We start from the raw sequence: 115,343 nt of genomic DNA on the forward strand, positions 1-115,343 counted from the left end.
TCTCGACGCCCTGGGCATCCCCCAGGCGGTGTTGGGAGGCTATGACTGGGGCGGCAGGGCCGCTTGCGTGGTTGCCGCCTTATGGCCGCAGCGGGTAAGCGGCCTGGTCAGTTGCGGCGCCGGCTACAACATCCAGAACATCGCCGAGGCCGGCAAGCCTGCGAGCCCCGAAAGCGAGCACCGTTATTGGTACCAGTATTACCTTCATGGTGAGCGCGGCCGCGCCGGCCTGGCCGCCAACCGTGAGGCCTTCTGCCGGTTGTTATGGCAAATGTGGTCGCCCGAATGGGCGTTCGACGCGCACACCTTCGCGCAGACCGCGCATTCGTTCGGCAATCCAGACTTCGTCGAGGTCGTGGTGCATTCCTATCGCCACCGCTTCGGCTTGGTGCCCGGGGACCCGGCCTATCAGCACATCGAGGCGCAACTGGCGGCGCAGCCGACCATCGAAGTGCCGACCGTGGTGCTCGAAGGCGGCAGCGACGGCGTGGCGCCGCCCTCGGCTGAAGATAAGAGCGCGGCGCATTTCACTGGTGCGTATCAGCGCCAGGTGGTACCGGGCGTGGGCCATAACTTCCCGCAGGAAGCGCCGGAGGTGTTCACGCAAGCGATCCTGGGGCTGCCGACGTAGGCGGCAGCGCCCATGCCCCTCAGGGCTCGGCCAACCGGCACTGATACCCATGGGCCTGTTCCCGCGCGACCTGTGCACGGGCCTTGGCCTCGCAAACGTCGGGGTTCTGCAGGGCGTTCCACAGCACGGCGCGGGTTTTGTCCACCTGATACATCGTTCGGCACACGTAACCGGCCTGCTTATCCCCCGGCACTACCCAGATCGCCCGGGTGGCGCCGCGTTGCTCGCAAAGGTAACGCGAGGCAACGGTGGGTACGGATGAAGCCGCAGGAGGAGGGGCGGCAGCGCCGCGGGTCAGCGCAACCACGGGGTACAACAGCCCCGGTTCGATGCCCTGAGGGACTTGCCAGCTCAGGGTCCAACCGGAGTCCAGTGGTATCGAGCCGCTATTGTGCAGGGCCATGGGCGTCGTTGTCGGCAAGCGCCCGGACGTTTGCGCGGGAAGCGCGCCGGCCTGGGCTGACACGGGCTCTAACTGGCCAAGCGCCCAACCCTGCAGGCGGTCGCCTTGATAGACCGCCGCCGAGGCAGGCGGCTGCTGGCAGTGCACCAGGCCTGAAAAACAGTACACGCGGCTGCCGTCCTGCCACAGCACCGCCGCCCCGGCGTCGAAGAACACCTCGCGCAAGGCTTGCTCATCACCCCCGGCCGCGGCGATGGCCAACCCACCGAGAGCGGCGGCCAGGCTGGTGCGTTGAATCACCACCGTCGGTACCTCGGTGCCGTCCGTGTCTTTGCGCACCCCCCACAGCCCAACGCCGGCGAGCAGCCCAACGCGCAGCGCCTGGGCAGCAGTGGCCCCGGGTTGCTGGTACGCCCACCAGCTGGCGTAAGCGGCGCCGCCGGGCGGGCCCCCGTAAACGCCGCTGGCCAATTGGGCCATGGCGTTGCCCAAGGTAAACGCGCGGGCCACCCGGTCCGCGCCGTTGGGCGTGGCCGCTTCGTTACCGGCCAGTGCCTGCACCACGGAATCGATCAACTCGCCCGCACCGGCCTCGGCTTCACCGCTCTGCGGCACCCCACCCTTGGCTGCGATAAACGTGTCGAACGCGGCTTTGGCGGCCTGTGCCTCAGCGGTGCTTTCAGGGCGAGGGGCGGTGGACGCACCGGGGTGCTGTTGCTGCTCCGCCGCACGGATGTCGCCCAGTGCCTGAGCGGCAATCGGCGCCCAGCCCGGCATCAGCATGCTCTCGGCGAACGCGGGGAGGGGTAGCAGCAGAACGGTTTGCAGCAGCAACGCGTGTCGACGTGGGGTCATGGCGATCCGGGGGCCTGGTGCACTGAAGGCGTCGTCGACCGCAGCCTGAAGACGGTAATTTGCCATCAGCATAGCCTGACTTGAGCTGCCGGCAAGACTTCCGGTTTTCTGCCTGCTACCGTGTTTTTGGGCTTCCGCGCCAACGGCGGCGCGAACGTAACCGGCGCACTTTATAAAGGAGATAAAAATGACGTCCAGGCACCTCACCGACTATGAACACGCCGATGCGCAGGTCCGCGCGGTGTACGACGACATCAAGCAGACGCGCCAGGTGGACGACGTCAACAACTTCTGGAAGTGCCTGGCCGCTCACCCGGCAACGCTCGAGCGGACCTGGCAGAGCATCAAGCAGACCATGGCACCCGGCGCTCTGGATGCGCTCACCAAGGAGCTGATCTACGTAGCGGTGAGCGTGACCAATAACTGCCCGTACTGCATCGCTTCTCACACGGCCGCCGCTCGCAGGGCCGGTATGACGGACGAGATGTTCGGCGAGCTGCAAGCGGTGATCGGCATGGCCAACGAAACCAATCGCCTGGCCAATGGGTACCGGGTGCCGTTGGATGAAGCGTTCAAGCAACCGTGACGCCAGGCCAATACTTCGGGGTTTACTTGAATAAGTTGCCCTTCGAAAAAATACGCCGAGGGTTAGACCCTTTTTCTCTTTCGGTTATGTAGATGTGCCTGGATCGCATATCCATGTAAGGGCTTTGGTCGCGATGTTATCGGGCTCTTCTGCTATTGCAGCGATTATGAAGTTCCAACGTGTTTCGTGGCCTGAAAACCAGCGATAGCTACGTTCGAGCGGGCCTGGCCGCTGCTATGCGGGCGCCTTGTCGAGGCAACCCAAGCCCGTAGAATCGGCACCACAGCGTCCAATCTTTACTCACGTTCCGAGGAACTTCGCCATGATGAACGCAATGCAAATGCCCATGAACGCCAACATGCAGATGCCGATGATGGGCATGCCGATGATGATGGCCACCATGACCTGCAACATGATGGACGACGCCATGATGTGCAAGATGATGCCCGCCGCTGGCATGGACATGGCGATGTTCAAGAACAGCGCAGAGATGATGCAGATGATGCTCAGCTGCGGCATGCCGATGATGATGCATTGCGGCAACATGAGCATGATGTGCATGAGCCAAGCCAGCATGGCCATGCCGATGATGGGCAACATGATGCCGATGATGGGCATGCCGATGCCTGCCATGAAGTGCGTGATGGAATGCACCCTGGAGGCAGACGGCATGATGTGCAAACTCATGCCCATGGCCGGCATGAACATGGACATGATGAAAAACTGCTGCCTGTTGATGATGAAGATGATGAACGACTGCGGCATGCCCATGATGATGAGCTGCAACGGCATGCCGATGATGTGCTGCACCTGCTGAGCCAATTGCCGCCGGTGGGCCTTGGCGCCCGGCCTACGCCCGGTCTCCCTGGCTCCAGCATCGGCTGCACCGCTGTGGGCGGGCGCTAGGTTGTGAACGAGGGGCGCGTGGGTCGCCGAGCTGCGCTCGCATCTCACAAGGCTTGTTCAGCCCATCGTCGCCGCCTGGTCAGTCCAACCGCTCCGGATACGTCACCACCAAATACGCCACGGCTTCGCTGTCGGCGGGGTTGCGGTAGCGGTGGGGCTGGTCGGCGTAGAACAGGATCGAGTCGCCAGTGGAGAGCAGGTAGCGCTCGTCATTGACGCTGATTTCCAGCACGCCTTGCGACACCACCAGATTTTCCTGCACGCCTGGGCCGTGGCCTTCGCTGACGTCTTCGCCCAATGGCCCCAGGCGCAGCTCATAGAATTCAGCCTGACGCGCCACGTCGAAAGGGAACAACGCCCGGCTGACGAATGCACCGTTGGCGCTGACCAGGCGCTTGCTCTGGCTCGCGGCCAATACCGCCACACCTTCGAAGGCGCGGTGTTCCAGGAATGCGGCAACCGACACCTTCAAACCCTTGGCGATTTTGCACAGCACCTTGATCGACGGAACGCTTCGGCCCGATTCGATCTGCGCGAGCATCGCCCGGCTCACCCCGCACAGCCGGGCCAAGGCATCCAAAGACAGGTAACGCTTGGCGCGCAGGCGCTGCAGGTTCTGCGCAACCCGTTCGCCGATGGGGTCCTCCTCAGGCGCGTCGAGAGCATTCAAGTCAAGGGCGGGGCCTTGGGTGCTGGCCAAAAAGCCGCTGGGTTCGTTTGCGCTCAACCGTGTCGAATCCCGCGGGTACTGGGCGTAGAAGCCTGCGGATCGGGTAGCCCGGCGTTGCGCAAATACAGTGACCACATCGCCCGTGCCCGTTGCTGGGCCTGTTTGCGTGTGCGGTAGAGGGAGAGGTCGATAAGCGCGGCGGTCGGGGACATGGTGCATTTCACCGTTGTGAATAACGAATACGCTGAGCGTACGCCGGCATTTTTATATCCATAAATATTGTTTTCGAATTTATTGATGCGTTTGCGTTATTAACACCCACCGCAGAATTTACGCGTTCTTTATGCGCCGGCCCCTGGCGCGATCTAGAAACTTTATGGCCGCCGCCAACACACTTTCTCCAAGCGTCATACACCGCGTGTTGGAGATGTTCATGAACGTTCTGGATTCACTGTCCCTATTGCTCGCCATCGGCCTATTCGCCTACCTGATGCTTGCGCTGCTGCGCGCGGACCGGGGGTAAGCCATGCACGGTTACGACTACGCCTTGATCGTCGCTTTCCTAGCATTGGTGCTGCTGCCAGCGCCGTACCTGGGCCGCTTTTATTACCGTGCGATGGAGGGCCAGCGGACGCTGCTCACACCCGTGCTGCAACCGCTGGAAAACGCCTGCTATCGGCTCGCGGGGGTGAACGCCAAGGCTGAGCAAAGCTGGCGGGCTTACGCCGTGGCGCTGCTGGCTTTCAACCTCGCAGGCTTCGCGTTGCTATGGCTGCTGTTGATGCTGCAAGGGTATTTGCCGCTCAACCATGAGCAACTGCCGGGCCTGGACTGGGCGCTGGCGTTCAATACCGCGACGAGCTTTGTCACCAACACCAACTGGCAGGCGTATAGCGGGGAGGCCTCGCTGAGCTATTTCAGCCAGATGGCCGGGCTCACCGTGCAGAACTTCGTCAGCGCCGCCACGGGCCTGGCGGTGCTGGTTGCGCTGTGTCGCGGCATCGCCCGCCGCTGCGCCCATGCCATCGGCAACTTCTGGGTCGACCTGACCCGCGCCACCCTCTACGGGCTGCTGCCGTTGTGCCTGGTGCTGGCGCTGATCCTGGTGGGGCAGGGGGTGCCCCAGACCTTTGCCCATTACGTGCACGCCGTCACCCTGCAAGGCGTCGATCAGGTGATTCCGCTGGGCCCCGCCGCCAGCCAGATCGCCATCAAGCAATTGGGCACCAACGGCGGCGGCTTCTTCGGGGTGAACTCGGCGCATCCGTTCGAGAACCCGACCGCGCTCAGCAACCTGCTGGAGTTGGTCTCGATCATTCTGATACCTGCCGCGCTGGTGTTCACCTTCGGCCATTACGTCAAGGACCTGCGCCAAAGCCGGGCGATCATTGCCTGCATGCTGGCGCTGCTGCTGATCGGCGGCGCGGTGTCTTTGGTGGCCGAATCCCAGCCCAACCCCGCGCTCAACGTGCCGGGGGTCGAGCAGGCCGCCCCGCTGGAAGGTAAGGAAAGCCGCTTCGGCACCACCGCCAGTGTGCTCTGGTCGGTGACCACGACCGCCGCGTCCAACGGTTCGGTAAACGCCATGCACGACAGCCTCAACCCGCTTAGCGGCATGGTGGCGATGGTCAACATGATGCTCGGCGAAGTGGTCTTCGGCGGCGTGGGCGCGGGCCTTTACGGCATGCTGCTCAATGTGTTGATCGCGGTGTTCCTGGCGGGGCTGATGATTGGCCGCACACCCGAGTACCTGGGCAAGAAGTTGGGCGCCCGGGAAGTGCAACTGCTGGTCGCCAGCTTGCTGGTCATGCCCATCGGCGTGTTGGTGCTCGGCGCCATCGCCGCGGTGGTGCCGCAGGGCGTGGCAGCGATCAGCAACCCTGGGCCGCACGGTTTCAGCCAGTTGCTGTACGCCTACACCTCGGCGGCGGCGAACAACGGCTCGGCATTCGGCGGTTTCGGCGCAAACACCACCTTCCACAACCTGATGCTGAGCCTTGCCATGTGGATCGGCCGCCTGGGCTACATCCTTCCCGTGCTGGCCCTGGCCGGTAGCTTGGCGATGAAGAACGCCGCGCCGGTCAATGGCAACACCTTTCCCACCCATGGCCCGCTGTTCGTGGTGTTGTTGACCGTGACCCTCTTGCTGGTAGGCGGCTTGACCTTCCTGCCAACCCTGGCCTTGGGGCCGATTGCCGAACATTTGAACCTGGGCTTTTGAGGCGAAACCATGAACATGCCACTTCCCGTTGCTACTGCCGACGCCGTTCACCCGGCCACCACCACCCTGGCCGCCCTCTGGCGCCCGGCCCTGCTGCAAGCTTTCGTCAAGCTCGACCCGCGCCAGCTCAAGCGCTCGCCGGTGATGTTGGTGGTGGAGCTGACCGCGCTCTTCACCACACTGCTGTGCCTGCTGCCAGACCCGCGCGTGCCCTCCTTGATTGGCCTGCAAATTGCCCTGTGGCTCTGGTTCACGGTGCTGTTCGCCAACTTCGCCGAAGCCCTTGCCGAAGGGCGCGGAAAGGCCCGCGCGGACAGCCTCAAGGCCGGCAGTCATGGCCTTGAAGCCAGCCGGCGCACCGCCGACGGCACTTACCAGCCCGTGCCCGCCAGCCAGTTGCGCAAGGGTGATGTGGTGCGGGTGCGCGCCGGGCAGATGATCCCCGGCGATGGCGAGGTCATCGAGGGGATAGCGGCGGTCAACGAGGCGGCGATCACCGGGGAATCGGCGCCGGTGATCCGTGAATCCGGCGGCGACCGCTCCGCCGTGACCGGCAACACCCAGGTGGTGTCCGACGTGCTGATCGTGCGCATCACTGCCAACCCGGGTGAGTCCACCCTGGACCGGATGATCGCGTTGGTGGAAGGCGCCAAGCGGCAGAAAACTCCGAACGAGATCGCCCTGGACATCCTGCTGATCGGCCTGACGCTGATCTTCTTGCTGGTGGTGGTCACGCTGCAACCGTTCACCCAGCTTGCAGGCGGCAGCCTGCCCTTGGTGTTCCTGGTGGCCCTGCTGGTGACGCTGATTCCCACCACCATCGGCGGCCTGCTGTCGGCTATCGGCATCGCCGGCATGGACCGTCTCGTGCGCCTGAACGTGATTGCCAAGTCTGGGCGGGCGGTCGAAGCCGCGGGCGACGTCCATGTGCTGCTGCTGGACAAAACCGGCACCATCACCTTCGGCAACCGCCGTTGCAGCGCCCTGTATGCGGCCCCAGGCGTCACGGCCATGGAATTGGCCCAGGGCGCGTTGCTGGCGTCGCTGGCGGACGACACCGCCGAGGGCAAGTCCATCGTTGAGTTCTTGCGCAAGCTGCACAGCCTTGCGGAGCCTACCGCCGGTGAACTGACCGCTGTGCCGTTCAGTGCGCAAACCCGGCTCTCCGGGGTGGACCACGGCCAAGCCCGCTATCGCAAGGGTGCGGTCGACTCGCTGCTCGCCCACGTGCAGATGCAGCGCGCGGACCTGCCCACCGCTCTGGCGCGCGAAGTCGACAAGATCGCCCAAAGCGGCGGCACGCCGTTGCTGGTGTGTCGGGATGATCGCCTGCTGGGGGCCATCCACCTCAAGGACGTGGTCAAGCCGGGGATACGCGAACGCTTCGACGCGCTGCGCCAACTGGGCATTCGCACGGTGATGGTGACCGGCGACAACCCGCTGACCGCCGCGGCCATCGCCGCCGAAGCGGGGGTCGATGACGTGATCGCCGAAGCCACCCCGGAGAAGAAACTGGCGCGCATTCGCCAGGAGCAGAACGACGGCCGGTTGGTCGCCATGTGCGGTGACGGCGCCAACGACGCGCCGGCCCTGGCCCAGGCGGATGTGGGCATGGCCATGAACGACGGCACCCAGGCTGCGCGCGAGGCCGCCAACATGGTGGACCTGGACAGCGACCCCACCAAGCTGCTCGATGTGGTGCGCATCGGCAAGGAACTGCTGGTCACCCGTGGCGCGCTCACCACCTTTTCCATCGCTAACGATGTGGCCAAGTACTTCGCGATTTTGCCGGCGTTGTTCGTGGCGGTGTACCCGCAGCTCGGCGTGCTCAACGTGATGAAATTGGCCAGCCCGCAGAGCGCCATCCTGTCGGCCATCGTGTTCAACGCGCTGATCATCGTGGCGCTGATTCCCCTGGCGCTGCGCGGGGTGCGCGTGCAGGCGGCAAGCGCCGCGCAGCTGTTGCGCCGTAACCTGCTGATCTACGGCCTCGGCGGCCTGGTGGTGCCCTTCGTCGGCATCAAGGCCATCGACCTGCTGCTCACTGCCCTGCACCTGGCCTGAAGCCTTTTGGAGTGTTGACCATGATGACGGTATTGCGCCCGGCCTTGAGCCTGGTTGTGTTGATGACGCTGCTCACCGGCGTTGCCTATCCACTGGTGGTCACCGGCATCGCTCAGGTGGCGTTCCCTGAGCAGGCCAACGGCAGCCTGATCCGCGACAGTGCGGGCAAAGTGCGCGGGTCCTCACTCATTGCCCAGGCGTTCGTGGGTGATGAGTGGTTCACGTCTCGGCCCTCGGCAGGCGCCTTCGCGACCGTGGCCAGCGGCGCCAGTAACCTTGCGCCGAGCAACCCCGCCCTGGCCGTGCGGGTAAAAGAGGATGCCGCCAGGCTGTTCGTGGAGGGGCAGGGCCCCGTGCCGCTGGCGTTATTGACCACCTCTGGCAGCGGCCTGGACCCGCACCTGCCGCCGGCCGCGGCCGAGTACCAGGTGGCCCGGGTGGCTGCTGCGCGCCACCTGCCGGAGGAACGCGTACACGCGCTCATAACCGCGCACACCAAGGCTTCACTGCTGGGCCCGCCTGTGGTTAATGTGCTGGCCTTGAACCTGGCGCTGCAACAATTGGCCCCCGTGCCCGATGCCAGGCAAGCCAGCCGAAACTGAATCCAGCGTAGGCGCCATGCTCGCAGGCACCACGGGCGCAAGCGCACGCTGAGCGTTGCGCCTACGCCGACCGAACCCTCAAGGCCCCGATGACAATGAGCAACCCTGATGAGTGACCCCCAACGCGCCGATGCACTGCTTGCCGCGCTGCCCAGGGCGGGCCGTGGGCGGCTCAAGGTTTTCCTGGGCGCAGCCCCGGGGGTGGGCAAGACCTACGCCATGCTGGAGGCCGCCCACGGCCAGCAGCGGCGCGGCGTGCGCGTGCTCGCCGGGGTGGTGGAAAGCCATGGCCGGGCGCAGACCCAAGCCTTGCTGGTGGGGTTGCCCGAGCAACCTCTGCTGCGCAGCCGCTATCGCGACGTAGCCCTCGAAGAGCTGGACCTCGATGGGTTGCTCGACGCCAAGCCGGAGCTGGCGCTGGTGGACGAGTTGGCCCATACCAACGCTCCAGGCAGCCGCCACGCCAAGCGTTGGCAGGATGTGCAGGAGTTGCTGGCGGCGGGCATCGACGTGTACACCACGGTGAACGTGCAGCACTTGGAAAGCCTCAACGATCAAGTGCGTGGGATCACCGGCGTGCAGGTGCGTGAAACCGTGCCGGATTGGGTGCTGCAGCACGCCGACGAACTGCTCCTGGTGGACCTGCCGCCGCGTGAGCTGCTGGAGCGATTGCGCGCGGGCAAGGTGTATGTGCCGGAGCAGGCGCGGGCCGCCATCGATGCGTTTTTCACCCAGACCAACCTCAGCGCGTTGCGAGAGCTGGCGATGCAGGCCGCGGCGGCGCAAGTGGATGCCGACCTCGCCCAGGGTTACCAGCGGTTGGGGCAAGCCGTGCCAACCCTGCGGGGGCGGTTGCTGGTGGGCGTTGCCGCGGACGATCAGGCCGAACGGCTGGTGCGCCACGCCAGCCGGCTTGCGCACATGCGCCAGTTGCCGTGGTCGTTGGTCCATGTGGATGACGGCCAGCCGCGGGGCGAGGCGGCCCGGCATCACCTGCACCAGGCGCAGCAATTGGCCGAGCGCCTGGGCGGCGAAGTGGTCTCGCTGCGCGCCAGCGCGGTGGCCCGGACCCTGGTTCAACATGCCCATGATCGTCGCGCGAGCCTGTTGCTGGTAGGGCAGCCGCGGCGCCGACGCTGGCGTGGCGGCTTGCCGGGGCGCTTGCTGCGCGAGGCAGGCGGGCTGGAGGTCGCCGTGCTGGGCCGTGCCTCGGGGCCCCGGCCGCCGCGGGTGCGCACCCTTGGCCCCTGGCGTTGGCGCGATTACCTGCAAGCGGTGATTGCCACGGTGGTGGCCAGCGCCTTGGCATCCGGGGTAGCCCAGGTGATGGCGTTGCCCAACATTTCGTTGGTGTTTCTCGCTTGCGTGTTGCTGGTGGCCATACGCAGCAGCGTAGGGCCGGCCCTGGCCTGCGCGGTACTGTCCTTCCTGGCGTACGATTTTTTATTCATACCGCCGAATTTTTCGCTTCGCATCCAGCGCGAAGAAGACGTGCTGACGCTGCTGTTCTTCCTGCTGATGGCGGCCTTGACCGGCAACCTTGCAGCGCGCCAGCGGCGGCAGTTGAGCGCCCTGCGCGAAGCCCAGGGGCAGACCGCCAGGTTGCTGGAACTGTCCCGTGGCCTGGCGGCGGCGACAGACCGCCAAGCGGTGCTCAGCGCCGCGGCGCAACATGTGCAGGGTTGGCCCGGGCTGGATATCTGCCTGGTGGAGCGGGCAGACCAGGGTTGGCAGGTGGCCACCGACCCATCACGGCAGTTTTCCGCCACCGAAGGCGCTGCCGCCGAATGGGCATGGCGGCACGATCAACCCGCTGGCAAGACCACCGGCACCTTGCCCGCCGGGCGCTGGTGGTGGTCGCCGGTGTCGCTGGAAGGGCAAGTGCTGGCCCTGATGGCGGTCGCCGAGCTGCATGACGGCGCGCTCACCGGCGAACGGCGGCGGCTGTTGGGCGCCCTGAGCCAGCCGCTGGCCCAGGCCCTGGCTCGCGCCGACCTCGCCCAAGACCTGGAAGCCGCACGCCTGCACGGTGAAACCGAACAACTGCGCAGTGCCTTGCTGGCCTCGGTGTCCCATGACCTGCGCACGCCGCTGACGGCCATGCGTGGCAGCATCGACAGCCTGTTGGCCCTGGGCGAGGCGTTCAGCCCCGCAGACCGCACCGAGTTGCTCGAAGGCACCCGCGACGAGGCCGAGCGCCTGGACCGGTATATCCAGAACCTGCTGGACATGACCCGCCTGGGCCACGGCGCGTTGAAACTGAGCCGCGATTGGGTAGCGCCGGGGGATATCGTCGCCAGTGCCGTGGGGCGCCTGCGTTCGGTGCTGTCCTCCTTGCGCCTGACCCTTGCGGTGCCAGACGGCCTACCGCTGTTATACGTGCACGCGGCGCTGATCGAGCAGGCGCTGGTCAACGTGGTCGAAAACGCCGCCCGCTTTTCGCCCCCCGCCGGCCGCTTGAACATCCAAGTCACGGCTGAAGCGCAGCAGGTGGTGTTCGCGGTCAGCGACGAAGGCCCCGGTATTCCAGAGGCGGAGCGCGAGAAAATCTTCGACATGTTCTACACCGCCGCCCGTGGGGATAGAGGCGGGCAGGGCACGGGGTTGGGCTTGGCCATTTGCCAAGGCATGGTCGGCGCACATGGTGGGCGGGTCGCGGTGGGCCCTGGCATCGAGGGCCGGGGCACTTGTATCGCCTTGGTGCTGCCGCTACCTTCACAGCCCCGTGCCGACACCGAAGCCTCCCCATGAGTGAAAACGCCTGTGTGCTGATCGTCGACGACGAGCCGCAGATTCGTAAATTCCTTCGTATCAGCCTGGCTTCCCAAGGTTACCGGGTGGTCGAGGCCGCCACCGGCGGCGAGGGGATCACCCAGGCGGCCCTGGCCCGGCCCGACCTGATCGTGCTCGACCTCGGCCTGCCGGACATGGACGGCCAGCAAGTGCTTGAAGAGGTACGGGCCTGGGCTGAGGTGCCGGTCATCGTGCTGTCCGTGCGCGCCAGCGAAGCGCAGAAGGTGCAGGCGCTGGATGCAGGCGCCAATGACTACGTGACCAAGCCGTTCGGTATCCAGGAGTTGCTCGCCCGCATCCGTGCGCTGTTGCGCCGAAAGGTAGCCGAGGAGGGGGCCCAGGCCGTTGTCACCGTCGGCCCGCTGCGCATCGACGCCGCTGCCCGCCGTGTGAGTTTGGAAGGTGAAGAGGTGCTGCTGACCCGCAAGGAGTACGCCGTGCTATGGCAGCTGGCGCGCTACCCCGGCCGGCTGATCACCCAGCAACAGTTGCTCACCGACATTTGGGGCCCTAGCCACGGCGATAAAAGCCATTACCTGCGGATCGTGATAGGCCACCTGCGGCGCAAGCTCAACGACGCCGCCGCGGCGCCGCGGTTCATCCTCACCGAACCGGGCGTGGGGTACCGGTTGGCCGAGGCTTGAGCAGGTTCGCCACGGTTTTCGTTCCCGGGCTCTGCCCGGTCCCACAGGATTCTCGGAATCCCTCTGAGGCCCTGTAGGCGCCGGCACAGCCGGCGAACCTCCGCCAACGCCAACGCCAACGGCCCGCCAGGCCCTCTGTTAGCAAGCTCTGCCTGCTCCCAAACTGTCGCACCTTCCCATAGCGTCTTCCACCAAGCCCCATGAACGCTTCGGGGCCCTGTGAGATCCTGTGAGACCCTGTGGGACCTCTGTAGGAGCCGGCAAAGCCGGCGAACCCCCATCACCGCCAAGGCCTCCGTTCGCAAGCTCTGCCTGCTCCCAAACTGCTGCACCTCCCCATGGCGTCTTCCACCGAGCCCCACGAACGCTTCGGGACCCTGTAGGACCCTATAGGACCCTGTAGGACCCTATAGGACCCTATAGGACCCTATAGGACCCTGTAGGAGCCGGCACAGCCGGCGAACCCCCATCACCGCCAAGGCCTCCATTCGCAAGCGCTGCCTGCTCCCAAACTGTTGCACTCCCCATGGCGTCGTCCACCAAGCCCAACGAACGCTTCGAGACCCTGTGGGCCCCCTGTAGGAGCCGGCACAGCCGGCGAACCGCTGCCAACGCCAACGGCTTCGCCAAGCCTCCGTTCGCAAGCTCCCACAACGGTTGACGAGTTACCTGCGGTTGACCGGCCTACCTGCGCGCAGGGCGTTTAAGCAGGTAGGTATCCATGATCCAACCCTTCGCCTCTCGGGCCTGCGTGCGTACGCGCTCGATCTCCTCGGCGACGTCCCCCAGCCGTCCCGACACCAGGATTTCATCGGGCGTGCCCACGTAAGCGCCCCAGTAAATCTCCAGGTCCTGGTCGACCAGCGCTTGGTAGCGGTTGTCGGCGTCGAGCATCACTACCAAGCTGTCGACCTGTGCGGCCAAGGCCTGGGTCAAGCGCCGGCCTGGCGTGATCATCACGGGCTGCCCGATGTTATTGAGCGGCACCTTGTGCCGTGCCGCGAGCGCCTGAACGCTGCTGATGCCAGGGATGACTTCGTACTCGAACAGCAAGCGCCCGCTGCGCAGGATGGCGTCGAGTATCCGGCTGGTGCTGTCGTAGAGGCACGGGTCTCCCCACACCAGGAACGCGCCACATTGGCCCTCGTCCAGCGCCTCGGCGATCAGCTGTTCGAAGCGTTGCTGCTTGTCGGCATTGAGGTGTTCCACCGCGTCCAGGTAAGCGATGCCCGCGCGCTGGCGCTCGGGGCTCGGTGCTTCTACCAACCGATAGGGCCGGTCGGTGAGGTAGCGCTCGCACAGCTCCCTGCGCAGCCGGTTGAGCGGCTCCTTGGCAGGCCCCTTGTCCATTAGAAAGATCACCTCCGCTCGGTTCAGGGCCTTGATCGCTTGAACCGTAAGGTGGTCGGGGTGCCCGGCGCCGATGCCGATCAGCAATAGGGTTTTCATAAGCGTTCCTGGTTAGCCGAACGAACAGAGTAGCAAAGCCGCACATGAGAAAATCTTGTGAGCATCTCAAAAATAATGAGTTTGTCTCATGATTGAAGCGACGCGGACAATGCGCGCACTTAACGCATTGGAGACATCGCCATGGCCCTGGCCCACTCGCTCGGCTTCCCTCGCATCGGCGCGGACCGTGAACTGAAAAAAGCCCTCGAAGCTTACTGGAAGGGCGACCTCGACCGCCGAGCCCTAGAGGCCACGGGGCAAGCACTGCGCGCGCGCCATTGGGCCGTGCAACGCGACGCCGGTATCGAGCTGCTGCCGGTGGGGGATTTCGCGTGGTATGACCAGGTGCTCAGCCATTCCCTGGCGTTCGGCGCCGTGCCCGAACGCTTCGCCGGCACGCTGGACGACCACGGTTTGCCGACGCTAGACACCCTGTTCGCCATGGCCCGCGGCGCCAGCGTTGCCTGTTGTGGCGAACATGCCCAGGCGCAACATGCCCAGGAGCTGACCAAATGGTTCGATACCAACTACCACTACCTGGTGCCTGAATTCACCGCAGAGCAGCGCTTCATGCTCAGTTGGGAGCAACTGCTCGATGAAGTCGACGAGGCCCTTGCCCTCGGCCACAAGGTCAAGCCGGTGTTGATTGGCCCGCTGACCTTCCTCTGGCTGGGCAAGGCCAAGGGCGATGCATTCGACAAGCTGGACCTGCTCGAACGGCTGTTGCCGGTGTATGGGGAGCTGCTCGGCCGCCTGGCGCGCAAGGGGGTGGAATGGGTGCAACTGGACGAGCCGATCCTCACCCTGGACCTGCCGCAAGCCTGGAAGAACGCTTTCGAGCGCGCCTACCACGTGCTGCAGTACTCGCCGTTGAAGAAGCTGGTCGCCACTTACTTCGGCGGCCTGGACGACAACCTTGGGCTGGCCGTGACGCTGCCCGTGGATGGCTTGCACGTCGACCTGGTGCGCGCCCCGGAACAGCTGGCCACGGTGCTCGACCGCCTGCCCAGCTACAAGGTGCTTTCGCTGGGCGTGGTCAACGGCCGCAACGTGTGGCGTTGCGATCTGGACAACGCCCTGGCGCAACTGCAAGACGCCCAACGACGGTTCGGCCACAACCTGTGGGTCAGCAGTTCCTGCTCGTTGCTGCACAGCCCGGTGGACCTGGCACGCGAGGATCAGCTCGACGCCGAAGTCAGAGGCTGGCTGGCATTCGCGGTGCAAAAGTGCGGGGAGATCGCCCTGTTGTGCAAGGCCGTGGCCAACCCCGAGCACCCCGTGGTGCAGCAACTGCTGGAAGTGAATCGCGGGCTCAAGCAGAGCCGCGCCCAGTCCACCCGCATCCACAAGCCACAGGTGCAGGCCCGCCTGGCTGCCATCACTGCCCGCGACAGCCAGCGCCACGCGCCTTTCGCTGAACGTATTGCGCTGCAACGCGCCCGCCTGGACCTGCCCGCGTTCCCGACCACGACCATCGGTTCGTTCCCGCAGACCTCGACCATTCGCTTGGCGCGACAGGCGTTCAAGCAGGGCAAGCTCTCGCTGGGTGACTACACCGATGCCATGCACCATGAAATCCGCAGCGCGGTGAAGGTACAGGAGCGCCTGGGGCTGGACGTGCTGGTGCATGGCGAAGCCGAGCGCAACGACATGGTCGAATACTTCGCCGAACAGCTCGACGGCTACCTGTTTACCCGTTTCGGCTGGGTGCAGAGTTATGGTTCGCGCTGCGTGAAACCCGCGATCATCGTGGGCGATCTCAGCCGCCCGCAGCCTATGACCGTGGAGTGGATTCGCTACGCGCAGATGCAAACCAGCAAGGTCATGAAAGGCATGCTCACCGGCCCTGTGACCATGTTGATGTGGTCCTTCCCCCGCGAGGACGTGCCCCGCGAGGTCCAGGCGCGGCAGCTGGCGTTGGCCATCCGTGACGAGGTCGTTGACCTGGAAGCCGCCGGCATCAAGATCATCCAGATCGACGAGGCTGCCTTCCGCGAAGGCCTGCCGCTGCGCCGCGCGCAATGGCCGGCATACCTGGCCTGGGCGGTCGAGGTCTTCCGCCTGTGCGCCTCGGGCGTGCGCGATGAAACCCAGATCCACACCCACATGTGCTACAGCGAATTCAACGACGTAATCCAAGCCATCGCCGCCATGGACGCGGACGTGATCACCATCGAAACCTCACGCTCGGCCATGGAGCTGCTCGATGCCTTCGAAGCGTTCGCCTACCCCAACGACATTGGCCCGGGGGTGTACGACATCCACTCGCCACGCGTGCCCGATACCCAGGAGATGGTCAGCCTGTTGCGCAAGGCGGCGGGGCGTATTCCCCCCGAACGGCTATGGGTCAACCCAGACTGCGGCCTGAAAACCCGCGGCTGGGCAGAAACCGAAGCCGCGCTGGTGAACATGGTCGCCGCGGCGCGGCAGTTGCGGGCAGCGCTGGCGTAGCCGAGAGGGATGGCCCAGGGGTTTATTCACTTTTTGGCTCTGTGGCCTGGGCCATTCGGTGCTTAAGGTGTGCACCTTCTAAAGCGAATGGACGACGGCCATGACCTACCGGCTTCAACACCTGGGCGAGGACCGACTGGGGTTTCACGCCAGCTACGACCTGATGCGCGTGCTGCGCCCCCACCTTGACGACCCAGACCGCTATGTGGCGCAGCTGTTGAGGCAGGCCGAGCAGGGCTATCGGCTGCTCGCCGCTGTGGAAGGCGAGTCGGTGGTCGGCCTGGCCGGGTACCGCCCGCTGGAAAACCTGTTGTATGGGCGCTTTATCTACGTGGACGACCTGGTCGTCAGCCCGAGCCTGCAGCGCGGCGGGTTGGGCGCCCGCTTGCTCGACGCCGTTCGCGAACACGCCCTGCGCCGCGGCTGTGACTATCTTGTGTTGGACACCGGCCTGCACATGCCATTGGCCCAGCGGTTCTATTTCCGCCAGGGCTTGCTCGCCCGGGGCATGCACTTCACCCAGCCTCTGCGGGGGGCCTGATATGCGCAACGTGCTGTTGATCAACGCGAGCCCGCGCCCAGCCGTTTCTCAGGCGCACCAGCTGGCGCATGAGCTGCTCGGTTCGCTACAGCGGCGCCATCCAGCGTTGGCGCTGACCGAGCGAGACCTTGCCGGGCAGCCGCTTGCGCCGCTTGGGGCCGACTATGCGAACGCGCTGACCACCCCCACGCCGTTCGATGCGCCGGAATTGAAACTGTCCGAAGCGTTGATCGTCGAGCTGGAGCGCAGCGACCTGGTGCTGATCGCCACTCCAATGCATAACTTCACCTTGCCGGCGGCGCTGAAGCTGTGGATCGACTATGTGCTGCGCATTCACCGCACGTTCAGCTATGGCGCGGACGGCAAGGTGGGGCTCCTGCCAGATCGGCCGGTGTACGTACTGGTAGGCTCCGGCGGATTTCACCGCGGCGAGCGCGCCCGCCAGCCGGACTTCCTCACCCCGTACCTGCGTCATGCGCTGGCAACGATGGGGCTGTTCGATGTCCATTTCATTTACCTGGAGGGGTTGGTCGGCGAGGCGGCGGCAGTGACGGCACGCGCCGCCGCGCGGGCGCAACTGGCTCTGGAACCGATCTTCCAGGGCCTCGTGGTCACGTAAGCACAGGCAAGCGTACCCAGGCAGTGCGTGGAATTTTCCTGTGGTGGTGGTGCCACACCCTGTGCGTTGCGCGTTGAGGCGAACGCTCGGTGGCTGTGTGCCTGGCACCGGGCTTGTCTTGCAGCCGCTTGAGCTCACCCATCACCCAGGAGATACCACAGTGACCACAGTACTCATCACCGGCGCCGGCACCGGCTTCGGCAACGAGGTTGCGTTGCGCCTCGCCGCGCTGGATTTCGACGTGATCGCGGGCGTGGAAATCGTTGCTCAGGTTCAAGCCGTGCAGCAGCAGGCCAAACAGCGCGGGGTAGCCCTTCGTGTAGAGAAACTGGATGTGACCGACGCTGGCGACCGGCAAAAAGCCTGGGGCTGGGACATCGACGTGTTGCTCAATAACGCCGGCATTTCCGAGGGCGGCTCGATGGTGGACATACCCGCGGATAATCTGCGCCGGCAAATGGAGGTGAACGTAATCGGGCCCGCGTTATTGACCCAGGGCATCGCCAAAAAAATGGTGGCGCGCCGGCAGGGGAAAATCATCTTCATGTCCTCGGTCGCGGGCCTGACAGTCGACCCTTTCAGCGGTGCCTATTCCGCCTCCAAGCATGCCGTGGAAGCAGTCGCCGAAGCCTTGAGCAAAGAGTTGCGGGAGTTCGGCATCGAAGTTGCGACCATCAACCCAGGCCCCTTCCTCACCGGTTTCAACGACCGGATGTTCGAAACCTGGAAGAGCTGGAAAGACGATGCCGCCACCCGGCTGTTCAACTATGCCGACCTTGCCTTCCCCCACGAACAATACGACCCGGAGCCGGTGTTCGAAACCACCCTAGGGGTGATCACGGGCGCCATCAAGACCTACCGCAATGTCGAGCCCAAGGAGATTGTCGCCCAGCAACGCGAACAACTGGAGGCGGCGTGGGCGCGCAAGAGCGACGAGGGGCTGGGCACGCGTTTCGAGCTGGTGCAGAAAGCCTATGAGATCGAGCCGCAAACACCCGTGGCGCCTGCGTCTCAAGGCTGACACCTGGCGGCCCGGAACGGTCTGCGAGCGGCGCCGTGGCGTGCCAGGCCTATGGGTGGCGGGGGTATCCGGCCCTATGCGGGCTGCTCGATTGCAGCCTCGGGTGTAGGTGGACAGGCTGACATAACGCTGACCATTCGAAACCTGGACCTTCGGGTTCCAGGTTGTTTCTCCTGGCAGTGTTTATCGCCACCCTCATCGCCGCCATTGGCGATCCGCCCGACGGGTTCGTAGCCCTGCGCCATCGTGCTATTTGGCTCGGGAGCCAAGCGCCGATAACGAGGTAACTCAGGAGGGGGCGGCCGTGCTGACGACGCACACGCCTCACCCTATTTTCATTTCTCACCCACCACAGGCAGTCAGGATGGCGCTTACTTTGCGGCCCGCCCGGGTCAACGATCTTCCTTCGATCTACCGTGGCGAACTTGAATACATCCAGCGCTGGGAACCCGCTCACGAGCCCGCCTGGCGAAACGGGGTCGAGCGGCACCTGACGCGTTGGGTAGAGCATTTCAACCGGCTGACCATCGCTGAAGTCGACGGCGCGTTCGCGGGCTATTGCCTGTGGATGCCGCTCGACGGCTGCGCGGAGCTTTGTACGGTCAATGTCAGCCCCAGCTGCCGGCGTCAGGGCATAGGCCGTGCCTTGTTGCATGCTTATATGGCCAGCGGGCCGGCGGAGGGCCTGCTTCGCCTGAGGTTAAGCGTCCGGCCAGACAACCCCGCCAGGTACCTGTATGAACAGGCCGGGTTCACTCAAGCTGGGGCCGACCACAATGGTTATCTGCGGTACGAGCGCCATTGCCCGCCGTGACCGGAGCGCTCGCCCTGGGTGGTGCGGCGAGCAGCCAACAACACGCGAGTACCGGGCAGTGAAATGGCGGTGCTCCGGCAAGAGGGATTGGGCAGCCGTCCATCGCCTGGCATGAAGCACACTTCCAGCCAGCCGATAGGCTCTTAAAGAACGCGAACAGTCCCCAAAGGGAAGTGAGAACACCATGAATTTACGGACCATGAACGTGGCTCCCAGAGCCGCGGTTTTTTTCACGCTTATCGTAATGGTGGTATTTGCGCTGGGAATTGTTGCCGCGCTGCAGATGAGCAAGCTGCGCGACACCGAGCAGGAAGTGGAAGCCAACTGGATGGCGAGCATTCGCCAGGCTGGCTTGATGAACGCCGGCGTGTTGCGCCTGCGCCTGGAAAGCCTGCGTGCAAGCACCACGCCCGACCCACAACTGAGGCAGGAGACGTTAGCGGCGTTCGGTGGTTATCGCAGCACTTTCTTCGACGCGGTCAGCCGTTACGAACCCCTGGTGTCGGACGAGGAAGAGCGTTCGCTGTACACGGCCCTGCGAGCGACAGCCGATACCTATGGTAGGCAACTGGACACCTTTGAACCAATGGTTCGCTCCGGGGACTATGCTGCGGCGGTGACGTTCATCAACACGAATATCCGGCCCTTGACCAATACCCTGGGCGATCAGATCAGCAAACTGATGGCTTACAACGACCAAGGCGCGAAGGACGCGGGCCTTGCGGCCAAGGCCACCTATTCTACTGGCATGGCGCTGGTGATCGGGATCGTGGCCCTAGCGGTGCTGCTCACAGTGGTGCTTGCCGTATTGCTGACCCGCAGCATCACCACCCCGATCGGCGCTGCGCTGTCAGTGGCGGAGCGCATCGCTTCCAGCGACCTGTCCAGGGACGTGCAAATCAGCGGCGAGGATGAAGCCGGCCGCCTGCTGGCCGCCCTGGCGAAAATGCAAGCGAACCTGCGCGATACGATCAGCCACATTGCGGACTCTTCCACTCAGTTGGCCTCGGCTTCCGAAGAAATGACCGCCGTGACCGAGGACGCCAGCAAGGGACTGGTTCGGCAGAACGATGAGGTCAACCAGGCAGCGACCGCCGTCAACGAGATGAGCGCGGCAGTCGACGAGGTCGCGCGCAACGCCGAAGCGGCGTCGCAAACCTCCCAGCAGTCTCAGACCTATACCCATGAAGGCATCGAGAACGTGGCCCAGACCCTCAAGGCCATTGAAGGCCTGGCCACTAACATGAGTACCACCGGCGAACAGGTTAAGGCGTTGTCTGCCAGGGCGCAGGGCATTGGCAAGGTGATCGAGGTGATTCGCGCCATTGCCGAGCAGACCAACCTGCTTGCGCTGAACGCGGCGATTGAAGCCGCGCGCGCTGGCGAGCAGGGCCGCGGGTTTGCGGTGGTGGCCGACGAGGTTCGGGCGCTGGCGCACCGCACGCAACAGTCGACCCAGGAAATCGAGCAGATGATCACCGCGATTCAGGGCGATTCCGCTCAGGCGGTGCGCGCGATGGGGCTGAGCACGGACATGGCCACCAATTCCATCGCCGTGGCGCAGAGCGCGGACGCCTCGCTGCGGCAGATCGCCGAGGCCATCACCCATATCAACGAGCGCAACTTGTTGATCGCCACCGCCTCGGAGGAGCAGGCGCAGGTGGCCCGTGAAGTGGACCGTAGCCTCACCAGCATTCGTGAGTTGTCTAGCCAGAGCGCCGCGGGTGCCAGCCAGACGGCCAGTGCTTGCGGGGAGATGGCCAGCCTGGCCACCCGTTTGAATCAGCTGGTAAGGCGCTTCAAGGTTTAATGGTATAGCGCGATGATGCTGCGCAGGCGCAGTGCCGCGCTATGCGCTGGGTGTGCGTTGCAGCTTGCCGGCCCGCTAAAGCCAGCAGGCAGCGGTAGGGTCATCGGGAAAGCACTCGCCGCGACAGCCGCAGGGCGTTGAACGCGGCGAGGGCGAACACGCTCGCCGTCAGGCACAGCGCTAGCGGCAGGCCCTGGGGGTTGCCTTCCATCATGGCGCCGCTGAGCAGCGGCCCGGCCAGGCTGCCGAGGCCCCAGAGCATGCCGATGCTGGCGTTGGCGGTGACCAGGTCGGCGCCGCGGAAGTCCTCGCCGATCAAGATCAGCGCCAGGGTATAGATGCTGCCCGCCGCGGCGCCGAGCAGCACCAGCGCCGGCCATAGCAGTGCCGGATTGCCGATCAGCCAGGGCAGGGCCAGGCTGATGCCCAGTGTCAGCAGGCCGCAGCCCAGGTGCAGGGCGCGGCGGTCCATGCGATCCGACAGCCAGCCCAACGGCACCTGAAACAGCATGTCGCCACCTAGGATCACGCTCGCCATCAAGGCCGCTACCCCGACGGCATAGCCATAGGCCGTGGCGTAAACCGGGAAGAGCGAGAGGACCACCGTGTCGAAGAACGAGAAGAACAGCACGGCAATGCACAGCGCCGGCGCCACTCGCACAAAGCCCAGAAGCGAGAAGCTGCGGGCCTCGCCCTCGCTGTGCAGGCCCAGGCCCTTGGGTAGCCGATACGCAACCAATGCCAGCGTCACAAGGTTGGCCATGGCGATGATCAGCACCGGGTAGGCGCTCTGTGTTCCCAGCAGGCTGATCAGCAGCGGGCCGCCGAGCTGGCAGCCGGTAAAGCAGGCTGCATAGAAAGCGACCGTCTGGCCACGGGTGTTCGGGTTGCACAGTTGGTTCACCCAGGACTCGCCCAGTATTACGATCAGCCCCATGCCCAAGCCCATGCATAGCCGCGCGAGTGCCAGCGGGATAACCGACGCCTCTAGCCATTCGACGCTGCCGGCGCTCAGCGTGCAGAGCACGAAGCAACCCAGGTAGAGCGTGCGCCCGGAAAAATGCCGGCACGCCAGGTGGGTCAGCGCGGCGGCCAGGATCATGCCTGCCGCCGGCATGGCGCTGACGACTCCGATGATCAACGACGTGGCCCCGGCGTTGTGCAGGCGCAACGACACCAACGGCAGCGTAGCGCCCATGGTCAGCCCCACCACAGACACCGCAAAGATCAACAGGCTTAACAAACCGCGATTCAACATTTTCAACTCCGGCCTGCCCAGGAAGGGCAGGCGCATCCACACGCAAGGAGCCGCCACGCACACGGCGCAGCGCCTGGAAAAAGCAGAGGGTGGCCGTGAAGGGCCGCTCAGGCGTGAGGGGAGAAGGTGAACGCGAAGAGAACGGAGCGCCGGCGCCGCTGGATCGCATCTTGCGGCCACTCGAAGGCGACGGGTACGAGACCCGTTCGCGGCGTGGCAGGCAGGCGGATGAACGACGGCATGGTGCAGGGCAGGCTCAGGGAGCAAAAGTGCGCAGAGCCTAGCGGCAAGGGGCGGGTGAGTCAAACCGGGCCTGGCGTTGAGGCTCGCCCCGCGCGCCAATAGGCCTGACCCGAGGCGCCGCCAGAGCGTTAACCGCGCTCCCCGGTGATGCTCACCAACCGATCCCCCTCGAAGCGCAGGTAGTGATACATGCCGGAGCTCGGCCCGTAGGTCCATTGTTCTATGGGCGTGCTGGTTGGCCTGCCGGTTGCGTCGAGGGCCTTGACGTAGCCTGCCGCGGCCCGGCCCGCCGGTTCGCCGCACTTGCGCAGCACTTCGCCCATCGAGTCATTCACCGAGATCAACGCGCTGTTGCAGCGCAATGTGCTATCGGCGTGCACATTGGCCGCGGCTATCAGCAACAGGCAGGCCGTCAGGTTCAGGTAGCGATTCATTAGGTATCCAAACGCAGTTAATGGGAGGCAGTGGCACTACACGGGAGGAGGCACATTGCTGTCGATCTTCTTTCCCATGCTGATGCGCGGCTCTGTGATGTAGCCCAACGCTTCATAAAAGGGTGTGACGCCTTCATTCGACTCGATGATTTGCAGGTTGATTTTCACGCAGCCTGCCGCAACCAGGGCATGTTCGGCGCGTCGCACTAGCGCCGCACCCACCCCATGCCTACGATGCGCCGGATGCACCGCAACGGAGTACAACCACCCCCGATGGCCGTCGTACCCGGCGAGTACCGTTCCGATCACCTCCGTGCCGGCGAGCGCAACGAAAAACAGCCCATCGGCCACGGCCAGCTTTTTATCGATCGCCAGGCTTGGTGCGTTGTGCGCCGTCTGGTAGCCAAATACCTCCTTCCACAATCCGATCACTGCCATTCGATGGCGGTCATTTGAAAATTCGACGATGTTAGCCATGGATGTCCTCGGCGCTGAAGGCTGGGGGCCGCTTTTGACAATAACCGGCGCAAATGTTTTATATCGCGAGTGCCATCGCTGGATCCAGTTTCTCGGCCTTCGATGGTGAATCTCGGCACTTGGACATTACCGCTCATGGCACTGCACCTCTGGATCACCTTCTCCCTGGCCTACCTGGCAACCACCCTTACCCCGGGCCCCAACGTGCTGCTTACCGTAGCAAATGCCCTGCGCTACGGCCCCGCCGCGATGGCGGCGACCTTCGTGGGCAACCTCAGCGCGCAGCTGGTGGTCACCACTGCAGTGGCGTTGGGCGTAGGGGCAATGCTCGTGGCGGTGCCGATGGCCTTCATGGCACTCAAGCTGCTGGGCGCGGGCTACCTGATTTATCTGGGCTTGCGCCAGCTGTTCGCCCGAAGGGCCCCTGCGCCGGCCGAGAGCCTGGCGACGCAGGGCGCCCGGTCCAACCGGCGAATCTGCGCCCAGGCGTTCCTGGTGTCGGCGAGCAACCCCAAGGCAATGATCTTCCTGTGCGCCTTCCTGCCGCAGTTCATTGAGGCAGGGCGGCCGGTGTTCGGGCAGTTCGTGGTGATGTACCTGTCCATCGCTGCAATCGTGCTGACCGTGCATTCGACCTATTGCTACATCGCCTTGCGCTTCGGCCAACGGCTCAAGGCCGCGCGCTGGCTGCCGCTGCTCAAGCGCGGCACGGGCGCGGTGTTCGTGGGCCTGGGGGTGCGGCTGCTGAGCGTTCGAGCAGCCTGAGCCCGCGTGCCAGAAAACGGCTCACTGCCGGATTTACATTTTGCAATTTCCTCTGCTATCGTCACGGCAACTCAACGTACCGATCCCGTACCCACCATGTCCTCTACTGCACTCACCGCCTTCGCGACGAAGCCTGCCCCCCTCGGGCGGCGGTGTGCCTGTGCAGTCAGCGTGGCCCCCGTCTCGCCATCTGTTGTTGCTGTAGCTGTTGCGCTGCTGTCCCCGCCAGGGGTGGTTGTGCTGGCCTGAACGGCCTCTATTCGGCTCCAGCTTTTCCCAGCCTTTTAAGGTGCCCCTCTAAGCAGAGGACGCTGGAGCCTGTTCGCTACCAAGACAGGTGACAACATTCATGAGTATTACCCGATCTACCTGGGCCTCTTACGGCGCCATGGGGCTGTTCGTTCTGCTGTGGGGAAGTGCGGCAATTTTCACCCGCTGGGGGCTGGATCACGGCTCGCCGTTCGCGCTGCTGTTGTTCCGCTTTGCCCTGGCGCTCGCGGTGATGCTGATCGTGGGGCGGGTGCGCGGGCGGGTGCTGCCATTGCCTGGAACGAGAACGCGCGCCGCGGCCACGGGCTTTTTGCTCATTGGCGGCTATTCGATCTGTTACTTCCAGGCGATGGCCTATGGCATGACCCCTGGTTTGATCGCGACGCTGTTGGGTATCCAGCCGATTCTTACCCTGTTGTTGCTCGAGCGTACGGTGTCGCCCAGGCGGCTGGCGGGGCTGCTGGTAGCCTTGAGCGGGCTTGTGCTGGTGGTTTACCAAAGCGTGGTGGCCGCCCACGTGTCTGTGCTGGGTAGCCTGTTCGCGTTGTTGGCGCTGGCGTTCATGACCACCGGCGCGATCCTGCAAAAGCAGGTGCGCCAGCATCCCGCGCAGGTCATGCCCTTGCAGTACGGGGTGAGCTTGCTGCTGTGCCTGGGGTTCGCGCCATTCCAGCCCATCACTTTCAGCGCTGATATCGGCTTTATCGCGCCGGTGATCTGGCTGGGCCTGGTGGTGTCCGTGGTGGCGCAGCTGTTGCTGTACCGGATGATCCAGGGCGGCAACCTGGTCAACGTGACCAGCCTGTTTTACCTGGTGCCAGTAGTCACCGTGGTGCTGGATTACCTGGTGTTGGGTAACAGCCTTACGCTGCCCGCCCTGCTGGGCATGGGGCTGATCCTGGGCGGGCTGGCGGTGGTCCTGCGGCAGTAGGGGCGGGCGAACACGCCGCGCTTACCGCAGGGCTGGGCGGAGGTGGGCCGCACCTGCGGCGGTGGCCCTGCACCCCTTGGGCGCCAGGCTCTGCGGCACAAGCGCATGCAGGCCTGGCGCCCACATGGGCTGCCCGAGCAATGCCGCTGGCGAGCGCCGCCCAAGCGGCTACCCTGAAGCATTCGCACCGAAAAAAGGGACGCGCTTGTGATGAACAGGAAGGTCGTGCTGGTCACCGGCGCCAGCCGCGGCATAGGGCGGGCGACCGCGCTGAAGGCCGCGGCGCAGGGCTGGGCCGTGGTGGTGAATTACCTGCACAACCACGCCGCCGCCGATGAGGTGGTCGCCCAGGTAAGAAGCGCGGGCAGCGCTGCCATCGCCGTGCAAGGCGACGTGGCGGTCGAAGCGGATGTGCTGCACATGTTTGCCCAGGCGGATGCCTTGGGGTCATTGGCGGGCGCCGTGATCAATGCCGGGATCGTCGCGCCGCCGCTGATGCTGGTGGACATGCCGCTGGAGCGGCTGCAACGGATGTTCAACGTCAATGTGCTCGGCGCCTACCTGTGCGCCCGGGAAGCCGCGCGGCGGATGATGAAAAGCGGCGGCGGGGAGGGCGGCTCGCTGGTGCTGGTGTCGTCGATGGCGGCGGTGCTGGGCTCGCCCGGAGAGTACGTTGACTACGCCGGCAGCAAGGGCGCCGTGGACACCCTGGTCACTGGCCTTGCCAAGGAAATGGGCCCCGAGGGCGTGCGGGTGAACGCGGTACGGCCCGGGCTGATCGACACCGAGATCCATGCCTCCGGCGGCCAACCCGGGCGCGCCTGGAAGCGTGGCGTGAATTCGCCGCTCGGTCGGCCCGGGACCGCGGAGGAGGTCGCCGAGGCCATCCTCTGGTTGCTCAGCGATGCGGCTTCCTACACGACAGGCACGCACCTGGAGGTCTCTGGCGGCCTGCGCTAGACGCGTTGGCCCAGTGGGAACGGCCGCGTGCGCTGTTTCCACATACCGTCCTCAAGTTTCGCAGAACGGCGCCGTTACGCTGTCGCATTTTGCGATCCAATAAGGACATTCCGTGTTGAATAAGCTTTTCCAGCGCACCGCTCTGGTCACCGCCCTGTCGTTGGCAGGGTGTGTGTCCTATCTACCGCATCAGCTGGTGCCGGTTGGAGCATGACCGTCGCGCCCGCAGGTACATGCCATCGAACCAGCACCTGGATGCTTCTGGTGATCCTCGGTATCCCCTTCCAGCACAACGCGACGGAGATCTGCGGCAGCTCGCGCGCAGTACCGAGGCGGCACGGCAATACCTGCCCTAGGGCAGGTGGCAGGCGCGTTACGCGGCGATGCCGGGCGCCTCGCCTATGCCGGTAACAACTCAACCGGCCGTTATGTATCAACGCCGACGCACGGTTGTTACAAAATGTTGACGTCAGCTTAGTGGCGTCTTAACATTTGGATCCGTGATGTCACTACGCCATATCAAGGACGAATCGTGCCTTTCCCCGCTCCACGCGCTGCTCTTTTATTTTTGTTGTCAGTTTCGCCCATTGCCCACGCCGCCCCTACGCCCGGTGAACAAGACCTGATCCGTGACCGCCAGGAGCGGTTGCTCGAAGAGCAGCGCAAGCGCCTGGAAGAGCTCAAAGACCTTCCCGGCAACGCCCCAGCGCCAGCGGCACCGAGTGCCCCGGCCGACAGCCGCTGCTTCCCGATCGACAGCATCGAGATCAAAGGCGCCGACTCGCTGACGGAGGCTGAGCGTGCTGCCCTGGCTGCGCCGTATCAAGGCCAGTGCCTGGGGGTTCAGCAGCTCAACGACTTGCTCAAGACCATTACCAACCGCTACCTGGAAAAAGGCCTGGTCACCAGCCGCGCCTACCTCCCACAGCAGGACCTGAGCACGCGGCACCTGCAAGTGCTGGTGATCGAAGGCAAGCTGGAAAAACTCAAAAGCGACGCCAACAGCGGCTTGAGCGAGCGTGAGTTGGCCTTGGCGTTCCCTGGGCGGGAAGGGGCGGCGGTCAACCTGCGTGAGATCGAGCAGATGGTCGACCAGCTCAACCGCTTGCCCTCCAACCAGGCGCAAATGGAGCTCACCCCCGGCCAGGCTGTGGGCGGCAGCGACGTGCTGGTGAAAAACGCCCCGCAAAAGCCCTGGCGCGCCAACCTGTCGCGCAACAACGATGGCCAGCGCAGCACCGGCGAGCAGCAGTGGAACGCGGGCCTTGAATGGGACAACCCGCTGGGCCTGGCCGACCAACTGAGCGTGCGCGGCGGCCATGATGCGGTCAGCGATCACCAGCAAGGCTCGAGCAACGCCATGCTCGGCTACAGCCTGCCGTGGGGCTGGTGGACCTTCAGCTATACCTACAGCGAAACCGACTACCGCTCCCAGGCCCAGGCCAACGGTTTCAGCTTCAAGCAAACCGGCGACAGCCAGACCCACCAACTGCACGCCGAGCGCGTGATCCATCGCGATGCCGTCAGCAAAACCTCGCTCAGCGTTGGCCTGTCCAACCTGCGCAGCAACAACTACATCGAAGACAGCCGCCTGGCACTGAGCAGCAACCGCCTCAGCGAAGTGCAATATGGCCTCAACCATGGCCGCCGCGTGGGCTCCGGCTTCGTCAACCTCGACCTTGGCATGCAGCAGGGCATCGGTGCCTTCGGCGCGCAAAGCCCTGGCAACCCAGGCCCTGGCGAACCCAACGCGCACTACCGCAAATACACCGGCACCCTGAGCTACCTGCAACCGTTCAGCCTGTGGGGCGAAAAGCTGAGCTTCACCAGCCTCGCCACCGGCCAGCGCAGCGAAGATGTGCTGTTCAGCCCGCAGCGCACCAGCCTCGGTGGCTCGGCCTCGCTGCGCGGCTACAAGGATCAGTTCCTCTCCGGCAACAGCGGCGGCTACTGGCGCAACGAGCTGCGCCTGACCCGCCCGGTCACCCTCGACTGGCTGCGCCCGGCCTTTGCCGAATACGGCGTGGCCGCCGGCTACGACCAAGGCGTGATCAGCAACGACCGCTACAACGGCAACCAGCACGGCCGGCTCACCAGCAACGCTTTCGAATGCTTCGCCCGCGGCCAGCACATGGCCGCCAGCGTGACCTTCGCCCATTCGCTGGAACGCCCCGCCGGCCTGATCGAGCGCGAGTCGCCGATCTACTTCCGCCTCGACTTCTTCCTTTAACGCCTTTTCGAGACCGCCCACATGGACGTTCGCCACCTGACCTTCCTGGCCCGTCAGCCCTCCGCTCGCCTGCAAGACCGCGAGCGCTTCTGGGGCTTGCCCAAGCGCGGCATCGCGCTGATCCTGGCCAACGCCTTGTTCTGGCAGCCAATCTGGGCCCAGGCCGACGGCATCGCGGTCAGTGGCGGCACCAACACCACGTTGAGCCAGGCAGGCAACGGCGTGCCAGTGGTGAACATCGCCGCGCCCAACGCCAGCGGCCTCTCGCACAACCAGTACCAGCAGTACAACGTGGGCAGCCAGGGGCTGATCCTCAACAACGCCACCGGGCGCACCCAAAGCACCCAGCTGGGCGGGATCATCGTCGGCAACCCCAACCTGCACGGCCGGGCGGCGGGCACCATCCTCAACGAAGTGGTCGGCGCCAACGCCAGCCAGCTCAACGGCTACACCGAAGTGGCCGGGCAAGGCGCCCGGGTGATCGTCGCCAACCCCTACGGCGTGAGCTGCAACGGTTGCGGGTTCATCAACACGCCACGGGTGACGATCACCACCGGCAAACCGGTGCTCGGCGGTAACGGCCAGGTGGACCACTTCCAGGTGGACGGCGGCACCGTGAGCATCCAAGGCCAGGGCCTGGACGCCAGCCAGGTCGAGCAGTTCGACATCATCACCCGCGCCGCGCAGATCAACGCCCAGATCAACGCCAAACAGCTGGCCATCGTGGCTGGCCGCAACAACGTGGACGCGCAAACCAACACCGCCACCGCGCTGGCCGACGACGGCAGCGCCAAGCCAAGCCTGGCCATCGACAGCTCGGCGCTGGGCGGGATGTACGCCGGCGCGATCAAGCTGGTGGGGACTGAGGCAGGGGTGGGGGTGAGGCTGGCCGGGAACCTGGCGGCCAGTGGCGGGGATATACAGATCGATGCCAATGGGCAGTTGAATGTGGGGCAGGTGGCGGCCAGTGGGGCGGTCAAGGTGAATGCCGGCAATGCTGAGCTGCAGGGCAAGGTGTATGCCGCGAGCGTCGACGTACACACCACCAATGCACTGAACGTCGAGCAGAGCGTGGCAGCCCGGGACCGTATCAGCCTCGCCAGCGATGGGCAGTTGACCAACGGTGCTGTGATTGAAGCCGGGGTGAATGCGGACAACAGCCGCAACGCCGCAGGCGATGTGAACATGAGCGCGCAGCACCTGCGCAACGCCGGCAGCGTGGTCGCCAGCCGTGGGGTGCAGGCCACGGTAGGCGGCACCTTGGATAACCAGGGCGGTACGCTCAATGGCCAGGCCAACACCCAGGTGATGGCCGGCACGCTGAATAACCAGAACGGTCGTGTATTGGGCCAAGACAGCCTGGGTGTAACCGCCGGCCAGGCCACCAACCGCCAGGGCCTGATCGCCAGCGGCGGCAGCCTCACAGTCAATGCCTCCGAGCTGGATAACCGCAACGGCGAGCTGTCCAGCCAGGGCAACCTGAACACCACCATCACCGGAACCTTCGATAACAGCGCGGGCGGCCGCCTAGCAGGCGCCGGCGTGACGGTGACCACCGGCACGCTCAACAACCAGAACGCCAACCTCACCAGCAGCGGCACCCTGCGGCTGAATGCTGGCCAGGTGGATAACAGCGCGGCGGGGCGTATCGCCAGCGCCCAGGGCTTGACCGCTAGCGTCAGTGGCCTGGACCAACACGGCGGCGGCCAACTGTTCAGCAACACCGACGTGACCCTGGACCTCAACCATGGCCAACTCAACAACCAAGGCGGCTTGATCGATGCGCCGGGCCAACTGGTGTTGCGCAACCTGGCTGGCGTCAACAACCAGCACGGCGAAATCTCCAGTAAGCAGGCGTTCACCCTGGCGGCGAGCACGCTGAATAACACCGACGGTGCGTTGCTCAGTGACCAACGCCTGACCGTGCAGGTGGTTGGCGAACTGAACAACACCGATGGCGGGGTCAGCGGCAACGGCCTGGACCTACGCGCGGGCACGCTACTGAACGACAACGGCAGCGTTAATAGCGACGCCGACTTGGCCCTCGGCGTCGATGGCGCCCTCAGTAACCAAAACGGCGAAGTCCTGGCCACGGGCAACGCCACGGTGAACGCCGGCAGCCTGGATAACCGCCAGGCTGGTGTGCTCGCCAGCGGGGGCGACCTGACCGCCAGCGTGAGTGGTGCGCTGAACAACCAGGGCGGCCGCGTTAGCAGCAGCGGTGCGTTGGTTTTGCACGCTGGCAGCGTGGACAACGGCGCCGGGCGCATTCTCAGCCAGCACGACCTGCAACTCACCACCGGCAACCTGAGCCAACAGGCCGGCAAGGTGGTGGCCCAAGGCAACTTGACCGTCACCGCCGCCAGCCTGGACAACCGCGCCGGTGGTCTGGTGGGCGCTACAAAAGCGCTGACACTCAACGTGGGCGACCTCGACAACCGCGCCGGCGAGCTCTCCAGTCGCATGGGCGTGACCGTCAGCGGCCAGCAATTGAACAACAGCGACAGCGGCAAAGTGATCGCCGCCAATGCCTTGCAACTGACCGTTGACCGGCTGATCAACCGCGCCCAGGGCGTGCTCAGCGGCAATACCCTGAGCCTCACCGGCGCCAGCCTGGACAACAGCGGCGGGGTACTGGCCAGCCAGCAGGGCATGAACCTCGGCTTAAGCGGTGCCTTGCTCAATAGCGCCGGCCGCATCAGCAGCGAAGCCGCCCTGGCGCTCGCCGTAGGCAGGCTCGACAACAGCAACGGCAGCCTCTCCAGTGGCGGCCCGCTGACGCTCAACAGTGCCGGTGCGGTGAATAACCAGCACGGCGCTCTTAGCACCGACAGTGGTCTGGTGTTGACCAGCGCCAGCCTGGATAACCGCAACCACGGCAACCTCAGCGGCAAAGCCAACGCCAGTGTGAGCACCGGCGCCTTCGACAACAGCCAAGGCGGCCAGCTCACCAGCACCGGCACCCTCACCCTGAACGCCGGCCAGGTGACCAACCAGGCCCAAGGCCGCATCGCCGCCACACAAGCAGTCACCGCCAGTGTGGCCAGCCTGGACCAGCAAGGCGGCGAGCTGTTCAGCCAAGGCGAGCTGACCCTCGACCTGAACCATGGTCAGCTCAATAACCAGAACGGCTTGATCCATGCCCCCGGCGCGCTGTTGTTGCGCAACCTGGTAGGGGTGAACAACCAACACGGTGAAATCTCCAGCGAGCTGGGCTTCGATGTTTACGCCACCAGCCTGGACAACAGCGACGGCAAAGTGCTGAGCGACCACGCCTTGAACCTGCGCGTAGCCCAGGCCCTGGCCAACGTACGCGGCGTCATCAGCGCGGCGGCCCTGGGGGTCAATGCCGGCAGCGTGGACAACAGCACCGGCCTGCTCAGCAGCCGTGGCGCCTTTACCCTTGGTGCGGACGGCCACTTGCTCAATGCCCAAGGGCAGGTGATCGCCGACGGCGCCTTGCTGCTCAATGCCGCCAGCGCTGACAACAGCGACGGCCAGATCGCCAGCAAACAGCAACTGACCGCGACCATTGGCAACTTGCAACAGCACGGCGGCAGCCTGATCTCCCTCGGCGCGTTGAGCCTGAGCGGCGCCCAACTGGACAACAGCTACACCGGCTTGATCAGCGCCCTCGGGGCCCTTGCGCTGAATGTAAGCACCATTGACAACCGTGGCGGCGAAGTCTCCGGGCAAGGCGACCTCAGCTTTACCGGGCACCAGCTGGACAACAGCGACAGCGGGCGCGTTACCGCCCAAGGCAATCTCGGCCTGACGGTCGACCAACTGACCAATCACACCCAAGGCGTACTCTCCGGCAAAGCCGGCGTGGCCCTCACCGGCACGCAACTGGACAACAGCGGCGGCCGCCTCCTCAGCGACCACGCCATTGACCTCGGCCTCAGCGGCGCGCTGCTCAACGACGGCGGGGCCGTCAATAGCGAAGGCACCCTGGCCGTGCGCGCGGGCAGCCTCAGCAACCACGGCGGCAACCTGTCCAGTGGCGGCGCCCTGACCGTAAACACCACCGGCGCGCTCGACAACCAGGGCGGCAAGGTGATGACCGATGGCGCCCTTGGCCTGCACAGCGCCAGCCTGAACAACGCCCAGAGCGGCACTATCAGTGGTAAAGGCACGGTAACAGTACGTACTGGTGCCTTCGATAACAGCCATAACGGCCAGCTTAACAGTGCCGACAGCCTGCAATTGACCGCCACCCAGGTGACCAACCAAGCGGGCGGCAACATCGGCGCCCAGAACAGCCTGGTCGCCAGCGTCACTGACCTGAACCAGCAAGGCGGCACTCTCTTCAGCAACGGCAGCCTCACCCTGGACCTGAACCACGGCCAGCTGGACAACCAGCATGGCCTGATCAACGCCCCCGGTACATTGCTGCTCAAGCAACTGGCAGGCGTGAACAACCAGCACGGGGAAATCTCCAGCGGCCAGGCGTTCGATGTCATCGCCCAGAGCTTCGACAACGGCAGCGGCAAGCTGCTCAGCAACCAGGCATTGATAGTGCGCGTGGCGCAGGCCCTGAACAACGTGCAGGGCATGATTGCCGCCGCCAGCCTGACCGCCAATGCCGGTTCGCTGGACAACAGCAGCGGTACCCTGATCGGCCGTGGCCAGTTGGGCCTGACCGTGGACGGTGCGGTGGTCAACCGTGACAGCGGCCTGATCAACAGCCAGGGCACCCTCGACCTGGCCGCCGCCACCCTGGATTCCAGCAACGGCGGCGAAGTGTCTACCGGCGGCGACCTTGGCGTAACGGTGGGCAGCCTAGTGCAGAACGGCGGCCGCCTGGTCGGCGACAGCGCCGTGCGCCTGGACCTTCAAGGTGGCGACCTTAGTAACCGCAACGGCTTGGTCAAAGCCCAAGGCCAACTGACCGTCAACGGCCTGCGCGACCTCGCCAACCAGGCGGGGGAAATCTCCAGCCTGCAAGGCTTCGCCTTGAGCGGGCGCAACCTGGACAACAGCAACGGCCGGCTGATCAGCAACCGTCAACTGGCGCTCAACGCCGCCCAACTGGTTAACCAGAACGGGTTGATCTCCGGCTGGCAAGGGCTGAACGTGAACGCCGCCAGCCTGGACAACCGCAACAACGGCACCCTCTCCAGCCGCGATGGCGACCTGGGCGTAAACCTGACCGGCGCCTTGCTCAACGGCAACGCCGGTGCCCTGGTGAGCCAGCGCACCCTGACCCTCACCGCTGCCAGCGTGGACAACCAAGGCGGCATCCTCTCCAGCGCCAGCAGGCAAACCCTCACCGTGGGCGGGCTGCTGAACAACAGCGGCAATGGCTTGATCGACAGTGGCGCGGCCCTCGGCCTGAGCGCCACCACCCTCAACAACAGCAATGGCGCCATCAACGCCCAGCAAGCGCTGAACGTCACCGCCACCGACCTGAACAACGCCGCTGGCAGCCTGGCCGGCAACGCCGCCGTCACCCTCGACCTACTCGGTACCTTGGACAACACCGCAGGCAAGCTGGCCAGCGCCGGCAACCTCTCGATCCAACGCGCCAGCCAAATCAACAACCAGCACGGCCAACTGATCAGCCAGGGCGCGCTAACCCTGGCCAGCGGTGGCCTGGACAACAGCAACGGCGGTACCGTTGCTGCCAATGACGCCCTGGCGGTCACCGCCACCGGCGCCGTACAAAACGCCAACGACGGCCTCATCTACAGCAAGAACGCCAGCCTGACGCTGCAAGCCGCCAGCCTCGCCAACGCCCAGGGCAAGCTGCAAAGCGAGGGCGTCCTGGGCGTGTCCCTCAGCGGCGACCTGGGCAACCAAAACGGCAAACTCATCGCCCAAAGCGGCGCCCTCAACCTTGCGGCCAACACCCTGGACAACCGTGGCGGCGTGCTCGCCAGCCTGCGCAGCGCCTTCACCGCCCGGGTGGATGGCGTGCTCAAGAACGGCTACGCCCTCGACCACCAAGGCGGCGTGATCCAGGCGCAAAGCCTGGACCTACGCGCCCTGGCCGGCATCGACAACTACGGCGGGCGCATCGCAGCCCAAGCCGGCGACACGCTGGTCAATACAGGCAACGGCAACTTCGACAACCGCAACGGCGGCCTCTACGCCAGCGGCCGCGTGAGCGTGGCAGGCAGCAATTTCGACAACAGCGGCGACAACGACGGCCAGATCGCTGGCCAGCAAGTGGACATGACCCTGGCCGGCGCCCTCAACAACCGCCTGGGCATCATTGAAAGCGCCAGCACCCTCAACATTACCGCCGCCAGCCTGGATAACCAGACTGGCAAGCTACGCGCCCTCGGCACCAGCGGCACCACCGCGCTGAACATCAGCGGCCTGCTGGACAACCGCAACGGCACCTTGGAAACCGCCAACGCCGACCTGGCCCTGAACGCCGGCAACCTGCTCAACACAGGCGGCAGCGTGCTGCACGTGGGCAACGGCAACTTTGGCCTGGCCACCGCCAACGTGATGAATGCCGGCGGCAGCCTGGTGACCCGTGGCGGCATGACCCTCAATGCCGATAGCTGGACCAACAGCAGCGTGATCCAGGCGGGGCGCCTGGCCATCAACGTCGGCAGTTTCACCCAAACCGCGGCAGGGCAGTTGCTCGCCTCCACGGCGTTGGTCGGTACGGGCGGCAATTGGGTCAACGATGGGGTGCTGGCCAGTGACGGCACCATGAGCTTGAACCTCAGTGGTGGGTATTCGGGGAATGGCCGCGTTAGCAGCCTCGGCACTTTGGGCCTGACCGCGAACCAATTGAATGTCGGCAGTGCCGGCAGCATCACCGGCGGCGCGCGCACGGACATCAACGTGGGTGGGCAGTTGAACAACCTGGGGCGGATAACCTCGGCGGCGGATATGTTCGTGAATGCCGACGGTATCACCAACGGCGGCACCCTCGGCGCCGCGCAAAACGCCACCTTCACCACCCCGACCTTGGTCAACCAAGGGCTGCTATTCAGCGGCGGCAATATGGCCAGTAACGCTGGCACCTTCACCAACCAGCAAGGTGACCTGTATTCGGTGGGTAGCGTGACCATGGGCGGCTATGGGACCGCGCAAGCCAACCAGGTTTCCAATATCTCCGGCTCCATGGAAAGTGGCGGGCGATTCGCGATCAATGCGGCGAACTTTGAAAACCGCACGCAGGGTTCGACGGCAGGGGATAACTTTGCGGTTGGGCGGACGTTGGTGTCTGGGTTTATTGCGGTGCAGTGTTTGGACTGCAGCGGCGACCACTATTCAGTCAATTACATCGCCCGTGAGACCTTCGAAGGCGGCCAGGACAACGACACCAGCGCAGCAGCGCTGCTGACCGCAGGTGGAGACTTCGCCTTCAACGGCGGTAGTTTCCTAAACAGTAAAAGTACGATCGCTGCCAGCGGAAATATCACGATCCAGGCAACTAACGTCAAAAATCTGGGGGCTGTCAGTGGGTCCGTGGAGCGTACACGGACCTATACCCAACAAGGCGTAACCGACGGTACCGTCAATCGGTTCATGCCCACGGTCGTCGAGTACAACCAGCGGAATAATCCGGACTTTCCTTATGTTTACTACAAGGCACCCTCAGGGGAATTGCGCTTAGGCGTTGTTTATTACAAGAACGGACGTGAGCCGGGCCATGACGGCGGCCTTATAAAAATTGTCGCTGTGAAGGATTTAGAAACGAGTGCGCCTGTAGCAGACACGCTCTCCGGGTACGCCTTCCACTCCGATCCGCAGTCACAATACGATCCTGCTAGCTTGATGCAGTTGCCTTCGGCACTCACCAGCCTGACCCTTGTCAGCGACGTCGAAGTCGCTAAGGACGGCACAAGCAATGCCGGCCGCAGCGCTGTCATCCAGGCCGGCGGCAATGTCTCCATCACGGCCACTCAGGACCTGCAAAACAGCGTTATTCACGAAGACTACGCTGTCAGCGCTGGCACCAATAAGGTCGCCAGCACCCAAGCCAACGGTACTAACCGCAGTGTGGTCGTTCATCTGAACGCCCAATTGCCTCCAGACCTGGCGCAGCAGCAGATCAACCCGCTGAGCCTGCCCGGCTTCAGCCTACCCACTGGGCAAAATGGTTTGTTCCGCCTGAGCGGCCAGGGCGGCAACAGCACTGCCGCGCCTGCCAGCGCGGGTGCGCAAAATTGGGTACTGGGCGGCGCCAGCCTCGCCACCGGCCAGCGCGACCAAGCCGTCGTCGTCGACCCATTGCGCGATTTGCACCTCGATTCGGGCAATGCTGTGGCGGGTAGCACTCGCCAAGTGGAAGCGATCACCCGTGCAGTGACAGGTGTTGACACCACGACCGCCGCCCTGGACACCGCACCTAGCGGTAACACCAGCCCACGCCCTGCGACCGCCAGCGATGTGCCTAGCCTCAATGCGGGCAGCGCAGGCACGGCGGCAACGCTTGCCGCCACCCAAACCGTGGCACGGGTACAGGGCTTACCGAACACTGCCGCTAAGGCCAATGCCAACAAATACCTGATCGAAACCAACCCTGTCCTCACCGACCTCAAACAGTTCATGAGCTCGGACTACCTGCTCGGCAACCTGGGTTACGACCCGGACGCCAGCTGGAAGCGCCTGGGCGATGGCCTCTATGAACAGCGCCTGGTGCAGCAAGCGATCACCGCCCGCACCGGCCAAGCCTTTATCGACGGCCAGACCTCCAACGAGGCACAGTTCAAGTACCTGATGAATAACGCCATCGCCAGCAAGAGCGCACTCAATCTGAGCGTTGGCGTTGGCCTTACCTCTGAGCAAGTCGCAGCTCTGACTCACGACATCGTGTGGATGGAAAGCCAAGAGGTGAACGGCGAGCAGGTATTGGTGCCGGTGGTGTACCTGGCCCAAGCCAGCGGCCGCCTCGGCCCCACCGGCGCTTTGATTGCCGGTAACGATGTGAGCCTGATTGCCGGCAAGGACCTGGACAACGTTGGCACCCTCAAGGCCACCAATAACCTGTCCGCTACCGCAGCAGGGGATTTGGTGAACAGCGGCTTGATGCAAGCCGGCAATCGACTGGATGCCTTGGCCGGCAATACCATCGTCAACAAAGCCGGCGGCATCATCGCGGGCCGTGATGTGAGCGTGAGCGCCATCACCGGCGACGTCACCAACGAACGCAGCAAGGTGTCCCTGGACAGCGACGCACAAGGCCAACTGCACAAGGACTACGCCGACAACGCCGCCCGTATCGAAGCCGCCAACGACCTGACGATCTCCGCAGGCCGCGATATCAGCAACAGCGGCAGCGTGCTGCAAAGCGGCCGGGATATGAGCTTGAAAGCTGGGCGTGATGTGGACGTCACCTCGTCCCAAGTCACCAACAGCCTTTACCTGGACGCCAAGCACAACAGCAGCGACATCACCCAAACCTCGTCCACTGTTACGGCCGGGCGTGACCTGAGCATCCAGGCAGGCCGCGATATCAACCTGATCGCCAGCCAACTGGACGCCAAGCGTGATATGGCGATGACGGCCACTGAAAACCTGGTGATCAGTTCGGCGGCGGATGAAGAGCACTCGCTGTCCAAGAGCAAAAAGGTCAAGCGCCAGGAAGACCACGTCAGCCAGGTGGAAACCTCCATCACCTCCGGCGGCAGCGTTGCTCTTAGTGCCGGCCAAGACATGACTGTCACGTCGAGCAACATCACGGCCGCCAACGAAGCCTACTTGGTCGCCGGCGGCAACCTCGACTTGCTCGCCGCCCAAGACAGCGACTACTCGCTGTACGACATGAAGAAAAAGGGGCACTTCGGCAGCAAGAAAACCAAGCGCGACGAAGTGACCCAAGTCACCAACATCGGCACCGAGATCAAAACTGGCGGCGACTTGTTGTTGGCCAGCGGCGGCGATCAAACCTATCAAGTCGCCACGCTCGACAGCGGCAAAGACCTGACCCTCAACAGCGGCGGCGCTATCAACTTTGAAAGCGTCAAAGACCTTCACCAAGAGAGCCACGAGAAGAGCAACAGCAGCCTGGCGTGGAACTCGATGTCCGGCAAAGGCAAGACCGACGAAACCCTGCGCCAGAGTGAGTTGGTGGCCAAAGGCGCGGTGGCGATCAATGCCGTGGATGGCCTGCATATCGATGTGAAGCAGGTGAACCAGCAGACGGTTAGCCAAGCCATCGATGCCATGGTGAAGGCCGATCCGCAATTGGCGTGGTTGAAGGATGCGGAGAAGCGCGGGGATGTGGATTGGCGGCAGGTGGAGGAGATTCATCAGTCGTTCAAATACAGCAACTCTGGATTGGGTGTTGGCGCGCAGTTGGCGCTGGCGATTCTCATGGCAGTCGTCGTCGGACCTGCGGCAATGAGTGCATTGGCTACAGCGACCGGCGGCACCATCGTCGCGGCTGGAGGCGCAGCGGTAGCCACCGCCGCTGCCACTAATGCGGCGAGTAGTTTCATCAGCAACCGCGGCAATCTTGGCGCTGTATTCAAAGACACGACGTCTAGCGATGCCCTTAAGGGTTACGCGATTGCGGGTGTTACTGCGGGCATCATCGACTATGCGGACACCACTTGGTTTACAGGTGCTGACGGCGCTGCGAATGGCGGTTCCAAAGTTGTCACCTCTGGAGCTGCGCAAAATCCGGGCTATGCCAGCAGCATGCTCACGCCGGAAAGCTGGGGGCAGACGCTGTTGCGCAGTGGGGCCCATGCAGTTATTACCAGTAGTGTTTCGACAGCGATCAATGGCGGAAGCTTTAGCTCAAACTTAAGTGGCGCACTGGTCGGCGAAGCAATCGATTTAGGTGCGGCCATCGGTAACAAGTCGATTGGCGACATTGCCGATAAGCTGCATCTTGCGCCAGGTACTGCGGGTACAATCTTCATGCACGCCATGCTGGGTGGCGTTATCTCCATGGCAAGCGGAGGGGACTTCAAAAGCGGCGCCATCGCGGGTGGCGCTGCCGACGGACTGACACCGATAGCCAACCAGTACATGGCGCAGTACGTCAGCGAGAAATTTGCTGCAGGCGACTTGAGCCTGGCTGGTAGCCAATACAAGATCACGACCGCGCAAATCATTGGATTGATTTCGGCTGGGTTGGCCGGTGGGAATGTCGCCACGGGCAGTATGATCGGCGGGAATGGGGAGAAATATAATCAGCAGGGGCACTTCCATGACGAGGACCCTGAGGAAGCGCTTAGGCATGAAATTCGAAGGGAGGAGGGGCTGCCAGCTGTTTCTGAATCAGAGGCGTTCCGAGATGGTAAACCCTACGTTGAGCCGATAGTTCCTGGGTTGCCCCTGATAGGGTTGGGGGGCGGGAAGGCGTCTGGCGCACCACTGGTATCAAAAGGATCAGATGTAACGCCTTCAATTATTCAGCAGGCACTAAAAGGCGATGCTTCAATGAGTGCACAGGGTGCCGTTTCGTTGCCCGCAGTACAGAGATATGTGGATCGGCTGCTTAATGGTGACGTAGCCCCGGCAATTAAGATGGATGGGAACGTGATCATCGATGGAAATCATCGTTACATTGCTGCAAAAATACTAGGGCGTGTTCCGGATGTGACAATAGGTGTGTTGTCTCCAAGCAAGGTAGGTCAAACTAAGCCGGTGTCCTCTCTAAACGTTGACGAGTTTGATTGGGGAAATAAATAATGATTATATCGTTTGAAACTGGTGAGATTTTGAATCTTCCTTTGTTGAGTCTTGTCGGGTCGGACTTGAGCGGGCGAGAGTTTCATCGCGCTATTTTCGATAAATTGGATTTGACCGAGGCTGACTTTACAGGTGCAAACCTAAGGAATGCTTCGTTTGTGGGCGCAGTTATGGTAAGGACTATGTTTAAGGGTTGCGCACTTATGAATGCTGATTTCAGAGGTGCAAAGATTATGGAGGTAAATTTTAGCGAGAGCTTGGCCATTGCTACGGATTTTTCTAACGCTGATATTTCAATGGTTAGATTTAAAGGCGCAGATCTAAGGGGGGCGAATTTTAGTGGGGCTAATTTGCGGATGATTGATTTGAGCGCTGCAGAGCTGGAAGGTATCGTGCTCATAGGGGCCTTATATGACAATGAAACAGTTTGGCCAGTTGGGTTTGACCCGCTAACTCGAGGAGCCATAAAGATTAATGGCGGTGCGGCGACTTGATCAGCGTGGCGGTATTCATGTCGATCCGCAGCTCAAGTTCGAACCATCTAAAGCGTGTGCCCTGAGTGCTGGGACCCGTTTCAACAGCACCGGCACCGGGGCTTTCCAGCACACGCGCATCGGTGGGGCCACAAGTGCAGCAGCGGTGCAATTCTGAAATATGTTGAAACATCCAGTCCCGCAGCGGTCGATTGTGTACTCCGCACAAGGTCGCCTTATGAAAGCAGTACAGCCCTCCGAACGCCTCGCCCCCCTCACTCACCTGCGCAACCTGAAGATGGCCCGTTCGGCCCACGCTTATGTGCGTGGCAGCACGGTCCAGTTTTATCAGTGGCTGCATAGCCTGCCGGGGCGGCGGTTGCCCAGTGGGCCGCCGGTGTGGATCTGCGGGGACTGTCATTCCGGCAACCTGGGGCCCACTGGGGACCTGAAGGGCAAGATTGACATACACATCCGCGACCTGGACCAGACCGTGATCGGCAACCCTGCCCACGATCTGCTGCGGTTGGGGCTGTCCTTGGCCACCGCCGCGCGTGGTTCGGACCTTCCCGGCGTGGCCACGGCGCAGATGCTCGAAGAGATGATGCGCGGCTATGAACTGGCGTTCGAAGACGGCAACGACAAAGACCCCGAGCGCCCTGCGCAGGTGAAGGCGGGCATGCGCAGCGCGGTCCAGCGCACCTGGAAGCACCTGGCCCAGGAGCGGATCGAGGACATGCGCCCGACCATCCCGCTGGGCAAGCACTTCTGGCCGTTGGCCAAAGAGGAGCGCAAGGCGATCGAGCTGCTCTGTGCAAGCCCCGAGGTGCACGGGCTGGTGACCTCGCTCAAGGGGCGCTCCAGCGGCGATGAGGTGGAACTGCTGGATGCGGCCTATTGGGTCAAGGGCTGCAGCTCCCTGGGGTTGAACCGCTATGCAGTGCTGCTGGGCGTGGGCGGCGAAGACGAGCAGGATTACTGCCTGATCGACATCAAGGAGGCGGTCGGCGCCGCCGCTCCCCGGGCGCCCAGGGCCCGCATGCCCAGGGACAACGCCCAGCGGGTAGTCGAGGGTGCACGGCAATTGTCGCCGGGCCTCGGCAATCGCATGATCTCCACCCGCATGCTGGACAAAGGCTTCTTTATCCGCGAACTCTTGCCCCAAGACATGAAGCTGGAGCTGGATCAATTGACCCACCGCGAGGCCATGAACGTGGCGGCTTATCTCGCCCGAGTGGTGGGGGTGGCCCACGCTCGGCAGATGGATATGGCTACCCGGCTGTCCTGGATAAAGGACCTGCAACTGAACCGTTCGCGCACCCTCGATGCGCCGTCCTGGCTATGGTCCAGTGTGGTGGAGCTGGTGGGCAGCCACGAGAAAGGCTACCTGGAACACTGCCGCCGCTATGCGTTGGAGCAGGGGCGGGATAGTCGCTGACGGTGTCTGCGCTCGTAGCGGCCCGGTTTGCCGGCAACGGGGGCTTATGCTCAGTGCCCCGGTCGCGGGCAAGCCCTGCTGTTACGGGAGATGTTCGCCCCCTAAACGTAGCAGCCGGCTTGCCGGCGACGGGGCGTTACACGGCGGTGCGCCCGATCGCGGGTAAGCCCGGCTGTTACGGGAAGATGCAGCGCCCCCAAACGTAGGAGCGCGGCTTGCCGGCGACGGGGCGTTACACGGCCGTGTGCCGATCGCGGGCAAGCCCTGCTGCTACGGGAAGCTGCGCAGCGAATGGGGCATGAATCCTCCCTAACCCTCAACCATCCGTCGAGCAGGTCAATGCCTTCCACTTCTCGATCTCGGCCGCCTGCGCCGCCAGCCGCCCCTGTACCAACTTGAGCGCGTCGCTGCCCAACAACAGGTGTGCCGGTGGCGCGGCGCTGCCAATGATGCTCAAGATGGCCTTGGCGGCTTTGGCGGGATCACCCAGCTGTTTGCCGTGCTTGGCCTGGCGGGCGTCGCGCACCGGGTCGAATGAGGCGTCGTAGTCGGCGATGCTGCGCGGCGAGCGACGCATGGAGCGGCCGGCCCAGTCGGTGCGGAACGAGCCGGGCGCTACCGCGGTGACGGCGATGCCGAAGGGGCTCAGCTCCTGGCTCAGGGTGTCGGAGAGGCCCTCAAGGGCGAACTTGCTGGCGCAGTAGTAGGCGATGCCCGGCATGGTGAGGTAGCCGCCCATGGAGGTGATGTTGATGATGTGCCCGGCGCGGCGCGCGCGGAAGTGCGGCAGCACCGCCTTGATCATCGCCACCGCGCCGAACACGTTGACGTCGAACTGCTTGCGCATCTCGGCCAGCGGGGACTCTTCCAGTACGCCCTCATGGCCGTAGCCGGCATTGTTGATCAGCACATCCAGCGGGCCATGGCTACGCTCCATCTCAGCGACCACCGGCTCGATCGCCGCTTCGTCGGTCACGTCCAGCAGGTAGGCGTGGGCCCGGCCGGAGGGGTGCTGGTTGAACGCTTGCACCGCTTGCGCCGTGCGAACGGTGCCGATCACCCGGTGCCGTGGGCGAGTGCTTCGTCGGCAATGGCCTTGCCAAAGCCGCTGCTCACGCCGGTGATCAAAAGGGTCAATGTGGCTGCCATGGTTCGATGCCTCCTCTCGCAAAGGGTGTGAGTGCAGGGTAGGGCGGGGCAGAGTGCGTGTTGAGGCGTGATCGTGCGCGATCATTGCCTGATCCTACATAACGGGGGCGAGGCGCTTGCCATTTGTGCCGCGCCCGGGCAGCGTGCCGTGGCTATCGAAAGCGGAGGTGGGTGAACGATGGGCGACGAAGCGTTCGAGCCCGGCGGGCGGATGGTCGAGCTGCTGCAAGGGCTGGCGCCGCTGGAAGGCTACAACCTGAGTGGGCTGGCAGATGTGCGCTTTCTGCGCTCCAACCGTGCCCTGGCGGACACGCCGGTGTTGTATGACCCGGGGATCGTGATCGTTTGCCAGGGCCGCAAGCGCGGCTATTGGGGCGGCGAGACATACCTGTACGACGCCCAGCATTACCTGGCGGTCGCGCTGCCGGTGCCGTTCACCATGGAAACCGACGCCACCGCCGCGCAGCCTTTGCTGGCGATCTACTTTCACCTGGACGTACCCCTGGCCACCGAGCTGATGCTGGAGCTCAGCGCCCGGCGGTTTCCGTTGGCCGAGCCCAAGGGCATGTACGCCTCTCCCATGGAGCCGCCGCTGCGGGCGTCGGTGCTGCGCTTTCTAGAAGCCATGGCCTCGCCGATCGACAGCGTGGTGCTGGGGCCGGCGCTCAAGCGGGAGATCTACTACCGCATTCTCAGCGGGGCCCAAGGGGGATCGTTGCGCAGCGCGCTCGCCCAGGAAGGGGACTTCGGCAAGGTCGCCAAGGCCTTGCGCAGGATTCACGCCAGCGTCGGCCAACCGCTTACGATCAGCGAGCTGGCCCGCGAGGCGAACATGAGCGTGTCGGCCTTCCACGCGCATTTCAAAAAGGCCACCCGTACTTCGCCAGTGCAATACCTCAAGGCCACCCGGCTGCACCTGGCGCGGCTGCTGATGTTCCGCAACACCGTCACCGCGGCGTCGGCCGCCACGACGGTAGGCTATGAAAGCACCTCGCAATTCAGCCGCGAGTTCAAGCGCCTGTTCGGCCGCACGCCGAAAGAGGAAGTGGCCTGGATGCGCCAGGCATTCGCATTGCCTGCGCCGAGCGTGCCTTCGGGGTACGTGGCGTCACACTGAGGGCGGGTGCTTAGGCGGCATGCGCTGCCGCACAGGTGCTCAAACCGTGCATTGATAGTCTCCACGTCTATCTCATCGTATTGAGCGCGGGGGCCGATGAATTCCACCCATACGATGCCGGCCTGGTATTGAAGCCCAGCGACCAACCGATAGTTGTTCCCGCCGATATTAAATGCCACACGGTTTCTAGCGCAGATGCCCGCATTACGGGCGTGGGCCTTCACATCCCCGGGCGTTTTCCATTGGGCTTTTACAACGGTGCCGTGCCAGCTTTCCAAGGGGCCTTTGGCATCGGCTTGTCCAGGCTTGCGCCAATTTGGCCAGCATTCTTTTGGCAATCACCCGCCGTCCTCCTCCCGTTTTGGGAGGAGCTATACGCTTAACCGTGACGATGCAAAGGTCGGTTTCCTTCAATCCCCCACCTACGCGCCTGGTCTACCGTTGCCCACTCTTACCCAATGGAGCGCGACGATGAGCGTGTTGTTTTCGATGGCGGCGTTTGCCTTGGCGGCGTCGATCTCACCGGGCCCGGTGAACGTAGTGGCCCTGAGCAGCGGGGCGCAGTTTGGCTTGGCGGCGGGGCAGCGTCATGTGCTGGGCGCGACCGTAGGGTTCGTGGTGTTGCTGTTGTTTACCGGGTTTGGCTTGCATCAGGTGCTCAAGCAACAGCCGGGTTTGATCGAAATCGTGCGCTGGGCGGGTGTGCTGTTTTTGCTGTACCTGGCCTGGAAGCTGGCGGCCGACGATGGCCGGCTGCACACCACCGTAGCGGCCCGGCCACCATCGCTGCTGCATGGGGCTGCCATGCAATGGCTCAACCCCAAGGCGTGGCTGGCGGCGGTGGCGGGCATGGGCGCGTTCGCCGCCGATGGCCAGGCCGGGCTGATCTGGACCTTCGCCCTGATCTACTTCGGGGTGTGTTACCTGTCCGTGGCCTGCTGGGTCTATGCCGGCGCCTTCCTCGGGGCCTACCTGCAAAGCCCTGGCCGGGTGCGGGCGTTCAACCGCTGCATGGCGGCGCTGCTGGCAGGCTGCGCCGTGTCGCTGGTCTATTTTTAACGCTGGTATTGCCCGGGCGTGGCCGCCAAGTGCTTTTTGAATGCCCGCTGCAAATGCGCCTGGTCGGCGAAGCCGGCTTGCTGGGCGATCTCGGCAATGGCAGCACCTGCGCGCAGCTGCGCTTGCGCATGCTGTACCCGGCGGTTGACCACATAGGCGTGGGGCGTCATGTGGTAGCGCTGTTGGAAGGCCCGGATCAGATACCCCTCCGAGAGGTTCGCCGCCCGGCAGATCTGCTCCAGGGTAATACCCTGGGTAAAATGGGCGTCGATGTACGCAGCGGCCCGTTCTACTCGCGGGTTGGGTTTGTGCGCCGTTGCCTCGGCGCCGCCCAGCGCCTGCTGCATCACCATGAAGAAGCCAATGGCGGCTTCGTGCTTGGCCAACACTTCCAGGGTTGGGTCCAGCAGGGCGGCATGCAGGGCGAGCAGCCCGTCGAACAGAGCAGGGCAACGGCTGTGCAGCGCAGCGATCGGCCGAAACCCCTTTGGCTCGCGGCCTTCGCAGGCCTGTTGAATGCCGCCCAGCCAGGCTGCGTCCACGTACATCATGATGTAGGACCAGGGTGCGTCATCGATAGGGTTGCAGGCGTGCACGGCGCCGGGGTTCATCATCACCACGGTGCCAGTGCCCACGGTGTGCTGCCCTTGTTCGTGCAGGTAGGTGCTGCGCCCCGCAGTGATCGCGCCGATGGAAAACACCTTGTGGGCATGGCGGCTGTAGCACACGCGCCGGCCGTCCTCGATGGAACGCATTTCGATGAAAGGCAGCTGCGGGTCTCGCCAGAAGCGAGGGGTGGTAGTAGCGGCCATAGAGGTCACTCAGCGAGCATGGAGCGGCCAGTTGTAGCGCGTGGGCGGGCTGACGGCAACCACAAAACCTGGCTCGCGAGCTATGCCCGCTCATGCACGGCCGTTGTAGGAGATCCGAGGGTTGTGCGCACCCTCCAACGCGTAGTAGCCCGGCTTGCCGGCGAAGGGCGTTACGCGGAGTTGCGTCTGATCGCGGCAAGCCCGGCTGCTGCGGGCCTGGCGGTGTAGGAGATTCCGGGATGCCGCACCCTCCAACGCGTAGCAGCCCGGCTTTGCCGGCGACGGGCGTTACGCGGAGTTGCGTCTGATCGCGGCAAGCCCGGCTGCTGCGGGCCTGGCGGTGTAGGAGATTCCAGGATGCCGCACCCTCTAACGCGTAGCAGCCGGCTTGCCGGCGACGGTGTTACACGGAGGTGCGTCTGATCGCGGGCAAGCCTGGTGGCTGCGGGCCTGGTGTTGTGGGAACAGGCGGAGTTCGCGAACAGCGGCTATAGCCCGCCACCGTTGAGAATCATATCCGCCGCCTTTTCCCCGATCATGATGCAAGGGGCGTTGGTGTTGCCGCTCACCAGCGTGGGCATGATCGAGGCATCGGCCACGCGCAGCCCTTGCAGCCCATGGACCTTCAGGTCCGGGCCGACCACGCTGAGCGGGTCCTGGCCCATCTTGCAGGTGCCTACGGGGTGGAACACCGTGGCGCCGTGCTCACGGAGGTAGGCCAGCAGTTGCTCATCGGTTTGCACCGCTTTGCCGGGCAGCATCTCAGTGCCACGTATGCGTTCGAACAGTGGGTCGGCGAGCACCTTGCGGGCGAGCTTCAGCCCCTCGACCAACACGCGGCCGTCTTCGGGGTTCGCCAGGAAGTTGAAGTCGATGGCCAGCTCGCCGCCAGCTTGCAGGCGGACCTCGCCGATGCTTTTGGGTCGCAGCACACAGGTGTGCACCGCATAGCCATGGCCCCATTCGAACAGGCGGCCGCGATGGCTGCGATAGCCCGGCACGAAGTGGAACTGCACATCCGGCACGCCCTCAGCCAGGGGCGTACGGGCGAAGCCGCCGGCCTCCACATAGTTGGTGGTCAGCCAGCCCATGCGCCCGCGCAGATAGCGCCACGGCGCGCGGAGGATAGTGGGCAAGGCGCCAACGGAAAAGCCTAGGGTCTGCGCGCTATGGGAGCGCACGGTGACCAGCCCGTCGAGATGGTCCTGCAGGTTTTTGCCCACCCCGGGCAGGTGATGCAACGGCCGTACGCCGGCCAGCTGCAGCTCGTCTTGCGGGCCGATGCCGGAGGCCAGCAGCAGCTGCGCGCTGCCCAGGGTGCCGGCGCTGAGGATCACCTCCTTGGCCGCTGCGAGCTGTTGGGCCTTGCCGTCGCGCACCAGGTTTATACCCGTGACGCGCTTGCCTTCGAGCACCAGCGAGCGCACCGCGCAGTCGGTCATCACGGTCAGGTTAGGGCGGCCCAGCACCGGCTGCACGAAGGCCCGGTAGCTGGACAGGCGTTTGCCATCCTTTTGCGTGACGTTGTAGAGCCCACACCCATCCAGCTCGCCGCCATTAAAGTCGCTGTTGTGGCGCATGCCCACCCGTTCCGCGGCGGCCACGAACAACCGGGCGATAGGGTTGGGATCGCGCGGCACGTCCACGTGCAGTTCGCCCTGCTGGCCGTGATACGCCGGGTTTTGCCCAAGCCGGTTGTTCTCGGATTTCTTGAAGTACGGCAGCACGCCTTGCCAGTCCCAGCCGGGGCAGCCGGCCGCGCCCCAGCGGTCGTAGTCCGACGCGTGGCCGCGGATGTAGATCATGCTGTTCATCGAACTGGAGCCGCCCAGCACCTTGCCGCGCGGGGTGTGCAGGCGGCGGTTGTTGAGGGCCTTCTGCGGCGCAGAAAAGAAATTCCAGCTGTATTTTTTGCTTTTGTAGAGTGTGATCGTCCCGGCCGGCGTTTGGATGCGCAGGCTGTTGTCGTGGCTGCCGGCTTCGATCAGGCACACCCGGATGCGGGGGTTTGAACTCAAGCGGTTCGCCAGCACACAGCCTGCGGAACCTGCACCCACGATGATGTAGTCGAAGCCGCTCATCGTACGCTCCCTTTGAGGCCGCCCAAGGCGCGCAGGCCGCGGCGCCGGCTGGCCAGGTAATACACCGGTGAAATCACCGCCAGGCCAACGATCCAGGCGATATCCGCGCCGCCGATGGCCTTGGCGACCACCCCGGTGTACAGCTCGGTCGCCATGAAGGGGACCTGCACCAGCACGCCGAGCAGGTAGCAACCCACGGCCGTCCAGTTGAAGTACCCGTAGATGCCGCCATCACGGCGGAAGAACGACGGCACGTCGTAGTTGCCGTGCGCCACCAGGTAATAATCCACCAGGTTGATGGCGGTCCAAGGCACCAGCACGTAGAGCAGCAGCAAAATGAAGTTGGTGTAGTTGAGCATGAAGTCGTCTTGGCCAAGCAGCGCCAGGGCCAGTGCCATGCCGAACAGCACCAGCGCGGTGACCGCCCGCGAGAGCGCTCCGGCAGCCCATCGAGGCACCAGCGTTTGCCCTACGGTGATGGTCGAGAGGGTGCCGCAATACAGGTTCATGGCGTTGGTGGCGGCAATGCCCACCGAAAACACTGCCACCACCAGTGTGCTGGCTGGGCCGGTGAGCTCGATCAGCCCGGCGATCACATCGCCGTCCGCGCTCAGCCCCACCAGAACGCCCAGCACCATGGGCAGGATCGACCCCAGGCAGCAGCCCCAGTAACTGGACCAGAACGCCGCGCGGCTGCCGGTGTTGGCCGGCATGTAGCGCGAGTAGTCCGACACATAAGGCGCATAGGCCAGCTGCCACAGCGCGGCGACCGAGAGCGTGCCCAAAAAACCCGCGGTGCTGAAGGTGTTGCGCTGCCACACATCGGCAGGCAGCCCGTGCACGCCGAGTATCCAGGCGAAGCACAGCAACAGGACGGCGCCGGAGAGGTAGCTCATCAAGCGCGTGTAGGCATGGATCAGCCGGTAGCCGAACACCGTGGCGACCACGCTGATCGCCCCCACCAGCACGATAGCCAGGTGGGTGCCGAACATTGGGTAGCGGCTGTGCAGCGCCTGCCCGCCCATCACCAGGTTGGAGGCGAAGAACCCTAGGTACATGATCACCACCAGGGCCACCACCAGCAGCGAGCCGTAAGAGCCGAACTGGCCGCGCGTCTGCACCATCTGTGGCACACCCAGCTGCGGGCCTTGCGCCGAATGCAGGGCCATGAACACCGCGCCGAACAGGTTGCCGGCGATCAACGCGACCAGCGCCGGCAGCAGCGGCAACTTGAACACGGTCACGGCCAAGGCGCCGGTGACCACGGTCAACAGCATGATGTTGGAGCCGAACCAGATGGTGAACAGGTCGCGGGCGCGGCCGTGGCGTTCGCTGGCCGGTATCGGTTGGATGGTGCTCAGCTCGAGGGCGGCCGGCGTTGCATCTTTTGCGCTCATGGGTGGCTCCAGCAGGGTTAGCGGAACTGAAACCAGGTGGTCTTCAGCTGCGTGTACTTGTCGAACGAATGCAAGGACAGGTCCCGGCCGAAGCCGGACTGCTTGCCGCCACCGAAGGGAACGCTTACGTCGAGGGCGTCCACGGTGTTCACCGATACCGTGCCGGCGTTCAGCCGCTGCGCCACCCGGTGGGCCCGGTTGAGGTCGTCGGTCCATACCGACGCGGCCAGGCCGTAGATGTGGTCGTTGGCAAGGTGGACCGCTTCGCCCTCGTGGTCGAAGGCGGTGACCGCCAGCACCGGGCCGAACACTTCTTCACTGGAGAGGGGCAGCTGCGGCGTGACACCGGTGAAGATGGTCGGCTGGATGAAGTTATTGGACCCATTGAAGGTAAGCTGCCCGCCGCCGGTCACCAGCCGCGCGGGGCCTGCCTTGGCCTCGGCGATGTACTTGAGGATCCGCTCGGTCTGCCGGGCGTTGACCACCGCGCCCATCTTGCTCGTGGGGTTGAGCGGGTCGCCGGGCTGCCAGGCCTTGGCGTTCTCTGCCAGGCGTGCCACGAATTCGTCATGGATGGAGCGTTCCACCAGCAGGCGGGAATTGGCCGAGCACACTTCGCCTTGGTTGAAGAAGATCCCGAACGCGGCCTTTTCCGCGGCCAGGGCCAGGTTTTGGCAGTCGGCGAACACCAGGTTGGGGCTTTTGCCGCCGCATTCGAGCCACACCTGCTTGAGGTTGGACTGCGCCGAATACTGCATGAACGCCTTGCCCACAGCGGTGGAGCCAGTGAAGGCGAGGGCGTCCACGTCGGGGTGCAGGCCGAGCGCGCGGCCGGCGGTGTCTCCCAGGCCGGTGACCACATTGAACACCCCTTCGGGCAGCCCCGCCTCCAGGGCCAACTGGGCCAGGCGCAAGGCGGAGAAGGGCGACTGCTCGGCTGGCTTGAGCACCACGCTGTTGCCGGCGGCCAGTGCCGGGGCGAGCTTCCAGGCGGCCATGTCCAGCGGGAAATTCCAGGGCACCACGGCGGCGATCACACCCAACGGTACCCGGGTGATGGTGGCCAGGGCATCGCGGCCAGTGGGGGCTACCTCGTCGTAGAGCTTGTCCAGCGCTTCGCCGTACCAGGCAAAGACCCCGGCGGCGCCGGGAACGTCTACGTGGTAGGCATCCATCACTGGCTTGCCCATGCTCATCGAGTCGAGCAGGGCCAGTTCTTCACGGTTGGCCAGCAGCAGCTCGGCCAGGCGCAGCAGCACTGCCTTACGTTCCCGCGGCGGCATCTTCGCCCAGGGGCCCTGGTCATAGGCACGTCGGGCGGCGCGCACGGCAAGGTCCACCTCGGCCTCGCCGCAGGCCGCCACTCGGGCGAGCAATGTGTTGGTGGCTGGGTTGATGACCGCGAAGGTCTGGCCGTTTTCGGCCAGGTGCGCACGCCCGTCGATCAACGCGCCGTCTATGAAAGTTTGTTGTTTGGCCAAGCGCTGCCAGCTGTTGAAATCCATCGTGAAAGTCCCCGGTTAGCGTTAAGCGGCGGGTGAGTACCGTGCACGGATATTGGCTGAGGGCCGCCTACCGGGAAATTATTAAAAATATGCTTCGCAACTATAAAAATGCTGTTTAGTGCGCACTAAGAAAGTGCGTGCGCACGGCGATGGAGCACGCTTATAGTTTCACGTAAATAACATGAAGGCCGCTGCGCTGTTCTCAGGGGAATGCTGTAAATTCACCGCAGCGTATTTGCCCGGGAGGCCTCTATGGCGGCTTATAACCTGCGACAACTTAAATACTTCATCACTACTGTGGAGTGCGGCAGTGTGGCTGAAGCCTCGCGCAAGCTTTATATCGCCCAACCCTCGGTGTCGACCGCGATCAAGCAGCTGGAAGAAAGCTTCGGCGTGCAGCTGTTTATCCGCCACCACGCTCAGGGCATGTCGCTGACCCCCAGCGGGTCGCGTTTTTATCGCAAGGCCCTGGAGCTGTTGCGAGTGGCCCATGAATTCGAACAAAACGCCCTGGCGGACAACGATGTGGTCGCCGGGCAGATCGACATCGGCTGCTTCGAGACGGTCGCGCCGCTGTATCTGCCCCGGCTGATCGCAGGCTTTCGCGACCGCTGGCCGGGGGTGGAGATCCGCATCCGCGACGGCGAACAGCAGGAGCTGGTGCAGGCGCTCACCGGCGGCAGCATCGACCTGGCGATCCTTTACGAGCACGAGCTGGACAGCACCATCGAAACCGTGGCGCTGATGCCGCCGCAGCAGCCCCATGCCTTGCTGCCGGAGGGCCACCGCTTCGCGCAACAGGCGAAAGTATCCCTGGCGGACCTGGTGCTCGAACCCATGATCTTGCTGGACGTGGTCCCTAGCCGGACGTATTTCGTGAGCATTTTCGAAGAGCGCGGGCTGACCCCGCATATCGTCTTCAGCTCGCCGTCGATCGAAATGGTTCGCGGCATGGTGGCGCGGGGGTTCGGCTTCTCGATCCTGGTGACCAAGCCCGCGTCTAGCTTCGCCTACGACGGCCAGAAAGTGGTGTGCGTGCCCCTGGCCGAAACCGTCACCGGCTCCGGCCTCTCCGCCGCCTGGCTGCGCCGCAGCCAGTTGACCAAACCGGCACAGCTGTTCGTGGATCATTGTCAGGCCGAGTTGGGGCCCAAGGCACAGATGTGACCTCTTGCCAGGTGTGAGCCCGGTTCCGATACCAGCCGCAGGCGCCAGGCTCTGCCTGCGCCGCGGCCCGCAAGCGCACGCAAGCGTTGCGCCTACGAGGAATGATGGTGCGCGTTGCGCCGCCGGGCGGTGCCGATGCGCACACCACCGTAGGCGCCAGGCTCTGCCTGCGCCATGGTCTGTAAGCGCACGCAAGCGTTGCGCCTACGAAGCCTGCGGGTGCGCGTTGTGCCTACGGGCCTGACGGTGCGCGCTGCGCCGTCGGGCGGTGCCGATGCGCACACCACCGTAGGCGCCAGGCGCTGCCTGCGCCATGGCCCACAAGCGCACGCAAGCGTTGCGCCTACGAAGCCTGCGGGTGTGCGTTGTGCCTACGGGCCTGACGGTGCGCGTTGCGCCAACGAGGAATGACAGTGTGCGTTGCGCCGCCGGGCGGTGCCGATGCGCACACCACCGTAGGCGCCAGGCTCTGCCTGCGCCATTGCCCGCAAGCGCACGCAAGCGTTGCGCCTACGAAGCCTGCGGGTTTGCGTTGCGCCTACGGGCCTGACGGTGCGCGTTGCGCCGCCGGGCGGTGCCGATGCGCATCCCGCCGTAGGCGCCAGGCTCTGCCTGCGCCGCGGCCCGCAAGCGCACGCAAGCGTTGCGCCTACTAAGCCTGCGGGTGTGCGTTGAGCCTACGGGCCTGACGGTGCGCGTTGCGCCAACGAGGAGTGACAGTGTGCGTTGCGCCGCCGGGCGGTGCCGATGCGCACACCACCGTAGGCGCCAGGCTCTGCCTGCGCCATGGCCCGCAAGCGCACGCAAGCGTTGCGCCTACGAGGAATGATGGTGCGCGTTGCGCCAACGAGGAATGAAAGTTTGCGTTGCGCCGCCGGGCGGTGCCGATGCGCACACCACCGTAGGCGCCAGGCTCTGCCTGCGCCATGGCCTGCAAGCGCACGCAAGCGTTGCGCCTACAGGGCATGCGGGTTTGCGTCGCGCCGACGCATAGGGGCCTGCGCCCTGCACGGGCATCTCGTTCAAATCCACACCGCATCCCACAATGCGTAATCACCTACGCGCTCGACCAAACCAGCTCGTAAGGGATTACAGATCACATACCTGGCTGCCGCCATCACATCGTCCTCTGCCCGCAACGCCCGGTCATGGAAGTTCTTCTGCCAGAGTGCGCCCGGCCAGTCGAAATGATGTTGTACTGCCGGGTCGAACGTGACTTGAAGCGGCGGACCAGCACGTTCACATCCGTGGCGCCGAGTTGCACCAGCCAATGGAAATGGTCTGGCATCAGCACCCAGGCGAGCGTTTTTCCATGCCCACATCGAGCCTCGGCGTTCATCGCGGCTACCACCGGCCGGGCGTGGGTCCAATCATGAAAAGCGGAACGACGATCCGCTACGCAGATCGTGATCAGGTACACCCCGTTTTCCACTGAGTAGCGGCCACGTCGTAACGTGCTCGCGCGGTATCGATGATGGGCCAATTGCTGTCCTCCGTTCCGTGAGGTAGCGATCGTCCCTTTGCATAGGCGCCGTTGCGACAGCTGAAACATTACAACCTACGTCGCCAATTGGCCCCTCAAGCCCGCAGCCCCTGCCGCCTATAGCGCAGGGTAGTGGTGCGTAGGCGCCAGGCTCTGCCTGCGCTTGGGGCGCTGGATGCGTCAACCAATACGAGCAAACTCCAGCACCCGCCGCAACATCCGCTCGCACCCGGCCAACTGTTCCATCGCCACGAACTCATCCGGCTTGTGGCCTTGGTCCATGCTGCCGGGGCCACAGACCACGGTAGGAATGCCGGCGGCGTCGAACAGGCCGCCTTCGGTGCCGAAGGCGACGGTGCCAAACTCAGTTGAACCGCAGAACTGAGCGATCAATTCGGCGGCCTGGCTGCGCGCGTCGGTGGCAAGGCCCGGGTAGGCGGAGAGTTCGGTGAAGCGGATGCCGCTCTCGCCTCCAACGGCGCGCATGCGCGGCAGCACCTGCTCGCGGGCGTAGGCCTGCAACGCCAGGGCGACTTGCCGCGGATCATGGGCGGGGAGGGCGCGAACTTCGAAATCGAAGCGGCAGTCCGCCGGCACGATGTTCAGCGCCTCGCCGCCGCTGATCAGGCCGGTTTGCACGGTGGTATAGGGCGGGTCGAAGCGGGCATCACGGTAGGGCTCGGCGCTCAGGTCGGTGCCAATGCGCCCCAACTCGGCGATCAGCTCGGCGGCGTACTCGATCGCATTCACCCCTTGCGGCGCATAGGCCGAATGGCAGGCATGGCCCTGCACATCGCAGCGCATGGCCAGCTTGCCCTTGTGCCCGAGCACCGGCGCCAGTTCCGTAGGCTCGCCGATGATGCACAGCATCGGCTTGATTGGCCGCGCTTCAAGCGCAGCCAGCAGCGTGCGCACGCCCAGGCAACCGACTTCTTCATCGTAGGACAGGGCGATATGTACAGGCAGGCGCAGCGGCATGGCGAGCAGCTCGGGCACCAGGGCCAGCACGCAGGCGATATAGCCCTTCATGTCCGCCGTACCGCGCCCGTAGAGCTTGCCGTCGCGCTCGCTCAGCTCGAACGGCGGCAGCGTCCAGGGCTGGCCATCCACCGGCACCACATCGGTATGGCCGGAGAGCACGATGCCCGGGCGGTCGTCCGGGCCTAAGGTGGCGAAGAGGTTGGCCTTGCTGCGGTCGCCGTTGTACACCCGCTGCGCCTTCACCCCATGGCTGGCCAGGTAATGCTCGACGAAGTCGATCAGCGCCAGGTTGGACTCACGGCTGGTGGTGTCGAACGCCACCAGCTGGCGCAGCAAGTCAATGCTTCGGCTCATCGCTCATCCCCCGGCACCCCGTAGCCCGGCGCTTTGGCCGGGTCCAGGGCGCGGTCGATGTAATCCTGCATCTGCGGCCGATAGGCGCCCCAGAGCCTGCCCAGCTCGCCGATGGGGTCCTGTTCGGCCCAGTCCACCCTGAGGTTGACGATGGGCCAGATCAGCTCGCCGACCACCACCACCGCCGCCGAGTGCACCGGGCCGGCTTCGCCGCCTTCGGCCTGGCCGGCCGCCAGCGCCGCGAGCAGGCGGTCCGCCAACTGCCCTTCGGCGCTTTCGAAGGCGTGCACCATGGCTGCGATCACCCTGTTATTGGCGAGCATGTTGCCGGCGGCCACGCATTGCTCGCCCGCGACAGCGGCGTGGGTGCCCAGAGTTTGCCCGCCGCTGAAGTGCGCGGTGCGGCCCAGGTGGTCGATGGCCGTGACCTGGCGATACTGGCTGTAGCCGTTGCGGGTAAGCACTTGATCCAGCGCGTCTGTGGGCACCTGGCCGCGTTCGAGCAGGTCCAGCACTTCGGGGCCCAGCGCGGGCAAGGTGATGTTCTGGCTGGCCACCGCGCCCACCCCGGGCCGCAGCCAGGGGCAGCGCGCGCCCACGGCAATGCTCGAGGAGCTGATCGCGATGCCGAACTGGCCGGTTTCCGGGCAGCGCCCGGCAATGGAAAAGGTCATGGCGTGGCTCCTGAGGCGGGTGAGGGTTATGCGGGGATCACCGCGATCACGTCGATTTCCATCAGCCATTGCGGCTGGCCCAGCGCCGACACCACCAGCCCGGTGGAGATAGGGAATACCCCCTTGAGCCATTTGCCCACCTCTTGGTACACCGGCTCGCGGTAACGCGGGTCGGTCAGGTAGGTGGTGGTCTTGACGATGTGGCTCAGGTCGCTGCCGGCCTCTTCAAGCAACTGCTTGACGTTGCGCATCGCCTGCTCGGCCTGGGCGCGCGGGTCCCCGAGGCCGACCAGGTTGCCGTCGAAATCCGTACCCACCTGGCCGCGCACATACACGGTGTTGCCGGCACGCACGGCCTGGCAGAGGTCGTTGTCCAGGGTCTGGTTGGGGTAGGTGTCCTTGGTGTTGAACATCCGAATGCGCGTGTGGGTGGGCTGGGCCATGGTTAAAACTCCTGGTTCAACGGGAATGGGTGGCGAGGCATCAGGCGCTGACCGCCGGTTGGGCGGCGGCCTGGGCCGGTTGGGCGGCATCGGCCGGCCGCGGCGAAATGCCCTGGTAGGCCTGGTATTTACGCTGGATCGCGATGTGATCGGCGATGTGCCGGGCGTCGTGCCACACGCCCCAGATAAATGCAGACCCCCGCCGGGACAGCCACGGCAGCCCGATGAAATAGATGCCCGGCTCCGCGCCGACCCCGCGCTGGTGCCTGGGCTTGCCATTGGCAGCAAAGGCGTCGACCTGCAGCCAGCTGAAATCCACCGCGTAGCCCGTGGCCCAGATGATCGAGGTCACGCCGGCCTTGGCCAGGTCGAGCTCCAGCAGCGGGTGCGCCACGCAGTCGGGTTGCGGCCAGGTGCGGCGGGCCTCGGGTTCTTCGGGCAGGTCCAGGCCGTTGCGGGCAATGTAGGCGTCGGCGGCATCGAGCAGGCCAAGGTAGTTTTCATCGCCGCGCGCGAGGTTTTCGGCCAGGTCCGGAGCGAAGCTGACCACGCCGTTCTCGAATGCGCGGGTCAGGCCCACCAGGGTGATGCCCTCCTGCGCAAGGCGGCGAAAGTCCACCGTGCGCCCGCCGTGGGCACCGCTGACGGCGATGGTCACGTGCTCCTTGCCCGGCTTGACCACTTCGGCGTCCCACTCGCCCAGCACCCCCAGCCACCAGCAGAAGTCCCGCCCGCGATAGGCACGCGGCGGGCGGTCGTGAGCGCCCACCGAGAGGTACACCTGTTTACCGGCGGCACGCAGTTCGTCGGCGATCTGCACCCCCGAGGAGCCAGCGCCCACCACCAGCACCGCGCCGTCGGGCAGCTGGGCCGGATTGTGGTAGCCCGCCGAGTGGATCTGCAGCAGTGCCTCGCTTTTGGGGGCGATCGCCGGGATCACCGGGCGCTGGAAGGGGCCGGTGGCGGCAACCACGCGGTTGGCCTCGATCACTCCGTCGCTGGTTTCCACGGTGAACCCAGGCCGGCCGACGTTTCGTGTTACCCGCTTGACCTCGACCCCGGTGCGAATGGGCGCATTGAATTTGCGCGCATAGGCTTCGAAATACGCGGCCATCTGGTCTTTGGAGGCGAAGCCGTTGGGGTCCACGTTTTCGATATCCAGGCCTGGGAAGCGGTCGTGCCAGGCCGGGCCGTTGGCGACCAGCGAATCCCAGCGGCCGGTCCGCCAGGCTTCGGCGATCCGGCTGCGCTCTAGCACCAGATGTGGCACGCCGAGTTTGCTCAGGTGTTCGCTCATGGCCACGCCAGCCTGACCCGCGCCCACTACGAGCGTGTCTATAAAGGTTTTATCAACTGTCATGTGTGTGTCCTTGAAGAAGGCGGTTTATTCAAGTTTGCCGTGGCAACCAGGTGTTGTTGCCAGACTAGGGGCCGCCTGAGCGCCGGTAAAATAGTATTAAGCTGGGTTTTGAATACAATTAACCGATACAGAAAGTGATACTTCAAACAAGCGCGCCTGCCGCCGGAAGTTATTGTTCCATGGAGGCTGGTTAATTAAATGTTAACTAAGCACAACCGGCTCGCAAGTTGGCTTCAGCTCCTACAGCGGAAGTGTTGAACCCATTGCAGCTAAGTGGCGATCAATGCTCGTCGCCTTCATGCAGCAAGTGGAATATTTCCTTTTTCATCGAAATGAAGGCGGGGTCCATCACCATGTCCAAGTGGCGAGGGCGTTCGATGGGAACGTCCAACACTTTCTTGATCCGCCCCGGGCGCGCACCCATGGCGAAGATCTGGTCGCCGAGCAAAATGGCTTCGTCGATATCGTGGGTCACGAACAGCACGGTCTTCTTGCTGTGCTCCCACACCCGCAGCAGCAGTTGCTGCATTTGCAGGCGCGTCTGGCTGTCGAGGGCGCCGAAGGGTTCATCCATGAGCAGGATCTGCGGGTCGTTGGCCAGCGCCCGGGCGATGGCCACCCGTTGCTTCATGCCGCCCGACAACTGCTTGGAATAGTTATCGGCGAAGCGGGTCAGGCCCACTTCGTTCAGGTAATGCTCAACGATTTCCTTGCGCTCGGCGGCGCCGACCTTGCGCCGCTTGAGGCCAAACTCGATGTTCTGCCGCACGGTCAGCCAGGGGAACAGCGTGTAGGCCTGGAACACCATGCCCCGGTCCGGCCCTGGGCCATCCACCGGCTGGCCGTTGGCGAAGATCTGCCCGTCGCTGGGCTCGGCGAGCCCGGCAGTGAGGTACAGCAGGCTGGACTTGCCACAACCCGAAGGGCCCACGAGCACGGCGAACTGCTGGTTCTTGACCTGCAGCGACACGTTTTCGAGCGCGGTGAACACACCGCCGTCGGGTGTCTGGTAGCGCAGGCTCACGCCCTCGATACGCAGGCTGGTGGGGGCGTCGGCCGCAGCCATGGCGTGCCCGGTGAAACGGTTAGTCGCTGCTGTCATTGTGCCCATGCTGCCACCTTCAAGCGCAGGAAACGGAAAAGTTGGTCGGTCACCAGGCCGAGCAGGCCGATCACCGCGATGGCGAGGAAAATCACATCCACTTGGAAGCCCCGCATGGCCTTCAGGCTCAGGTAGCCCAGGCCGCTGGAGGCTGCGACCAGCTCGGCCACTACCAGGTAGGTCCAGGCCCAGCCCATGGTCACGCGCAGGGTGTCGAGAATGCCCGGCACCGAGGCGGGGGCAATCACGTGCACCAGCGCATCGCGCCGGCTCGAGCCCAGGGTATAGGACGCATCGACCAGGTCTTTGGAGATGCCGCGCGACACGTCGGCGATCATCACCAGTTGCTGGAAGAACACCCCGAAAATGATGATTGACACCCGCTGCTCCAAGCCGATGCCGATCCACAGAATGAACAGCGGCACGAACGAGGTCACCGGCAGGTAACGGATGAAGTTCACTACCGGCTCCAGGAACGCCTGCACCACGCGGAAGCTGCCCATCAGCAGCCCCAGCGGCACAGCGGCGATGGAGGAGACGATAAAGCCCACCATCACCACTTCCACGCTGGCCCACACGTGCTCGCCCAGCGCGCCGTCCCGCGACAGCCTGAGCGCGGCATCCATGACCGCACCGGGCGTGGGCAGGAACATCGCCGGCACCACGCCGCCGTAACTCAGCCCCGCCCAGAGGCCGATCATCAACGCCCAGGCCAGCGCACTGGCACTCCAGATCACCGGCACGGGCAGCGAGGTTTTCGGTGTGATGCACCGGTTCAGCCATGAATTGCGCTTGCTCATGTGGCGCTCCTTACTTCGGGCTCACGAAGCGGTTGTCGATCAAGTCGTCGTAGCTCACGTTGTAAGGCTTGCCCTGTAGCGCGCTGGCGGCTTCGTTGCCCAGCTTGATCACAGTGGCGGCGTCGCCCTGCTGGCCGGCGCTGCCGAGCAGCTTCTCGCTCATGGCCTGGTCATAGAAGCGCACGCCCTTGGCCGCGGCGGCCAGTTCCTTGGGGTCGGCCAGGTAGCCGCCAACGCCCTTGGCCATGATGGCGTAGGCTTGGTCTGGATGGTCCTTGGTGTATTGCACAGCCTTGTACAAGCCACTGACCAAGGCCTTCACGTCTGCCTGTTGCTTGTCGATCACATCGCAGCTCAGGGCCACCACGTCCACGATCACGCCGGGCGTGCTGCTGCTGTCTACCAGCACCTTGCCTTGCTGCTTGCTGCGCACCATCGACAAGTGCGGCTCCCAAGTCACGGCGGCAGGTACGCGGCCGGCGATAAAGGCGGTGGCGGCGTCGTCGGCGGTCATGTTCTGGATCTGCAAATCGCTCATCTTCATGCCTGCCTGCTTGAGCAGGTAGGCGAGCCAGAACTGCGACACCGACCCTTCGTTGACCGCAATGGCCTTGCCTTTGAGATCGCTCAGGCTGTTGACGTCCTTACCCACCACCACGCCATCGCCGCCAAAGCTTTCATCCAGCGCGGCCACGGCCTTGAAACAGAACTGCGGGCGGTACTTGAGGATCTCGTCGAGGGTAGAGGCCGAGCCGGACAACTTCCCCGACGCCTGGGCGGCCATGTACATCGAAGCCTCTTCGATGGTCGGCAGCTCGACCGTCAGGCCCTGCTCCTTGAAGTAGCCAAGGTCCTGGGCCAGGTAGAGCGTGCCGTAGCCCACCCAGGTGGTGTGGCCGATGGACAGGGTGCCGGCTTCGGCGCCAGTGATGACGCCGGCAGCCAGCGCGACCGAAGCCCCGAGGCGGGCGCAACGCGAAACGAATGAATGGACCATGGATCACTCCCGAGAACGACAAATTAGGGTTATTCGAGTGGTGTCTGGGCAGGAAGCGAAAAGCGCGGTGGTATCGGCTTCTAAGGAGCCTTTTATCGGTGGGGCGGCTTGATGGTGGCGGATTCGCCAGGCCAGGAAAATTATTAAATATGTGGCTTGGTGCGAGGAAAAAGCTGGGGCAGCAGCGCTGTAGGAGCGGGCAAAGCCCGCGAACCTGCGGTGGAGGCGGTTCACCGGCCAGCGCCGGCTCCTACAGCTGCCGACTACCCTGTAGAGCGGGCAAAGCCCGCGAACCTGGGGCGGATGCGGTTCGCCGGCTGGCGCCGGCTCCTACAGCCGCCGAACTACCCTGTGGGAGCGGGCAAAGCCCGCGAACTTGCGGTGGAGGCAATTCGCCGGCTGGCGTCGGCTCCTACATCTGATAATCAAACCCTGTAGGAACGGGCAAAGCCGGCGAACCTGCAGCGAATGCGGTTCGCCGGCTGGCGCCGGCTCCTAAGGCCGCCGAACTACCCTGTAGGAGCGGGCAAAGCCCGCGAACCTGCAGCGGATGCGATTCACCGGCTGGCGCCAGTTCCTACAGCCGCCGAACTACCCTGTGGGAGCGGGCAAAGCCCGCGAACCTGCAGCGAATGCGGTTCACCGGCTGGCGCCAGTTCCTACAGCCGCCGAACAAACCTGTAGGAGCGGGCAAGGCCCGCGAACTTGCGGCGAATGCGGTTCGCCGGCTGGCGCCGGCTCCTACAGTCGGCAAACAAACCTGCAGGAGCGGGCAAAGCCCGCGAACCGGCAGCGGATGCGGTTCGCCGGCTGGCGCCGGCTCCTACATCTGACAATCAAACTCTGTAGGAGCGGGCAAGGCCCGCGAACCTGCGGCGAATGCCGTTCACCGGCTGGCTCCGATTCCTACAGCCACCGAACAAACCCTGTAGGAGCGGGCAAAGCCCGCGAACCTGCAGCGAATGCGGTTCACCGGCCAGCGCCGGCTCCTACATCTGACAATCAAACCCTGTAGGAGCGGGCAAAGCCCGCGAACCTGCGGCGGATGCGGTTCGCCGGCCCCGCAGTTGCTAGCGCAACTCGGCCGCGGTGCGGTTCACTGCAATCAGGGTTTTGTCGACCAGCTCGTCGATCTCGGCATGGCTGGCCACCAGCGCCGGGGCGAGGATCATCCGGCCCAGGGTGGAGCGGATGATGATGCCTTCCTCGAAGCCAATGGTGCGGCAGCGCCAGGCGATATCGTTTTCGTTGGCGAAGCGCTTGCGCGTGGCGCGGTCCTCGGCAAACTGCAATGCCGCCACCAGGCCGATGCCCTGAACGTCACCCACCAGCGGGTGCTCGCCGAACGCGTCGCGCAGGCGCTGCTGCAAGTACGGCCCGGTATCGTGCTTCACCCGCTCGACGATCCCTTCGTCACGCAGCGCCTTGAGGTTGGCGATGGCCACCGCGGCCGCCACTGGGTGCCCCGAGTAGGTCAGGCCATGGGCGAACACGCCGCCTTTTTCCACCAGGGCCTCGGCCATGCGCCGCGAAAGGATCAGCCCGCCCATGGGGATGTAGCCGGAGGTCAGGCCTTTGGCGATGGAGAGGGTATCGGGTTCGAAACCGAACGCCTGGTGGGCGAACCATTCTCCGGTGCGGCCAAAGCCGCCAATCACCTCGTCGGCGCACAGCAGCACGTCGTATTTGCGGCAGATGCGCTGGATTTCCGGCCAATACGTGGCGGGCGGAATGATCATCCCGCCGGCGCCCTGGAACGGCTCGGCCACAAACGCCGCGACATTTTCCGCGCCCAGCTCGAGGATCTTCTCTTCCAGCTGGCGCGCGGCCTGCAGGCCGAAGGCTTCAGGCGAGAGGTCGCCACCGTGGGCGTACCAGTAGGGCTCGTCGATATGGGCGATGTCCGGGATCATGCCGCCCATTTCATGCATGAACTTCATCCCGCCCAGCGCGGTGGCCGCCAGGGTGGAGCCGTGGTAGCCGTTCCAGCGGCCGATCATGATCTTTTTCTGCGGCTGGCCCATCACCTGCCAAAAGCGCCGCACCGTGCGGATAAGCACCTCGTTCGCCTCGGAACCGGAGTTGGTGTAGATGGCGTGGCTGTAGTGGTTGGGCAACAGGCTGAACAACAGCTCGGAGAGCTCCACCACGGCAGGGTGGGTGGTGTGGAAGAACATGTTGTAGTAGGGCAGTTCGGCCAACTGCGCCGTGGCCGCGGCGGCCAGGTCCTTGCGGCCATAACCGAGGTTGGTGCACCACAGGCCGCTCATCCCATCGAGGTAGCGCTTGCCGTCGTTGTCCCACAGCGCCAGGCCGTCGCCTTTGACCATCACTCGCGGCCCGGCCTGGTTCAGCGCCTTCTGGTCGACGAAGGCATGGATGTGATGCGCGGCGTCCAGCGCTTGGTAATCCTGGGTCGTGCGTTTGGCGGCAAGCGGTTCCATGGGGTGCTCCAAGAGGCAATAAGCGTCGAGGCTCGACGGGGAAGCCAATTCTTTGCATCAAAAAATATTTTTGTAAACAAAATATTTTGCAAGGAAAAGGTTATCCGTTACCGTTTAGCCCGGCCCCTGTTGCGAGCGCTGATATGACATCACCCGAGTTACCTGGATTGAGAGCACGGCAAAAGCAGCAGCGCCGGCAGGAAATCACCGCGGCGGCGCTGGAGGTGTTCACCGCTCACGGTTTTGGCGCCGCCACGCTGGAGCAGATCGCCAGCAAGGCGGGGGTGTCCGCGCCCACGGTGGTCAATTACTTCGGCGGCAAGCAGCAGATCCTGCTGGCGCTGCTCAGCGAGCCGGACCAGAAAGCGGTGCGTGAGGTGCGCACCCGCCTGGCCGAGTACGCCCATCCGCTGGACGCGCTCTGCGACCTCGAACAGTTGATGACCACCTACCAGCTGGGTGCGCTGCCAGCGTCGCTATGGCGAGAGCTGGCGCCTTACCTGTTCACCGGCGAACTGGCGGAGATCTTCCAGCCATGGAACGCCGCGGTGGTGGAGGAGGCGCGGGCCGTGCTCGAGCACTTCCAGGCGCTGGGCATCGTCAGTGCCGTCACGGACATCCAGGTGGCCGCCACGGTGTTCAATCAATACGCCAACGTTGCGTTCATCCGCCTGGCCACCGAGGCGACGCCAGACCGGGCCGCCCATGCGCGGCACATGCGCAGCGTGTTCGAGCTGATGTGCGTGGGGATGCTGCGGCACTGATGCGTGTCGCCGCGGGCGGGCCGCTCCGGCCCATCTCCAGGCCTGATGTCGCCTCTGGGCAGGCACTGGCGCGATCACGACAGCGGCCGTCGTAGCCAGCATCGATTCGTCATCTACCTCTGCTAGCGTCCTCGGATCATTCCGGGGAGCGCTACCACATGAGTCTGTCGAAGCTGATTGCCGCCGCCTTTTGCCTGGCCCTGGCTGGGCCGACCTTCGCCGCCACCGAGCTCAAGCACTGGCCGCCGGAAGCGGCGAAGCAGCTCGACGCGATGATCGCCGCCAACGCTAACAAGGGTGACTACGCGGTGTTCGACATGGACAACACCAGCTACCGCTACGACCTGGAAGAGTCGCTGCTGCCGTTCTTGGAAATGAAGGGCGTGCTCACCCGAGACAAGCTGGACCCGTCCCTCAAGCTCATGCCGTTCAAGGACAGCGCCGAGCATAAGGAGAGCCTGTTCAGCTATTACTACCGGCTGTGCGAAGTCGACGACATGGTCTGCTACCCCTGGGTAGCGCAAGTGTTCGCGGGTTTCACCCTCAAGGAACTCAAGGGCTACGTGGACGAGCTGATGGCCTACGGCAAAGCCGTGCCTGCAACCTATTACGACGGCGACAAGGTCACCGCACTGGACGTGCAGCCACCGAAGGTCTTCCAGGGCCAGGCCGAGCTGTACAACAAACTGATGGAGAACGGCATCGAGGTGTACGTGATGACCGCTGCCTCCGAAGAGCTGGTGCGCATGGTCGCCGCGGACCCGAAGTACGGCTACAACGTGAAGCCGCAAAACGTGATCGGCGTCACCACCCTGCTGAAGAACCGCGACACCGGCGAACTGACCACCGCGCGCAAGCAGATCGCCGCGGGCAAGTACGACCCACAGGCTAACCTCGGCCTTGAGCTGACCCCTTACCTGTGGACCCCCGCCACCTGGATGGCCGGCAAACAGGCAGCGATCCTCACCTACATCGACCAATGGAAAAAACCTGTGCTGGTGGCCGGCGACACCCCCAGCAGCGACGGCTACATGTTGTTCCACAGCGTGGACGTGAACAAAGGTGGCATCCACTTGTGGGTCAACCGCAAGGCCAAGTACATGGACCAGCTCAACGGCATGATCAAGCAGAACGCCGAGGCGCAAAAAGCCCAGGGGTTGCCGGTGACCGCGGACAAGAATTGGGTGGTGGTCAAGCCCGAGGACATCCAGTAGCACACCCCCTGTAGAAGCGGATTTATCCGCGAACAGCGATGGCGCCAGCTGCTTTAAACAGGGTGTTTTTGTTCGCGGATGAATCCGCTCCCACAGTCTGGCGGTCAAGCCCGAGGACATCCAGGGCACGCCCCCTGTAGGAGCGGATTTATCCGCGAACAGCGATGGCATGAACTGTCTTAAAACAGGGTGTTTTTGTTCGCGGATGAATCCGCTCCCACAGTCTGGTGGTCAAGCCCGAAGTCATCCAGTGGCACACCCCCCTGTAGGAGCGGATTTATCCGCGAACAGCGATGGCGCCAGCCGCTTTAAACAAGGTGTTTTTGTTCGCGGATGAATCCGCTCCCACAGTCTGGCGGCCAAGCCCGAGGACATCCAGGGCACGCCCCCTGTAGGAGCGGATTTATCCGCGAACAGCGATGGTGCCAGCCGCTTTAAAACGGGGTGTTTTTGTTCGCGGATGAATCCGCTCCCACAGTCTGGCGGTCAAGCCCGAGGACATCCAGGGGCACGCCCCCTGTAGGAGCGGATTTATCCGCGAACGGCGATGGCGCCAGCCGCTTTAAACAGGATGTTTTGTTCGCGGATGAATCCGCTCCCACAGTCTGGTAGTCAAGCTCGAGGACATCCACGGGCACGCCCCCTGTAGGAGCGGATTTATCCGCGAACGGCGATGGCGCCAGCTGCTTTAAACAGGGTGTTTTTGTTCGCGGATAAATCCGCTCCCACAGTCTGGTGGTCCAGCCTGAGGACATCCAGTAGCACACCCCCTGTAGGAGCGGATTTATCCGCGAACAGCGATGGCATGAGCTGCTTTAAACAGGGTGCCTTTGTTCGTGGATAAATCCGCTCCTACGGTCAGTACGGCGCCGCTGCCACTGCTGCCTACCCGTGTTGAAAACGGTATTCCTGGGTCACGCCACCGTAGCTGTAGCTGGTCCCCGGGCAGTCGATGATGTGGATGTTGGAGTGCGGGTGCAGGTTGCCGATCTCCTCTGCCAGCAGCTCATAGGCCGCGCGTTGATAGCGGGCTTTCTGCGCCTTGGTGTTGGTTTCCTCAGTAATGGTCACTTCGAGCCGAAAGCTATTGCGCGCGTACTCAACCAGGGAGCGGTTCTCGATGAACCACTGCGCGTGGGGCATAAAGCGGACGATGATCATGGTCTGCGCTGGCGCTTTTTCCAGCAGCTCGCAGGTCAGCGCGGTGAGCTTGGGCACGATGCGCTGGGCCAGGGCCAGGTTGTCATCGCCAGAGAGGGTCAAGGTGAGGCCGGGCATGGTGGTGTCCTTTCGCGGGTGGGTGTGAGCCAAGAATGACCTGTTGCAATTCTCCTTAAAAGCGGGAATATAAGGCCTTATCCACCGGAAAAACCGCAGGATGCGCATGCGCCCCTTCGATCTTCAGCAGTTGCACACCTTTGTGGTGATCGCCGAGGCGGGCAGCCTTGCCGCCGCTTCGCCACGCTTGAACCTCTCTCAGTCGGCGGTCAGCGAGCAACTGCGCAAGCTTGAAAGCTTCGTCGGCGCGCGCGTGTTCGAGCGCGGCAAGCAAGGCGTGGCCCTGACCCCCAGCGGCGAGCGCTTGCTGGGCCTTGCGCGGGAATTGCTGGCACTGAGCGAGCGCTCCCTTGAGGCCATGCGTGGCACCACGCTGGCCGGCGAACTGCGGCTGGCGATCACCGATTACTTCCGCCCTGGGGCCATCGCCGAGATCCTCAAAGCGCTGCAATTGCGCTACCCCGACCTGCGCCTGCACGTTTCGGTGCGCAAAAGCATGGTCATCGAGCGCGAGGGCGATAGCGGCGAATTCGACATCGGCCTGGCCATGCGCATACTCGACGGCCGCGTTTTGAGTGAGGGCCTGACGTTGCGCCGCGAGGCATTGCACTGGGTCGCCGCGCCGGGGTATCGGGCCCCTGGCGAGGCGCCGCTGCCGCTGCTGGTGCTGCCCGAAGGTTGTTCGCTGCAACGCTTTGTGTGCCACACCCTGGACAAACACAGGGTGCCCTACGTGATCGCTCATTCGGCCAGCGGCGTGGCCGGCTTGCAGTCCGCGGTGCTGGCCGGGCTTGGAGTAGCGTGCTTGAACCAGTCCGCTATTCCGCCAGGCGCCGAGCGTTGGCCGGGGCCGTTGCCGGCGCTGCCGGAGGTCGAGTTCGCCGTGCAGCCGCCTCGGGAAGGCGAGCCGCCTTTAGTTGGTGAAGTACGCGCCCGGCTGCTGGCGCACTTCAACGACGCCGCCGTTACCCCTCTGCGCCGGGCAGGCTATGCGTGATGGGTATCCATATGTCCACATGGCCCTGCGCGCGGGATGGGTCGAAATCCGCACTGTACTGCTCGAACTCGGGGCTGTCGGCCAGCACATAGCCGGCGTTCGGTAGCCACTGATCGAAAACAGTGAAAAACGTTTGATGGATCGTCGAGACATGGCCCTGGTGGCGAAACACGGCATAGCGTTGTTCAGGCACCTTGAAAGCCCGGAATGCCGGAGGAAGGCCGTTCGTTCGCGACACCTCGATGCCGGCAATGTACTCGAAGCTGCCGTCGTCGCCAGGGTTGCAACACAGGCCATAAGTGAGGCCATCTACGGCGTTGGCTACGCGCCCCAGGTAGGGAACGAAGGCCTGCCACAGGCCAACGATGCCTTCGTTGGCGTCGAAGGTGAAACGCTCGCCCAGGCCCGCGACGATAAACGAGGGGCGGGTTTCGAAGCGAGGCTCGGCCAGTGCGATGTGCTTTTTCTCTTTCATGCGCAGGGGCTCCACCAGTGGCATGGGTACGTCTGTGTGCAGGCGCGCCTGTTTCGGCGTTATGCCGAACAGCTCATGGAAGGCGCGGGTGAAGGCTTCATGGGAGCTGTAGCCCGCGCTCAGCGCCACCTCCAAGATGTCTGGCGCGCCCCGGCGCAAGGCTTGCGCTGCCTCGCTCAGGCGCCGCGCGCGGATGTAACGCATCACCGGCCAACCCGTCGCTAGCGCAAACCAACGCGCCAGGGCGAAGGGCGATAGGTTGCAGTGGTGCGCCACCTGGCTCAGGTCCAGGTCGGCATGCAGTTTCATCTCGATGAACCACAGGGTGTTTTCAATCGTTGCCATGGCGAGCTCCTTGAACGCTAGGGCAACGGTAGCGAAGACGCCAAACGAGGATTTGATCGTTCTTGCACCCTGGATGGGAAGCGCTAGTCGTTGATATGCCGCCGCACGCACTGCACCAGCCCTTGCAATGGCCCGTCCTTCACCGGCGCCAAGAGGCACACCGTGTGTTCGCGCTCGCCTTCACTCACGGTCAACGTGTAGTGCTGGGCGCCGCGCGGCGCGGCTGCAGGCTGGCGGCTTTGCGGCAAGGCGAAGAAGCGCGACGCTTCCACCAATTGCCGCAGTTCCTGCTGGTCTGGCGCGGGCAGGGCACTGACGTCGAGCGTGCGTGGCTTGTTCAGGCCTGGGAAGTACGCCATTCCACCGGTTTCGCAGTACGAGATGCGCATGGCTGGGTCTCCTATCGATGTGTTGCCATCATACGTCGATCCCCACCGCTGCCCAGCCTTCCTTGACCGCTTGGTGCGCGCCCTTGCCCGTGCCGTAAAGGCGGCCGGCGATGTCGGACGTGATGCGGGCAAAGCGTAGGAAGCCAGTGTTGGGACGCACGCGTGGGTCGCGCAGGGCGTCGTACCAGATGCGCCCGGCCTTTTCCCATGCATGGCCGCCGATGCGCGTGGCCACCTGGTAAAAAGCGTGGTTGGGGATGCCCGAGTTGATATGCACGCCGCCGTTGTCGTCGAAGGTGTGCACGAAGTCCTTCATGTGGCCGGGCTGCGGGTCTTTACCCAGCAGCTTGTCGTCGAACGCCGTGCCCGGGGCCTTCATCGAGCGCAAGGCCACGCCGTTGATCTTTTTGGTGAACAGCCCCTCGCCGATCAGCCAGTCGGCGTCTTCGGCCGTTTGCTGTTTGGCGTACTGCTTGATCATCGAGCCGAACACGTCCGACATGGACTCGTTCAGCGCACCGGACTGGTTGAAATACATCAGCTTGGCTTCGTCCTCGGTTACCCCATGGGCCAGTTCATGGCCGATCACGTCCAGTGCCACGGTGAACCGATTGAACACTTGACCGTCGCCGTCGCCGAAGACCATCTGCGCCGAATTCCAGAATGCGTTGTTGTAGGCCTTGCCGAAATGCACGGTGGCGTCCAGGGCGAGGCCGGCATCGTCGATGGAATTGCGGTCGAATACCTCGGCGAAGAAATCGAAGGTTGCCCCCAGCCCGTCGTAGGCCTCATCCACGGCGGGATCTCCGCTCACCGGCTGGCCTTCGCCGCGCACCAGCTTGCCGGGCAGGGTCTCGCTGCCGTCGGCGGTATAGATCGAGCGGCGCTTGCCGGCCAACGCCGTGGCGGCCAGCAGCGGCGGGTTGCGGCTTGGTTGAGCGGTCATGCGCAGCGACCGGAAGGTTGCGTCCTTGGCGCGGGTACGCAGTGCCGCCTCGCGCTGCTCCTTATTGCCATTGCGGGCGATTTGGTCGAGCAGGTAGGGCGGGATCAGGCAGAAAATCGGGTGACGATCGTGTTGCATACACATGGAAACGCTCCTTCGCAAAGTGTGCGCAGGAGTCTAGACCAAGGGTTGGCAGCCTGACGTGGCGGTCGTTTTCAAAAACGAATTTATAATTTCGTTTTTGTGCGCAATCGAGATGCGGCGATAAAAACGAATAAATAACGTCGATTCGCTTGGCCAGGAAAGGCTGTGCACTGCAACCGGGAGGGCAGCCAAGGGCCTGTACATGCAGTACGAAAGCCAGCTGCCCGCCGGTGAAGCAAGACTGTTGCGCCAGATTGTTCATGGGGCGATCCAGGATATGTCGGCGCATTTACAAGCTTAAGCCGGGTTATGCTTTCGCCCCCCGCCATAACTAGCAGGCCCTCCCATGCCCCACCGCCCCCGTGCGTTCAAACAGGTCGACGTGTTCACCGCCCACCCGCTGCTAGGCAACCCGCTGGCGGTGGTACTGGACGCCCAGGGCCTGAGCGATGCGCAGATGCAGGCGTTCGCCCGCTGGACCAACCTCAGTGAAACCACCTTCGTGTTGCCACCCACGGCCCCTGGCGCCGATTACCGGGTGCGGATTTTTACCACGACCCGTGAGTTGCCGTTTGCCGGCCACCCCACGTTGGGCACCTGTCATGCCTGGCTCGAGGCTGGCGGTGTAGCCCAGGGGGAAGAGATAGTGCAGGAGTGCGGCGTTGGCCTGGTGCGCGTCCGCCGGCGGCACGGGCGGCTGGCTTTCGCCTGCCCGCCCTTGCTGCGCTCCGGCGCGCCAACCGATGACGTGCTTGACCACGCCTGCAGGGCATTGGGCATTAACCGCGAAGCGGTAGCCGCGGCGCAGTGGGTGGACAACGGCGCCGGTTGGCTCGCCCTGCGCCTTCGTGACCGCCAGGCGGTGCTGGAGCTGGCGCCCAATGTTGCCCAGCTCGAAGATTTGGCGGTGGGGGTGTTCGCACCCTGGGACGAGGCGCGGGACGGCACCGAGGCTCAGTTCGAGGTCCGTGCCTTCATCCCCGGCGATGGCATGGCCGAGGATCCGGTCACCGGCAGCTTGAACGCCGGCATCGCCCAGTGGTTGTACCGCGAGGGGCTGGCGCCGGAGCGTTACGTGGTAAGCCAAGGCACTGCCCTTGGCCGCGCCGGGCGGGTGCATGTCATGCGTGAAGGCGAGCACGTCTGGCTGGGCGGCGATGTGGTCACCTGCATCGACGGCGCGGTGGTGGTGTAGGCGCAGTTCGCAGGCTGGCGCCTACTCCACCGAGAGTGTAGGAGTGGGCAAAGCCCGCGAACCGGTGGGCCCGAAGTTCTCAGGCTGGCGGCCATCTCACAACAGTGTATGAACGTGCAAAGCCCGCGAACCCAGGCGCCTGAGGTCCGCAAGCGGGCGCCTACAAAGGCAGCGTCAGGCCGAAGGTATTGGTGCCGCCCTCGCTGCGGGCGAATACGCAGCCGCCGTGCATGGAGGCGACCGCCTTGACGATGGCCAGGCCCAGGCCGTGGTTACCGCCTTCGTTGTGGCGGGCGGCGTCCACGCGGTAGAAGCGTTCGAACAGCAGCGGCAAGTGTTCGTCGGCAATCGCCGCTCCCGGGTTGCTGACGGCCACGCTGACCCGGTCGCCCATAGGGTCGATCCTCACCTCTATCTGCTGCCCTGGCTGGCTGTGCTGCGCCGCGTTATGGATCAGGTTGGTCAGCGCCCGGCGCAGGTGGTTGCGCTCCACCAGCACTTGCGCATCGCCGCTGACCCGCACCGTTACCCCGGCGTCTTCGAGGATGACATCCAGGTAATCGAGGGTGGTCGCCACTTCGGCGGCGAGGCTGCTGGCGACCAGATTGCTAGCCTTGCCGCCCTGGTCGGCGCTGGCCAGGAACAGCATGTCGTTGACGATGCTGCGTAGCCGGTCCAGGTCTTCGAGGTTCGATTGCAGCACTTCGAAATAATGCTCGGCGCTGCGGCCACGGGTCAGCGCGACCTGGGTCTGCCCGATCAGGTTGGTCAAAGGCGAGCGCAGCTCATGGGCCACGTCGGCGTTGAAGGCTTCCAGCCGCTGGTAGGCGCATTCGACCCGTTCCAGCGCGGCGTTGAACGCCTCTACCAGTTGCTCCAGTTCGGGCGGCAGATGGCTGGGGCGCAGCCGCCCGGAGAGCTTCGGCGGCGCCAGCTGTTGCGCCTGCCGGGACACCCGGCGCAACGGGCGCAGGCCGATCCGCGCCACCCAGTACCCCAGGGCGCTGGCCAGCAGCACGGCGAAAGCGACGCACGCGAGCAACGCCATGGCCAGCTCGTGGTGGGTCTGGCGCACGTTGGCCACGTCGATGCCGATCACGAACCGTATGGCCGGGCGTGGCTCGAAGGCGGGCAGGGCGCTGACCAGCACCTTCAGCGGAGTGCCATCGGCCCGCTGCCAGTCATGGATGCCCAGCGGGCCGTTGGCCAGGCCCCGCACCTGGGCGCTGGGGTGGCCGTATTCGTAGGCCGGGTTGCCACTGACTATCCAGAAGTGGAGGCGGTCGTCCTCCCTGCCGAGCAGGTTGAGCTTGATGTTCAGGCGTGCCCAGTGCTCAGGGTCGCCGTAGCGGCTAATGGCGGACTCCAGCACGCTGTAGCGGGCCTGGAGTTCGGCGTTGGGGAGGATGTCCAGGCTTTTGTTAACCTGCAGGTAGAGCGCGCAACCGACCACCAAAGAGACACCCAGCGCCACCAGGGCGAACAGGCCGCCCAGGCGAAACGCAATGGAATCAACGCGCATGGCGGCTCTCCAGCACATAGCCCATGCCGCGGATGGTGTGCAGCAGCTTTTCCTCGAAAGGGTTATCCAGCTTGGCCCGCAAGCGCTTGATGGCCACCTCCACCACATTGGCGTCGCTGTCGAAATTCACGTCCCACACCAGCTCGGCGATGGCGGTTTTCGAGAGGATCTGCCCCTGGCGGCGGGCGAGCACGGTCAGCAGCGAGAACTCCTTGGCGGTCAGGTCCAGGCGTTGCCCGGCGCGTACAGCCTTGCGGCTGATCATGTCGATGCACAGGTCTCCCACGCGGATCTGCACCGGTTCATGGCCGCTGCTGCGCCGGGTCAGCGCTTGCAGGCGAGCGACCAGCTCGAGGAACGAGAAGGGCTTGCCCAGGTAATCGTCGGCACCACCGCGCAGGCCCTGAACGCGGTCTTCGACCCGCTCGCGGGCGGTGAGCATGATCACGGGGGTTTGCTTGCGGGCACGCAGGGCCTGCAACACGCCAAAGCCATCCAGCGCGGGCAGCATCACATCGAGCACGATCACGGCATAGTCCAGCTCCAGCGCCAGGTGCAGCCCGGTCACGCCGTCGTGGACCACATCCACGGTGTAGCCCTGCTCAGTCAGCCCGCGGCGCAGGTAGTCCGCGGTTTTTTCTTCATCCTCGATAATCAGGATGCGCATGCTCGCCCTCCGTTGGCGTTTCGTCGGCTGCCTTCGTCGGCCGGTGGAACAGCCGTTCCAGTTGCAGGTAGATGATCGGCGTGGTGAACAGCGTCAGCATCTGGCTGACCAGCAGCCCGCCGACCACGGCGATCCCCAGCGGTTGCCGCAGCTCGGCGCCGGCGCCCAGGCCGAGCATCAGCGGCACCGCGCCGAGCAGGGCGGCGAGGGTGGTCATCACGATCGGCCGCAGCCGGGTGAGGCACGCCTGGCGGATCGCTTCGCGCGCGGGCAGGCCTTCGTTGCGCTGCGCGTTGAGGGCGAAGTCGATCAGCAAGATGCCGTTCTTCTTGACGATACCGATCAATAGCACCAGGCCGATCAACGCCATGATCGAGAAGCTCTGCCCAGTCGCCCACAGCAGTGCCAGTGCGCCGAGGCCGGCGGAGGGCAGGGTGGAAATGATCGTTAGCGGGTGCACCAGGCTCTCGTAGAGCACGCCGAGGATGATGTACACCGCCACCAGCGCGGCGAGGATCAGCCACGGCTGGCTCGCCAGCGAACTGCGAAACGCCTGCGCCGCCCCCTGGAAGGTGCCGCTGATGCTGGCCGGCATGCCCAGTTCGCGCTGGGTGTTTTCCAGCAGCGTCACCGCCTCGCCCAGGGCCACCCCGGGCGCCAGGTTGAACGACAGGTTCGCCGCCGGGAACATGCCGTCGTGGGCGATGGACAACGGCCCGTTCTTCGGGCTGCCCACATGGGCCAGGGCCGCCAGCGGGACCATGTCGCCGGTCAGCGGCGAACGCAGGTAGAAGTAGTTCAGGCTTTCGGCGTGGCCGCGCTGGGCGGCGTCCAGTTCCAGCACCACCTTGTACTGGTTGGTCTGGGTCTGGAATTCACTCACCTGGCGCTGGCCGAAGGCGTCGTACAGGGCCTGGTCGACGTCACTGGTGGTCAGGCCGAAGCGCGCGGCGGCGCCACGGTCAATCTGAATGGGGGTGATGCTGCCGCCCAGTTGCAGGTCGTTGGAGAGGTCCCGCAACGCCGGGTTATTGCGCAATGCCTCGGTCAGGCGTTGCGCCCAGAGGTTGAGCGCATCGCCGTCGTTGCTCTTTAGCACGTACTGGTACTGACCGCGGCTGGGGCCGGAGCTGAGGTTGATGTCCTGCCCGGCGCGCAGGTAGAGCACGATCCCTGGCACCTTCGACAGTTTGCCGCGAACCCGGTCGATGAACTCGCTGGCGCTCACGTCGCGGTCTTCGCGCGGCTTCAGGGATATCCAGAAGCGGCCATTGGCGACGGTCTGGTTGCTCCCGCTAACCCCCACCGAATGGGAGAAGGTGCGCACGGCGGGGTCCTTGGCGATGATCTTGGCCAGGGCCAGGTGCTTGGCGATCATGTCCGGGTAGGAGGTGTCCGCCGCTGCTTCGCTGATGCCGCCCACGAAGCCTGTGTCCTGGACCGGGAAGAAGCCCTTGGGGATATACAGGTACCCGACGATGGCCAAGGCGAGGGACAGCACGAACAGCCCGAGCATCAGCCGTTGATGGTCCAGTGCCTTGCCGAGCAGGCGATCGTAACCGGCAAGCAGGCGCTCGGAGACGCTCTTGCGCTCATGGGCGCGGTGCTTGGGCGCATTCATGCACAGCGCCGCGAGCGTGGGGGCAAGGGTCAGCGACACCAGCACCGAGAGCAAGATAGTGCTGGTGGCGGTGAGGGCGAACTCCTTGAACAGCCGGCCCACCACCCCACCCATGAACAGCAGCGGAATAAAGGCGGCGATCAGTGAAAAGCTGATCGACACCACGGTAAAGCCGATTTCCCCGCTGCCGCGAATCGCCGCCTCGCGCCTGCTCAACCCCTGTTCCAGATAACGGTGGATGTTCTCCACCACCACGATGGCGTCGTCCACCACAAAGCCTACGGCGATCACGATCGCCACCAGGGTGAGGTTGTTCAGGCTAAAGCCGAGCAGGTACATCCAGGCGAAGCTGGCGATCAGCGACACCGCCAGCACCGCACACACGATCAGCGTTGCCGACAGCTGGCGCAGGAACAGCGCCATCACCGCCACCACCAGCAGGATCGCGATCAGCAGGGTCAGCTCTACCTCGTGCAAGGAGGCGCGGATGGTCTGTGTGCGGTCCTGCAGCACGCCGATGTTCACCGAGGCCGGGAGCATCGCCTGCAGCCCTGGCAAGGCGTCCTGGATGCGGTCCACGGTTTCGACGATGTTGGCGCCGGGCTGCCGCGAGATCACCAGGTTGACCCCGGGCTGGTCTTCGGACCACGCCTGCACGTAGTCGTTTTCCGCGCCGGCGACCACGTTGGCGACGTCCTTCATGCGCACCGGTGCACCGTCGCGGTAGGCGACGATCAAGTCGGCGTAGTCTTGCGGGGCGAACAGCTGGTCGTTGGCCGAGAACGTGGAAATTCGGCTGTCGCCGTAGAGTGCGCCCTTGGCCAGGTTCAGGCTGCTGGCCTGGATGGCCGCGCGCAGGTCGGCCAGGGTGATGCCTACCGAAGCCAGTTTGTCTGCCTGGGCCTGCACGCGGATGGCCGGGCGCTGCTGGCCGGTGATGTTCACCTGGCCCACGCCGTCGATCTGGCTGATCTGCCGCGCCAGCAAGGTTTCGACCTGGTCGCTCAGGTCTGGGCCGGTCAGTTGCGTGGAGCTGATGCCGAGGATCAGCACCGGGCTGTCCGCCGGGTTCACCTTGCGCCAGGTGGGCAGGTTGGGCAGGTCCTGGGGCAGGCGCCCCGCGGCAGTGTTGATCGCCGCCTGCACTTCCTGCGCGGCCGAATCAATGTTCTTGTCCAGGGTGAACATCAGCGTCAGGGTGGTGGACCCCAGCGCGCTGGTGGAGGTCATCTGGCTCATCCCGGGGATGGCGCTGAACTGCACTTCCAGTGGGGTCGCCACCGAGGACGCCATGGTTTCCGGGCTGGCACCGGGCAGCTGCGCGGTAACCTGGATGGTGGGGAATTCGGCTTCCGGCAGCGGCGCTATCGGCAGCCGCGGGAACGCAATGGCGCCCAGCAGCACCAAGGCGAACATCAGCAGCAGGGTGGCGATCGGGTGGTCGATGCACCAGGCCGATGGCGAGCGCAGGCGGCTCATGGCTGCGCCTCGCCGGCAGTTGCCTTGGCGCCATCATGCAGGATTTCCACCCGCGCGCCTGGCTTGAGCCGCGACTGCCCATCGCTGACCAGCGTATCGCCTACGGCCACGCCTTCCACCACCGTCAGCTCGCTGGTTTGGTCGATCACCTTGACCGGCACGCTGTCCGCTTTTTCATCCTGCACCCGGTACACGAAGGTGCCGTCCACGCCGCGTTGCACCACGCTGTTGGGGATCACCAGCGCGTTGCGCCGCAATTGGGTTTGCAGGCGTATGTTCACCAGTTGGCCTGGCCACAGGCGTTGCCCGCTGTTGCTGAACTGGGCCTTGACCCGCACCGTGCCGGTGGTGCCTGACACCTGGTTGTCGATCAGGCTCAGGCGGCCTTCGCCCAGCGGCGTGCCGCCGTCGATGTCGCCCCCGGCATAGGCCAGCACTGGCGCCTGCGCGGGGGCCTTGAGCAGCGCCTGCAAGGTGGGCAGTTGCGCCTGTGGCAGGGCGAACTGCACCGCGATGGGGTCGATCTGGGTGACGCTGAATAAGCCCAGGGCATCGCTGACGCGCAGCAGGTTGCCTTCGTCCACTGCACGGATGCCGACCCGGCCAGCCAGGGGCGAGTGGATCTGTGTGTAGCTCAACTGTACCCGCGCCGCCGCCACCGCCGCCTCGTTGCCTTGCAAGGTGGCTTGCAGCTGGTCATGCAGCGCTTGTTGTTGGTCCAGTTGCTGACGCGGGATGCTGCGATCCTGCGCCAGGTCCGCGTAGCGCTTGAGGTCGACCTCCGCGACCTTCAATTGGGCGCGGGTCTGCGCCGCCTGCGCCATGGCCTGGTCGAGGGCGGCGCTCAGGGCGCGGTCGTCGATGCTGGCGAGCAGCTGGCCTTTTTCCACGAACTGCCCTTCCTTGACCCACACCCGCGTGAGAATGCCGTCCACCTGCGGCCGCACGGTCACGCTTTGCAGCGCGGTAACGGTGCCGATGGCGGTGACCAGCCGAGGCACGTCGGCGGTGGCTGCCTGAATCACCCGCACGGGCACGGCGGCGGCTTTGGCGGGTGCAGCCGGCGGAGCGGGCCGGGTCAACCACCAGCCCAGGGCGGCCAGGGCGATGAGAGCGAGAAGGGCGATCGACAAGCGAGCGGGCTTTTGCATGGGCAGGCGCATGAGCAAGGTTCGAATGAGCAGGGAATCCCTGCGTTATAGCCGTGTTAGCAGTACGCCAGCATGACCGATAACTGACAACTTTGTAAGAAAACTCCCACCTCGACCGGTCAAGGGTCGCAGCTCCCGGCCGGCATGGCGGCGTAATCAATAGCACAACCTTTCTATGTGCGCGAAACCTTGCTCGCCACCATGGCCGCACAGGCATTCGCCGCTTCGGTATCGCCCCTGGAAGGACCGCCATGACCCAGAAGAACATTACCCATGCCAACGGTGCGCCGGTGGTCGACAACCTCAACATCCAGACCGCGGGCCCGCGTGGGCCGGCCTTGCTGCAAGACATCTGGCTGCTGGAAAAACTCGCCCATTTCGACCGCGAAGTGATCCCGGAGCGGCGCATGCACGCCAAGGGTTCCGGCGCCTTCGGCCACTTCACCGTGACCCGGGACATCAGCCGCTTCAGCAAGGCATCGGTGTTCGCCGAGGTGGGCAAGCAAACGCCGGTGTTCCTGCGCTTCTCCACGGTGGCCGGCGAGCGCGGCGCCGCCGACGCCGAGCGCGACATCCGCGGCTTCGCAGTGAAGTTCTACACCGACGAGGGCAATTGGGACATCGTCGGCAACAACACCCCGGTGTTTTTCTTCCGCGACCCGCTGCGTTTCCCGGACCTGAACCGCGCGGTCAAGCGCGACCCCCACACCGGCATGCGCAGTGCCAATATCAACTGGGACTTCTGGTCCCTGCTGCCCGAAGCGCTGCACCAGGTGACCATCGTGATGAGCGAGCGCGGCATCCCGCGCAGTTATCGCCACATGCATGGCTTTGGCAGCCACACCTTCAGCTTCATCAATGCCGCCAACGAGCGCTGCTGGGTCAAGTTCCACTTCCACAGCCAACAAGGCATCGAAAACCTCACCGACGCCGAGGCCCAGGCAGTGATCGGCCAGGACCGCGAGAGCCACCATCGCGACCTCTACGAGAGCATCGAGGCGGGCAACTTCCCGCGCTGGACGCTGCACGTGCAGATCATGACCGACGCCCAGGCACGGCAGCACCGGCACAACCCGTTCGACCTGACCAAGGTGTGGCCGAAGGCCGAATTCCCGCTGCATGAGGTGGGCGTGCTGGAGCTCAACCGCAACCCGGCGAACTTCTTCGCCGAAGTCGAGCAGGCGGCGTTCTCGCCGGCCAACGTGGTGCCCGGCATTGGCTTCTCGCCAGACCGCATGCTGCAAGCGCGGCTGTTCTCGTATGGCGACACTCAGCGGTATCGCCTGGGGGTGAACTTCAATCAGATCCCGGTCAACGCACCGGTCATCCCCACCCACAGCTACCACCGTGACGGCGCGATGCGCGTGGATGGCAACGGCGGCGCGGCGCCGACCTACTTCCCCAACAGCCTGGGCAACTGGCACGACCGCCCGGAGCTGGTGGAGCCGCCCTTGACCTTGGACGGTGCCGCCGCGCATTGGGACCACAACGTGGACGAGGACCACTACGAGCAGCCAGGTAACCTGTTCCGCCTGATGACCCCGGCGCAGCGCCAGACCCTGTTCGACAACACCGCGCGGCAGATCGGCCATGCCGATGTGGCCTTCCAGCGCCGGCATATCGAGAACTGCCTCAAAGCCGACCCGGCCTATGGCGCGGGCGTGGCCCTGGCGCTGGGCATGACCCTGGCGACGGTGGAACTGGAACCGGTCGCCTGAGCACCTGCCGTCGACGTTGCCGGCGGCGGGTAATCCGGGCATGGTAGGGCACCTTTTGCCCACCACAGGCCGCCACATGCTGGACCTCTCCAACAGCGTTCAACTGCCCGACAGCGAGATCGAACTGAGCGCCATCCGCGCCCAGGGCGCTGGCGGGCAGAACGTGAACAAGGTGTCCAGCGCGGTGCACTTACGTTTCGACATCCACGCCTCGTCGCTGCCGCCGTTCTACAAGGAGCGCTTGCTGGCCCTGCGCGATAGCCGTATCAGCGGCGAGGGGGTGATCGTGATCAAGGCCCAGCAGTATCGAACCCAGGAGCAGAACCGTGCCGATGCCCTGGAGCGGCTGCGCGAGCTGATCCTGGCCGCCACCCGCGTCGAGAAAGCCCGCCGCCCGACCAAGCCGACCCGCGCTTCCAAGACGCGCCGCCTGGATGCCAAGGGCAAGCGCGGCACCCTCAAGGCCGGGCGCGGCAAGGTGGATTTTTAAAGGGCACCTGAGCGAAGTGGGCGCCAGCAGCCTACAGGCTGCGGCTCATTCCCCGGCTAACCCCATACAGCAGCAGCCCCACGCCGAGCATCAACCCCGCCCGCACCCAGGTGGCCGGGCTTTGCTGGGCGAGCAGCAGCAGGCAGGACAGCACCGCCAGCAGTGGGAACAGCCAGTGCACGTGAAAATGGTCGGCGCTGACCTTGTCTCGCTTGAGCACCAGCACCGCGACGTTGGTGCTCAGGAACACGAACAGCAACAGCAGCACCACGGTCTCGGCCAGTACTTCCAGCGTGCTGGTAAAGATCAGGGCGATGGCCACCAGCGTGGTCGCGATAATCGCCAAACCGGGCGTGCGGCGGCGCGGCAGCACGCGGCCGAACAGCGCGGGCAGCAACCCCTCACGGGCCATGCCGTAGGTGAGCCGGCTGGCCATGATCATCGTCAGCAGCGCGCCGTTGGCCACGGCGATCAGCGCGATAACCGCGAACCAACGCGGCGGGATGCCCAGCCCGGAAGCGGTGATCACTTCCATCAAGGGCGCGCTCGACGCTTTGAGCTGCGCCACCGGCAGCACCAGCGCGGCGCCCGCGCCCACCAGCAGGTACATGGCGCCGGCAATCAGCAGCGCGCCGAACAGCGCGCGTGGATAGGCGCGGCGCACGTCCTGCACTTCCTCGGCGAGGTTGGCCGAGGTTTCGAAGCCCACGAAGGAGTAGAACGCCAGCAGCGATGCGCCGAGTATCGCCGCCGCCGGGGCCTGGGCGTCGATCTCCAGCAGGCGCTCGGGCACCGCATGGCCACCGGCGGTGAACCAGGCGGCGGCCAGCACCACCAGCAGCAAGCCGCTGAGCTCGACCAGGGTCATCACCAGGTTGGCGCTGAGCGACTCCTTGATACCGCGGGCATTGAGCAACGCGATCACCAGCAGAAACCCCGCAGCGACCCAGCCGGGCGGCCATTGCACGAAAGCGCCGAGGTAGTCTCCGGCAAACGCCTTGGCCAGCCCCGCGGCGCTGGTAACGCCCGCCGCCAGCATCGAAAAGCCCACCAGAAACGACAGCAGCGGCTTGCCGAACGCCCGCTCGGCGAACACCGCCGCGCCGCCGGCGCGAGGGTATTTGGTAACCAGCTCGGCGTAGGATGCGGCCGTCAGCAGGGCGAAGCACAGCGCGATCAGCAACGGAGCCCAGATCGCCCCTCCCACGCGACCGGCAATGGTGCCGGCCAGCGCATACACCCCAGCCCCCAACACATCGCCAAGAATGAACAGCATCAGTAGCGGGGTAGTCACCACGCGGCGAAGGGTGTCAGAGGCTGTAGCGGTGGTCATTGGCAGGGCTCATGGCAGGCGACGTGTATGCTCAGAGCATCGTGCGAGGGCAATGGTTCTGCACGGCCGCCAGGGCGCCGCTGACGACGGCGACCCTCAGAACCGGAACGCCTGCCGCCCGATCAGCAGCCATTTGCCGTGCTGCTTTTGCCACACCTGGAAGTTTTCGATCTCGGTGGGCACCTTCTTGCCGCTGTTCACCGCATCCGCCGAGAAGTGGTTGCGCACCAGCGCGGTATCGCCAGAGAGGGTGATCGTTTGGTTGAGCATTTCCAGGCGGTCGAAGCCGCTGCGGCCGGTCTCGATATCGGCGATGAACGCTTGCTTGTCCTGGATGTTGCCGCTGGAGTGGCCGTAGCTGAGGTTGTCGGCGGTCAGTGCCTGGAGTTGCGGAATGTCCTTGTGCCACATGGCTTGGGTCAGCTTGCCTACGGCCTCGGCCACTTCCTGCTCCGAGGTCGGCTGCGCCGCCGCCACCATGCCTGCATACAGGCACACCAGGCCCAACAGCAGTTTCGATACTTTCATAAATGCGCATTCCTTATCGTTGTAATCGCCACCGGTTGGCAGACGTCGTACAACTTTAGCGCAGCGTTGCAGCTCTGCCAGTGCGGGCTGGGTTCGCCCTAGGGCCGCAGCGCCGGCCCCATCCCTACAACGCCTCGGGCAGCGCTTGCTCGAACAAAGCGCGCAAGCGCTCCGCTGGCATCGGCCGCCCCAGCAGGTAGCCCTGGCCCTGGTCGCAGGCAATCCCGCACAGTTGCTCCAGCTGTGCCTGGGTTTCGATGCCCTCGGCGACCACGGTCAGGCCCAGGGCCTTACCCAGGTCAACGATGGCCCGGATGATCGCCCGGCTAGGCCCCGCACCGCCCAGATCGGAGATGAAACTGCGGTCGATCTTCAGCGCGTCGAAGGGATAAGCCCGCAAATAACTCAGGGATGAATAGCCCGTGCCGAAGTCGTCCATGGCCAGGCGCACCCCGATGCCTTTGAGTTTTTGCATGGTATGCAGCGCCTTGTTGGCGTCGTCGAGCAGCACGCTTTCAGTGATTTCCAGCTCCAGCCGGTGCGCAGGCAGGCCCGAGGCGTCCAGGGCCGCTTGCACCCGCGCGACCAGGTCACCGCGCTGGAACTCGACCGAAGAAAGGTTTACCGAGACCATCAGCGGCTTGGCCCAGCCGAGCGCTTCTTCGCAGGCGTGGCGCAGCACCCAGTCACTCAGCGCGACGATCAGCCCGGATTCCTCCGCCACGGCGATGAATTGCCCGGGCGGTAATAGCCCGCGCTCAGGGTGGCGCCAGCGCACCAGCGCTTCGGCGGCAGCCAGCCGGTTGCCGGGCAGGTCCACGCGCGGCTGGTATTCCAAGAACAGCTCATTGCCGCGCAGGGCCTGGCGCAGGTCGGTTTCGACCCGCCGCCGCTCCAGAACCCGCTGGTTCATTTCCGCGACGTAGAAGCGCCAATTGTTGCGCCCCGCGGCCTTGGCCTCATACAGGGCGATATCGGCATAGCGCAGCAGGTCGCTGGCCTGGGCACCGTCCGCGGGGGACAGCACCACGCCGATGCTCACGCTCACAGACACTTCATGGCCCTCCACCAGCAGTGGCTGAGCCACCGCCTCGCATAGCCGGGCGCAGAATCTTTCCACGTCGAAGGTTGCGGGCAGGTCACAGCCAACGATCACGAATTCATCGCCGCCCAGCCGGGCCACCAGGTCGCAGTCGCGCACGGCACTTCGCAGCCGGTTGGCGACCTCGCACAGCACCTGGTCGCCAGCGCCATGGCCAAGGGTGTCGTTGATCGGTTTGAAGCGGTCTAGGTCCAGGCTCAGCAGCAACAGCGGGTTGTCTGCGCTGAGGCCGTGGCTCAGCCGGTTGTGCAGGTAGCCGTGGAGGAAGCTGCGGTTGGCCAGGCCGGTGAGGGCATCGTGCTGGGACAGGTGCTTGATATGAGCCCGTGCCTCGGTTTCGGCGGTCACGTCTGACACGGTGCCGCGGTAGCCACTGATGCGATCGCCGCTGCGAATGACCCGCGCAGACAAGCTGCACCAGCGTTGCCGCCCGCCGCTGTCCAGGTGCTGGCTCTCCAGCTTGCGGCTGCCTGCCGCACCCGGTTCCAGGGCCATGCGGCGAAACGCGGCGCGGTCGAATTCAAGCAGGTCGCACAGCGGGCGGTTGAGCCAGGTTTGGGCCGGGAAGCCGGTGATGGTGGCGAAGCGCTCGGACAGGTACACCAGGCGGCCATTGGCGTCGGTTTCCCAGATCCAGTCCGACGAGGCTTCGGCCACGGTACGGAAGCGCTCCTCGCTGACGGCCAAGCGGCTCTTGCCCTCGTCGATCAGCCCCGCGGCCGTCAGGGCGGAGCGGTAGATCCAGCTCATCAGCAAGGCGAACGTTAGCGCGGTCAGCCCCAGCAGGGGCAGCATCGAGCGCAGGAAGTTGTCGCCTGGGTTCTCCGCGGTCCAGCGCAACCGCAACGCGCCGCCCGTACCGCTTTGCATGATCAGGTTGGGCATGCCCTGGGCGACGGTGGACAGGTCCACGTGCAATTGATGCAGGCCATAGTCCTGCTCCCAATGGTCAAGCTTGGCCGGATCGAGGATGTCCACGAACAGCATGCAGGCGAGGCTGTCGACGCCGGTTCGTGGTGCGTGGGTAGTGGGCTTGATCACCGCCGCATACACGATGGCCGGTTGCCCATTGACGGTGTAGAACCCGTAGCTGGTGCCTTCGTTAGCGGCTTGGCGGTGGGCATCGGCCAGCAGTGGGCCAAGGTCGGTACCGATGAACGCCTGGGCTTGGTCCTGGCTCAGGTGGCCGCCGATGATGGCATAGCGCGTGGCCTGGTCGGGGCCGACCACGAACACGCCTTCCAAGGAATAATTGGTGTACAGCGACGGGCCGATGTTGTCGCTCTCATAGGCCCAGGCCATGTCGATCCGCGGCGCGCCCACCCGGTCATAGGCGTCGTTCCAGAAGGCGTAGTCCTTTATCGCACGGCTTAGCAGGTCGAGGTTGGCGTTGAGCGCCCTGCGCGCATCGGATTCACTGTGCTCTGCCTGGTGCCGGTTCTCCTGGTGAGCGATCAGTACCAGCGTGATCATCGCCATCGAAAACAGCGCGCCCAGCGACAGGCACACCACTACCATGGCGCGGCGAGCGATCTGTACGTGGCTAGTGGCTTGATCCTTGAACAACAGCATCGAGAACGGGCTCTTGAAGGGGCGGGCACCCCTGATGCTGGCGTATCGGCCGGATTGCCGTGGTGTTTAGCACCCTAAGGGTTTAGCCGCCGGCCGGTCGTGCAAAGCAGGTTCTGCCCGCGTTCCCCTGATACCTGGGGTCATCCCTTCGATGCAGTGCGAACGGTCGATCGACGCGCCGGCTCAAGCCTCAACCCAAGCCTGAGCATTGCCCCTGAAGTGCTCAGCGGCGGCGGCGCGCGCTCGGCATAGGGCGCGGCCGCAAGGCCGGTGAACAGCGTTCAGTCGGTGCCGTAGCGCGGCGAGCGTGGCCCATAGAGCAGCCCGGCGCGTTGCCCGGCGGACAACAACCGGCCGCTGGTCATGCCGGCGATGGGATAGCCGGCGTCGTCGGACGCGCTGGCGATGATCTGATTGACCGCCGCGACGATCAACATCCCTACCAAGCCACCGCCACTGTTGTTCTGGTTTTCCGCGCTGGAAGCGCTGGCGGTACCGGTCCATAGGGTAGTGCCGGTCTTGAGGTCGACCAGGCGGGCGTGGGCGGTCACGATGGTCGCGCTGCTGAGCACCATGTACTTGGTGCCGTAGTCGCTCACGGTGATGTACAGCCCGGCATCGGCGCCATAGATTTCCCGCAACTTGGCAGGTGGCAACTGGTGGATATCGCCCGCGGCAGTCACGCCGTTCTGGCGGAAGGTCTCGTCCATCAGCGCGACCGGCACCACGTAGTAGCCGGCCTCGGCCAGGGGCACGGTGACCTGGGACAACATGCTGTAGGTGGCTTTGACGTCCGGCGATTCGTTCAGCGGCGGCAGCACCACGATCGAGCGCGGGCGGGCTTGCTTGTAGGCTTGATAATCGACGGTTTTCACCGGCGCACAGCCGCTGGCGATGCCGGCCAGCACGAGCAGCGCCAGCCCTTTGATCCATGGGTTCATAGCGAGGTCCCTCCTTGGGTAGCGACGGTCGTGGCGTTGGCGGTGCTGGCGGCCGCCGATGCTCCGGTGGCCGGCACTCCGGTGGCCGGCATCCCGGTGGCCGGCACCCCGGTGGCCGAGGCGGTCTTGACGCCGGCATTCTTCAGCAGGAAGTCCATGTATGGGGCGGACTCGGGAAACAGCGCTTTCTCCGCCTGGAATTCCTGCGTCATCCGTGCCGGTTGGCCGAGATCGGCGCAAAGCAGGCCGATCTGCGCGTGGTAGCCCGGTGGCACCGCGCCGTTCTTGGCCTTGATCCGCTCGAGGCCCTCATCCAGCGCCTGCAATTGGGCTTCCTTGGATTCACCCTTGAAGTAGCCGCGCACCTGGGCCTGGTAGCCTTCCCACTGGTACAGCGTCCGCGGCCCGGCGCAGCCGGCCAGCCAGCCGCACACCAAAACGGCGGCGGCGCATTTGAATGCGATGTTCATGCGTCATTCCTTTGATCAGTGTTGGGGTTTCCAGGCACCGCTGTCCACGGCGCTCACCAGCTTGTTCACTGCCTCGCGCAGGGCCAGGTCCAGCACCTTGCCGTTCAAGGTCGAGTCATAGCTGGCGGTCCCGCCGAAGCCGATGATCTCGCGGTTGGACAGAGCGTATTCACCGGCGCCCTGGGTCGAATACACCACTTCGGAAGTCGCGCTGTCGACGATGTTCAGTGCCACCTTGGCGTAGGCCACCTGGGTCTTGGCGCGGCCAAGGATGCCGAACAGCTCCTGGTCGCCCACCTCTTTGCGGCCGAACTCGGTAACGTCGCCGGTCACTACGTAGTCGGCGCCCTTGATCCGCTGGGCCTGGCCTTTGAAGGCGGCTTCTTGCTGGGTTTCGCCGAGGTTGTCGCGGTCCAGCACGTTGAAGCGGCCGGTCTGCTGCAGGTGGGTGACGAGGATGGTCTTGGCCTGGCTGCCAAGGCGGTCCACGCCGTCGGAGAAAATCCCGCGCATGTAGCTGGAGCGGTTGTCGAACTTGCCCACCGAGATGGGCGAGCGTGGGCCACTGTAGGGCCGGGCGACACTATCGACCTGTGCCACGGGCAGTGCGCGGGAGGTTTCGGTGGCGGCGCAGCCGGCGAGGGCGGCCAGGCCGAGGGCTGCCAGCACAGGCAGGGCAACCCGGGTAGAAATCGCTTTCACGAACAGTTCCTTGTAAGGGTAATGACGTCCATTGCTTGCCCGGTAGGGCGTGCGAGGTGGCGCATTATATTGACGCCGGTTAATTGCCACTAGTGGCTTTTTAAAATTAATTCACCGGCCGTCGGAACGAATCGCCAGGGGTGGGGTCTCGGCGTCTTCAGGCCAGATTGGCCCTTGCAAGTGCGCGAATGCGTTGGGCGTCGGCTTCGCTGGTGGGGTTGTATACGACCATGCTCAGGTCGGGGCGGCCATCCACGGCAAAGCTGGAATACTCCAGCTCGATCAGCCCCAGGGCTGGGTGCTGGAGCCGCTTGGTGCCCTCGCCGTGCACCCGCACGTCGTTGTCCTGCCATAGGGCAGTGAACTCGGGGCTGAGTGCACAGAGCTCATCGGCCAGCCTGGCCACCTCGGAAGTGGCGCCAGCACGCACGGCTTCGGCACGGAACACGCCCACCACGAAGCGCGCGACCGCCTGCCAGTCCCCTTGCTTGGCGTGCACCTGCGGGGCGGCGAACATCAGCCGCAGGATGTTGCGCTCGCGCACCGGCAGCTTGCCATAGTCGGTGAACACCACTGCCGCGGCCGGGTTCCAGGCCAGCACGTCCCAGGTGGCGGTCTTGATGAAAGCCGGGCTGGCATCCAGGCGGTCAAGCAACCGTTGCAGGCGCGGCGTCACCCCTTCCGGCGCTTTGTACACCGCTTGCGGTGGGTGACCGAAGGCGAGCATGAACAAATGCTCGCGCTCTGGCTCGGTCATCAACAGCGCCTGCGCGATACGGTCCAGCACGCTGGCCGAGGGCGCGCCGCCCCGGCCTTGCTCCAGCCAGGTGTACCAGGTGGGGCTGATATTGGCGCGCTGGGCGACTTCCTCGCGGCGCAGCCCGGGGGTGCGCCGCCGGCCTAGGGGCAGCCCAAGCGCAGATGGGTCCAGGCGGGAACGGCAGTCTTTGAGGTAGTGCCCAAGCAAATGAGGAGGTGGGGTTGGCATGGCAATCCTGTTAGTGGCTATACCCTGATAATGTCCCGGCTTTTACGGTAGCCAGCCTAGGCCCATCCTCGCATTTTCAGCAAACGGAGACACGGGCATGCGGGTATTTCTCACCGGTTCCACAGGGTTCATCGGCAGCCAGGTTGCGCGGGAATTGCTAGAGGCCGGGCATCAGGTGCTCGGGCTCACACGGTCGGAGGAAGGCGCCAGGGCCCTGGAAGCCATCGGCGGCGAGGCCCACCGGGGCGAGCTTCAAGACCTACCCAGCTTGCAGCGGGGCGCCGCCCAATGCGATGGCGTGATTCATACGGCGTTCGACCATCGCTTCGAGCATTTCCAGGAAAACTGCGAAAAGGACCGGCAGGCCATTCTTGCCCTGGGCGCGGCCCTTGAGGGGACTGCACGGCCGCTGATCATAACGTCCGGCACCGCCCTGGGCGCGCCCGGGCCAGGGCAACTGGCAGTGGAAGAACACTTCGACCCGCACCACCCCATGCCCCGGGTCGCCTCTGAACTGGCGGGGCATGACGTGCTGCAGCGGGGCGTGAACCTGTCGGTGATGCGCCTGTCGCAGATCCACGACACCCACAAGCAAGGCCTGGTGACCTACCTGATCGCGCTCGCCAGGCAAACCGGGGTGTCGGCCTATGTGGGCGAAGGGCGCAACGCCTGGTCTGCCGCCCATGTGAACGACACTGCCCGGCTGTACCGCCTAGCCCTGGAAAAGGCCACCCCGGGTGCGCGCTACCATGCCACCGCCGAGTCGGCGATTCCTTTCCATCGCATCGCCGAGGCCATTGGCCAAGCCCTCGGCCTGCCCACCAAGCCCCTGGCGGCGCAAGACGCGGCCGCGCATTTCGGCTGGCTGATGACCTTCGTCGACAAGGACCTCTCCGCCAGCAGCGCCAAGACCCGCCAGGCCCTGGGCTGGAACCCCGATGGACCTGGTTTGATCGAGGACCTGCTCAACCTCGAACCACGCTAGGTTCACCGCGATTGCCGATCGAGCCCGATGTCGGGTAGAACCTCTGCGCGGGGCGCAACCATGCGCTCGCGCTCGAGGAGCGGCATATGAGCGAGAAAGGATGGGCAGGGCAGGTCGCGCTTATCAGCGGTGCGGGCAGTGAGCAGGGTATCGGCATGGCGATCGCCCGCCGTTTGGGTCGCCTGGGCGCTCGCCTGGTGGTGACGGCGAGCAGCGCACGCATCGCTGAACGGGTCGCCGAACTGCGCGCCCAGGGGTTCGAGGTAGAGGGGCAGCCGGCTGATCTGACCGACGAAGCGCAGGTGGTCGCCTTCGCCGCCTGGGCCGAAGCTCGCTGGGGGCGGATCGATGTGCTGGTCAACAACGCTGGCATGGCCATGCAGGGCAGCGCCGAGCCTTATGCTGAGGTGTCGACGATGGACCTGGCCATATGGAACCTGTCGCTCAACCGCAACCTCACCAGCGCCTTTTTGCTTACCCGTGCGGTGCTGCCGGGCATGCGCGAGCGACGCTACGGGCGCGTCGTGCAGGTCAGCTCCACCACGGGCACCCGTGGCAGCAACCCAGGCGAAGCTGCCTATAGCGCAGCCAAGGCAGGCATGGTGGGGATGAACATGGCCCTGGCGCTGGAAGTGGCCAAGGAGGGCATCACTGTGAACAGCGTGGCGCCCGGGTGGATCGCCACCGCTTCGAGCACCGCCGAGGAAGCCCGGGCGGCCAGCCATGTGCCGGTGGGCCGCGCTGGGGCCCCTGCGGAAGTGGCCGCCGCCGTGGCCTTTCTGGCCTCTCCGGAAGCGAGCTACATCACCGGCGAAGTGCTGGTGGTCGACGGGGGCAACTGCCTGATGGAAACCAAGGGCACCTAGTGGTGTAGGCGCGGGTTTATCCGCGAATGGGCGATAACGCGAGGTTGCCCTGAACGCGTTGTGCTTGTTCGCGGATCAACCGCTCCTACGGGGGTTACGCGTTTACTTCAGGCTCACGCCGTAGAAGCCGGTGACACCGAAGGGGTTGATCTTGAACCCCTGCACGTTCTTGCTCATCGGCTGCGCCACCACCGAATGGGCCATGGGGCTGACCGGCATCTGCTGGCGGATGATCTGCTGGGCCTGCACATACAGCCGGCTGCGTTCGTCGCGGTCGGTGAGGGCCTTGGCCTTCTGGATCAACCCGTCCACGTCCTTGTTGCACCAGCGGGCATAGTTGCTGCCGCCGATGGCGCTGCAGCCGTAGAGCACGCCGAGCCAGTTGTCCGGGTCACCGTTGTCACCGGTCCAGCCGTAGGTCATCACGTCGTGCTCGCCGGCTTTGGCGCGCTTGATGTACTCGCCCCATTCGTAGCTGACGATCCTGGCCTTGATGCCGACCTTGGCCCAATCCTGCTGGATCATCTGCGCCGACTGCCGCGCGTTCGGGTTGGAGGCGCGTTGTACGGTCATCGCCCACAGGGTGATCTCGGTGTCGGGCTTGACCCCGGCGGCCTCAAGCAGCTTGCGGGCTTTTTCCGGGTTGTAGGGCGCGCCCTGAATGCTCTTGTCATAGGACCACTGCGTGGGTGGCATCACGTTCTGCGCCACCTGGCCCGCGCCTTGGAACACGGTGTCGACGATGGCCCTCTTGTTGATGGCCATGTCCAGCGCCTGGCGCACTTCGGGCTTGTCCAGCGGTGGGTGCTGGGTGTTGTAGGCAAGGAAGCCGACGTTGAAGCCCGGCTGCTCCAGCACCATGAGTTTCGGGTCTTGCTTGATTTCGGCAATGTCTGCCGGGCGGGCGTAGCCGCTGACCTGGCACTCGCCGGTTTTAAGCTTCTGCAGGCGGGTGGCGGCGTCCGGGGTGATGGCGAATACCAGCTCGTCGAGCTTCACGTCTTCAGGCTTCCAATACGCGGTGTTGCCCTTGTAGCGGATGACTGCATCTTTCTGGTAGCGGCTGAACACAAAGGGGCCGGTGCCTACCGGTTGCTGATTGAGCTGTTCCGGGTGCCCGGCCTTGAGCAGTTGGGCGGCATACTCGGCGGACTGGATCGATGCGAAGCTCATGGCCAGGTCCGCGGCGAAGGCCGCGTCCGTGTTCTTGAGCACGAACACCACGGTGTGGTCGTCCAGCTTTTTCAGCTCGGCGATGTTCTGGTCCAGTTCCATGTCGGTGAAGTAAGGGAATTCGCTGGGGTACGCCTTACGGAACGGTTGGTCTTTGTCGAGCATGCGCTCGAAGGTGAACAGCACATCGTCGGCGTTGAAATCCCGGCTGGGGGTGAAGTAGGCCGTGGTATGGAACTTGACCCCCTCGCGCAGGTGGAAGGTATAGGTCTTGCCGTCGGCACTCACCTCCCACCGGGTGGCGAGGCCTGGCTCGAGCTGGGTGTCGCCTCGCTTGAACTGCACCAGGCGGTTGAAGACGGTTTCCGCCGCCGCGTCGAACTCTGTGCCCGAGGTGTATTGGGCCGGATCAAAGCCCGCCGGGCTGGCTTCGGAGCAATAGATCAGCGTCGAGGCTTGGGCAACTGGCACCGCGGCGAGCACACCCGCCGCCAGCAAGGAAAAGGCGAAAGTAAACCGCATGCGTGAAGGCTCCATCCGTAAGTGAGAGGCGTGGGCAGGGTAGCAGGTGCGCGGCGCTTGGCGTAGGTGCCCCGGGCTAGCCGCACGAGCGGGGGGCGTTACCTGTAGGGTTGGGCGGAGCCCCTTGCGACCTACAACGCCTTCTGCCAGAACATCGCCTTGCCCATGGCAGGGTCCAGCTCGAACCCTTCGTAACCCAGCTTGCGGTAGGCCGCCTGTGCGCCGTGATTACCCTCCAGCACTTCGAGGGTCATCTTGCAGCAGCCGCGGTCGCGGGCGATGGCTTCGGCGGCGGTCAGCATTTGCTGGGCGATCCCTTGACCGCGGTAACCGTCAAGCACCACCACATCGTGCACATTGACCAGCGGGCGGCAGGCGAAGGTGGAAAACCCTTCGAAGCAGTTCACCAGGCCTATCGGCGCATCACCGGCGAAGGCCAGCACGCTGTAGGCATCCGAGCGCTTGGCCAGTTCGCCCGCGAGCCTGGTCAGGGTGTCATGGGGCAATGCCTCGCCGCCGCCCATGGCATCGCGGGCATAGTGGTCCAACAGGTCGCACAGGGCCTTGGCGTGCACGGGGTTGTTGTAGTCGGCTTGGATGACACTGACGGCCTGGGGGAGCATGTACTGCGGTTCCTTGTGCTGAGGCGGCGGGCCCGCCGGGAAATGCCAGCCTACCGCTTGGCGTGGGATCACCCAAGCCGCATCGACAATTCCACGCCCTCGGCGATCGCCATCGACAAGTACCCGGCAGCTGGCGGGCGCACCAAGGCCAGGTATTCGGGGCTGTATTCGGCATCGTCGGCGATGACCAGCGCGCCTGGGGCGAGGCGGTTTTCGAGCATCTGCAGGATGTCGGGATACAACGCTTTGGCGCCGTCGAGCAGCAGCAGGTCGATGTGCTCGGGCAGGTCCTGGGCGAGGGTCTGCAGGGCGTCGCCCTCGCGGATTTCCACCAGGTCGAGCAGCCCGGCAGCGCTCAGGTTTTGCCGCGCCCGGGCCACCTTGGACGGCTCGAACTCCGTGCTGATCAAGCGGCCACCGCCGTTGTCGCGCAGGGCCGCAGCCAGGTGCAGGGTGGAAATGCCGAACGAGGTGCCGAATTCGACCACGTTACGCGCGCCGTGGCTGCGCGCCAGCATGTACAGCAGCGTACCGGTGGCCGGTGACACGGCCAGCGGATAATCCTTGAGCGAGCTGTAGAAGTTCAGGTATTGCGTCTTGCTGCGCATCAGCCGGGCCAGGTTCGCGGCAGGCATGTCGGCGAACGCAGGGTTATCTTCTGGCGAAGCCAGGGCGGCCTCCTCGAATAACCGGTGAAGCAGGGGGGCCAATGGGGCGGTGGTGAGCGTGGTCATAGCGAAGCTCCTGTCAGCGTGCGAATCATTTCGCACCGGCCTAGAATGCGAGCATTCCCTCAGGTTTACTATTCGCATTGGTGGCCCCATGACCGAACGCAGCAACCCGCCCATTTCCCCCCGGAAACAGCCACAACAAGCCCGCTCGGCCGAGCTGGTAGCCGCCATCCTGCAAGCGGCGGCTCAGGTTTTGGCCCAGGAGGGCGCCCACCGCTTTACCACCGCGCGGGTCGCCGAAAAGGCCGGTGTGAGCATCGGGTCGCTGTATCAGTACTTTCCCAACAAAGCGGCGATCCTTTTCCGGTTGCAGACCGACGAGTGGCAGCAGACCGGCGAATTGCTGGTGGGCATTCTGCAGAATGAAAGCTTGCCTCCCCTGGAACGGCTGCGTGAGCTGGTGCATGCCTTCTTGCATTCGGAGTGTGAGGAGGCCGCCATGCGCATAGCGCTGGACGACGCCGCCCCGCTGTACCGTGACGCACCCGAGGCTGAGCAGGCGCGGACCTTCGCCGACCCGACCGTGCACGCCTTCCTGCGCGAAGTGTTGCCTTCGGTCGACGCCAGCAGCCGGGATATCGCCGCGGACCTGTTCGCCACGACCTTGGGCACGGTAGGTAAGCGGTTCTCGGAAAGCCCCCGCACCGCGGACGAGATCGCTCGCTATGCCGAGGCCATGACGGCGATGTTTCGTGCGTACTTCCAAGCATTGGAGGGGGCTGCGCGCTAGCCCCCGGTCACGGCAATGGGCGGGCGGTAGGGCCCGCAGTGAAGGCTTAGAGCAGCGAATACACCAACGCCGAAATAGCGACCACGCCCACCGCCACCACGAATACGTTGGAGGCCTGCCCGGCATAGCGCCGCAGCGCAGGCACGCGATGCACCGCATACATCGGCATCAGGAACAGGATCGCGGCGATCACCGGCCCGCCCAGGGTTTCGATCATGCCCAAGATGCTCGGGTTAAGCGTGGCCACTGCCCAGCACACCAGCGCCATGGCCACTGCCACGAGGCGGTCCAGGCCTTTGCCGTTGGCGCGCCGGCCGTGGTTGCCGAGCAGGCCGCGCAGCCCTTCGCTGGCGCCGATGTAGTGGCCCAAGAAGGATTTGGCGATCGCTACCACGGCAATGATCGGCGCGGCGAAGGCGATGGTGGGGTTGCTGAAGTGGTTGGCCAGGTAGGAGAGGATCGACAGGTTCTGCGCCTTGGCCTCGGCCAACTGCGCTGGCGACAGTACCAGCACGCAGCTGAACACGAAGAACAGCACCGTGATCACCATCAACGCGTGGGCCCGCGCCAACACGCGGCTGCAGCGCGGTTCGGCGGCGTCGCCATAAGCGCGCTTACGGTCCACGGCGAAGGCCGAGATGATCGGCGAGTGGTTGAACGAAAACACCATCACCGGGATGGCCAGCCAAAGCGTGCGCACCAGCGTGGCGGCCGGTGGTACGTCGCGGGCGGTGGCGAGAATGCCGCCGGTCCAGTGCGGCACCAAAAACAGCCCCAGCAACACCAGTGCGGCGATGAAGGGGTACACCAGCAGGCTCATCACCTTGACGATGGCCGCCTCGCCGCAGCGCACCACGATCATCAGCCCAACGATCAACAGCGCCGCGAGCACGGCACGCGGCGGGGCATTGAGGTGCAGTTGATGTTCCAGGAAGCTGCCGACCGTGTTGGTCAAGGCCACGCTGTAGATCAGCAGGATGGGGAAGATCGCGAAGAAATAGAGCAAGGTGATCAGGGTACCGGCGGTTTTGCCGAAATGCTGCTCGACCACGCCGGTGATGTCGGCGCCATCGCGCCCGGACAGCACGAAACGGGTCAGCCCGCGGTGGGCATAGAAGGTCATGGGGAAGGCCAACAGTGCCAGGACCAGCAGCGGCCAGAAGCCACCGATGCCGGCATTGATTGGCAGGAACAGGGTTCCCGCGCCTATGGCCGTGCCGAACAGGCCCAGCATCCAGGTGGTTTCGTCCTTCCCCCAGCGCGCTGGCACCTGGGCGATTTCGCGGCGTGCGTCGACGCCTGTGGCCTGCTCATTCATTGACAACTCCGTTGGCGAGGCTTCAAACGGGGCCGCGCTGCGCCTGGCGCAGGCAGGGCGGCCGGTGAAAAAAGGGCGAGATTGTGTAATGTTTGATGCCGCTTGCAAAGCGACGAATGCGCACACGGCGGCGCGTTGGAACGAATTGATTCGGAGACGTAGCACATGGAGCTCTCAACCTGGGCGCTGTTCATCCCCGCCTGCTTTGCCTTGAACCTCGCCCCTGGGCCGAACAACCTGCTATCGGTGCATAACGCAACCCATCATGGATTCTTTAGGGCTTGCCTGGCGGGGCTGGGGCGGCTGCTCGCGTTCGCGATCATGATCGGCCTGGCGGCGGCGGGGCTTGCCGCCGTGCTCCAGGCCTCGACCACACTGTTCATGGCGGTGAAGATCGCCGGGGCTGCGTATCTGCTGTACCTGGCGCTGCAACTGTGGCGAAGCCACGCCCCTGTGCTGGCGAGCGAGCCCGCAGCTTCGCCGGGCAACCTCTGGCGGTTGATGCGGCAGGAGTGCCTGGTGGCGGCGGGCAATCCAAAGGCCATATTGATCTTCACCGCGTTCCTGCCGCAGTTCGTAGCAACCGGGCAGCCCTTCGCAGCGCAGTTTCTGCAACTGGGCCTGGCGTTTCTATTGCTGGAGTGGGTGGCCATCGGGCTGTATGCCTGCCTCGGGCTGCACCTGCGCCGCTGGCTGGCAACGCCCCGGGCGCAGGCGTTGTTCAACCGGGGCTGCGGGGCATTGCTGGCTCTGGCGGCGGGCGCTTTGTTGGCCGGGCGCAAGGTGTAGCGGTTCGAGGGCTGGCGCCAGTTCCCACAACGAGCTGTGGGCCCGGGCAGGGCCCGGGAACGGTCGGAGCGTTAATGAGGGCACCACAGCCGAATGCTGGCGCAGCCGAACCCTACGCTGACTCGGCTTCGCGCCGGTAGGCGTAGGTCTCGGCGAAGCGCGACAGCAGGAACGCCGCGCAGGTGGTGACCGGGTAGCGGGGCGGGCGGTCGGCGTTCTGGCAACCGGGCAGGCATTCGATGACGGTGTCTGGGTGTGGTTCGGCGAAGAACGGCATGGCGTAACGGTCCACGCCCAGCGGGCTGATCACCCGATGCGGGGTAGACAGGTATTGATCGTTGCTCCAGCGCGCCATCATGTCACCCAGGTTGACCACGAAGGTCCCTTCGATGGGCGGGGCGTCGATCCATTGCCCTTGCACGTTACGCACTTGCAGGCCGCCGGCGGAATCTTGGTACAGCAGCGTGACGCAGCCGTAGTCGGTGTGCGCGCCGGCGCCCTGCTGGTCGGGGCAGGTAGCGGTGTGTCGCGGCGGGTAATGGATCATTCGCAGCACGCTCACCGGCTGCTCAAAGCGCTGATCGAAAAAATCCGGCCCCACGCCCAGGGCAGGCGTCATCGCCCGCAGCAGCGTCTGCGCCAGGGCCTGCATGTCTCGATAATGCTGCTCCAGCAGCGCTTGCCAGCCGGGCAGGTCCGGGTGGCGGTTAGGCCCGCGCAGCGGCTTGCCGGCCACCACCTCCGGATGGTCCTCCGGCAGGTGCAGGCCCATGTCGAAGGTTTCTTTCAGGTCACTGGGCAGGGCCGGGTCCAGTTGCTCGGTGGCAATGGCGCCATAGCCTCGGTGGTGGCGGGTCTGGGTGATGTCGATACGCAGTTTCTCGTCCAGCGGCAGGGCGAAGAACGCTTTCGCCGCCGCGGTCATGGCCTCGATGCGTGCCTGGCTGATCGGGTGGCCCTTGATATAGAAGAAGCCCCACTCCCGGCAAGCGCGGTCGATGGCCACGGAGACTTCGGCGCCGGCGTCCGCGTCACTCTGGTAGAGGGGTGTAATGTCGATGACAGGAAGGCTGTTCATGCTTGGAACTCCTCGGTTGGCCAAAGGGGTGCCTCGCACCCCTGGGCCGCTATCACTTCGGCATTTGCGCGGTGAGGCCTTCGACGTAGTAATTCATCGACGCCAGGTCGGCGATGCTGGCGCTGGTGCCGGCGGGGATCTTCTCGACCCCAGCCTGGTCCTTGATCGGGCCGGTGAAGGGCTGGAATTCGCCGCTCTTGATGTTGGCGATCAGTTGTTCAGCCTCGGCCTTCACCGGGGCAGGCACCACGTCGCTGATTGGCAGCTCGACCGTGCCATCCGCCAGCCCGCCCCAGAAGTCCTGGGATTTCCAGGTGCCGTCGATCACCGCCTGGGTGGCCTGGATATAGTGCGGAGCCCAGTTGTTGACGATAGAGGTAAGCACGGCCTTGGGGCCGAAGTGGGCCATGTCCGAGGCATAGCCCACGGCGTACACGCCACGCCGCTCGGCGGTCTGGATCGGCGCGGGGCTGTCGGTGTGCTGGAAGATCACGTCGGCGCCCTGGTCGATCAGCGCATTGGCGGCGTCCGCCTCTTTGCCGGGGTCGAACCAGGAGTTGACCCACACCACTTTCAGCTCAGTGCCGGGGTTGTACTTGTTCAGCGCCAGTTGGATCGCGTTGATGTCGCGGATCACTTCGGGGATCGGGAACGACGCCACGTAGCCCACCTTCTTGCTCTTGGTCATCTTGGCCGCGAGGAACCCGCCCACATAGCGCCCTTCATAGGTACGGGCGAGGTAGGTGCCCAGGTTCTTGTCCTGCTTGTAGCCGGTGGCATGCTCGAAGATCACCTTGGGGAACTGCTTGGCCACCTTTACCGTGGGGTTCATGTAGCCGAAGGACGTGGTGAACACCAGGTCGTATTTATCCTTGGCCATGTCGCGGATCACCCGCTCGGCGTCGGCGCCCTCGGCCACGTTTTCCACGTAGTTGGTCTTGATCTTGTCGCCCATCTGCGCTTCTAGCGCCTTGCGCCCTTGCTCGTGCTGGTAGGTCCAGCCGTGGTCGCCAATCGGGCCGACGTAAACGAAGCCAACCTTCAGTGGCGCGGCGCTCGCCGCCAGGCTGCCGGCCAGGCCGATGGCGGCCGCCAGGGTCGCGATGAGTTTCTTCAGAGGGCGTTTTTGCACAGTCACAAGCTCCGGTGGGTGATGTTGTTTTCTGTAGTGCCGTGACAATGCAAAAACTTGACCAACGGGACAGGTCGGTGATTTCCGGGCTGCGCCTGCTCCCACAGCGGCGCGCAGGCGCGGGCGCTGCCACCCATTGGTGCGCGCGGCTCAGCCGTTGACCAGCGCTTGGGCGGCCTGGCGGTGATCGGCGATCAACCCGGCCACATCCAACCCTTCGACCTGGCCATCCTCGACCCGCCAGCGCCCGCCGATCATCACCCGGTCGGCGCGGTCGGCGCCGCACAGCAGCAGCGCGGCCAGCGGATCATGGCTGCCGGAGAAGCGCAGGTCGTCCAGCTTGAACAGGGCAAGGTCTGCCTGTTTGCCCGGCGCCAACTGGCCAATGTCCTCTCGCCCCAGCAGCCCGGCCGAGCCACGGGTTGCCCAACCCAGCACAAGCGCCGGGGTGATCCGCTCGGCGCCGTAGCGCAGCCGTTGCAGGTAAAGCGCCTGGCGCGCTTCGAGGATGAGGTTGGAGGCGTCGTTGGACGCTGAGCCATCCACGCCGAGGCCAAGGCCGGCGCCGGCGGCCAGCAGCTCCAGCGAAGGGCAGATGCCGGACGCAAGGCGCATGTTGGAGGTGGGGCAATGGCAGATCCCCACGCCGGCGGCACCCAGCCGCTGGATTTCCTCCGGGTTAAAGTGAATGCCATGGGCCAGCCAGGTGCGCGGCCCCAGCCAACCCACGCTGTCCAAGTAGTCCACCGTGCGCAAGCCAAAGCGCTGCAGGCAGAAGGCTTCCTCGTCGAGGGTTTCGGCCAGGTGAGTGTGCAGGCGCACGTCCAGCCGCTCGGCCATGTCGGCGCTGGCCCGCATGATCTCTGGGGTGACCGAGAACGGCGAGCAGGGCGCCAGGGCGATCTGCACGTGCGCGCCGTCGCCCCGTTGGTGGTAGCGTTCGATCAGCCGCTGGCTGTCGGCCAGGATCGTCTCGCCCTGCTGCACCGTCTGCTGCGGTGGCAGCCCGCCGTCCGCCTGGCCCAGGCTCATGGAGCCACGGGTGAGCATGGCGCGCATGCCCAACTCGCGCACCGCCTCCACCTGCACGTCGATGGCGTGTTCCAGGCCATCGGGGAACAGGTAGTGGTGGTCGGCCGCCGTGGTGCAGCCGGACAGCAGCAGCTCGGCCAGCGCGACCTTGCTCGCCAGCGCCAGTTGCCCGGGAGTGAGCCGCGCCCACACCGGGTACAGGGTTTTCAGCCAGGGGAACAGCGGCTGATTGACCACCGGCGCCCAGGCGCGCGTGAGGGTTTGATAGAAGTGGTGATGGGTGTTGATCAGCCCCGGTAGCACTACATGCTCCCGGGCATCGAACACCCGCTCGCAGGGCACGGGCGGTTGCTCGCCGGCGGCGAGCACGTGTTCGATAACGGTGCCGTTGATCACCAGGCCGCCGCGGGCGTCCAAGGCGTTGGCAGTAAATACGGCGAGGGGGTTCTTCAACCAGGTACGGGGTGCGGACATAGGGCCGGCTCTCTGAAAGGGTTCAGGGCCCGTCGCAGCGAGCTTGTTCGCGACCCGCCGCGGCCCGCTGTTGGAACGGGCAGCGGCAATGCGGTTGGCGGCAAGCCCGGCTGCTGCGGGGCAATACCAGCTCAGTTTTCCCCTGTCTGCTGATCCAGGTAATGCGGCGTTCTAGTGCCCGGGCTGCCAAGGCTGCCCCAACGACACCGGCGCATACAACCGCGTGCGCAAGCCGTCGCGCGACAGTAGCACCAGCACCACGATGGTTGCCACATACGGCAGCATCGCCAGCAGGTTGGACGGGATCGCCAGGCCCACCCCTTGCGCCACCAGGTGCAGGATGCTCGCCAGGCCGAACAGGTAGGCGCCCAGCAGCAGGCGGCCTACCCGCCAGCTGGCGAACACCACCAGCGCCAGGGCGATCCAGCCGCGCCCGGCGCTCATGTTTTCCGCCCACATCGGCGTGTAGGCCAGGGACAGGTAAGCGCCCGCCAACCCGGCCATGGCACCGCCGAAGAGCACCGCCAGGGTGCGTACCCGCAGCACCGGCAGGCCCATGGCGCTGGCGGCGTCCGGGTTCTCGCCCACCGCCTGGATGATCAGCCCCAGCCGGCTTTTGAGCAGCACCCAGGCGACCAGCGCGAACAGCCCGAACGACAGGTAAACCAGCACGTCCTGGGCAAACAGCATGCGGCCAATCACAGGCAGGCTGCTCAGCCAGGGCAGGGCGACGGGCTCGAAGCCGATCAACGGCTTGCCGACCCAACTGGCCCCCACGAAGGTCGACAGGCCCACGCCGAAGATCGTCAACGCCAACCCCGTGGCCACCTGGTTGGCATTGAAAGCCAGTGCCACTAGGGCGAACAACGAGGACAGCAGCAACCCCGCGACCATCGCCAGCAGCACCCCTAGCCACAGGTTGCCGGTGCTGTAGGCGGCGATGAAGCCGACCACGGCGCCGAACAGCATCATGCCCTCCTGGCCGAGGTTGAGTACGCCGCTCTTCTCGCAGATCAGTTCGCCCAGCGCCACCAGCAGCAGCGGCGTACCGGTGCGCACCATGGCGAAGAACACATTGCCGAGCAGGTCGATATCCATCACAGCGCTCCCACGCTAACGGCCGCGCTACCACGGCGGGCCCAGCGCAGGTTCAAGCGCGGGCGGTAGAGGATCAGCACGTCACTGGCCAGCAGGAAGAACAGCATCATCCCCTGGAACAGCTGGGTGATGGCCTGGGGCAGGTTGAGGGTCATTTGCGCGCTTTCACCGCCCAGGTAGAGCAGGGCCATCAAGGCGCTGGCGAAGACGATGCCCACCGGGTGCAGCCGGCCAAGGAACGCCACGGTAATGGCGGCGTAGCCGTAACCCGGGCTGACCTGCGGCACCAGCTGGCCGATCGGGCCGGTGACCTCGCACACCCCGGCCAGCCCCGCCAGGCCGCCGCTGAGCAGCAGCGCCAGCCACACCAGGCGTTTTTCCCGGAAGCCCACCGAGGCCGCGGCGCGGCGGTCCAGGCCCAGCACCTTGATCTGAAACCCGAGGAAGCTGCGCTGCAGCAACACCCACACGGCCACCAGCGCGAGCAGGGCGAACCAGGCGCCGGCATGGGCGCGGCCATCTTCGAACAGCACGGGCAGGCGGGCGGAGTCAGCGAACATGGCAGACTCGGGGAAGTTGAAGCCTGCCGGGTCCTTGAGCGGGCCGTGCACGCCATACAGCAGCAGGTTGAGCGCCACATAGTTGAGCATGATGCTGGTGAGGATTTCGTTGGCATTGAAGCGTGTGCGCAGCCAGGCGGTGAGGCCGGCCCAGGCCGCGCCACCGAAAGTGCCCACGGCCAGCACCAACACCAATGCCCAGCGGCTTTGCCAATCCAGCAGGTGCACCGCCACGGCACTGCCGGCCAGCGCCCCGATCAGCAGTTGGCCCTCTGCGCCGATGTTCCAGATGCGTGCCTGGTAGGCGACTGCCAAGCCCAAGGCACAGAGCACGATAGGGGTGGCCTTGACCAACAGCTCACTCACGCCATACAGGTCGCTTACCGGGGCGATCAACAGGGTGTGCAGCGTGAGTAGCGGGTCTTGCCCCAGGGCGATGAACAGCAGCGAGCCACAGCCCAGGGTCAGCACCGCCGCCAGCACCGGCGACAACCACAGCATGGCGCGCGATTGCTGGCCGCGCGGTTCGAGTGAAAGCAGCATCAAAGGCTCCGTTGGCCAGGCACGGCAGGTGAAGGGGTAGTAGAAAAAGCAGGGGGCAGGGCGGTGGCGAGCAAGGGGTCGAAGCGCCCGGCCATCCAGCCGCCGAGCTCGACCGGGCTGGTGTCGGCGGTCGCTTTCAAGGTGCTCAGGCGGCCCGCGCACAGGGCGCCCAGGCGGTCGCAGATCTGGAAAAGCTCGTCGAGGTCTTCGGAGATCACCAGGATCGCCGCGCCCGCATCCCGCAGGGCGATCAGCGCACGATGAATGGTCGCGGCCGCGCCCACGTCCACGCCCCAGGTCGGGTGCGCCGCCACCAGCAAGCGCGGCTTTTGCAGGATCTCGCGGCCAAGGATGAATTTCTGCAGGTTGCCGCCGGAGAGGCTGCGCGCGGGGGTGAGCGCGCTCGGCGTTTTCACCGCGAAGCGGCGGATGATCTCCTCGGCCAGGGCCATGACCCTGCCGCGCTGCACCAGCCCCGTGCGTACCAGCCCTTGGCCGAAAGCGGTCAGCAACGCGTTATCGGCCAGGCTCAACTCGGGCACCGCGCCATGGCCCAGGCGCTCGGCGGGCACGAAGCCCAGCCCCAACGCCCGCCGTGCATCGGGCCGCAGGTGGCCGACCGCGCGCTCGCCGAAGCGCAGGCTCGTCGCGTGCTCGGCGCTCAGCGTGCGCTCGCCGCTGAGCACGGCCAGCAGTTCATCCTGGCCATTGCCGGCGACCCCGGCGATGCCGACGATTTCCCCACTGCGCACGCTCAGGTTCACATCGCTCAGCGAGCAGCCGAACGGGTCCGGGTTATGCCAGCTCAGTTGCTCTACCTTGAGGAAATCATCGCCACCGGCCACCTTGGGGTAGCTGGCGCTCAACCCCTCGGCCTCGCCCACCATCAGCCGCGCCAGTGCCAGGTCCGAGCACTCGGCCGGCACGCAGTGGCCCGATACCCGGCCGCCGCGCAACACAGTGGCGCCATGGCAAAGCGCGCGCACTTCGCCCAGCTTGTGGCTGATGAACAGAATGCTGCAGCCTTCGCTGGCCAGCCGCCGCAGTGTCACGAACAGGTCCTCGGCCTCCTGTGGGGTAAGCACCGAGGTGGGCTCATCGAGGATCAACAGGCGAATGTCCTGCATCAGGCAGCGAATGATCTCCACTCGCTGGCGCTCGCCGATCGACAGGCTGTGCACCAGCCGCTCGGGCGCCACGCTCATGCCGTAGCGCCGGGACACCTCGCGGATGCGCGGCTCCAGCTGCCGCGGCGTTTGCCCGGGGCCCATGGCCAGGGCGATGTTCTGCGCCACGGTGAGGGTTTCGAACAGCGAAAAGTGCTGGAACACCATGCCGATGCCCAGGCCACGGGCTTGCGCCGGGCTGCGCATGCGCACCGGCTGGCCCTGCCAGAGGATCTCGCCGCTGTCGGGTTGGGTCACCCCGTAGATGATCTTCATCAGGGTGCTCTTGCCTGCGCCGTTCTCGCCCAGCAGCGCGTGGATCTCGCCCGGCTCGATGTTCAGGTCGATGGCGTCGTTGGCCAGGCAGCCTGGGTAGCGCTTGGTGATATGGCGCAGTTGCAGGCGCGGGCAGGTGTCGGCAGTGGGCATGGCGGGCTCGTTTGCAGAAGGCTGGGCGAGGTAAAGCAATAAGTTGGCCAGCGAGTCAGCTTTTAGGTTTTCAAGCGCCGGCCCTTTGTTCACGGGCGGCGAACAGCACGCGGCACGCCACAGCCGCCAGGGCCAGCCCTGAAGTGGGGCGCAAGCGCCCAGAAGTGCACGAAGGGTGCGCCCGCTTGGTGCGCCCGCTACTCTGTGCGCTTGCATGGTCGAAACCTGGGGCAGCAGTGATACAACGACGGACGTTCAGCGGTGGCATCAAGGGCAAGAACCTGCGCTACCTGCACGCGGGGCAAGCCGCAACGCCCCCCACCGCCGCTGTGGGGTTTGTGCTGCTCGAGCACTGTTCCCTGCCAGCCTTCACCCAGGCGCTGGACACCCTGGTGACTGCCAACCTCTTGCAGCCCGCATCGTTCGCCACGCACACCTTTACCCTCACGGGCGCAGAGGTCACCAGTGACCTGGGTATTGTGATCCGCCCGGACGCCGCCCTGACGAGCTATCCCCTCGAGCAACTGAAGCTGCTGATCATTTGCGGCGGCTTGCGCACCCCGCTGCGGGGTAACCTGGCGCTGCGCAAGCTGTTGATCAGGGCCGCCGAGCAAGGCGTGGCGCTGGGCGGCCTGTGGAACGGCGCCTGGTTTCTCGGCCACGCCGGGCTGCTCGACGGCTACCGCTGCGCGATCCACCCGGAGCACCGGCCCGCGCTGGCAGAAACGGCGAAGTACAGCCAGGTGACCAGCGAGAGCTTCATGGTGGACCGCGACCGCTTCACCTCTGCCAGCCCTAATGGCGCGTTCAACATGGTGCTGGCCTGGATCGGCCAGGCCCACGGGGCAGGGTTGGTGGATGCCATCGTCGATATCCTGGCCTTCGAAGTGTCCCGCTACCGGCGTGTGAACCCCACGCTGCGAGTGAAGATGGCCGCGCCACTGCGCAAGGTGGTGGAGCTGATGGAAGCCAACCTGGAGGAGCCGCTCGGGCTGGGGCAGTTGGCCGAGTACGTGGGCGTTTCGCGGCGGCAGATCGAGCGCCTGTTCAAGGATCAGCTGAGTACCACGCCGTTGCGTTATTACCTGGAACTGCGGGTGACCGAGGGGCGCCGCTTGCTGCAGCATTCCACGCTGCCAGTGGTGGAGGTGGCGGTGGCCTGCGGCTTCGTATCACCTAGCCATTTCAGCAAATGCTACACGGCGTATTTCGGGCATTCGCCGTCCCGGGAAAAACGCCTGGAGTTCTGAAACGGCGGGGGCGCCGCTACAGCAATCGAGTGGCCTATTTGCTATCGTGCGCAGGCCCAACCACGCCCGGACACCCCATGAGTGCTGAAGACCCCGCCGCCCCTGAAAAAGACCGCAAATTCGTCGAGGCGCTGGGCCGTGGCCTGGAGGTATTGCGGGCGTTCACACAGGGCTCGGTGGTGCTGGGCAACCAGGAGATCTCCAGGCTCACCGGCCTGCCCAAGGCCACGGTGTCGCGCATGACCTACACCCTGACCCAGCTGGGTTACCTGAGCTATGCGCCGCAGCTGGAAAAGTACCAGCTCGATTCCGGCGTGCTCGCGCTGGGTTACGCGTATGTGTCCAACCTGCGCGTGCGCCAGCTCGCCAAGCCTTACATGGACGACTTCGCCCGCCGCACCCATACCACCGTGGGCCTGACCTGCCGCGACCGGCTGAGCATGATCTACGTGGAAAACTGCCGGCCGGTGGAGGTTGCCACCCTGCGCATGGACGCCGGCGTGCGCCTGCCCCTGGCCACCACGGCGGCGGGCAGGGCGTTCCTGGCGGCGACGCCGGCGCACGAACGCGCACACCTGCTCACCGCGCTGGCGGCCAAGCACGGGCCCGAGTGGCCCGAGCTGGAAGCGTCGCTGGGGGAGTCTTTCGCTCAGTACCAGGCCCACGGTTTCTGCCTGTCGCTGGGGGATTGGGACCGCAACGTCATCGCCGCCGGCGTACCCCTGCGCCTGGCCGATGGCAGCACCATGGTGCTCACCTGCGGTGCGCCGTCCTATCAACTGAGCGAGGAGCGGCTCAAGGGTGAACTGGCGCACGAGCTGCAAACCCTGGCCCGGGACGTGGAGAGCCTGGGGGCGTAAAGCCCGTTCGCCGTAGGAGATTCCCTGGATGCCCGCAAGCGCTAACGCGCAGCAACGCGGCTTGCCGGCAACAGGCGTTATATGGAACTGCGTTGATCGCGGGCAAGCCCGGCTGCTACGGGCTCGGCGCCGTAGGAGATTCCCTGTTGCCCGCAAGCGCTGACGCGCAGCAACGCGGCTTGCCGGCAACAGGCGTTATATGGAACTGCGTTGATCGCGGGCAAGCCCGGCTGCTACGGCGCTGGTTTGAAGGGGCCTGGCGTTGCCATCCGGGGGCTCCCATCAACTTGGGCCGCCGTTCGCAGGCACTCGCCAGCCTTCACGCCATCTCCATCAGTGCCGCATAAGCCTTGAGGTGATGGTCGTCGTCACCGAACTGGTGGCTGAGCATCACCAGCCGCTTGGCGTGGTGGGCCAGCACGTATTCCCAGGTCATGCCAATGCCACCGTGCAGCTGGATGGCCTGTTCGGCAATGAAGCGCCCGGCACGGCTGCAAATGAACTTGGCGTTGGCCAGTACCCGCGAGCGTTCGGCGCTATCGGGCTGGTCGGCGGTGCACGCCGCCAGGATCGCCATGGAGGTGGCCTGTTGCAGCTCGGTGTGCATGTCCACCATGCGGTGTTGCAACACCTGGAACTTGCCGATGGGAATGCCGAACTGTTTGCGTGTCTTGAGGTAATCCAGGGTCAGGTTGCAGGCCTCCTGCATGTTGCCCAGTGCTTCGGCGCACTGCGCGGCAATGGCGCGGCCTTGCTGATAGCGCAGGGCGCTGAAGCCTTGGCCCAACGGCCCTAGTAGTTGGTCGGGCGTGACCTGTACGTTCTCCAGCGTCAGCTCGCAGGCTTTTGGCCCGTCGATGGTGGGATAGTCGCGGCGGTGCACGCCGGGCGCATTGGGGTCCAGCAAAAACAGGCTGATTCCGGCTTCGTCATCCACGCCACCGGCGGTGCGGGCGCTGACGATAATGGCGTCGGCGCTGTGCCCGCCAATCACTACCGCCTTGCGGCCATTGAGCCGGTAGCCCTCGGCCAACGCCTCGGCGCGGGTGCTCACATGGTTGAGCAGGTAATGGCTGTGCGGCTCTTCGAAGGCCACCGCCAGCTGCGCCTCGGCGGCGGCCAGTGGGGCCAGCCACCGGTCCTTTTGCGCTTCGCTGCCCAGCTGCGCGAGCAGCCCGCCGGCGTAGACCACCGAATGCAGATAGGGCTCCAGGCACAGGCCGCGGCCTAGCTCGGTCATCACCAGCATCAGGTCCACGCTGCTGCCATCCATGCCGCCCAGCTCTTCGGCGAAGGGCACCGCGGTGAGGCCCAGGGCCCCCAGCTGCGCCCAGAAGTCGCGGGAATAGCCCAGGGGGCTGGCGGCATGCCCGGCGCGCGCCTCGAAGCTGTACAGATCGCGGACCAGGCGCGCCGCGGTGTCCTGAAGCATTTGCTGCTCTTGGCTTAGGTTGAAGTCCATGGGGCGCCCCTTACAGTTCGAGAATCATCTTGGAGACGATGTTTTTCTGGATTTCATTGGAGCCGCCGAAAATCGACAGCTTGCGCATGTTGAAGTAGTCCCCGGCCAGCGGCGCGGCGTAATCGGCGTGCAACGGCTCGCCGCTATGGCCCAGTTCCATTTCTTCGTCCAGCAAAGGCAACGCGTAAGGGCCGATGGCCTTGCGCAGCAGGTGGGTGATCGCCTGGCGGATCTCGGTGCCCTTGACCTTGAGGATCGAGCTCTCGGTGCCGGGCACGCCACCGCCGCTGGCCGCCGCGCAGATGCGCAGCGTGCTGATCTCGATGGCGCGCAATTGCATCTCGAGGTCGGCGACCTGCGCCCGGAACAGCGGATCATCGAGCAGCGGCTTACCGCCACATTGCTCCTGCCCGGCAATGGCCTTCAGCTGGCGCAGCGCGGCCTTGGATGCACCGATACCGGCAAGGCCGGTGCGCTCGTGGGTGAGCAAATACTTGGCGCAGGTCCAGCCCTGGTTCTCCTCGCCCACCAGGTTCTCCACGGGCACCTTGACGTTGTCGAAAAACACCTCGTTCACTTCGTGCTCGCCGTCCAGGGTGATGATCGGGCGCACGCTGATCCCCGGCGTGGTCATGTCGATCAACAGGAAGGAGATGCCGCGTTGCTGCTGGGCCTGGGCATCGGTGCGCACCAGGCAGAAGATCTTGTTGGCGTACTGGCCCAGGGTGGTCCAGGTCTTTTGCCCGTTGACGATGTAATGATCGCCTTCGCGCACCGCGCGGGTTTTCAGGCTGGCCAGGTCCGAGCCCGCGCCCGGCTCGGAATAGCCCTGGCACCACCAGTCTTCGCCGGAGAGGATCCGCGGCAGGTAATACGCCTGCTGCTGCGGCGTGCCGAACTTGATGATCACCGGCGCCACCATGTTCACCCCGAACGGCACCACCCGCGGGGCGCCGGCGGCTGCGCATTCTTCGTCGAAAATATGCTTCTCGATCGCATCCCAGCCGGTGCCGCCCAACTCGACGGGCCAGCTGCTGGCCAGCCAGCCCTGGCTGGCAAGAATGCGGTGCCACCGCTCCATGTCGGCTTTGCTCAGGCGCTTGCCCAACTGCCCCTTGGCGGCGATGTCGGCAGGCAACTCGCTGGCCAGAAAGGCGCGCACCTGGTCGCGAAACTGGTTTTGTCGTTCGGTGTAGTGAATGTCCATGCTAAGCCTCGGGTTTCACACGATTTCGAACAGGCCGGCGGCGCCCATGCCACCGGCGATGCACATGGTCACAACGGCGTAGCGCGCACCGCGGCGGCGCCCTTCGAGCAAGGCGTGGCCCACCAGGCGCGCGCCGGTCATGCCGTAGGGGTGGCCGATCGCGATAGCGCCGCCGTTGACGTTGAGTTTCTCTGGATCGATGCCCAGACGGTCCCGGCAGTACAGCACTTGCGAGGCGAACGCCTCGTTGAGTTCCCAGAGGTCGATGTCGTTGACGGTCAGGCCATGGCGCTTGAGCAGCTTGGGCACGGCGTATACCGGGCCGATGCCCATTTCATCGGGTTCGCACCCGGCCACGGCGAAGCCGCGAACGATGCCCAGCGCCGCCAGGCCCTGCTCGGCGGCGGCGCGGCTGCTCATCAGCACGCAGGCGCTGGCGCCATCGGACAGCTGGCTGGCGTTGCCCGCAGTGACGAACTGGTCGGCACCGCGCACGGGGGCCAGGGCGGCGAGGGCATCGTAGGTGGTCGAGGCTCGGCTGCATTCGTCGCGGCTAAGGGTGACCTCCTGGGTTCGGCTTTCGCCACTGGCCTTGTCGGTAACCTGCATGACGGTAGCCAGCGGCACGATCTCGGCATCGAAGCGCCCGGCCTGTTGGGCCTCGGCCGTGCGCTGCTGGCTTAGCAGCGCGTAGTTGTCCTGCGTCTGGCGGCTGATGCCATAGCGCTGGGCAACGATGTCGGCGGTGTCGATCATCGGCAGCCACAGCTCAGGCTTGGCTTGGTACAAGCCGGCTTCCTGTATCCCTGCTTGGTTCAGGTGAGGCTGCACCAGGCTGATGGACTCCACGCCACCGGCGATCATCGCTGGCACGCCTTCGGCCTGGATGTAGTGCGCCGCTTGGGCGATGGCCTGCAACCCCGAGCCGCAGAAGCGGTTGACGGTCGCCCCGGCCACGCTGAGCGGCAACCCCGCCTGCACCGCCGCCAGCCGCGCCACGTTCTTGCCCGTGGCGCCTTCTGGCAGGCCGCAGCCGAGCACACAGTCTTCGATCCACTCAGGGTCTATGCCGGCGCGAGCGACCGCATGGCGCACTACGTGGCCCGCGAGCACCGCACCGTGGGTTTGGTTGAAGGCGCCACGAAAGGCCTTGCCGATGGCCGTACGCGCGGTTGAAACGATCACTACCTCGCTCATGGCCGGGCCTCCCAGGCACCGAAGCTGCCGCCTTCGCGCGCCAGTTGTTGCAGCAGCGGCGCCGGTTCCCACCAGGCGCCGAGTTCGCGGTTGAAGCGCTCGATCCGCTCCAGCACCGTGGCCAGCCCCAGTTGGTCGGCATAGAACATCGGCCCGCCGCGGAACGCCGGGAAGCCATAGCCGTTGAGGTAGATCAGGTCGATATCACTGGCGCGCAGGGCGATGCCTTCGGCGAGGATTTTCGCCCCCTCGTTCACCAGTGCCAGCAGAGTACGGTCGAGGATGTAGTCGTCGCTCAGGGCGCGCCGCTCGATGCCCTGCTGACGTGAGGCCGCGTCGAGCAGGGCCGGGAGTTCAGGGTTCGGCAGCGGGGTGCGCGAGCCGTTTTCGTAGCGATAGAAGCCGCTGCCGGTCTTCTGCCCGAGCATGTTTTTTTCGAACAGCAGGTCCAGCAGGCAGGGCAACGTGTACTGCGCGGGCAGCTGTTCGCGCTGGCGGTTGCGGATGGCCATGCCGATGTCCAGGCCAGACAAATCGCGCATGGCAAAGGGGCCCATGGCCATGCCGAACTTACGCAAGGCAGCATCCACCTGCTCTGGCGTAGCGCCTTCTTCGAGCAGGAACTCCGACTCGCGGCCGTACTGGAACAGCATGCGGTTGCCAACGAAGCCATCGCACACGCCCACCACCGCACACACCTTTTTAAGGCGTTTGCCCAGGGCCATGCCGGTCGCCAGCGTGGTGGCGGAGGTCTTCTCTCCACGCACCACTTCCAGCAGGCGCATCACGTTGGCCGGGCTGAAGAAGTGCAGGCCGATCACGTCCTCGGGGCGCCGGGTGCTGGCGGCGATTTCGTTCAGGTCCAGGGACGAGGTATTGGAGGCGAGCAGGGCGCCAGGCTTGCAGATAGCGTCCAGGGTGCTGAACACCTGGCGCTTGACGGCCATGTCCTCGAACACCGCTTCGACGACCACGTCGACCTGGGCCAGGGCGTTGTAATCGGTCACGCCCTCGATCAGCGCCAGGCGCTGTTCCATGTCTGCGGCGCTGAGGCTGCCGCGCTTGACGCTGGCGCCGTAGGTGTCCCGGGCGCGTTGCAGAGCCCGGGCGAGGGCCGCCTGGTCCACCTCCAGCAACTTCACCGGCAGGCCGGCATTGGCGAAGCTCATGGCGATGCCCACGCCCATGGTGCCGCCGCCGATCACTGCGGCGGTATCGACCGGCCTCGGCCGAACATCCCCCTCCAGCCCCGGCACCTTGCTGGCCTCGCGTTCGGCGAAAAAGGCATGAACCAGCGCGGCGCGCTGCGGCGAGTGCAGGCATTCGATAAACAGCTCGCGCTCGCGTTTCAAGCCTTCGGCAAGGGGCAACTGCACGGCGGCCTCCACGGCGGCGACGCAACGCAAGGGCGAGAACAGCCCAGGGTGTTTGCGTTCGACCTCGGCGCGTTGCGTGGCGAAGAATGCGCCAGCGTCCTCGCTCTCCAGGGCCACCGTGCGTTCGCCGCTGCGCCGCACACCCTGACCTTCGGCCAGCAAGCGCTGGGCAAAGGCGATCCCCGCCTGCACCCGGTCACCCTGGTACAGCGCGTCGATCAGGCCAGCGGCCAGCGCCGCTTCACCGTTCACCGGCGTACCGCTGACGATCATCTGCAGCGCTGTGCTGGCGCCGACCACCCGGGGCAAACGCTGAGTGCCACCGGCTCCGGGCAGCAGGCCCAGCTTTACCTCCGGCACGCCCAGCTGGGTGTCCGCCGTGGCGATGCGGTAATGGGCGCCAAGCGCAACCTCCAGCCCGCCGCCCAGCGCGTTGCCGTGCAACACGGCGACCACCGGCTTGGTGGAGGCTTCGATGGCATTCACCACCTCCGGCAAGCCCGGTTCCCGTGGCGGCTGGCCGAACTCCTTGATATCTGCCCCCGCACTGAACCCACGGCCCTCGCCGAGCAACAGCACCGCTTGCACCTCTGGGGTTTGCTCGGCCTGCCGCAAGGCGTCGGCCAGGCCCGCCCGCAGCGCGTGGTTCAGCGCGTTGACCGGAGGGTTGTCCAGGGTGATCAGGCCGAGGTTGCCTGACTGCTCGAATCGCACCGTCGCCATGCCATGCTCCTTTTGTTTTTCGGTACTGTATTCCGCACTGCGGAACAAGTACACCGTTATCGGAGCTCAGTAGGATAGATGGCACTGGGGTAGATGCCGCTCGCATCAATGCGAGGAATGCAGCGCGATTCAAAGCAGGCGGGTGTCGACCGCGAAATTCAACCGCGTGACGCCTGGCTCCGGCGACCGCACGGCTCCGCTCGTCGCCGCGACCCCGCCAGGGGGGTTGCTATGCTCAACAAACGCCGGCCGCCGCCGTAAACCCGAGCAGACCCTTTTTCTTTCCGGAAGCCTCGTATGTCCCTCTTACCCAACCGTATTGCCGGGCGCATGACACTCGGCATTCTTGCCCTGCTGGTGCTGACTGCCGTCGCGATCTACGCGGTCATGGCCTTCGGCGGCAAGCCGCGGCTGATCGCCGCTGGCACCGCGGCGGCGGAGCAGTCGGCCAGTGCGATCACGCGCCAGCTGGCCTTGCAGCTCAACCGCATCGAAGGCACTACGGCGGCGCTGGCCCACCTGGCGCAAAGCCTGCCCCATGACGAGGCGCTGGTTAAAGCCAACCTGCCGGGCGTGATCGACAGCCAGGGCGACCGTGCCATCGCCGGGGGCGGCCTGTGGCCCGAGCCCGGCGCCTTCACCCCCGAGGTGCAACGGCGCAGCTTTTTCTGGGCGCGCAACGCCAGCAATGGGCTGGACTATTCCGACGAATACAACGCCGCGCAGGCTTCGCCCTATCAGGCAGAGGCGTGGTACACCGGCGCCAAGGCAGCCCCGGCGGGGCGTTGCGCCTGGTCGGACGCTTACCAGGACCCGGTCAGCGGCGTGGCCATGACCACCTGCAGCGTGGCGTATCAAGCTCATGGCGCATTCGCCGGCGTCGCCACCCTGGACCTGAAGCTCGACGGCCTGGCTGAGTTCCTCGGCGCCAAGGGCGGTGTGACTGGCGGCTATGCCTTCGCCGTGGACCGTGCCGGCAACGTGCTGTTCTTCCCGGGCAGCAAGAGCGACAAGGGCCTGCCGACCGTGGAAAGCCTGGCCAACACCCTGCCATGGCTCAAGCCCGTGGCGGCCAGCCTTGCCAGTGCAGGCAGTAACCCGACCACGCTGTACCTGGAACAGGACGGCCAACTTGATGGCCCCGCCTATGTGACCCTGGAAACCATGGAAGGCACCGGCTGGCGCATCGGCCTGGTTACCCCGCAAGCGCGGGTGGTCGGCCTGGCCAGTGAATTGACCCAGCAGATGATGCTGTTCCTGCTGCCGCTGCTGGCCGTGCTGCTGGGCCTGGCCTGGCTCGCCGGCAAGCGCCTGTTGGCCCAGCTGGAAGAAACCACCGCACAGATCGAGCGCTTGGGTGAAGGCGGCCAGGGCGGCACTGAGCTTGAGATCAGCCGCGCCGACGAAATTGGCGCCCTGCGGATGGCGGTGAACCACTATGCCGGCTCCCTGCGCGACATGCTCAAGCGCATCGCCGATGAGTCGCACTCGCTGGAAACCCAGGCCAATGCCCTGGCGCAGCTGTCCCACGGGCTGGCCGAACGGGCCGAGGCGCAGCGCGAGGACAACACCTTGCTGGCCGCGGCCATCACCGAAATGTCCGCCAGCGCCAACGAGGTCGCCGTCAACACCAGCGATTGCTCCGAGACCGCCCGGCGCTCACTGCTCGACGCCCAGGGCGGGCAGGAGCAAGTGCTGCGCAACAGCCAGTCGATCGAGGCGCTGGCCGGGGATATCAACGGCGCGGCGGGTGCGATCACCCGGTTGGGCAACGACATCGAACGCGTGGGCAGTGTGCTGGATGTGATCAAGTCCATTTCCGAGCAAACCAACCTGCTGGCGCTCAACGCGGCCATCGAGGCGGCCCGTGCCGGCGAACAAGGGCGCGGCTTTGCGGTGGTGGCCGATGAAGTGCGCACCCTGGCAGGGCGCACGCAAACCTCGGCCAATGAAATCCAGGAGATGATCACCCAGCTGCGCCAGGCGTCGAACGTGGCGGTGAGCACCATGCAGACCGGCGCCGAGCGCACCCGCGAAGCCGTGCATCAGGCCAGCGGCGTGTCCGGCACCTTGGGGACCACCGTGGGCAGCTTCGACGACATCGTGCAGCGCGCCCAGCAGATCGCCGTGGCCGCGCAGCAGCAAAGCCATGTGACTCAAGAAATCAACGAACTGGCGGTGCGTATCCACATGGCCAGCGAGGAGGGCGCCCGCGACGCCAGCACCCTGCGTGAGCTGGGGCAAGGCATGCAGGCGATTTCCGCACGCTTGGGCGGGTTGAGCCGGGGACGCTGAGGCTCAAGGGGGGCGCGAGCCTTGCCCGCAGCGGGCCAGGCAGCACCTGCGGGGCGGGGCAGCCAGGGGTGATTGGCGCCCTCGTTTAAGCTGCGGGGCGTTTTTCGCAGGCTTCGCCAGCGCCTATAAAGCCCGAGCGAAGCCCGCGACCCCGCGGCGCTTAGTTCACCGGCGTGAACCGGGTAATGCGATCACCCTGTTCGTCGTCCGGGCCCATGGCCTTGTTCACCGCGAACACGTTGCCCTTGCCGTCGGCCACCACGTGGTTGGGGAAGGTGCCGCCGGCGAGGTTGGCGACGATCTTGCCGTCCGGGTCGACCACCGTGACGGTACCGGAAGCCCGGTTGCTTACGTAGGCCAGGCGCTTGACCGGGTCGAAGGTGACGTTCAGCGGGCCGGCGCCCGTGCTCACGCGTTGCAGCGTCTTGCCGCTGGCGAGGTCGACGATGGCCAGGTTATCGCTGCCTTGGGCGGCCACGAACAGCCGGTTGGTCTTGGCGTCGAATGCCACGCCCATGGCCATCTTGATGCCTTCTACCGGGATGACCTTCTCCACGGTGCCGGTCTTGGCATCGATCACCGCGGCTTCTTCACTGCTCAGGCTCACGGCATACAGTTTGTGGGCTTGTGCGTCCAGGTGCAGGCTGGCCACCGAGAACTGGCTCCCCCAGTTGCCGGACTTGATGGTGATCGCGGCCGGTTCGGCGAGGGTCTTGGTGTTGAACATGGCCACCACCGGGCTGCCGCTGGCGGAGGCGAAGGCGCGGCCCAGGGCAGGGTCGATCACCACGTCGCGGGCATGGGCCACGGTGCCAGGCTTGAATTGCTTGACCAGGCTCAGGTCTTTCTGGCGGTACACGGCCACGCTGTTCTGGCGGGTGTTGGTCACCCAGACGTTGCCGTTCTGGTCGTCCACGCCCACGCCGTAGACGGCGAACACGCTGCCGTCATCGCTGCCAGGTACCACGGCAGGGGTGACCTTGGCTTCGATGGCCAAGGTATCGGGGTTGAGCTTGAGCAACTGGGAGGCCTTCACCGGTGGGCGGCCCACGGCCGAGGTGACGAACACCGCCCCGTTCTTGGCGCTGACCGCAGACTGGTACAGCCCCGGTGCCAGCTTGGCGCTGACTTGTTTGTAAGCCTCGGTGCCAGCCAGCGGCACCACCGGCGACACCTTGAGCGGGAACACCGCCGCCGCCGAGGGGTTGCTCACCGCCACCAGAATCGGCTGCAGGCCTACCGCGGCGTCTTCCGGCACCTTCAGGTTGGCCTTGAAGGTCCCTTTGTCGTCTGCCACATAAGGTGCATTGGGGTTGAGCACGGTGTTGCCGCGCATGAGGGTGATCTGTTGGCCGGGCTTGAAGTCATGCCCCTGCAACTGGACCTCGGTGCCTGCGGTGATGGCTGCGCCGCGCGGGCCCTGGGCGTTGATCTCGCCCTTGTAGGTCGCATCCGGCGCGTCGAACACAGCGTTGGCCTGGGCGGCCAGTGGGCCGAAGGCCATCAGGCCGAGCATGGAAACAAGGGTGCAGAGCTGGCGGCCGGTTGGTGCCAGGCGAGCGTTGGCGGTTCCCATCTGAAAACTCCTGGGTTGAGAGAAGGCGGCGAAGGTTAACAAGAACCATTCGCAAGGCGTTAGTGGTTTAGTGCGTTGGGAGGGTTTGCCCAGGCTGTTGGCCGCGGGCGAAAGCCCGGGAACGGGCTGCGGCGTTTGAGTTCGCAGGCTGGCGCCAGCCGACGAGGTAAGATAGCCCGCCCAACCCTTTGAAAAGGACCTTCCCATGCCTCTCACCTGGACCTGCACTCACCATCGCGAGCTGAGCAAGGAGGCGCTTTATGCGATTTTGCGCCTGCGCTGCGAGGTGTTCGTGGTGGAGCAGCAGTGCCCTTATCAAGACATCGACGGCCTGGACCTGGCCGGCGATACCCACCACTTGCAAGCGTGGGAAGGCGACCGATTGCTGGCCTACCTGCGCCTGCTGCCCCCGGAAGCGCCGGGCGCTGCGGCGGCCATCGGGCGGGTGATCACTGCGCCTGCCGGGCGCGGGCGGGGGCTTGGGCACCAGTTGATGGAGCACGCCTTGCAAGCGTGCGCGCGGCTATGGCCGGGGCAGCCGTTGTACCTCTCGGCCCAGGCGCATTTGCAGGGCTATTACGGCCGTTATGGCTTTCAAGCTCAGGGCGAGCCGTACCTGGAAGATGACATCGCGCACATCGATATGCACCGCGCCCCGGCTTAGGCGCGGCTCACCTTCATCGTCACTTCGACCGCGTCTGGGCGCCAATACTCGCGGTCGAACTCCACCGCCTCGCCGCTCTCGGCGAAGCACAACCGCTCCAGGTAGAGGCCGCCCGAGCCGCTGGCCAGTTGCAGCAAATCGCCCTGAGCGTCGTCGAGCAGACAGGGCTTGAGGGTGATTTCGCTGTGGGCATGCACCCGCTGGTAGCGGTCGCGCAGCAGCTCGGTGAGCGAACTGCCCAAGGGCGCGTCGAGCAGCCCCGGGCACCAGTCTTCGCGCAGCACGTTGCTTTCCAGCAGCACCGGCCGGCCATCGACCCAGCGCCGGCGCTCTAGCCGATACACCCAGGTGCCCGC

Annotated in this window: 89 protein-coding genes and 3 pseudogenes (2 of these 92 running past the window's edge); 39 read left to right on the forward strand and 53 right to left on the reverse strand. The window is 64.9% G+C overall.

Features of this window, described 5'->3' with window-relative positions; all coding sequences use genetic code 11:
• Positions 1–631, forward strand: partial view of an alpha/beta hydrolase gene (locus OGL93_RS12970; RefSeq protein ID WP_263263082.1) — the 3' portion only. It extends 254 nt beyond the left edge of the window; 631 of the gene's 885 nt are visible here — the last part of the coding sequence; the start codon falls outside the window, past its left edge; its stop codon occupies positions 629–631.
• A 19-nt stretch (positions 632–650) separates the two neighbouring features.
• Here OGL93_RS12970 and OGL93_RS12975 read toward each other — a convergent pair whose 3' ends face one another.
• Positions 651–1,955 carry a hypothetical protein gene (locus tag OGL93_RS12975; protein ID WP_263263083.1) on the reverse strand — a complete coding sequence of 435 codons (1,305 nt, stop codon included), beginning with the start codon at positions 1,953–1,955 and terminating at the stop codon, positions 651–653.
• 121 nt (positions 1,956–2,076) lie between these two features.
• Between OGL93_RS12975 and OGL93_RS12980 the strand changes: the two genes are divergently transcribed.
• Positions 2,077–2,475, forward strand: a complete 399-nt coding sequence (locus OGL93_RS12980; RefSeq protein WP_263263085.1) for a carboxymuconolactone decarboxylase family protein — start codon at positions 2,077–2,079, stop codon at positions 2,473–2,475.
• Between the two features lie 322 nt (positions 2,476–2,797).
• A complete protein-coding gene (locus OGL93_RS12985; protein ID WP_263263086.1) occupies positions 2,798–3,292 on the forward strand; it encodes a hypothetical protein in 495 nt (164 codons plus the stop codon).
• A gap of 168 nt (positions 3,293–3,460) precedes the next feature.
• On the opposite strand, the gene OGL93_RS12990 is transcribed toward OGL93_RS12985, so the two are convergent.
• Entirely contained in the window at positions 3,461–4,051 is a 591-nt protein-coding gene (locus OGL93_RS12990) for an XRE family transcriptional regulator (protein ID WP_263263259.1), read from the reverse strand.
• A gap of 53 nt (positions 4,052–4,104) precedes the next feature.
• On the reverse strand, positions 4,105–4,263 hold the full coding sequence (locus OGL93_RS12995) for a hypothetical protein (RefSeq protein ID WP_263263087.1): 159 nt from the start codon (positions 4,261–4,263) through the stop codon (positions 4,105–4,107).
• Positions 4,264–4,484: 221 nt separating this feature from the next.
• On the opposite strand from OGL93_RS12995, the gene kdpF reads away from it, so the two are divergent.
• The 6 genes from kdpF to OGL93_RS13025 all read left to right on the forward strand — a co-directional run bounded on the left by kdpF (position 4,485) and on the right by OGL93_RS13025 (position 12,375).
• On the forward strand, positions 4,485–4,574 hold the full coding sequence (gene kdpF, locus OGL93_RS13000; RefSeq protein WP_263263088.1) for a K(+)-transporting ATPase subunit F: 90 nt from the start codon (positions 4,485–4,487) through the stop codon (positions 4,572–4,574).
• A gap of 3 nt (positions 4,575–4,577) precedes the next feature.
• Positions 4,578–6,272, forward strand: coding sequence for a potassium-transporting ATPase subunit KdpA (kdpA, locus tag OGL93_RS13005; RefSeq protein WP_263263089.1), 1,695 nt, complete (start codon positions 4,578–4,580; stop codon positions 6,270–6,272).
• Positions 6,273–6,281: 9 nt separating this feature from the next.
• The gene (gene kdpB, locus OGL93_RS13010; protein ID WP_263263091.1) at positions 6,282–8,336 is read left to right on the forward strand and encodes a potassium-transporting ATPase subunit KdpB; all 2,055 of its coding nucleotides are present in this window, start codon (positions 6,282–6,284) and stop codon (positions 8,334–8,336) included.
• Positions 8,337–8,356: 20 nt separating this feature from the next.
• Positions 8,357–8,938, forward strand: coding sequence for a potassium-transporting ATPase subunit KdpC (gene kdpC / locus OGL93_RS13015; protein WP_263263092.1), 582 nt, complete (start codon positions 8,357–8,359; stop codon positions 8,936–8,938).
• A 108-nt stretch (positions 8,939–9,046) separates the two neighbouring features.
• A complete protein-coding gene (locus tag OGL93_RS13020) occupies positions 9,047–11,689 on the forward strand; it encodes a sensor histidine kinase KdpD (protein WP_263263093.1) in 2,643 nt (880 codons plus the stop codon).
• Complete coding sequence (locus OGL93_RS13025; protein WP_263263094.1) at positions 11,686–12,375, forward strand: response regulator; 690 nt, start codon at positions 11,686–11,688, stop codon at positions 12,373–12,375. Before OGL93_RS13020 ends, OGL93_RS13025 begins: the two co-directional genes overlap by 4 nt.
• Before the next feature lie 684 nt (positions 12,376–13,059).
• On the opposite strand, the gene cobF is transcribed toward OGL93_RS13025, so the two are convergent.
• Positions 13,060–13,824: a precorrin-6A synthase (deacetylating) gene (gene cobF / locus OGL93_RS13030; RefSeq protein ID WP_263263095.1), complete on the reverse strand. Its 765-nt coding sequence runs from the start codon at positions 13,822–13,824 to the stop codon at positions 13,060–13,062.
• A 141-nt stretch (positions 13,825–13,965) separates the two neighbouring features.
• Between cobF and metE the strand changes: the two genes are divergently transcribed.
• The 6 genes from metE to OGL93_RS13060 all read left to right on the forward strand — a co-directional run bounded on the left by metE (position 13,966) and on the right by OGL93_RS13060 (position 21,080).
• Positions 13,966–16,275, forward strand: coding sequence for a 5-methyltetrahydropteroyltriglutamate--homocysteine S-methyltransferase (gene metE / locus OGL93_RS13035; protein WP_263263096.1), 2,310 nt, complete (start codon positions 13,966–13,968; stop codon positions 16,273–16,275).
• A gap of 100 nt (positions 16,276–16,375) precedes the next feature.
• Positions 16,376–16,816, forward strand: a complete 441-nt coding sequence (locus tag OGL93_RS13040; protein ID WP_263263097.1) for a GNAT family N-acetyltransferase — start codon at positions 16,376–16,378, stop codon at positions 16,814–16,816.
• A gap of 1 nt (position 16,817) precedes the next feature.
• Positions 16,818–17,435 (forward strand): NAD(P)H-dependent oxidoreductase, encoded by a 618-nt coding sequence (locus OGL93_RS13045; RefSeq protein ID WP_263263098.1) that lies wholly within the window; start codon positions 16,818–16,820, stop codon positions 17,433–17,435.
• 160 nt (positions 17,436–17,595) lie between these two features.
• A complete protein-coding gene (locus OGL93_RS13050; protein ID WP_263263099.1) occupies positions 17,596–18,456 on the forward strand; it encodes an SDR family oxidoreductase in 861 nt (286 codons plus the stop codon).
• Between the two features lie 364 nt (positions 18,457–18,820).
• Positions 18,821–19,270 carry an N-acetyltransferase gene (locus OGL93_RS13055; RefSeq protein WP_263263100.1) on the forward strand — a complete coding sequence of 150 codons (450 nt, stop codon included), beginning with the start codon at positions 18,821–18,823 and terminating at the stop codon, positions 19,268–19,270.
• Between the two features lie 184 nt (positions 19,271–19,454).
• A complete protein-coding gene (locus tag OGL93_RS13060; protein ID WP_263263101.1) occupies positions 19,455–21,080 on the forward strand; it encodes a methyl-accepting chemotaxis protein in 1,626 nt (541 codons plus the stop codon).
• A 100-nt stretch (positions 21,081–21,180) separates the two neighbouring features.
• Here the strand turns inward: OGL93_RS13060 and OGL93_RS13065 are convergent, their stop codons facing one another.
• The 3 genes from OGL93_RS13065 to OGL93_RS13075 form a co-directional block, all read right to left on the reverse strand.
• Positions 21,181–22,335 carry an MFS transporter gene (locus tag OGL93_RS13065; protein ID WP_263263260.1) on the reverse strand — a complete coding sequence of 385 codons (1,155 nt, stop codon included), beginning with the start codon at positions 22,333–22,335 and terminating at the stop codon, positions 21,181–21,183.
• A gap of 374 nt (positions 22,336–22,709) precedes the next feature.
• On the reverse strand, positions 22,710–23,015 hold the full coding sequence (locus OGL93_RS13070) for a DUF2845 domain-containing protein (RefSeq protein WP_263263102.1): 306 nt from the start codon (positions 23,013–23,015) through the stop codon (positions 22,710–22,712).
• 36 nt (positions 23,016–23,051) lie between these two features.
• On the reverse strand, positions 23,052–23,492 hold the full coding sequence (locus OGL93_RS13075; RefSeq protein WP_346659647.1) for a GNAT family acetyltransferase: 441 nt from the start codon (positions 23,490–23,492) through the stop codon (positions 23,052–23,054).
• A 135-nt stretch (positions 23,493–23,627) separates the two neighbouring features.
• Between OGL93_RS13075 and OGL93_RS13080 the strand changes: the two genes are divergently transcribed.
• The 7 genes from OGL93_RS13080 to OGL93_RS13110 all read left to right on the forward strand — a co-directional run bounded on the left by OGL93_RS13080 (position 23,628) and on the right by OGL93_RS13110 (position 42,172).
• Positions 23,628–24,257: a LysE family translocator gene (locus OGL93_RS13080; RefSeq protein ID WP_263263103.1), complete on the forward strand. Its 630-nt coding sequence runs from the start codon at positions 23,628–23,630 to the stop codon at positions 24,255–24,257.
• Positions 24,258–24,606: 349 nt separating this feature from the next.
• On the forward strand, positions 24,607–25,458 hold the full coding sequence (locus OGL93_RS13085) for a DMT family transporter (protein ID WP_263263104.1): 852 nt from the start codon (positions 24,607–24,609) through the stop codon (positions 25,456–25,458).
• A 210-nt stretch (positions 25,459–25,668) separates the two neighbouring features.
• On the forward strand, positions 25,669–26,418 hold the full coding sequence (locus OGL93_RS13090) for an SDR family oxidoreductase (protein WP_263263105.1): 750 nt from the start codon (positions 25,669–25,671) through the stop codon (positions 26,416–26,418).
• A 529-nt stretch (positions 26,419–26,947) separates the two neighbouring features.
• A complete protein-coding gene (locus OGL93_RS13095; RefSeq protein WP_346659649.1) occupies positions 26,948–28,648 on the forward strand; it encodes a ShlB/FhaC/HecB family hemolysin secretion/activation protein in 1,701 nt (566 codons plus the stop codon).
• A gap of 21 nt (positions 28,649–28,669) precedes the next feature.
• On the forward strand, positions 28,670–40,261 hold the full coding sequence (locus tag OGL93_RS13100) for a filamentous hemagglutinin N-terminal domain-containing protein (protein ID WP_263263107.1): 11,592 nt from the start codon (positions 28,670–28,672) through the stop codon (positions 40,259–40,261).
• Positions 40,261–40,755: a pentapeptide repeat-containing protein gene (locus tag OGL93_RS13105; protein WP_263263108.1), complete on the forward strand. Its 495-nt coding sequence runs from the start codon at positions 40,261–40,263 to the stop codon at positions 40,753–40,755. Before OGL93_RS13100 ends, OGL93_RS13105 begins: the two co-directional genes overlap by 1 nt.
• Before the next feature lie 217 nt (positions 40,756–40,972).
• Positions 40,973–42,172, forward strand: a complete 1,200-nt coding sequence (locus tag OGL93_RS13110; protein WP_263263109.1) for a DUF2252 domain-containing protein — start codon at positions 40,973–40,975, stop codon at positions 42,170–42,172.
• 316 nt (positions 42,173–42,488) lie between these two features.
• On the opposite strand, the pseudogene OGL93_RS13115 reads toward OGL93_RS13110, so the two are convergent.
• Positions 42,489–43,321 (reverse strand): annotated as a pseudogene (locus OGL93_RS13115) (oxidoreductase).
• 178 nt (positions 43,322–43,499) lie between these two features.
• Between OGL93_RS13115 and OGL93_RS13120 the strand changes: the two are divergent.
• Positions 43,500–44,438 carry an AraC family transcriptional regulator gene (locus OGL93_RS13120; RefSeq protein WP_263263110.1) on the forward strand — a complete coding sequence of 313 codons (939 nt, stop codon included), beginning with the start codon at positions 43,500–43,502 and terminating at the stop codon, positions 44,436–44,438.
• A gap of 128 nt (positions 44,439–44,566) precedes the next feature.
• Here the strand turns inward: OGL93_RS13120 and OGL93_RS13125 are convergent.
• Positions 44,567–44,776, reverse strand: a pseudogene (locus tag OGL93_RS13125) (type II toxin-antitoxin system HigB family toxin); the annotation flags it as partial.
• A 133-nt stretch (positions 44,777–44,909) separates the two neighbouring features.
• On the opposite strand from OGL93_RS13125, the gene OGL93_RS13130 reads away from it, so the two are divergent.
• Complete coding sequence (locus OGL93_RS13130) at positions 44,910–45,497, forward strand: LysE family translocator (RefSeq protein WP_263263111.1); 588 nt, start codon at positions 44,910–44,912, stop codon at positions 45,495–45,497.
• Here the strand turns inward: OGL93_RS13130 and OGL93_RS13135 are convergent.
• The 4 genes from OGL93_RS13135 to OGL93_RS13150 form a co-directional block, all read right to left on the reverse strand.
• Positions 45,494–46,309, reverse strand: coding sequence for an AraC family transcriptional regulator (locus OGL93_RS13135; protein WP_263263112.1), 816 nt, complete (start codon positions 46,307–46,309; stop codon positions 45,494–45,496). The genes OGL93_RS13130 and OGL93_RS13135 overlap by 4 nt on opposite strands.
• Positions 46,310–46,797: 488 nt before the next feature.
• Entirely contained in the window at positions 46,798–48,390 is a 1,593-nt protein-coding gene (locus tag OGL93_RS13140) for a GMC family oxidoreductase N-terminal domain-containing protein (protein ID WP_263263113.1), read from the reverse strand.
• Positions 48,387–49,787: a cytosine permease gene (locus tag OGL93_RS13145; protein ID WP_263263115.1), complete on the reverse strand. Its 1,401-nt coding sequence runs from the start codon at positions 49,785–49,787 to the stop codon at positions 48,387–48,389. Before OGL93_RS13145 ends, OGL93_RS13140 begins: the two co-directional genes overlap by 4 nt.
• Positions 49,788–49,804: 17 nt before the next feature.
• The gene (locus OGL93_RS13150; RefSeq protein ID WP_263263116.1) at positions 49,805–51,292 is read right to left on the reverse strand and encodes an aldehyde dehydrogenase; all 1,488 of its coding nucleotides are present in this window, start codon (positions 51,290–51,292) and stop codon (positions 49,805–49,807) included.
• A 252-nt stretch (positions 51,293–51,544) separates the two neighbouring features.
• Here OGL93_RS13150 and OGL93_RS13155 point away from each other — a divergent pair, with 252 nt between their 5' ends.
• The gene (locus tag OGL93_RS13155; protein WP_263263117.1) at positions 51,545–52,459 is read left to right on the forward strand and encodes a LysR family transcriptional regulator; all 915 of its coding nucleotides are present in this window, start codon (positions 51,545–51,547) and stop codon (positions 52,457–52,459) included.
• Positions 52,460–53,576: 1,117 nt separating this feature from the next.
• Here the strand turns inward: OGL93_RS13155 and OGL93_RS13160 are convergent.
• The 9 genes from OGL93_RS13160 to OGL93_RS13200 all read right to left on the reverse strand — a co-directional run bounded on the left by OGL93_RS13160 (position 53,577) and on the right by OGL93_RS13200 (position 63,097).
• Positions 53,577–53,879, reverse strand: a complete 303-nt coding sequence (locus OGL93_RS13160) for a transposase (RefSeq protein ID WP_346659648.1) — start codon at positions 53,877–53,879, stop codon at positions 53,577–53,579.
• A 243-nt stretch (positions 53,880–54,122) separates the two neighbouring features.
• Positions 54,123–55,277 carry an acetylornithine deacetylase gene (argE, locus tag OGL93_RS13165; RefSeq protein ID WP_263263118.1) on the reverse strand — a complete coding sequence of 385 codons (1,155 nt, stop codon included), beginning with the start codon at positions 55,275–55,277 and terminating at the stop codon, positions 54,123–54,125.
• Positions 55,274–55,951, reverse strand: a complete 678-nt coding sequence (locus OGL93_RS13170) for a DUF1028 domain-containing protein (protein WP_263263120.1) — start codon at positions 55,949–55,951, stop codon at positions 55,274–55,276. The genes argE and OGL93_RS13170 overlap by 4 nt, the downstream gene beginning before the upstream one ends.
• Before the next feature lie 26 nt (positions 55,952–55,977).
• The gene (locus OGL93_RS13175; RefSeq protein ID WP_263263121.1) at positions 55,978–56,394 is read right to left on the reverse strand and encodes a RidA family protein; all 417 of its coding nucleotides are present in this window, start codon (positions 56,392–56,394) and stop codon (positions 55,978–55,980) included.
• Between the two features lie 40 nt (positions 56,395–56,434).
• Positions 56,435–57,754: an NAD(P)/FAD-dependent oxidoreductase gene (locus OGL93_RS13180; RefSeq protein WP_263263122.1), complete on the reverse strand. Its 1,320-nt coding sequence runs from the start codon at positions 57,752–57,754 to the stop codon at positions 56,435–56,437.
• A gap of 280 nt (positions 57,755–58,034) precedes the next feature.
• The gene (locus OGL93_RS13185; protein WP_263263123.1) at positions 58,035–58,865 is read right to left on the reverse strand and encodes an ABC transporter ATP-binding protein; all 831 of its coding nucleotides are present in this window, start codon (positions 58,863–58,865) and stop codon (positions 58,035–58,037) included.
• Positions 58,853–59,656 (reverse strand): ABC transporter permease, encoded by an 804-nt coding sequence (locus tag OGL93_RS13190; RefSeq protein ID WP_263263124.1) that lies wholly within the window; start codon positions 59,654–59,656, stop codon positions 58,853–58,855. Before OGL93_RS13190 ends, OGL93_RS13185 begins: the two co-directional genes overlap by 13 nt.
• 10 nt (positions 59,657–59,666) lie before the next feature.
• The gene (locus OGL93_RS13195; protein ID WP_263263125.1) at positions 59,667–60,653 is read right to left on the reverse strand and encodes an ABC transporter substrate-binding protein; all 987 of its coding nucleotides are present in this window, start codon (positions 60,651–60,653) and stop codon (positions 59,667–59,669) included.
• Positions 60,654–61,723: 1,070 nt separating this feature from the next.
• Positions 61,724–63,097 carry an aspartate aminotransferase family protein gene (locus OGL93_RS13200; RefSeq protein WP_263263126.1) on the reverse strand — a complete coding sequence of 458 codons (1,374 nt, stop codon included), beginning with the start codon at positions 63,095–63,097 and terminating at the stop codon, positions 61,724–61,726.
• A gap of 167 nt (positions 63,098–63,264) precedes the next feature.
• Between OGL93_RS13200 and OGL93_RS13205 the strand changes: the two genes are divergently transcribed.
• The gene (locus OGL93_RS13205) at positions 63,265–63,861 is read left to right on the forward strand and encodes a TetR/AcrR family transcriptional regulator (RefSeq protein WP_263263127.1); all 597 of its coding nucleotides are present in this window, start codon (positions 63,265–63,267) and stop codon (positions 63,859–63,861) included.
• A gap of 158 nt (positions 63,862–64,019) precedes the next feature.
• Positions 64,020–65,075 carry a haloacid dehalogenase-like hydrolase gene (locus tag OGL93_RS13210; RefSeq protein WP_263263128.1) on the forward strand — a complete coding sequence of 352 codons (1,056 nt, stop codon included), beginning with the start codon at positions 64,020–64,022 and terminating at the stop codon, positions 65,073–65,075.
• 885 nt (positions 65,076–65,960) lie between these two features.
• Here OGL93_RS13210 and OGL93_RS13215 read toward each other — a convergent pair.
• The gene (locus OGL93_RS13215; protein ID WP_263263129.1) at positions 65,961–66,353 is read right to left on the reverse strand and encodes a 4-oxalocrotonate tautomerase; all 393 of its coding nucleotides are present in this window, start codon (positions 66,351–66,353) and stop codon (positions 65,961–65,963) included.
• A gap of 106 nt (positions 66,354–66,459) precedes the next feature.
• Here OGL93_RS13215 and OGL93_RS13220 point away from each other — a divergent pair, with 106 nt between their 5' ends.
• Positions 66,460–67,350, forward strand: coding sequence for a LysR family transcriptional regulator (locus OGL93_RS13220; RefSeq protein ID WP_263263130.1), 891 nt, complete (start codon positions 66,460–66,462; stop codon positions 67,348–67,350).
• Here the strand turns inward: OGL93_RS13220 and OGL93_RS13225 are convergent.
• The 3 genes from OGL93_RS13225 to OGL93_RS13235 form a co-directional block, all read right to left on the reverse strand.
• Positions 67,319–68,170, reverse strand: a complete 852-nt coding sequence (locus tag OGL93_RS13225) for a GyrI-like domain-containing protein (protein WP_263263131.1) — start codon at positions 68,168–68,170, stop codon at positions 67,319–67,321. The genes OGL93_RS13220 and OGL93_RS13225 overlap by 32 nt on opposite strands.
• Positions 68,171–68,253: 83 nt before the next feature.
• A complete protein-coding gene (locus OGL93_RS13230) occupies positions 68,254–68,559 on the reverse strand; it encodes a protealysin inhibitor emfourin (protein WP_263263132.1) in 306 nt (101 codons plus the stop codon).
• Between the two features lie 28 nt (positions 68,560–68,587).
• Positions 68,588–69,649, reverse strand: coding sequence for a M4 family metallopeptidase (locus OGL93_RS13235; RefSeq protein WP_263263133.1), 1,062 nt, complete (start codon positions 69,647–69,649; stop codon positions 68,588–68,590).
• Positions 69,650–69,995: 346 nt separating this feature from the next.
• Here OGL93_RS13235 and OGL93_RS13240 point away from each other — a divergent pair, with 346 nt between their 5' ends.
• Positions 69,996–70,844 (forward strand): PhzF family phenazine biosynthesis protein, encoded by an 849-nt coding sequence (locus OGL93_RS13240; protein ID WP_263263134.1) that lies wholly within the window; start codon positions 69,996–69,998, stop codon positions 70,842–70,844.
• Positions 70,845–71,004: 160 nt separating this feature from the next.
• Here the strand turns inward: OGL93_RS13240 and OGL93_RS13245 are convergent, their stop codons facing one another.
• Genes OGL93_RS13245 through OGL93_RS13260 form a run of 4 tightly spaced genes read right to left on the reverse strand, consistent with a single transcriptional unit; the run spans position 71,005 to position 77,284 of the window.
• Positions 71,005–72,366: a heavy metal sensor histidine kinase gene (locus tag OGL93_RS13245; RefSeq protein WP_263263135.1), complete on the reverse strand. Its 1,362-nt coding sequence runs from the start codon at positions 72,364–72,366 to the stop codon at positions 71,005–71,007.
• The gene (locus tag OGL93_RS13250; protein ID WP_263263136.1) at positions 72,356–73,033 is read right to left on the reverse strand and encodes a heavy metal response regulator transcription factor; all 678 of its coding nucleotides are present in this window, start codon (positions 73,031–73,033) and stop codon (positions 72,356–72,358) included. Before OGL93_RS13250 ends, OGL93_RS13245 begins: the two co-directional genes overlap by 11 nt.
• Complete coding sequence (locus tag OGL93_RS13255) at positions 73,008–76,133, reverse strand: multidrug efflux RND transporter permease subunit (protein ID WP_263263137.1); 3,126 nt, start codon at positions 76,131–76,133, stop codon at positions 73,008–73,010. The genes OGL93_RS13250 and OGL93_RS13255 overlap by 26 nt, the downstream gene beginning before the upstream one ends.
• Positions 76,130–77,284, reverse strand: a complete 1,155-nt coding sequence (locus tag OGL93_RS13260; protein WP_263263138.1) for an efflux RND transporter periplasmic adaptor subunit — start codon at positions 77,282–77,284, stop codon at positions 76,130–76,132. Before OGL93_RS13260 ends, OGL93_RS13255 begins: the two co-directional genes overlap by 4 nt.
• Positions 77,285–77,535: 251 nt before the next feature.
• On the opposite strand from OGL93_RS13260, the gene OGL93_RS13265 reads away from it, so the two are divergent.
• Together OGL93_RS13265 and arfB are read left to right on the forward strand one after the other, a co-directional pair.
• Positions 77,536–79,002 (forward strand): catalase, encoded by a 1,467-nt coding sequence (locus tag OGL93_RS13265; RefSeq protein WP_263263139.1) that lies wholly within the window; start codon positions 77,536–77,538, stop codon positions 79,000–79,002.
• 76 nt (positions 79,003–79,078) lie between these two features.
• Entirely contained in the window at positions 79,079–79,492 is a 414-nt protein-coding gene (gene arfB, locus OGL93_RS13270; RefSeq protein ID WP_263263140.1) for an alternative ribosome rescue aminoacyl-tRNA hydrolase ArfB, read from the forward strand.
• Positions 79,493–79,523: 31 nt separating this feature from the next.
• On the opposite strand, the gene OGL93_RS13275 is transcribed toward arfB, so the two are convergent.
• From OGL93_RS13275 to OGL93_RS13305, 7 genes and pseudogenes are all read right to left on the reverse strand, one after another.
• The gene (locus tag OGL93_RS13275) at positions 79,524–80,825 is read right to left on the reverse strand and encodes an APC family permease (protein WP_263263141.1); all 1,302 of its coding nucleotides are present in this window, start codon (positions 80,823–80,825) and stop codon (positions 79,524–79,526) included.
• 96 nt (positions 80,826–80,921) lie between these two features.
• Positions 80,922–81,353 (reverse strand): nuclear transport factor 2 family protein, encoded by a 432-nt coding sequence (locus OGL93_RS13280; RefSeq protein ID WP_263263142.1) that lies wholly within the window; start codon positions 81,351–81,353, stop codon positions 80,922–80,924.
• A gap of 124 nt (positions 81,354–81,477) precedes the next feature.
• Positions 81,478–84,027 (reverse strand): EAL domain-containing protein, encoded by a 2,550-nt coding sequence (locus tag OGL93_RS13285; RefSeq protein WP_263263143.1) that lies wholly within the window; start codon positions 84,025–84,027, stop codon positions 81,478–81,480.
• 281 nt (positions 84,028–84,308) lie between these two features.
• On the reverse strand, positions 84,309–84,968 hold the full coding sequence (locus OGL93_RS13290) for a DUF799 domain-containing protein (protein WP_263263144.1): 660 nt from the start codon (positions 84,966–84,968) through the stop codon (positions 84,309–84,311).
• Between the two features lie 134 nt (positions 84,969–85,102).
• Positions 85,103–85,438: pseudogene (locus OGL93_RS13295) on the reverse strand (DUF4810 domain-containing protein); the annotation flags it as partial.
• Between the two features lie 15 nt (positions 85,439–85,453).
• Positions 85,454–86,140 carry a CsgG/HfaB family protein gene (locus OGL93_RS13300; protein ID WP_263263145.1) on the reverse strand — a complete coding sequence of 229 codons (687 nt, stop codon included), beginning with the start codon at positions 86,138–86,140 and terminating at the stop codon, positions 85,454–85,456.
• A 157-nt stretch (positions 86,141–86,297) separates the two neighbouring features.
• Positions 86,298–87,128 (reverse strand): helix-turn-helix transcriptional regulator, encoded by an 831-nt coding sequence (locus tag OGL93_RS13305; RefSeq protein WP_263263146.1) that lies wholly within the window; start codon positions 87,126–87,128, stop codon positions 86,298–86,300.
• Positions 87,129–87,225: 97 nt separating this feature from the next.
• Between OGL93_RS13305 and OGL93_RS13310 the strand changes: the two genes are divergently transcribed.
• Together OGL93_RS13310 and OGL93_RS13315 are read left to right on the forward strand one after the other, a co-directional pair.
• Entirely contained in the window at positions 87,226–88,113 is an 888-nt protein-coding gene (locus tag OGL93_RS13310; protein WP_263263147.1) for an SDR family oxidoreductase, read from the forward strand.
• Between the two features lie 86 nt (positions 88,114–88,199).
• Positions 88,200–88,979 carry an SDR family NAD(P)-dependent oxidoreductase gene (locus OGL93_RS13315; RefSeq protein WP_263263148.1) on the forward strand — a complete coding sequence of 260 codons (780 nt, stop codon included), beginning with the start codon at positions 88,200–88,202 and terminating at the stop codon, positions 88,977–88,979.
• A 102-nt stretch (positions 88,980–89,081) separates the two neighbouring features.
• Here OGL93_RS13315 and OGL93_RS13320 read toward each other — a convergent pair whose 3' ends face one another.
• From OGL93_RS13320 to OGL93_RS13330, 3 genes are all read right to left on the reverse strand, one after another.
• Complete coding sequence (locus OGL93_RS13320) at positions 89,082–90,674, reverse strand: ABC transporter substrate-binding protein (RefSeq protein WP_263263149.1); 1,593 nt, start codon at positions 90,672–90,674, stop codon at positions 89,082–89,084.
• Between the two features lie 131 nt (positions 90,675–90,805).
• Entirely contained in the window at positions 90,806–91,297 is a 492-nt protein-coding gene (locus OGL93_RS13325) for a GNAT family N-acetyltransferase (RefSeq protein WP_263263150.1), read from the reverse strand.
• 68 nt (positions 91,298–91,365) lie between these two features.
• Entirely contained in the window at positions 91,366–92,031 is a 666-nt protein-coding gene (locus OGL93_RS13330) for a class I SAM-dependent methyltransferase (RefSeq protein WP_263263152.1), read from the reverse strand.
• 88 nt (positions 92,032–92,119) lie between these two features.
• Here OGL93_RS13330 and OGL93_RS13335 point away from each other — a divergent pair, with 88 nt between their 5' ends.
• A complete protein-coding gene (locus tag OGL93_RS13335) occupies positions 92,120–92,758 on the forward strand; it encodes a TetR family transcriptional regulator (RefSeq protein WP_263263153.1) in 639 nt (212 codons plus the stop codon).
• Between the two features lie 46 nt (positions 92,759–92,804).
• Here the strand turns inward: OGL93_RS13335 and OGL93_RS13340 are convergent, their stop codons facing one another.
• On the reverse strand, positions 92,805–94,076 hold the full coding sequence (locus OGL93_RS13340) for an aromatic amino acid transport family protein (protein ID WP_263263154.1): 1,272 nt from the start codon (positions 94,074–94,076) through the stop codon (positions 92,805–92,807).
• Positions 94,077–94,241: 165 nt separating this feature from the next.
• Between OGL93_RS13340 and OGL93_RS13345 the strand changes: the two genes are divergently transcribed.
• A complete protein-coding gene (locus OGL93_RS13345; RefSeq protein ID WP_263263156.1) occupies positions 94,242–94,865 on the forward strand; it encodes a LysE family translocator in 624 nt (207 codons plus the stop codon).
• A gap of 112 nt (positions 94,866–94,977) precedes the next feature.
• Here OGL93_RS13345 and OGL93_RS13350 read toward each other — a convergent pair whose 3' ends face one another.
• The 6 genes from OGL93_RS13350 to OGL93_RS13375 all read right to left on the reverse strand — a co-directional run bounded on the left by OGL93_RS13350 (position 94,978) and on the right by OGL93_RS13375 (position 102,377).
• Positions 94,978–95,943 carry a 2-oxoglutarate and iron-dependent oxygenase domain-containing protein gene (locus tag OGL93_RS13350; RefSeq protein WP_263263157.1) on the reverse strand — a complete coding sequence of 322 codons (966 nt, stop codon included), beginning with the start codon at positions 95,941–95,943 and terminating at the stop codon, positions 94,978–94,980.
• 52 nt (positions 95,944–95,995) lie between these two features.
• Complete coding sequence (locus OGL93_RS13355; protein ID WP_263263158.1) at positions 95,996–97,075, reverse strand: BMP family ABC transporter substrate-binding protein; 1,080 nt, start codon at positions 97,073–97,075, stop codon at positions 95,996–95,998.
• Positions 97,076–97,225: 150 nt separating this feature from the next.
• Complete coding sequence (locus tag OGL93_RS13360) at positions 97,226–98,581, reverse strand: 8-oxoguanine deaminase (protein WP_263263159.1); 1,356 nt, start codon at positions 98,579–98,581, stop codon at positions 97,226–97,228.
• A gap of 171 nt (positions 98,582–98,752) precedes the next feature.
• Positions 98,753–99,679 carry an ABC transporter permease gene (locus OGL93_RS13365; RefSeq protein WP_263263160.1) on the reverse strand — a complete coding sequence of 309 codons (927 nt, stop codon included), beginning with the start codon at positions 99,677–99,679 and terminating at the stop codon, positions 98,753–98,755.
• A complete protein-coding gene (locus tag OGL93_RS13370) occupies positions 99,679–100,782 on the reverse strand; it encodes an ABC transporter permease (RefSeq protein WP_263263161.1) in 1,104 nt (367 codons plus the stop codon). Before OGL93_RS13370 ends, OGL93_RS13365 begins: the two co-directional genes overlap by 1 nt.
• Positions 100,782–102,377, reverse strand: a complete 1,596-nt coding sequence (locus tag OGL93_RS13375; RefSeq protein ID WP_263263162.1) for an ABC transporter ATP-binding protein — start codon at positions 102,375–102,377, stop codon at positions 100,782–100,784. Before OGL93_RS13375 ends, OGL93_RS13370 begins: the two co-directional genes overlap by 1 nt.
• 239 nt (positions 102,378–102,616) lie before the next feature.
• Between OGL93_RS13375 and OGL93_RS13380 the strand changes: the two genes are divergently transcribed.
• Positions 102,617–103,627, forward strand: a complete 1,011-nt coding sequence (locus OGL93_RS13380; RefSeq protein WP_263263261.1) for a GlxA family transcriptional regulator — start codon at positions 102,617–102,619, stop codon at positions 103,625–103,627.
• 77 nt (positions 103,628–103,704) lie between these two features.
• The gene (locus OGL93_RS13385) at positions 103,705–104,487 is read left to right on the forward strand and encodes an IclR family transcriptional regulator (RefSeq protein WP_263263163.1); all 783 of its coding nucleotides are present in this window, start codon (positions 103,705–103,707) and stop codon (positions 104,485–104,487) included.
• A 319-nt stretch (positions 104,488–104,806) separates the two neighbouring features.
• Here OGL93_RS13385 and OGL93_RS13390 read toward each other — a convergent pair whose 3' ends face one another.
• The 4 genes from OGL93_RS13390 to OGL93_RS13405 are packed head-to-tail and all read right to left on the reverse strand — an operon-like array spanning position 104,807 to position 110,452.
• Complete coding sequence (locus tag OGL93_RS13390) at positions 104,807–105,949, reverse strand: acyl-CoA dehydrogenase family protein (RefSeq protein WP_263263164.1); 1,143 nt, start codon at positions 105,947–105,949, stop codon at positions 104,807–104,809.
• 10 nt (positions 105,950–105,959) lie between these two features.
• Positions 105,960–107,156 (reverse strand): acyl-CoA dehydrogenase family protein, encoded by a 1,197-nt coding sequence (locus OGL93_RS13395; protein ID WP_263263165.1) that lies wholly within the window; start codon positions 107,154–107,156, stop codon positions 105,960–105,962.
• A gap of 15 nt (positions 107,157–107,171) precedes the next feature.
• A complete protein-coding gene (locus tag OGL93_RS13400) occupies positions 107,172–108,353 on the reverse strand; it encodes an acetyl-CoA C-acyltransferase (RefSeq protein WP_263263166.1) in 1,182 nt (393 codons plus the stop codon).
• Positions 108,350–110,452, reverse strand: coding sequence for a 3-hydroxyacyl-CoA dehydrogenase NAD-binding domain-containing protein (locus OGL93_RS13405; protein WP_263263167.1), 2,103 nt, complete (start codon positions 110,450–110,452; stop codon positions 108,350–108,352). The genes OGL93_RS13400 and OGL93_RS13405 overlap by 4 nt, the downstream gene beginning before the upstream one ends.
• 297 nt (positions 110,453–110,749) lie before the next feature.
• Here OGL93_RS13405 and OGL93_RS13410 point away from each other — a divergent pair, with 297 nt between their 5' ends.
• On the forward strand, positions 110,750–112,747 hold the full coding sequence (locus OGL93_RS13410) for a methyl-accepting chemotaxis protein (RefSeq protein WP_263263168.1): 1,998 nt from the start codon (positions 110,750–110,752) through the stop codon (positions 112,745–112,747).
• Positions 112,748–112,907: 160 nt separating this feature from the next.
• Here OGL93_RS13410 and OGL93_RS13415 read toward each other — a convergent pair whose 3' ends face one another.
• The gene (locus OGL93_RS13415; protein ID WP_263263169.1) at positions 112,908–114,323 is read right to left on the reverse strand and encodes an ATP-binding protein; all 1,416 of its coding nucleotides are present in this window, start codon (positions 114,321–114,323) and stop codon (positions 112,908–112,910) included.
• Between the two features lie 205 nt (positions 114,324–114,528).
• On the opposite strand from OGL93_RS13415, the gene OGL93_RS13420 reads away from it, so the two are divergent.
• Positions 114,529–114,987: a GNAT family N-acetyltransferase gene (locus OGL93_RS13420; RefSeq protein ID WP_263263171.1), complete on the forward strand. Its 459-nt coding sequence runs from the start codon at positions 114,529–114,531 to the stop codon at positions 114,985–114,987.
• On the opposite strand, the gene OGL93_RS13425 is transcribed toward OGL93_RS13420, so the two are convergent.
• Positions 114,984–115,343, reverse strand: the 3' portion of a protein-coding gene (locus OGL93_RS13425; protein ID WP_263263172.1) for a UTRA domain-containing protein. Its footprint extends 363 nt past the window's final position; the window shows 360 of its 723 coding nt (coding positions 364–723); its start codon lies off the right edge, out of view — the gene reads right to left on this strand; the stop codon is at positions 114,984–114,986. The genes OGL93_RS13420 and OGL93_RS13425 overlap by 4 nt on opposite strands.

This window comes from Pseudomonas sp. RIT-PI-S (assembly GCF_025642975.1).
GTDB lineage: Bacteria > Pseudomonadota > Gammaproteobacteria > Pseudomonadales > Pseudomonadaceae > Aquipseudomonas.

Excerpts from the sequence above, each read along its gene's own strand:
- OGL93_RS12975 (WP_263263083.1), bottom strand. The coding sequence starts at position 1,955 with ATGGCAAATTACCGTCTTCAGGCTGCGGTCGACGACGCCTTCAGTGCA.
- OGL93_RS12980 (WP_263263085.1), top strand. The coding sequence starts at position 2,077 with ATGACGTCCAGGCACCTCACCGACTATGAACACGCCGATGCGCAGGTC.
- OGL93_RS12985 (WP_263263086.1), top strand. The coding sequence starts at position 2,798 with ATGATGAACGCAATGCAAATGCCCATGAACGCCAACATGCAGATGCCG.
- OGL93_RS12995 (WP_263263087.1), bottom strand. The coding sequence starts at position 4,263 with ATGTCCCCGACCGCCGCGCTTATCGACCTCTCCCTCTACCGCACACGC.
- kdpF (WP_263263088.1), top strand. The coding sequence starts at position 4,485 with ATGAACGTTCTGGATTCACTGTCCCTATTGCTCGCCATCGGCCTATTC.
- kdpA (WP_263263089.1), top strand. The coding sequence starts at position 4,578 with ATGCACGGTTACGACTACGCCTTGATCGTCGCTTTCCTAGCATTGGTG.
- kdpB (WP_263263091.1), top strand. The coding sequence starts at position 6,282 with ATGAACATGCCACTTCCCGTTGCTACTGCCGACGCCGTTCACCCGGCC.
- kdpC (WP_263263092.1), top strand. The coding sequence starts at position 8,357 with ATGATGACGGTATTGCGCCCGGCCTTGAGCCTGGTTGTGTTGATGACG.
- OGL93_RS13020 (WP_263263093.1), top strand. The coding sequence starts at position 9,047 with ATGAGTGACCCCCAACGCGCCGATGCACTGCTTGCCGCGCTGCCCAGG.
- OGL93_RS13025 (WP_263263094.1), top strand. The coding sequence starts at position 11,686 with ATGAGTGAAAACGCCTGTGTGCTGATCGTCGACGACGAGCCGCAGATT.
- cobF (WP_263263095.1), bottom strand. The coding sequence starts at position 13,824 with ATGAAAACCCTATTGCTGATCGGCATCGGCGCCGGGCACCCCGACCAC.
- metE (WP_263263096.1), top strand. The coding sequence starts at position 13,966 with ATGGCCCTGGCCCACTCGCTCGGCTTCCCTCGCATCGGCGCGGACCGT.
- OGL93_RS13040 (WP_263263097.1), top strand. The coding sequence starts at position 16,376 with ATGACCTACCGGCTTCAACACCTGGGCGAGGACCGACTGGGGTTTCAC.
- OGL93_RS13045 (WP_263263098.1), top strand. The coding sequence starts at position 16,818 with ATGCGCAACGTGCTGTTGATCAACGCGAGCCCGCGCCCAGCCGTTTCT.
- OGL93_RS13055 (WP_263263100.1), top strand. The coding sequence starts at position 18,821 with ATGGCGCTTACTTTGCGGCCCGCCCGGGTCAACGATCTTCCTTCGATC.
- OGL93_RS13060 (WP_263263101.1), top strand. The coding sequence starts at position 19,455 with ATGAATTTACGGACCATGAACGTGGCTCCCAGAGCCGCGGTTTTTTTC.
- OGL93_RS13070 (WP_263263102.1), bottom strand. The coding sequence starts at position 23,015 with ATGAATCGCTACCTGAACCTGACGGCCTGCCTGTTGCTGATAGCCGCG.
- OGL93_RS13075 (WP_346659647.1), bottom strand. The coding sequence starts at position 23,492 with ATGGCTAACATCGTCGAATTTTCAAATGACCGCCATCGAATGGCAGTG.
- OGL93_RS13080 (WP_263263103.1), top strand. The coding sequence starts at position 23,628 with ATGGCACTGCACCTCTGGATCACCTTCTCCCTGGCCTACCTGGCAACC.
- OGL93_RS13085 (WP_263263104.1), top strand. The coding sequence starts at position 24,607 with ATGAGTATTACCCGATCTACCTGGGCCTCTTACGGCGCCATGGGGCTG.
- OGL93_RS13090 (WP_263263105.1), top strand. The coding sequence starts at position 25,669 with ATGAACAGGAAGGTCGTGCTGGTCACCGGCGCCAGCCGCGGCATAGGG.
- OGL93_RS13100 (WP_263263107.1), top strand. The coding sequence starts at position 28,670 with ATGGACGTTCGCCACCTGACCTTCCTGGCCCGTCAGCCCTCCGCTCGC.
- OGL93_RS13105 (WP_263263108.1), top strand. The coding sequence starts at position 40,261 with ATGATTATATCGTTTGAAACTGGTGAGATTTTGAATCTTCCTTTGTTG.
- OGL93_RS13110 (WP_263263109.1), top strand. The coding sequence starts at position 40,973 with ATGAAAGCAGTACAGCCCTCCGAACGCCTCGCCCCCCTCACTCACCTG.
- OGL93_RS13120 (WP_263263110.1), top strand. The coding sequence starts at position 43,500 with ATGGGCGACGAAGCGTTCGAGCCCGGCGGGCGGATGGTCGAGCTGCTG.
- OGL93_RS13130 (WP_263263111.1), top strand. The coding sequence starts at position 44,910 with ATGAGCGTGTTGTTTTCGATGGCGGCGTTTGCCTTGGCGGCGTCGATC.
- OGL93_RS13135 (WP_263263112.1), bottom strand. The coding sequence starts at position 46,309 with ATGGCCGCTACTACCACCCCTCGCTTCTGGCGAGACCCGCAGCTGCCT.
- OGL93_RS13140 (WP_263263113.1), bottom strand. The coding sequence starts at position 48,390 with ATGAGCGGCTTCGACTACATCATCGTGGGTGCAGGTTCCGCAGGCTGT.
- OGL93_RS13145 (WP_263263115.1), bottom strand. The coding sequence starts at position 49,787 with ATGAGCGCAAAAGATGCAACGCCGGCCGCCCTCGAGCTGAGCACCATC.
- OGL93_RS13150 (WP_263263116.1), bottom strand. The coding sequence starts at position 51,292 with ATGGATTTCAACAGCTGGCAGCGCTTGGCCAAACAACAAACTTTCATA.
- OGL93_RS13155 (WP_263263117.1), top strand. The coding sequence starts at position 51,545 with ATGGCGGCTTATAACCTGCGACAACTTAAATACTTCATCACTACTGTG.
- argE (WP_263263118.1), bottom strand. The coding sequence starts at position 55,277 with ATGAGCCGAAGCATTGACTTGCTGCGCCAGCTGGTGGCGTTCGACACC.
- OGL93_RS13170 (WP_263263120.1), bottom strand. The coding sequence starts at position 55,951 with ATGACCTTTTCCATTGCCGGGCGCTGCCCGGAAACCGGCCAGTTCGGC.
- OGL93_RS13175 (WP_263263121.1), bottom strand. The coding sequence starts at position 56,394 with ATGGCCCAGCCCACCCACACGCGCATTCGGATGTTCAACACCAAGGAC.
- OGL93_RS13180 (WP_263263122.1), bottom strand. The coding sequence starts at position 57,754 with ATGACAGTTGATAAAACCTTTATAGACACGCTCGTAGTGGGCGCGGGT.
- OGL93_RS13185 (WP_263263123.1), bottom strand. The coding sequence starts at position 58,865 with ATGGGCACAATGACAGCAGCGACTAACCGTTTCACCGGGCACGCCATG.
- OGL93_RS13190 (WP_263263124.1), bottom strand. The coding sequence starts at position 59,656 with ATGAGCAAGCGCAATTCATGGCTGAACCGGTGCATCACACCGAAAACC.
- OGL93_RS13195 (WP_263263125.1), bottom strand. The coding sequence starts at position 60,653 with ATGGTCCATTCATTCGTTTCGCGTTGCGCCCGCCTCGGGGCTTCGGTC.
- OGL93_RS13200 (WP_263263126.1), bottom strand. The coding sequence starts at position 63,097 with ATGGAACCGCTTGCCGCCAAACGCACGACCCAGGATTACCAAGCGCTG.
- OGL93_RS13210 (WP_263263128.1), top strand. The coding sequence starts at position 64,020 with ATGAGTCTGTCGAAGCTGATTGCCGCCGCCTTTTGCCTGGCCCTGGCT.
- OGL93_RS13215 (WP_263263129.1), bottom strand. The coding sequence starts at position 66,353 with ATGCCCGGCCTCACCTTGACCCTCTCTGGCGATGACAACCTGGCCCTG.
- OGL93_RS13220 (WP_263263130.1), top strand. The coding sequence starts at position 66,460 with ATGCGCCCCTTCGATCTTCAGCAGTTGCACACCTTTGTGGTGATCGCC.
- OGL93_RS13225 (WP_263263131.1), bottom strand. The coding sequence starts at position 68,170 with ATGGCAACGATTGAAAACACCCTGTGGTTCATCGAGATGAAACTGCAT.
- OGL93_RS13230 (WP_263263132.1), bottom strand. The coding sequence starts at position 68,559 with ATGCGCATCTCGTACTGCGAAACCGGTGGAATGGCGTACTTCCCAGGC.
- OGL93_RS13235 (WP_263263133.1), bottom strand. The coding sequence starts at position 69,649 with ATGTGTATGCAACACGATCGTCACCCGATTTTCTGCCTGATCCCGCCC.
- OGL93_RS13240 (WP_263263134.1), top strand. The coding sequence starts at position 69,996 with ATGCCCCACCGCCCCCGTGCGTTCAAACAGGTCGACGTGTTCACCGCC.
- OGL93_RS13245 (WP_263263135.1), bottom strand. The coding sequence starts at position 72,366 with ATGCGCGTTGATTCCATTGCGTTTCGCCTGGGCGGCCTGTTCGCCCTG.
- OGL93_RS13250 (WP_263263136.1), bottom strand. The coding sequence starts at position 73,033 with ATGCGCATCCTGATTATCGAGGATGAAGAAAAAACCGCGGACTACCTG.
- OGL93_RS13255 (WP_263263137.1), bottom strand. The coding sequence starts at position 76,133 with ATGAGCCGCCTGCGCTCGCCATCGGCCTGGTGCATCGACCACCCGATC.
- OGL93_RS13260 (WP_263263138.1), bottom strand. The coding sequence starts at position 77,284 with ATGCAAAAGCCCGCTCGCTTGTCGATCGCCCTTCTCGCTCTCATCGCC.
- OGL93_RS13265 (WP_263263139.1), top strand. The coding sequence starts at position 77,536 with ATGACCCAGAAGAACATTACCCATGCCAACGGTGCGCCGGTGGTCGAC.
- arfB (WP_263263140.1), top strand. The coding sequence starts at position 79,079 with ATGCTGGACCTCTCCAACAGCGTTCAACTGCCCGACAGCGAGATCGAA.
- OGL93_RS13275 (WP_263263141.1), bottom strand. The coding sequence starts at position 80,825 with ATGACCACCGCTACAGCCTCTGACACCCTTCGCCGCGTGGTGACTACC.
- OGL93_RS13280 (WP_263263142.1), bottom strand. The coding sequence starts at position 81,353 with ATGAAAGTATCGAAACTGCTGTTGGGCCTGGTGTGCCTGTATGCAGGC.
- OGL93_RS13285 (WP_263263143.1), bottom strand. The coding sequence starts at position 84,027 with ATGCTGTTGTTCAAGGATCAAGCCACTAGCCACGTACAGATCGCTCGC.
- OGL93_RS13290 (WP_263263144.1), bottom strand. The coding sequence starts at position 84,968 with ATGAACCCATGGATCAAAGGGCTGGCGCTGCTCGTGCTGGCCGGCATC.
- OGL93_RS13305 (WP_263263146.1), bottom strand. The coding sequence starts at position 87,128 with ATGCCAACCCCACCTCCTCATTTGCTTGGGCACTACCTCAAAGACTGC.
- OGL93_RS13310 (WP_263263147.1), top strand. The coding sequence starts at position 87,226 with ATGCGGGTATTTCTCACCGGTTCCACAGGGTTCATCGGCAGCCAGGTT.
- OGL93_RS13315 (WP_263263148.1), top strand. The coding sequence starts at position 88,200 with ATGAGCGAGAAAGGATGGGCAGGGCAGGTCGCGCTTATCAGCGGTGCG.
- OGL93_RS13320 (WP_263263149.1), bottom strand. The coding sequence starts at position 90,674 with ATGCGGTTTACTTTCGCCTTTTCCTTGCTGGCGGCGGGTGTGCTCGCC.
- OGL93_RS13325 (WP_263263150.1), bottom strand. The coding sequence starts at position 91,297 with ATGCTCCCCCAGGCCGTCAGTGTCATCCAAGCCGACTACAACAACCCC.
- OGL93_RS13330 (WP_263263152.1), bottom strand. The coding sequence starts at position 92,031 with ATGACCACGCTCACCACCGCCCCATTGGCCCCCCTGCTTCACCGGTTA.
- OGL93_RS13335 (WP_263263153.1), top strand. The coding sequence starts at position 92,120 with ATGACCGAACGCAGCAACCCGCCCATTTCCCCCCGGAAACAGCCACAA.
- OGL93_RS13340 (WP_263263154.1), bottom strand. The coding sequence starts at position 94,076 with ATGAATGAGCAGGCCACAGGCGTCGACGCACGCCGCGAAATCGCCCAG.
- OGL93_RS13345 (WP_263263156.1), top strand. The coding sequence starts at position 94,242 with ATGGAGCTCTCAACCTGGGCGCTGTTCATCCCCGCCTGCTTTGCCTTG.
- OGL93_RS13350 (WP_263263157.1), bottom strand. The coding sequence starts at position 95,943 with ATGAACAGCCTTCCTGTCATCGACATTACACCCCTCTACCAGAGTGAC.
- OGL93_RS13360 (WP_263263159.1), bottom strand. The coding sequence starts at position 98,581 with ATGTCCGCACCCCGTACCTGGTTGAAGAACCCCCTCGCCGTATTTACT.
- OGL93_RS13365 (WP_263263160.1), bottom strand. The coding sequence starts at position 99,679 with ATGGATATCGACCTGCTCGGCAATGTGTTCTTCGCCATGGTGCGCACC.
- OGL93_RS13370 (WP_263263161.1), bottom strand. The coding sequence starts at position 100,782 with ATGCTGCTTTCACTCGAACCGCGCGGCCAGCAATCGCGCGCCATGCTG.
- OGL93_RS13375 (WP_263263162.1), bottom strand. The coding sequence starts at position 102,377 with ATGCCCACTGCCGACACCTGCCCGCGCCTGCAACTGCGCCATATCACC.
- OGL93_RS13385 (WP_263263163.1), top strand. The coding sequence starts at position 103,705 with ATGAGTGCTGAAGACCCCGCCGCCCCTGAAAAAGACCGCAAATTCGTC.
- OGL93_RS13390 (WP_263263164.1), bottom strand. The coding sequence starts at position 105,949 with ATGGACTTCAACCTAAGCCAAGAGCAGCAAATGCTTCAGGACACCGCG.
- OGL93_RS13395 (WP_263263165.1), bottom strand. The coding sequence starts at position 107,156 with ATGGACATTCACTACACCGAACGACAAAACCAGTTTCGCGACCAGGTG.
- OGL93_RS13400 (WP_263263166.1), bottom strand. The coding sequence starts at position 108,353 with ATGAGCGAGGTAGTGATCGTTTCAACCGCGCGTACGGCCATCGGCAAG.
- OGL93_RS13405 (WP_263263167.1), bottom strand. The coding sequence starts at position 110,452 with ATGGCGACGGTGCGATTCGAGCAGTCAGGCAACCTCGGCCTGATCACC.
- OGL93_RS13410 (WP_263263168.1), top strand. The coding sequence starts at position 110,750 with ATGTCCCTCTTACCCAACCGTATTGCCGGGCGCATGACACTCGGCATT.
- OGL93_RS13415 (WP_263263169.1), bottom strand. The coding sequence starts at position 114,323 with ATGGGAACCGCCAACGCTCGCCTGGCACCAACCGGCCGCCAGCTCTGC.
- OGL93_RS13420 (WP_263263171.1), top strand. The coding sequence starts at position 114,529 with ATGCCTCTCACCTGGACCTGCACTCACCATCGCGAGCTGAGCAAGGAG.